The following is a 106167-nucleotide window of genomic DNA, read 5'->3' on the forward strand; positions in this document are numbered from 1 at the left end:
AGCGATCGAGGCCCTGCTGGCCCGTTACGGCGAGATCCCCCTGCCGCCCTACATCCACCAGCACTCCAGCGACGACGACAGCCGTTACCAGACCCGCTTTGCCTCCCGGCCCGGTGCGGTGGCGGCGCCCACGGCGGGCTTGCACCTGAGCGATGAACTGCTGGACGCCCTCGAGGCCCTCGGGGTGCAGCGCACAACGGTGACCTTGCACGTCGGTCTGGGCACGTTCCGGCCGGTGGAAACCGAGGACCTGACCCAGTTGGAGCTGCACAGCGAGTGGGTTGAGGTGTCGGCGGCCTGTGTGGAGGCGGTGTCCCAGTGCCGCGCCCGCGGCGGCCGGGTGATTGCGGTTGGCACCACCTCGGTTCGCAGCCTGGAGGCGGTCGCTCAGCTCCATGGCGGTGTGCTGCAACCCCATGCCGGTCCGGTGAATTTGGTGATTCAGCCCGGCTATCGCTTTGCGGTGGTTCAGGGGCTCCTGACCAACTTCCACCTGCCGAAAAGTTCCTTGTTGCTGCTGGTTAGTGCCCTGGTGGGACGGCTGCGTTTGCTGGCGCTCTACGAGGAGGCCAAGGCCGAGGGCTATCGCTTCTTCTCCTATGGCGATGCGATGTGGATCGCGCCGGAGGCGGTTCTGGAGAGCGCCCGGCCATAAAAAAAGCCCCCGCTCCGGCGGGGGCTTGGGTTGGATCGCTTGGATCAGGCGGCGGCCAGGTTTGCGGCCACGAAGTCCCAGTTCACCAGCTTGTCGAGGTAGGTGCTGATGTAGTCGGGACGGCGGTTCTGGTAATCCAGGTAGTAGGCGTGCTCCCAGACGTCCATGGTCAGGAGGGCCTTTTGGCCGTGGGCCAGGGGCAGATCGGCGTTGCCGGTCTTGGTGACCTTCAGGGTGCCGTTGTCGAGGACGAGCCAGGCCCAGCCGCTACCGAACTGGGTGGCGCCGGCGGCCTTGAAGGCTTCGACGAACTTCTCAAAGCTGCCGAAGTCGGCGTTGATCTTGTCGAGCAGAGCGCCGCTGGGGGTGCCGCCACCGTTGGGCTTGATGCACTGCCAGTAGAAGCTGTGGTTCCAGACCTGGGCAGCGTTGTTGAACACGCCGGCTTTGCTGGCGTCACCGGCCACGGCGACGATGGTGTCTTCCAGGCTCTTGCCTTCCAGATCGGTGCCAGCCACCAGGTTGTTGAGGTTGGTCACGTAAGCGTTGTGGTGCTTGCCGTGGTGGAACTCAAGGGTTTGGCGGGAGATATGCGGCTCGAGGGCATCGAGGCCGTAGGGCAGCGCGGGCAGCGTATGAGCCATGAAACGAAGGATCGTGCTGTTGGATGCCCGGCCAAATGCCGGACGGCGGCGGCATCCTAACGATCGTTTGAAGTTTCGTAAGTCGCGAGAACCGCACTGCTGGCGCGGTCCCCGCAGCCCAGATCAGCCCTTGATCTCGAGCAGTTCCACCTCAAAGACCAAGGTGGCGTTGGGGGGGATCACACCGCCGGCACCGCGCTCGCCGTAGGCGAGATCGGGGGGGATGACCAGCTTGCGCTTACCGCCGACCTGCATGCCGGCTACACCTTCATCCCAGCCCTTGATGACGCGACCGGCGCCCAGGGGGAAGCTGAAGGGACCGCGGCCGTAGCTGCTGTCGAACTCCTTGCCGTTCTCGAGGGTGCCGCGGTAGTTGACCACTACGAGCTGACCCGAGGTGGCTTCCGGGCCGTCCCCGATCACCAGGTCGGTGATGCGCAGACCGCTGGGGGTCATCCGTTCTTTGGCCGCAACCATTTCTCCTCCGAGGGCAGAGGCCCCACTGTCGGCGATGACGTCGCTGGCCATCGTGAAGAGGCTGGGGTTGGGATCCTCTGGATCGAGCTCGATCTGGCCGCTGAAGCTGGCTTGAGCGGGGGCGCTGGCCACCGCCTGCTGCACGGCGGGTTGGCTGGGGGCGGCGTTCACAGTGGAGGGAGCCACGATCTGGCTCACCAGTGCCAGCAAGAGGCAGCCCACGCAGACGGCGGAGCTGATCAGGATGTCCCGCATGTCCGGATCAAAGAGGCATCAGCGAAGGATTCTCGCCTAGTTGCCCCTCAGTCCGGGATTTCGAGCTGGGATTGCTTCTGCCGCAGCTGCTGTTCCAGCCGATCGATGCGGCCCCGCAGTTCATCGACCTCCCGTTGCCGGGCCAGGCCGAGATCCTGCAGCAGGTGATCCAGGTTGCGCTCCACCTGCCGCTCGGTCTGCTTCTCGAGCTCGGGGTTCTCGCCGCGCAGGCTGGCGAGGACGTCATCGACCAAGGCACTGGCCTGACTGGGATCAAGGCGGCCACTGCTCACCCAGGCCTGGGTGACGCCCCGCAGGCGCTCGGCCACCAACGAGGTGGTGCCAAGTCCGCGGAAGAGCAGTTGTTGAAGGGTCCGGCTGGGATCCATAACACTTCTTTACTAGCAGGTGATTTGAGCTGCTACGGAGTGGTTTGAATTGGTTTGAACAGGGTGGTTTGAATCAGCTCTGCTCGTGCCGTCTGTCTAGCCAGAACCAAGGCTCAAGCGCATCAACAGATCGGCAGTGATCGAAACGTTTGGATTGTTTATAGCGATACAAAGCTGGGTGCGTCCCGGCTTGGACCAGAACAAGTGAATGGTTCACAGGGACACACCGTTGATCGCCGTTCAAACCTTTTCTCGGCTTTGTTCAAACCCGCACGACTGTCCCGTTGCTGTGGCTGGTTCTTGAAGGTTTCTCGTCGGACAGCTCAACCGATCTCCGCCTAGTTAGACTGATCTCGTTGGGCAACGCTGACGCGCCTTGTAGCCGCCGTCAACAGCTCAAGGCTCTATCGCTCCGGCTGCGTCGGTCAAAGCCGTTACAGCCGGTCTCAGCTGGTGATCAGGAGTTTTTGGAGTGGGTACCCGGTACGGGGACTGTGGCGTCCATGCACCTACGTAATACGGCTTCAGAAATTTGGGCCAGGAACCTCACTCAAGCCAAGGAAGAAAAGTGAAGCAGCTTGGTGGCGCGGGTGCTTTGGGAGCAGCCGAAACGACAAGCAAAAAGCCAGTCAGTCACTAGGTCCAGCCAGTCTCAACCGGCTTTATTAGCGACAAAGTAGCGACAACGCTCCTGCACTCACTCGATTTATCCGTGCGGAGGAGCTGCGACCACGGCAACATCACTGCAACTACCCAACAGGGCTAATGCTGCGTCCTTTATGGATCGGGTTGGTGGCATCTGCATTGGCAGTCACCACCCTCCCTGCAAAAGCGGATGGGTACGGCACAGCCAGTGACCTGGGTGTGATGAGCATTCAGCTCAAGGACATCGTCAAACCTCAAGTCGGCATCCAAGGTCAAACCCAAGCCGCTGGCACGCCCAACCAAGCAGGTCTGGGTGGCTTCCTTCCACTGGTGGTCGGCAGCAACAGCGTCTTCTTTGCTGATGTCCTGGCGAATGCCAACTTCTCGGACTGGGGTAACAGCAGCAGCATCATCAACACCACCGTTGCTGGCACCACCATCTCCACCTCATCCCGCCTGGGCTATCGCTGGCTCAATGGTGACCGCAGTTGGATGTATGGACTGAATGCGGGCTATGACACCCGACCAATGAGCACGGGTCCCTCTGACACAGGTATCCCTGTTTATGCCTCACGCACCGCTTTCTTCCAGCAGGCGGCTGTCAATGCAGAAGCGGTGAGCGATAAGTGGGCATTCAATGCTTATGCGCTCATTCCAACGGGTGACACCGAGCAACAGCTCAACACCGTCTATCAAGGCGGTGCACTGGACACCTATGGCTTAGATGCTGGTTACAACCTGACGCCAGGACTAAGAGCCTCTGTTGGTTACTACTACCAAAACGGCGATGCAGGCGATGCCGATGGCTCTGGCGTCTTGGGTCGCCTCGCCTATGCCATCAACAACGGACTAACGGTTGGCACCAACCTCTCTTATGACAGTGCCTTCAAGTCACGGTTTTCGGCTGACATCAAGTGGCGCTTCAATACGAATGGCGGTCCTGGCAAAGAAACACCGAAAACCAATGCCGCTGTTAATGCCCTAACATCAACGCCTAGCAATAGGGATGTGCGGGTGCACGACCGAGTTTGCCTGACCTTAATTTGGTGGCCGTGTGTGTTAAGAAATTGATGGGATATTTGTGTGAGTCTAGCCACCTAAAGCCCCTGTAAATGCAGGGGCTTTTTATTTCTTCAGTCACACCCAGAAGCCAATAAATCAGGCCCTATATCTAAGATTTCTATACTCTTCAATGAGGACGAGTTTGAGTTTTGAGCAGCGACACCAGCTGCTGCTGGCTACGAACAAACCGCTTTCGCTGAGGACTGTCGTAGTCCCCTTCAAGCATCAGGGTGGGGACGGTTTCCACCCACCCAACACCAGTCTCGAAGCTCTTAGACCAGCACAGCGCTGACGCAGTCGCTATGAGCGCAAACCTCTGTGGCTAGTCATCCCATGGAGGATTTTTTTTGGCTGGTCGGTGGTGGGTCGTTGACGACTGACTGCACTGAGAACCGCAGGCCGAGTGCTCAGTCCCACACACAAGGCTTAATGGGTGACCAAAGACACGTCACGACTTCAGGCCTGGTCGCACTATCGATGCGAGACCTTCGAATGGGTTTCAAGGGAGAAACCGAGGCGGGTTGGCACCCGTCTCTTTTTTTGTCCGCTTGACCGCTACTGGGTTGCATCAGCAGGCGCTGCTGCCATTCCTGTTTCAGCTGGTCCAAGCGGGTGAGCGCGGCTGGGTTCATTGGAAGGTCGCCCAGTAACCGGCTAACGCTGGCACTAGATATGAGGCGAGTGGCTGCAAATGCCAGCGAATGGACATCCGGTATGGGGTAAATGCAGTCCTTGTGGGTACGTGAAGTGGGTTCGGAAATTTGTGTCACCAAAATCAGGCCAACAAAAAACCGCCCTTTCGGGCGGCTAGGGTTGATTTGGTGTGAAGATATAGGAGATCAGATCAGCTGCCGAAGCGGAAACGCACACCAGCGCGGAGGCCGAATGCATTCAGAGGCGTGTAGCTGATGCCTTTGATGGAGACGCCGGTGGAACCCTGGTAAGTACCTTCCAGGAAAACATCAGCCTTTTCGGAGGCTGCGTAAGCCACGCCTGCTTTGGCCTGATAGCCAAAAGCACCTGCGCTACCGCCTTCAACATTCACAGGCTGAGTCGCCGTGATGCCACTGCCAGAAAGGGTTGCATTACCGGTCTGGGTGGGAACAGACACGTTGGTGTAGCCGAGGCCACCACCGACATAAGGCGTGAACTTCGACTTGGTGTCAATGTCGTAGTAGCCGCTGACTAAAACACTGTTGGTGCTCACCGTGCCGGTGCCAGACAGTGTGAAGTTGTAAGGGAAGTTGGTGTAAGAGATGCCGTTCAGGGTTCCCGTCTCAGAACCGCTGCCGGTAATGTCCCCAACATTTGACCCTTTGTAGATGTAGGTCAACTCTGCACGCACATCGCCGAAGTCGTAGCCGACACCAGCCTCACCGGCGAAGCCAGCACCCAGGTCAAGCTTCGGTGTGTAAGTGCCAGAGAAAGTTTCGTCAGTGGTCCAGCTACCCGTGTAGCTCTTGGCGTTGTTACCGGTGCTGCCGGTCCAGGATGCGCCAGCACCCAGGGTTGCGTAAAAACCAGTTGCCTTAGCCGCAGACTCCTCTTGGGCGCGGACAGGTGCCGCAAAGGCGACAGCGGAGGCTGCAGCTGCAGCAAACAGAAGACGAAGCTTCATTTCCTCACAAGGAAAAGCAGATTAATTTCATCAGCTACCTAGTCGCAAACCGAGATGAGCTGGACCACTACCTTTACCGGCCTGAGTTGCGATTTCGGCATAGCCATAAGCGGATTGACTTCGGCTTGGCTATTAAGGCAGCGCCAAATCCGAGCATCTTCTTCTCAGATCCTCTGTGCTGCAGTCGATCTGAGCTATCTGGAGGTGATAGACCTTTGCTGTTGTGGATGATCTCTGTCTGGCCTACGGCGACTTTGTGTAGCCAGCTATACAAGTGTCACTAGTTGCTTGGTGCGTATGGCGGCGGCTCATTGGCGGCCTCGTCCAAACCTTGATGACGGCCTCCGGATCCTCTCCAGACTCTCCCTAACCTCATCCAGCTGCCGCTGAACTTCCTGAGCCTGTGCGTTTTCCTGCTTAAACCTGGTGATCAGCTGCTCCTTGTCCTCAAGCGTTGGTGCTCTTCGTAGCTGTTGAAGCTGGTGGTTGCTGAATTGGGAGAGTAGTGATTGTGATTGGTTGTTCATTTGTCTGATTAATGGTTGTCGGATGTTGATTGGTTGAAATCAAGTTCAAGCTGAATTGGTTCTGTTGGAGCCGGTGAGGCTTGTGGTTCTTCGACCCATCCAACGTGGATGCTTCCGTTTTTGCTGATGAGGGTGAGTCGTTGGTTTGGTGTTGTTGTGTTGTTGTTCATCTATTCGCAATCAGTATTTGTTTTCAGGTTCAAAGCTCAGTGCGTTCTTGAATGCTGGTTCCACAATGTGAAAGGACAGGAAGCAATTGCCATACTCTTGGACTTGGACATGCCCGACAACCTGCACAAACTCAGGGATAAAAAGATCATCTCTGTCTATTCGCCCAAGTAGACCCTCCAGCTTTGGCTTGAATAAGGATTCAAAAAGCAGGCAGTCATCCTTGATCAACCGGTCTTTGAAACCTTTAGATCGGGTCTCAAAATCAAAGTCTGGGTTTGAGGTGAACTGTTGAGCATGAAGCTCTTTGGCTTGTCTCGCCTCCCCCTCAATCTCATCAAAGACTGATGGAGATTCCGGCATCAAGCTGAGCCTGTAGATCTTGTTACCGGTCAGCTTTTCTGTCATTGGGTCAATGACGCTGGCATCAAGGATGTACCCCTTAGTTCTTATTGGTGTTTTCATCACTTAAGCCAGGGTGCATTGGATCTTTCGGTAGACCCGCGTGGTGGAACTGTCTGAATGCATAGACACCAAGCATGTACAGCTCGTGCCGTAGGAACCGTTCTTTGACACCATGACGCTCCAGCTTTGCGATGGAACGACACTTAGTGTTAATCCAGCTCTGATCTTTTGGAGTTAATCCGTTGTAGGTGTGCATATGTCTGATGTGAGAGTATTCATGATTAAGGGTTCAACGCCTGTTATTACCGGTTGATACTGTTTCAGCTGTCGTTGAATCCTTTAGTAGTTCGACTATCCAATCGTTCGCTGCGCTCACTCTTGGAGTCTCACTACTGTCTGAGGGAGGCTTTCTCCCTGTGTACGTGAGGGATTGCTAGTGAGTTGTTGTCTTTAAATAGATTCTGCGTCGTTTTGTGGTAGGCGACCTAATGCCTCAGTTGTGGTCTCCAGCATCCGTGTCCAGATCTCCCACTCTTGTGTGTTCTGCTTTTCAGCTTCTTCCAATCGAGCCAGCTTGTTCAGGCATTTACGCCTGTAGAGCTGCTCAATTTCGTTCAGCTCCTCTTCATCCCACATCTCTTCGGGGATTCCTTTGATGTGGATAAAGCGATCACCAACATCCAAGAACTTTCCACTTGGTTTCCAGCGGCTAGTTCGGATGACCTTTTGAGCTGAATCCTCAGCTGCTTGGTTCTGAGCAGCTTCCTTAGCTTTCGCCAGCTGAGTCTGGGTAAGAGGCGTGTATCGAAGGATCAGAAACTGGATGATCCGAGCTTTTGACTGGCCAATGGCGGTCTTGTGGCACTCAAGCTTTTTCCATGCAGTGCTTGTGATCGAGTAATTGATCTGCCTGGAACCTGTCTCGCCTTTGTATTTGACCGTTCGTTCTTCAGGCTCAAGCAGGTGAGAGGGCCAGTGGTACCTCTCCGTTCTGCTCATGCTTGAGCTGCAGCTGGCATAGCCAGGGATGCCTTGGATGATCATCCGGGTCAGCATTTCCCACCGGGTTATTCCGGCTTGAATGGCTAGCTGAGCTAGTCGGTCAAATGCTTCTTGACTGACATTGACCTTCAGTGGCTTCCTTGTTGCGCGAACGCCTGGATCTTTGCCTTCACGGGGAACAAGCCTAAAGTCCTTTTCTGAATCCTTTTTACGTTTTAGGTATTGACGCTGGTGTTTGGAATGTTTCCGCATGACAGTTAATGATTGTGGATTGATCCGGCTTTACTCATCTGCGAATGTGTGTGTTCTGATTCTTAATTGAGAGTTCGTTTTTGTGTGCTCTCTATTGAAGATCGGAACTCGTTTCTGCTTTTCATCTGGAAGCTCAAGGATTGTCAGCTCACGGCTCCTGCTTCGTACGTCGGATCTGTCGTAATACCTATTCATGGTCTTAATGTCATGTCCGCTGATACGTGCGACCAAGTAAGCATCGACGCCTCTAGATAAATGATTCTCGATGAATGTTGATCGCAGTGAGTAGATGGTGTATGGCTTTTCGCTAAAGCGGTTGCCGACCAACCTTTCTTGAGCTGCATCAATAGTCTTGCGCCACATGTAGTAGTAGCTGGCTGATGAATAAGGCAGCTTGTCGGCTTCAGGCTTTCCGAAAACGTAGTCATTGGGTCCGTATCTCGGGATGCCATGTTTGTCGCAGTAGGTGTCCTGAAAAGCTTTCCAGTGCAGCAGACGTGTGCTTGTTCGGCTCCAGCACGGGACTTCTCTGGGTGTTCCAGTTTTTGTTTCACGTATGAACAGGTAGCAGATGTATCGGGATTCATTGCCGTCGGTAACTTCGACAAGGTCAACGTCTTTCCACTTCAGTTTCCGCAGTTCAATCGGTCTGCAGCCGCTCGACTTCGCGACATAGGTAAAGCACCACCAAAGCTGGCGCCAGTAGTGGTGGCGATGGTTGTCAAAGGTTGTTGATTCTTTTACTTGCTTTCTGATCTCCCTGTTGATTGTGAGCCAGTCAGCAGCGTTGATGGACGGGTTCGCGTTCAGATCGCCCATCGAGATCTTGATCTTGGGGACGAAGTCGGTGTCGAACAGGACTTCTGCGTCCACAAGCTTTCGCCTTCCAAGCCAGTTCTTGATGAACTGTGAAATTGCCTTGAGTTCCTTTTTGATCGTTTGCTTTGACTTGCCGCGCCTGTAGTACGGGTACCGCTCCAGGAAGGTGTTGTTGATCTGGTCGCAGAAGGTCACCTCTTGGAAATCGAGGTATCCAATGAAGTCCTTGCGTAGCGACCTGGCTTTACGGCTGAAGCTTTCTTCTCCTATCCGGTTGGTGAGGACCTTCTCCTTTTCGCCCTGGAGGAATCGTTCCAGTTCTTCACGGACTGGAACGCGCTGCCGTTTGGCCGGTTTGTAGCTGTCTTGGGTGGCTGCTCTGCGCGGTTTGCTGGCTGCTGGAGGGTTGGCGATGCCATCGACGGCTGCGACGTACGCATCCAGGCAACTGGCTTCAGCTTCCGCCTGGTTGGTCGCCCCGGGAACCAGTCGAACTACGTATGACTTAGTTCCTGGCTTCAGGACCCTGATGAACCACTTGGTTGGATCCTTGCCGTAGCAGTAGATGGTTGCCTTGCCTCCAAGCACCTTTGCCTTGGTGTGGATGGTCATGGCTCGGTGGTCTAAGAGTTTGAACAGGTTTGAATGCCTGTTGCAACCATCCTAAAAGCGTGTGAGAGCTAGTGATAGGAGATCCGGCTGGGATCCATGAACCCGCGAAGGTGCGCTGTCTGCACCATGACGCTCTTTAGGGTCGGTGGCCATGGCAGAGAACCGGCGACTGGTCTGGATTGGCGCCCTGCTGGCAGGGCTGCTCGCCGGTGCGGCCTTGCCTCCTTTGGGCGCGCCGCCCCTGCTCTGGCTCGCGCTGGTGCCGCTTTGGGCCTTGGGGCCAGGGCCGGCGGCCCTTTGGGCTGGTGCCGCGGTCTTGCTCAGCCATCGCTGGTTGCTCTGGTTGCACCCCCTCGATTGGATCGGGGTGCCCCTTCCCTGGAGCCTGCCGCTCTGTCTCCTGCTCTACGTGGCCTTGGGGCTACTGGGTGCGGGCTTGGTCTCCCTCTGGCGGGGCCTTGTCGGGCGTCTGGGGGCCGGCCGTTGGTCCGTGGCGCTGTTGGGCTCTGCGCTCTGGGGCCTGGGCGAGGTCTGGATGGCCAAGGGGCCGTTGTTTTGGCTGGGGCTGGGTTCGGTGGCCCTGCCCGGTGACCGCGCCTTGGCGGGCCTGGCCCAGTGGGTCGGTGCTGGCGGGCTGGCGGCCGTGCAGTTGTTGCTGGCCTGGGGGCTCTGGCGCCTGCTGGCCGCTTGGTGGGAGGGCCGGCGGGGGCTCTGGCGCGGTGGTCTGGCTTGGCTGTTGGCGGTGGCGTTGCTCCATGGCCTCGGCTGGCAGCAGCTCCAGCGCAGCGCCCTGGCTGATCCGGCGGCTCCCTGGTTGTCGGTGCTGGTGCTTCAGCCCGATATCCCGACCCGGGAGAAGTTCAGTTGGACCCAGCAGCGGGCCCTGGAGCGCCGCTTGCGGCAGGCCCAGGCGGAGGCGGAGGCCCGGGGCGCGGAGCTGTTGGTGTTGCCGGAGGGTGCGTTGGCCCTAGGGCAGGGGCTGCCTGCGCCAGGGGCGGTCGAGGTACTCAGCGGTGGCTTCCGCCAGGAGGAGATTGTGCTGCGCAGCAGTGTTCTGCGCTTTCCCCCGGGGCAGCTGGAGGCGAACGGTGCGATCGATAAGCACCGGCTGGTGCCTCTGGGGGAATGGGTCCCCGGTGGCTCCCTGTTGCGTTGGGCGGGATTGTCCGCGGTCGGCGGCGTGGAGCCTGGGCCGGAGTCGCGGTTGCTGCGGCGCCCGGCGGGTGATCTGGCCGTCGCCATTTGCTACGAGATCGCCGATGGGGCGGGCCTGATCGGTGCGGCGCAGGCTGGGGCCGGCTGGATCCTGGCTAGCGCCAACCTGGACCCCTATCCGCGGCTGTTGCAGCAACAGTTCCAGGCCCTCTCCCAGTTGCGGGCAATCGAGGCCAGTCGCTGGTTGGTGAGTGCGGCCAACAGTGGGCCGAGCTTGGTGGTGCAGCCCGATGGGGCGCTGGGGGTATCCCTCGCCCCGATGCAGCCGGGGACGCTGCTGGTGCGACTGCAACTCCGTTCAGGCGGGACCCCGTATGGCCGCCTCGGGGAATGGCCGCTGCTGCTCGCCGCCGCCGGGGGCTTCGTCGCAAGCCGGTCTCGCATGAGACAATCTTGAGACTTGCTTAAGGCGCCTTTTGCTTTCCTTCCGCTCTGGTCTCCTGGGTCTGGGCTTGGTGGCCGCCGCCGCGCTGCTTCCTGCGCCTGGACGGGGAGCCGATCAGGCGGATGCGGCCCTGGAGGCCGTGCAGGCCTTGGGGGTTGTGGTGATCGAGCGGGCTGAGTGCGGCGGGCCGCGCCATCTCGCCACCTACAACATGGGCGCCAATGTCCTCTGTCTCTCGACGGCCCTCGAGCGGGACCCGCAGAAGCGGGCCAAGGTGATCCAGCACGAGTTGGTGCATGTGGTGCAGGACTGCCTGGATGGCTTGGGCACGCCTACGTCCCTGACCTTGGCGGAGGGTCTGCGCTCCAGCGGTCAGCTGAGCGGCGAGCAGGTGAATGGATTCTTCCTGCAGCACCTGCGCAAGCAGGGCAACTTGAATCACGTGGTGGCTTCAACGGCGCAGTTGCCCCTGGAGAGCCGTCAGCGTGAATTTGAGGCCTATGCCCTGCAGGCGGATCCGGCCATGGTGGCTCACCTGTTGAAGGCAACCTGCAAGCCTTAAAGGCGCCCCCAAGCGTCGGTCTTCTCTTGGGGGTTTGTGCTGCTCTCCCCGTAGGTATTCAGCCGCAGGTTGTTGTGCCTAAATCGCCAAAAGTGTGGCATTTATACCTGGAAGAAAAGCGGTCACCAGGGCTAGGACCAAAGGAGTTGCCGCTTTCGCTGTGACCGCTTATCCCTGTTGCGCTGCCTGTAAGAACTTCATCATCGCTGGCGGCATGGGGGTCTGCCGCTGCTGGCGAATGACGATGAGTTTGAAGGATGCTGAGGCGCAGGTCCGTTGTCCCTATTGGGTGCGCGCTGAAGCGGTGGAGGATCCCTACGAGACGTTCGATTGAGTCCTGCGTCACAGCTTGAGGTCGCCTGCTTGCTCTTGATCGGGCACCTGTCGACTCAGAGTTGAGACGCATTCGTCGCAAGCGCGATGCCGGACCTTGTGTCTCTGACGGCGATCCTTCTGTATCTGACGGCCAAGGGGGTGCATGCCTTCTGGTTGAGTGACGCCGCATCGGCTCATCGCCCTGGGCGGGGCTGAAATCTGTAGAGGTTTGTCCTGAAAAGACCCGCAACCACCTGTCTTGGGTCTGCTGAGACCAGGAATGAGAGTGGCGGCGTTTGCGGGTCTCTGGCGCAAGTCGTTGGCTGGCCGCAGCGGATGTGCTGCTGGGGTTTGCTCTCGTGGCGTCTCCTGCGCGGGCGGAGCGCCTCAGGTCGATTGCGCTGCTTCAGGGACTGCTGCGTCGGGCGGGAACCGAGACATTGGTGGCGCGGGATTGCCCCAAGCAATTGATGGGTGCGTTTGTCTTCGCCCGCAATGCCGTCGTCCTCTGCGCGAACAACCTCAAAGGTGATCCCCAGCGGGTCTGGGAGACCTTGGCCCACGAGTCGGCCCATGTGATGCAGCACTGGGCGTCAGCCGATCTTTGAGAGGGATCACTTGGGCTTGGATTTTTTGCTCGCCCATCACCGCTCACCGGAGTTGTTCAAGGCGGTCGGCCACTACCACCCCAGTCAGCACCTCACGGAGATCGAGGCGCGCATCGTCCAGGGGTTGCCCGCCGAGGAGGTGATGAATCTCTTCCGCCGCTCCTGCGCGGATCGCCTGCTCTAGGACGAGCAGCTGTAGTGGGAGAGGCCGCCGGCGTTGAAGAACTCGCGGGGCTTGAGTTGGCCGTAGGTGGCGGCGAGTTTGGCGGGCGGGGAGACGTAGGGATCGCGGAAGACCGCCTGCAGTTCTCGGATCAAGCTCAGGTCGCCTCCTGCGGCGCGCTCGTAGGCCGGCGCCACGAGCCATTCGCGCCAGGTGATCTGCGGATTGGCGCGCCGCATCGTCGCCTTGGCATCGCCGCTGGTCTGCCCATGCCAGCGCTCGAGCCAGGCCGACCAGCGTTGCTCCAGCTCAGCGTCAATGGGTAGGTAGAAGGCGGCCTTGAGGGGCTCGATCTGTTCGGGGAGGTCCGAGAGCGCGCGGAAGGTCGCGGTGTAATCAGCCCTCGAGCTGGCCAGCAATTGCAGCAGGTCCTTGAGCAGGACGTCGTCGTATCGGGGTAGCCCGAGCTTGCGGCACCACATCGCTTCGAGAGCCGTCCCCATCGCTTCGCTGAAGCCCTCACGCAGGGCATCGAGCTGCGCCAGGGCCTCCGCATCTCCCTCGAGCAGTGGTCGCAGGGCGGACCAGAACATCTGGTAGTTGGCTTCCGCTGCCGCCGGTTGATTGAGGAAGCAGAAGTGCTCGCCGCCGCCGGTCCACGGCTGGAAGCGGGGATCGAAGAGCTCGCAGAAACCGAAGGGGCCGTAGTCGAGGGTGTAGCCGCCGGCGGCGCAGTTGTCGCTGTTGAAGTTCCCCTGGCAGTAGCCGACGCGGATCCAGTCCGCCACCAGTGACGTCAGGCGCTCCCTGAACAGCCGGGCCAACTCGAGGACCTGCTGCGGGAAGGGCAGGCCTGCGTTGATCTCGCCGCGGTAATTCCGCTCGATCAGGTGAGCTGTGATCTGCTGCAGTTCACGTAGGGCGCCTGGGTGGGCGTTGCTTCGCGCCCGGCGGGCAAACAGTTCCAGTTGCCCCACCCGCAGGAAGGACGGCGCGACCCGGGTCGTGATCGCCGCCGGGTTGTTGACCATGACGTCCGGCTCAAACGAGCGGGACTGAGGCGAGTACCAGGGCCGCCTGACGCCTTCGGCTTGGGACACGTAGAGGGTGAGGGAGCGGGTTGTGGGCACCCCCAGGGCGTGCATGAACTCCTGGGCGAGGAACTCGCGCACGCTTGAGCGCAGCACGGCCCGGCCGTCCGCGCCGCGGCAGTAGGGGGTCGGGCCGCCCCCCTTGAGTTGCATCTCCCAGCGCTGGCCTTCAAAGAGGCCTTCGAAGATCGAGATCGCCCGGCCGTCGCCGTAGCCATTGCCAGTGCCGAAGGGGCACTGCTGGATGTACTCGGTGCCGTAGATCGACAGGGCGTAGCCCGTCGCCCAGCCATAGGGGCGCATGGCACCGTGGGCAACGCTGCTGTCGCCGGAGAAGAGTCGGCGGAAATCCTCGTCCTGGGCGAGTTCGTCGCTGAGGCCGAGCTCGGCAAAGAGGCTGGCGCTGTGGGCGACGTACTCCGGCTCCGGCAGTGGGGTCGGCGTGACGGGGACGTAGTGCCCGGAATAGACCTGACGTGGCCGGTGGTCCTCGCCATCGCTACTGGCCTCGGGGTCCGCTTGGAGGGACTCCAGCAGGGAGTAGTCGACCTGACCTGCGAAGGCCTTAAAGCTCTCGATGACCCGGGCGTTCTCGCTGCTGTTCATGGGGGTTGGGCACAAAAAAGCCCAGGACAAGCCTGGGCTTTCGGTAAGTGGAGCCAAGGAGACTCGAACTCCTGACCCCCTGCATGCCATTTAGGCGTTTTAAGGGGCAAGAATCCTTTCCTGTACTCAATTCTAACCAAATTATCACAAATTATGTGCGCAGATATGTGCGCACATCTGTCCTGCCTTGATCACTGCCCCAACAGCTTCGCTTTGGCTGCCGAGAACTCTTCTTCGGTAAGTAGCCCCTGGTCTTTCATCGCGCCGAAGCCCAAAAAGCAAGCGACGCGTTTAAAGCTAAGTGGGCACCTCGAATCGCAAAGGTTGAAGCCGACTATCAATCAGCCGGCTGCTACTGACCCGTTAGGAGCTTATCGGTGCGCTTCTGCCTTGTCTGTGTGGTCCTGCATTAGCGACCACACCTGGCACCGTGCATCGCCTCTTCCGGCAGTAGTTATTCCGCTGCTGTTTGACGCATTTTCGCTCGTATCGTTCGCATAGTGCGTTGCAGTATTCCTCATCTGCAGGTCGCTGTATTTCCCGTAGACGATCACACTCAGGCTGGTGCGAGTGCCAGCAGACATCGCAGTTGATGCGGCCATTCGCAGATTGGAACTGCCTTAAGTGCAAACTTGATTATCTTGTTAGAGGACAATCCGACCCCAGTGTTGATTCATTCAGACATTCTCAAAGGTGCCCAAGCACTAAACCATTCATTAGAGATCAGGCCCGAGTCCCTTCCAGAGCTTTTCCCGCTCTTCGCAGTTGGTCTGGTCATGACTCAGCGTGAGCTGTTGATGCACCTATGGCGCCATGAGGTAGATGGCTAGAGCAACTGCCGCCACCATTGCTGACCGGGTCGAAACCCTTCAGCAGAAGATCCTGGAGGGAGCATCGAATACCGTCTGTATCGCCTACGCGCGACATGAGTGGGGGGTCTCAAGGGCTCAGGCTTACCGACTGCTCAAGCGGGCTTGGCATCAGATCGCCGAGGATATTGATCGTGTCGGGATCGACCGGCGCGAAATGTTGAGCTGGGCTATCCACCAGCTCCAGTCAGCGGCTGGGCTGGCCCTCAATCAGAAGAACCCTGGGGCGGTGGTCGGTGCCATAAGGGAGATGGATGTATTGCTTGGGCTTGGCGCCAGCCGCAACGCCCCGGGGCAGCGGTGGCGCTGATCAGTTGTCCGTCAATTTGGTTCGGCTTTGGGAACCAGCTCTCTTGCAGCTGCTGCAATGCTCTTAATGGCCACTATTGGCTAAATCTCAGCGACTAAACCAGCCTAAGGAATTTTGCGCTGGCGCTAGATGAAACGTGCGCCTTCGGATGCCCCACACACCTTATGAGACTAAGGACCCTAAAGCATTTTGAGGCTACTAAGAGTGTAGGCGGAATCACTGATCTTCTGTCCACAACTGCGAAGCCGCAAATCGCCAGGCGATAAGGGTGCTGAGAGATGCGCCGAAGGCAAGAAAAGCAACCAGGAACTGATCAATGCTCATAGCAATGCATCTATTCTCTTTGAATTATAAAGCCTTCATGGCAACTGGCGCCATTAATACAAATTCAAGAGTAGCAATTAATACACCATTCGGCGGAACCGGAGCGCTGCACTCATTAACCAATGACTGATCGATCAACGATCTCCTTCAGAGGGAAATTGATCTGCGAGGCCTCGAAGGAAGAGACGAGTCAAGATCAAAGTGTCCACCACTCGAGCCCTCGTTGCGAACTGATTCGATTAAGCCACTCAAGAATCTGCTGCCTTTTGTCTCCAATGGGTTCCATGATTTCGCAAGGCTTCGGCTTCCATCTCCCTTCGAATCTGCACGACTGCTTCGCGAACGAATGCCTTTTCGTTCTCCTGTGAGGCAATGATTTGCTTCGTTAGCGCACGCAAGACATCAATATCCTCACAGGCATCGATTTCTCGAAAGGCGGCCTCAAGGTGGAATTTTTGCTCTAGTGAAAGTCGGTGATTAGCCATGGTGATACGAAAGAGGCCCCACTAACGTGAGGCCTGATAAATCAGTGGAGTGCTTAACGAACTTCCGAAATTGTGTGAGGTGCAGCCGGAAAGCTTGTCGGCATAGGGTCCGGCAGTCCCTCGGCAAGAGCCTTCGCACGGATATACATCTGACTGTTGGTGGCGCCCTGAGCTTCCATTGCCTCGGCGACAACAGCCCAGTTGCGGATCTCGGTAGTCATTGGAAGAAATGACGATTGGACCCGCAAACTTTCGCCACCTTGGCCGAGAGACGGTGAGGATGAAAACCGATCACCTACCGAACATCGATTCCACTGCTTTCGTTGGTATGCATTTGCGCATCACGCCCATAAAAAAAGCGGCCCGAAGGCCGACTAAAGCACTAAAAACCCAGTCCCAGTCAAAAAGTTATGCGATCGCGTCCTACGAAGCTTTCAGGGTGTCTGACCGCGATATCGATCGACTACAGCGCTTGGATACCAGTCGTGCCCGTAGCTAAGTCGGCATCGTCCGTGAGCTGGACGCGTTGGTCGGACTGCAAGCTCAGCCCCAGCAGCGCCCCTGACAACAGCTCAACCCTGTCAAGGTTGGAGAGCAAAGGCTTTTTCTTGATTCCATGGTGGCTTTCGACCACAGCACCCCCTTCATGCTCTTGGCTCGTATCCACGTCAAGGAGGGACGTGTTGATGAGTACTTGGAGTTGGCACGTGTTACCGATGCTGCAGTTCAAGCGAGCGAACCCGGAATGCTGCACCACACTTTCGATCAAGATCCAGATGATCCAATGGCATTCGTCTGGTCAGAGGTCTATGCGAACGATGCAGCCTTTGCCGCTCATGTCTCAAACCCCCCCGTTCAGGAGTATTTGCAGAAGCATGCAGAGCTTGGCGACGGCTTCAGCGTTGAGGTCTACGGAACTGTCGGCGATGAGTGCAAGGCTCTGATGGAGTCGTTCGGGCTCCCACTAAAAATCTTCAAAACGATGCTGGGTTACAGCAGGGTCTGATTAATGGCTGAGCCCTTGCACTCCTAGGTCGATCAGAGCCATAACCACTGAGGACACGGTCCCCGCAGGCACTGTGATCCGAGACGGGGGAGTGCCAAGCTCCCCCAAAACACCCCCCGCTACTGAGCAGTGGGTCGGGAAGCTGTTGGTTTGGCACAGACGTCGGTAACTGAAAGATGCCACTGAAGTGATTTCGGGCACCGGCGGGTACCAGCACTCTCCATACCGTTATGGGGAGGGAAAACACGACGGCCTTCTGCTCGTGCTCGGCAGAAGGTTTTCTCTCTTACAGGAGGGAGGAAGGGGGGCAATACGGGAGCCCCCTCTCCTCAACACTCCCCGCCACTGAGCAGTGGGTCAGGAAGCTGTTGATGCCTTTTGGTGGACCCTTGGCTAGTGCTGGAGGATCCCTGCTCGCCGCTCATGAAAGCCATTCTTTCCCTTCTGTTGCTTACGGCGCTCATTGCAGCCTGTAGCAGCACTGGACTGTCACCAGAGCGACAAGCCTGCCTTGAGAAAGCGACCTCAGAAGCTGAGCGGATCGAGTGCAACAAGCAGTCAGCCATTGACGCTGACAAGAAAGCAGAAGCATCGAAGTAGTCCTTGCACTCCCCGCTACTGAGCAGTGGGTCGGGAGCTGTTGCCGGATTTCGCATGCGTTGCCATAACACCTGAGGACGAGACGTGAACTCCTCGATCCGTGTGGCGGCGGCTGGGTGCCCCCAGTCGCCAACAACACCCTTCCGGCGCTTCTCTTCTGAAGCTGGAGGGGCTGTTGGGCGTCACCCTTCTTCCTCTTCCCAGCGCAAACGTCGGTGGGCAGTGCACAGCTCACACCTGCACGGCAATGAAATGTCGCCACCTATCCAGCAGTTGTAGGGACACAGTTGAACGATCGGATCGTCTCCCTAGCGTTGATAAGGGATGTAGAACTCAGAAGGGCGACGACATGAGCCAAGTATCAAGGCTCGCAAGGGAGGTGACGCTTGACGATGTGTGGTCGTCTTCAGTGCACAGCGAAATTTGCTGTCTGATCTACGCCACCCAAAACGGCTGGAAGCTCCCCATCCTTTTTGAAGAAATGGGTGTGCCCTATGACTGGGCACTGGTGGACTTCGAGAAGAATGAACAGCGTAGTAAAGGTTTTCTTTCGATCAACCCAAATGGACGAATTCCTGCACTGATTGACCGTGGGAGCGGAGTAGCAGTCGCCGAATCGGGAGCCATCTTGGAGTACTGCGCGACTCGCTTCGCTAGCCCCTTGCTGCCATCTCCCGATGAGGACCTGAAGCTTCACTTACAGACGAAGCAGTGGCTCTATTGGCAGGTCAGCGGCCTAGGACCTGCGATGGGACAAGCCATGTACTTTCAGCGAATAGCCAAGGTTCGCGGTCGCAACGATCCCTTCGCCATTGGTCGATTCATCGCAGAAGCGGAACGTTGTTTGCAAATGCTCGATGATCAGCTCACGTCATCGGGCGGCCCCTTTCTGCTCGGCCAGCGCTGCACACTTGTGGATGTCGCCTGTTTCCCCTACTGCGCTAGTGCCTATTGGGCAAATGTCGACATCTCCGCGATGAGCCATTTGCTCGCCTGGATCGAGATGCTGCACCAACGTCCGTCCTTCAGTACCGGACTAGCGCTGCCTTTTTCTCGGACTGCTTTTTTTGGCCCTCCGTATGCAACACCGGAAGAAATCGAGGCGGAGATAGCGCGTAACGCCGGTCAGTTCGCTGTAATTTCCAAATCTCCCAGTGAGCTGCCCGAACTGTCGGCACCTTGATCCTGGCGGGTAGTGATTCCCGGAAGGGGCACTTTTTTTGTGGGCTTGAACCCCACCCCCACCTGGGCCATGGCCGAGCTGGGCGCCGAACCAGCGCGATCCGAGGTGGGGGAGTGCCAGGCTCCCCCACCTCAATGATCCTGGCTGGGCGCTGAGAGGAAGGGACGTGCTTGTGTTCAACCTCCACCCTCACAGGAAACAGGCCCTTAGGTCGGCCCTCAGCGGAGGGGAAGCGTCGTCGGCAAGAAGTTTCGTCAATTGCTAGCAGCAAATACCCTCCGCCGTGGGAAAGTTCACAGTCATATGCACGATCTACAGACTCCCTTTAGGTTCTTTGGCGAACTGGTCGTCGGATCCGCCTTGCTCCTCATGGCTCGATCACTCAAAGAAGTCGGATTACTCGCTGCAGCGTTCTTGGTCGGCCTCGTCGCGCTCGAAACCTGTTTGCGCATGAACGGTCTGTAAGGGAACCAGCTCCCTCCCTGTAACCGTGACACCACTGCGCTTCATGACTGAATGGCTTGAGAGCCCGTGCGGCAATGGGATTGCCCGCTTTTCTGGTAGTGGTCTAGGCCGAACTGAGGTCACAAAAGCGCGCAAAGCGGGTTGGTCTGATCCTCTGGTCGAGCGGCACGATGTGATGAGCCAGTCGCAAGCCCAACTGCACTGGCATGGGTTACGCCGTGAGGGATGGACGGTCACTAACCCACAGTGGTGAAACCAGGGCGGGCAGAAAACTGGCCTTGAGAGCTGAGGGAAGGAAGTGACTCAGGCAACTGTCGTGTCAGTCCTGGAAGTAACAGCTCCTGGGTCGGGCTAGGGGAGGAAGCCGCGTAGGGGGAGCTGCACTTTCACCATCAGGTGTTTCCCAGGGAAAGCAGCACTGGCGATTACTGCTTTCTAGGGCAGCATTTCAAATGGAAAGCGTCCGCGCACTATGCGCAAATCTTCTTAACTAATGTGATCTCGGATCCATATTGGAGCGGTTGATAATGCCGCTTTTGCTGGAAGCCTAAAAACCACAGGTCGCTCATCTTCTGGATCAGTGCAAGGGTTAAAGACTCTGTTCTTGCAAAAGAACAATAAGTTTGTTTTCCAGCTTGCCTTGGATAGGCCAGTTTTAGGTTGAATCCTTTTGGCACCTTCGCTGATACCTATCTGTTGATTGGTTGCGAGTGGGGTGATCCATGTTTTGATTGCAATGGGTGTATGAGTATTAACGAGGAAACGTCTGAGATTCCATTTCTGGATCCTGAGAATCCATTAGCGACAGGTGCCTTGGAGGCTCAAGGCGGAAAGAAGTCAACTTTCTCCCTCACACCAGCACAAGGGGGTGAACTTGTTGCGGCGCCATCCTCGGAGACCGCAAGAGAATACGAAGTGGATTTCGCCAAGTCTCTTGAGCAATTTCTTCATGGGATAAAGCTTCTTGAGCAATTTGGCTTTTCCGAAATTAGGCAGACATATCCTGTAATTCTGGCATTGATGTGGTCATTGCTGGTTGGAGGCTCTCTTGCAGTTGGAATAAGCTGTATTACATCCATTAACAACCTTCCTGTTCTTGGGGGTGTATTTGAGAGGTTTCTTGAATTGGCTGGCTTTGCTTGGGTGGCTCGCTTTGCGGCATCAAAGCTTTTGTTGCATCAAACAAGAGCGGAACTCTTCTCAAGGATCGCAAAGATCAAGAAAGACTTGCTTAGCTGAGGATGCTGACTAGAGAACCCCTCGATCCGAGACGGGTAAGTGCCAAGCTCCCCCAATCCAACACTCCCCGCTACTGAGCAGTGGGTCGGGGAGCTGTTGCGGTAGGGCAATCACCCCAGGCAACCGCCCGTTGAAAGGGAGGCAATACAGGAGACTTGTCTTGGCGGATCCCCCAACTCTTGGGTGATAACACGAGGAAAGTGCGGTGAGGGATTCCCCAAGTCCGCCACTGTCCCGCAACTGTGATGGGGCGTGCCCCTCAGTCAGAACACTCACCGTCAGCTAACTAACTCTTTCTCGGCGAGGACCGAGTCATCAAATGCAAAAGAAGCTACTCATCATTGCCACAATTAGTGGGCTTTCACCGGCGGCAGGACTTGCAGGTCCATATATCAATGCTGAACCAATGCTGGATGGCTAGGCAATGACTATCAAGAGGCTACAACCGATTTACACCTAGGCTTTGAGGACAAACTGGGGGTATATCCAGGCAGGTCCCGCTCTGGCTCTGATCGATGATGCCAATGCGAACATGGCATTGTCGGGGAAGACTGGCGTCGGCATGGACGTCACTGAGTCCCTCAATCTCTATGGCGAGTTATCGGCATTGACATCAAGAGGAGGGAATCTTTACTTTGCAAAAGTTGGAGCAAAATACAAGCTCTAATCCCTGGCTGAGGTTGCGCGATTAAACGGCGGCAGACACACTGAACTGGTGCGTCCCACGAATCTGGTTGGTCCTTACCTCCAGGCTCGTCCTAGTGGATGTGCCACCCCCTTGCACTGACGGCAACACCAAGGCCATAACCGCCGAGGGAGCGGCAGGTGCAAGCGCCGTTATCCGGGGGTGGGGCGGAGTGCATTTCGCCTCCAACCCAACACTCCCCGCTACTGAGCAGTGGGTCGGGGAACTGTTGTGGCAGTGGTTTTGAGACGCCGGAGATCTTGTCCAGCGGGGCCTTGTCCAGACCCCGATCCGATGTCGTATCGCTGAGGTTCCGGCCAGGTGGCCGGTGGTGAGACGCCAAAACCCCGCGCCCGCGGGGATTGAGACTCCCCGCCGCCAGCGAACTGTCCTGCATCACTGCCTATCCAGCCGGTACGCCGTGGCTGTCCGTGGACAAGAAAACCCCTCCGTTCGAAAAGAAGTGCGGAGGGGCATCAACCCCACTGTCCGGTGAGGGTCGATGACATTGTCTTCGTTGTCAGTGGACTCTCGATAGCCCCCAATGGGGGCTAATGAAAATCCGGCACGCCATCAAGTTTGCGGGTGTCTGAAGAGGGAACGCTCATCCGAGGCTATGAGCGGCCTCCCTTTACAGACACGCTGTCTTGACTATCGGAGGTCCGGCCCTGAAAGGCAATGCGCATAAAGCCTGATTGCCGTCTGATCGAATCAGGTCGATGGTGGGTTCATCGATCTCGGAGGCGTTTTGGACGACACTCCACCTCAGAAGCATCAGTGAGCTAGCTGACTGCAGACCCCTGCTCCACAGTTCTTTCTCATCCACCACGGGCACGTCCTAAATCTCGGTTCTGCCGGGGGACACTCCATCCGCACCCAGTGAGGTGCCCTAGGGAGTAAGAAGGCCCGCCAACTGGAAGATCAGCCCCAGGCGTCGAGATCAGAAGCTCCCTCCATCTCTTTCGTCCATCAAGCAATGGGTGTTTCCCATGCATGAACGACCTAGGTAGGCCGTCTCTTCCACCGGGGAGGGGCGGCCTTACTTAATGAGTCGTAATTGGCGTTGCGTCTTGCGGTCGGCAGACCAAGAAAGAGGCTGCCGTATCTCTGCTCAGGCACGAACAAGGCGCAGCGAATCTTAAGAGACCCCGTCGGCATCGTCTGGCAATGGCTGGGCTATTGCCTCATAGCCGCTCCGCAGGAATGCGTCGCAAGTGCGACTAGGCACTTCTACAGATGTATTCATGGCCCATTTCGTAGAGAGTGAAGCCAGCTAAGGAGGGATGCATGGACGTGATCACCGATGGCATCCTCATCGCCCTTTACCTCTGGGCAACAGTCGCAGTCATCAAGCAAGGGACCTGGAACAAGCCAGAAGCTTCATGCGACGTGTACCTCCGAGAAGAGGACGGCAGACCGATGACCGACTGCGGATCAGCTGCGTGAGGTCTCCTGAGGGGATGTTTTCTTGGGCGCAGGCTTCTTGGCCTCCGCCTTGTCGTGCTGGTGGTGCTAAGCGTTAGGGTTGTCGCAGAACATGATTAGCAAAGACTGCTGTCTACAGCGTGCACCCGAATTTGTTTTCAGCTCATTCGTACAAGAACTTATGCAGGGCTTCACAAACCGAAGCCACAGGACAAAAGAAGACAGCCGAGTGATTCCCCCAAGGCTTCAAGCATGAGCTCCTTGCGGCGTTCCCAATGCCCCGACTCACTAAGCAGTAGTCAGTGAAGATGCTGCTCTTGAGAATCTTCAAGGATGATGGCTTGTTGTGGCCCGGGATAATTACCAAGCTCAGACAACAGCCTCTGCTTCTCGTCTCTAACTCGAAGCAACGCTGCAACCAGCTCAGCCTCTGACTGCTCAAGGTCAGCAATTTGATTAGCAATAACTGTAGGAAGTTGGAGCTCCATACTTGACCCCCGTTTAGAATTAGTTGTTTTCGCGATGCTCAGAAACCGAGAATTCAGGATCGGGGTACCATCGGCACTCCAAGATGAAGCCCTCACGTCGGAAGCTGAGCATTGCCATCACAAAAGGCCATTTGGCACGGGCATGATCATTCGAGAACCTCTACGTCCTGCTCCAAATCTTTTAAGCGCCTGATAGCCAATTCAAAGTTGGCAAGATGGATGCACACGCCATGGTGTGTGCAGGCAACGAAGAGGGGTTGCCTAGTCAAGCCTTCAACCTCGTGGATAGTCGAATGCTTTGCCGTGACTTGCAATAAATGGGCCATGTTCTTTCGGCTAGTGAGTATTACTACTTATTTTCTCTGCTTGCATTCAGTATTCTCTTAGGGATTTCCCGCGTCCCCCGAGAAAAACATCAAAGTTTATGCCTAGGTATTTCTTGCTACCCCTCGTCTGGCGGCCGTTCAAGAGAAGTTAGTGGCTGGATTGTCCCGACCAGCTAGTCAAAGGCTGTCGGCAGAGGTAAGACCTGATCAGATGCTGAATGACTGGGGGCTTGCGAGCACCTTGTTCTGAATTACCCCATATAGAGGCGAAACGAAGCACCGGCAAATTGCCCCCATTTGGGGCTATGGGCACGACTAGGAGCAGAAGGAGAGTGATCAAGCCCCCAGGGAGGGGGCACCGAAGAGCAGACGGCCCCCGTTGACGGACGGGGTCTTTTTCTTGCCTCTCCACGGCGTAAGGCTCTTGAAGCGAAGATTTTGTGGGGCCTCACAGCCCGAGAACAGCAATAAAAAACCGCGGTAGCTTCTCCGCGGTTTGAGGTCCTACCCGGGCGTCTTCCTCCCGAATGGGGTCTCCAGTACCCGCTGCATGTGGCAGTTCAGATCCTTGAGGGTTGTTCCACGACGGTTGGCTCGTGAGGCAATGAATTCCTCCACCACCAGCGGCCACCCTTGATCTGCCACGGGCTTGGAGGACGTTGCCGGAGCTGCCTCTCTGGCGCTCCATAGCGCCTTCGCATCAGCCAGGGAGCAATGCCGGCTATCCACCAGCTCTTTGATGCTGCAGACCGCCGTGAGGATCGCTGCGGAGTCGGTGGCGGACCATCCCGTGCCCAGCATCACGTTCTGCCTGGGATTCGCCTGCTGCCTGCCCTCGTTGAAGCGCCTTGTGAGCTGGCAATCACCATTGCGCTCGGCAATGCCCCAGCCAGGTCCGCAGGAGTGCTTGATCTGCCGTCTCAAGCCCTGAAACCACTGTTCCCGACTCATGTGCGCAGAAATTTCCCCATGCGCAGAATCATGCGCAGAAATGGGGTTCTTTGGGATGCCCCGGGTAGGACAACATGCGCAGACGCTGCGTCCGAGACACAAAAAAACCCAGTCAGTGACTGGGTTCTCTCAGTGGAGCCAAGGAGACTCGAACTCCTGACCCCCTGCATGCCATGCAGTTAGTTGCTCGCTGAGTAACAACGGTCAAATCCCCGGGAATACTAGGGCAGAAGCTCGTTCAGCACTATAGCAAGGCCAAAGACGGCGCACAGGACTTGAGGGTTCTTGTTGCTTCTTGCATGGCTTTGGCGCACAATTTGGCGCACAGCCGCTGACCACCTGCATCCCTTGGCCAAAGTCATCTGGTCGGACAACATGCGGCAGGTGCTAAAGCGTGAGCACGGCAAAGGCTGGTCAGTCAGAGATCACCGTGGCCGGGTGCAGCTGACGCGGATTTTTGAAGACCGCTCACGCAGTGCCGTTTACCTGCCACTGACTTGGACAGCCGATAACGCCACGGCGATCCTCAACACGGTTGCTGCAATCCACGACCTGATGGATTCGCGCAAGGTCAGCTTGAAAGAAGCTGCCCGGTTGAACACTCAGGCGTTGGCAGAGCCAGCCACCAGCGCCAAGAAGGTGGCGGATAAAGGCTGGGATGCAGTTGCCGCCGACTTCCTTAAGAGCCGTGGTGACAGGCGCAGCAGCACTCTCAGGGACTTGAAGCTGCGGGTTGAACGTGCTGTTGCAGTCATCAACCAGAAGCCCAAGCCACGCGACGGCATGAGCGTGTTGGAGGCGTACGCAGCCGCCTACTTCAAAGAGATGGCACCAGGTGGTCAGGGGCGCAAACGGAATCTCAACGACGTTGTGGCGTTCCTTCAGTTCGCTGTTGACCGCAGCGGTGCACCAGACCGTTTTTTGCCACCGCCTAAAGACCGCATCAATGAGTTGATCGGCACCAGCCCGACATCAACAACAGAACGGCTCACACCACCGATCAAGGCAGACCAGTTCACCGCTCTGCTGGATGCGCTGGAAGCTGATGGTCGCCATGACCTGAAACTGGCAGTAGCGCTGGTTGGGTATCTCGGGTTGCGGCCTGCAGAGCTGGCTGTGCTGCGTATTGGCGATGACGGCAAGGCAAGGGTCGGCAGCATCAAGCGCAACATCCAAACGATGCAGCAGGCAGAGAAGCCGCCACGGTTGGTGATGCCCCTTGAGATTGAAGGCAGAAACAACGAAGGCGCTCGAGCTGTCGCTCAGTTCGCCAGTGGCCTAGTGAAGCTGCCGAAAGCACTACGGAAGCAGATTGATTTGGTTGAGGACAAAGGACGTTTTCAGGACGTTGGTGCTGAATTTGCCCAGCAGCTCTCACGCTGTACACATTGGCAGGCGATGAGAAATATCGACCCGCGCATCACTGCTTACAGCCTGCGCCACGGATTTGCCTGGCGGGCAACAGTTGGCGAAAACAAGCTTCCGGTGCGAACTGCTGCAGCATTGATGGGGCACACGATGCAAGTGCACCACAGGCATTACGGCGCTTGGGTTGATGAAGCCGCCATTGAAGAAGCGGTGGGGATGCACAACGCTGCCGTCGCTTGAACCTGATTTGGTTGTTGCAAGTTCCAGCAAGTTCCGTGTATAAGTTGAGCAACTCAGAGGTCACCCCGGTCTGGTAACTCTGCCGGGTTCCCCTCCTAGCGACTGCGACACCCATCTGTGTCTGCGGGGACGGAGCTAATAGATCACCCCGAAACGACGGAATGGCTCGTAACGCAGACAATCGCAAAGGGAAAAGGCGTCCTATTCGCCTGCCTCAGAACCTCACCGTCAAAGAACGGCAGGTGGTCATGAGGCTGGCGGAAATGATGTCCCAGGTCTGCAGCAACGCAACTCCAGAACAACTGGCTGAGCTTGCCGCTGACCCTGAGTTTGCATCTGCTCCGCGTTGCTTCAGAGCAGCCATGAGGTCGTTCGGGACACCGCTCCCGACCAATGCAAACCCAATGGTTTAAAACGTCTGAAGCTGCAAGGCTCTGCGGCGTTTCTAGTTACTGGCTGAAGGGCAACCGTGACATCAGCGGTGGCTTCCTTGTGGTCGATAAGCACTGGATTCCTGGCATCACGCCAACGTCACCAATCCGCTGGAACGTTGCGTTGGTTCTGGAAGCCATGCGCTACCACGGCATGAATCGCATCAAAGGCGATCAGCTGTTGGAGGCCGTGCAGTGATCAAGCGCGCCACCTTCGTTGACGGCAAAAAAGTGCCGGTCAACCTCAATGCTCATGAGCGGATGGTCCGGTCAGCAGCAATGGCTGATGCGTGCCGCTCCGCACTGCAGCAGAAGCACCTGACTCCAGTTGCGCGGGAGATGTACGAAGACTCCCTGCTTCGGCACACGCAGGACTGGATCCGTTTCAAGAAACAAGCCGACCAACAAGCAGAAAAATGACCCACAACCCAATGGGTCGCGGGCCACTCCCTGCCAAGGATGTGGTCAATTTAGGCGACCTTCTGCCACCGGAGCAGTGCGTCAAAGCACTGAAAACCCCTGTAGCACCTGAAGAAAAACTGCCTGGCTGGGCTCAATGTGCGCCAGAGAGTGCGCCAAACAGTCCTAGACGGCTCACCATCGATGAATCACAAGCCCGCAGGCATCTGTGGTTGCTGAACCTTGATCCACGCGTGACCAACATCCGCGCCATTGGTCACAAGGGGATGAACCCCAGAAAGGCCATCAACGGCATCTTCTCGGATGACATTCATCGTGCTGAGCAATGGCATCGCCAAGGGTGTGGCCTTTATCTACAGGTCAACCGTGGCGGCACCAAGAAGGCACAGGTCACTGAGTGCATGGCACTGTTTCTGGAATACGACGACCGGCCTGTGCTGAAGCAAGTCGGCATCTGGGATGACCTTGGCCTTCCATATCCCACTTTTCAGGTGGACACAGGTGGGCGATCAATTCACCACTACTGGACCTTCAAAACCCCAATAGAGCCAGCACGTTGGGAGCAGCTGATGGCACGGCTGCACTTGCTTGCCGTTGGTTGCGACACCAGCTGCAAAGGTCTGCCCCGAATGATGCGGATGGCTGGTGCCTGGTACATCGATGGCAACGGCACAGCGGTCTGCAGATCTGAGATTTGCGGTGATTGCTGTGATCGCTACCCAGCGGAGCTGTTTGAAGACCTGCTGCCTCCTTTGCACAACCCGTGCAAGGAATACAGCAGTGCACCAGCGGTAACAACTGCGCGTCCAGCTGTTGCCCGGGCACGTTCTGGCAACTGCACCTTGTCAGTGCGGCAGATCGCTGAAGCTCTAGATCACATCCCACGCCGTGTCGCTGGCCAAGGCACTTACGGCACCTACCTGCGGATCTTGTGGGGGCTGAAAGCAGCCATTACTGAAGCCGGTGGTGATGAAGACCTCGCCATCCGGTTGATGGAAGCTCACAGCCCTTCGGAAGTCTCCGGTTGGGACGTTGCACAGGTGGCTCGCAGTGGTGGCGAGCACATCGGTCCAGGGACGTTCTTTCACCACGCCAAGCAATACGGGTGGAGTCGTCATGCAGAACGCTGATCTGGAGAACATCGTTAGTTCTGCTGAAGCCGACAACCCGGTACTGAAGACCAAAGACTTCATTGACCGGGCAACGAAGCTCAAGGAGAACCTCGACAAGGGGGTGGAACGCGTTGATGCCATCGATGACCCAACGTTGCGGTCTGTGGCTCTGATCCAGCTACAGGACGAATTGGGCCTCAATTGCAATGAGTTCCTGCGCCTGGTGGAACTGCTGTCCAAATTCAAAGGGGAGCAGCCACCAGACGACTTTGATGAACTGCGCAAGTGGACATCAAAGCGTCGAAAACCGCCTGTTGTGGAAGACCTGCTTGGCTCCAGCTGCCTAACCGTTTGGGCCGCTGACGGCGGTTCAGGCAAAAGCTGCGGTGCTTATGAAATCGCAGAAGCAATCACCACTGGTGGCAAGTTCGCTGGTCAATTTCAAGCGCAGGTCGGTGATGTGGTGTTCGTCCAAGAAGACGAATCACCCACAGATGCCGAGGTGAAGTGGCAACGCATGGGTTTTAATCCCTACGGCAAACGACTGCACCTGATGTGGTCGTTCACTCCGCTGATGATTCCTGAGCTGAAAGCCAAGATCCAAGCCACCAACGCAAAGGCTGTGGTGATGGATTCGCTCATCAGCATTGCTGGCGGAACCATCTCGCCAAAAGACGCTGAGTTTGCGCTGCTGCTCTACCGGCTCAACAAATTGGCGTCAGAGATGGGGGTAGCGATCCTGCTGATTCACCACCTCACCAAGGACAGCAACCGCCAAGAAGTCACCAAGGAAGCCATCTACGGCAGCGCGTTTATCTTCGCAGCCACAGCTGATTGCTGGGGCTACTGGCGGGCCGATGAAGAAGGAAAACCGCAGTTCAAATTGCGGGTGCTGAAGGCTCGTTCCAACACTGTGGAGCTGGGAACCATCTACGTCTTCAACGGCAACGAAGAAGACCACCGACTGACGTTCAAAGGCTTTGGTGATCGGGTGGTGAGCCTTGATGAGCTGAAGACCAAACGGGACATGGTGATGGCCTTGCTGCACCGTGACGGCAGCCAGAAATGGTCTGGTGCTGACATCAGCGAGTTCTTCGGTTGGGGTGGCAGCCGTTACGCCGAAAACGTGTTGGCAAAGCTCTACGAACAGCGTTGCGGCGTTGATCGCGTGCCCATGCCCAGCACTGGTGGCAGGCGGAAATACGCCTACTTCAGCGTTCTGGGTGGAGAAGTGAAAAAGTCCGACTTCCCCACAGCTTCTACACCCCCTAAAACCGGGTCAGAAGCCAGTGGTGAAAGGGACTGGTAAGGGGCTTTCACACACTTCTTACTCCTCGTGATACTGAATGACCTGCTGCTGGTAATGCAGTGGGTCATTCAATTAAGACCAGGTGCAACAGCAGGACTTCTACACATCCTTTCGCACATATGTGCGCCAATTGGTGCGCCAGAGCATCAAGACTTGGTGTTGGCGTGCCGGACGCCCCAGCCGGTGCGCCTTGCCCTAATGGCTTCGTTGTCCAGTTTCCGCGCTAACAGAATGTCGTACAGCAACCTCAGCGCGCCAACGCTGGCTGAAAACTGTTTGTCGTGTTCGGCTTTAAGGCTGATGCGTTGAAGGCTGGTGCAGAGATGAGTCACTAGGTGCTGAGCATCGTGCGCATCCAGGCCCAGCTGAAGCTCGCCATGTGCCCAGTGACAGTCCCGTCTTGCAGTTGATCTGGAGCACCCCCACTTCTGCATCACATACGCCACGGTGTCGGCGAAGCCATGCCCATCGCTGATCTTCGTGAGGGCAGCTTCCCTACGGCGTTTGCGTTCGGCTTTGGTTGTGCGCATTGGTGCCTAATCGAATGGTGTCTTGATGCTTAAAACGATTGCTCTGCAGAAGCTTTGGGGCTGGACAAGATCCAATGGTCACTGACCTATAGGTGACCAGTGAATGGTCTGTTTAGACAGCAGGCAGGCTGAGGCAAGAGGTTTGTCAGCTGTGATCCCACCTTGAAATGTGTGCTTGAGTGTCTGAAGTCTTCAAATCCATTGCGCTTTAATGGATCTAAGTAGACATAGGCAGTAACTAGTGTTGTCTGCATGTCTAGGTAGACGTACTGATTGCATTATCTATCTGGAGGTAGACAATCTGCTCAGTACCGGCGTGGGTTTGTCGGTCGTTATGGGAGACCCGAGCCTCTGGGAGTCCAACACCAGGGGCTTTTCCTTGACCGCCTGCTCAACGTGAAGGTGGTCCATTGCCTGATAACCCTTTCTGGGAAGTAGCTCGACTTTCCCGCTTGATATTTCCGGGCGCGGAACGGGGCACAGAACACCGCTTTTCTGGCTCTATGTGCATGATGCAGAAATGGCAGTGAATCTGAATACCGCTTCAAGCGACGAAGACCTTGCGATGCTGTGGCCGAACACCCTCCACACCCGATGGGGGCAAGAGGGGTTCATGGGCGGCATCGGCGCCAAGGGCGACGACTTTGTTTGTCGCTGCTCAATGTGCGCCAAGATCCGGCGCGACCGTTGGGAGAAGGAGCCTTACTGATCAGTGAAGACTCCAAAGCCACGAGCCCTCACCTATACGGAAATGATGAACGGGGGGAAGCAGCAGCTCGATTCAGAAGCTCCAGACGGTGAGAGCCTGAAGCTGTTCTGCCGTTGCATCGGAGAGATCAGGCTTCAGGTTCAGATGGAGGGGGTGCAGGGGTAGGCGGGTCCAGAGATTGAGAGAGAAGGTTGGCCAACTCCTTCCTTTGTGCCGCATCGATGCACTTCTCTGTCTTCTTAAGTGCCAAAAGCTTGATCTTCTCGTTGTCCGAGCCGTTCGGGGCTTCCTGTTTCTCCTTATCAGAATTCAAAAAACCTTGCGCAAAGAGCCCGCCCAAGGATTTCACTAAGGCACTTGGAAGCGCGATGTCGACAGCACTCTTTACTGAGACGCCATCTTCAATGGCCTCGCAGAATGCTGCAGAAAAGTTTTTTGCAAGTGCATAATCTCCCGGCCCTATCTCAAGACCTCCTGAAGTAGGGCTTGCTGCTGCAAACGAGCTCCCCGCCCAACTCAGCAGGAATGAGACCGACGCGATCAGGGCGAAAATCCTCTGGGTCCAGGTCTTCATGGGGTCTACCGGTCCGCTGGGTAACGATTATCAGAAATACCGCCTGTAGGGCCGACCATCCTTTGTGCGAGCGTCTGTGTATCGCCCTCCTCTGGGCCCCTCCTTTTCTTGAACCTGCTTAGGCGGTAGAGCGCCCGTCATCTTCCACTCATGCCTCTCTTCTTCCACGGAAGGCGACGAGGTTTCATGAGCCTCACGTATGTAGTCGGCCATCGACTGCTTGGGTTCGGCTGGCGGCTTCGGGGCGGCCTCTATTCGAACCCATTCCCCAGCCTCGTTGAGCTTGTAATGACCCATGCCCCCAGCTTGGCTCAGGTCACGCTCACGCAACAGCTCCCCGACCCACTGCTCAGTAGCGGGGAGTGTTGAGGTGGGGGAGTTTGGCATTCCCCCGTCTCGGATCACGTAGGAACGACCACCGTGTCCTCAGCGGTTATGGCCTTAGTGTTGCCGTCAGTGCAAGGGGGTGGCACATCCACAATGAAGAGATGACCAAAGTCGCTGCTGCTGTACTGCTTGCTTCGTCTCTCATTGCTACAGGCGTTCGAGCAGAAGAACCGGACGGCAACTACACCTTTGCCACTAAGGCAGAAGCCCTGCAACGGGCAAAGGAGACGGGCTGCGAAGGCGCTTACGAATGGTTTGGTGTCTGGTCACCCTGTGAAGAAGACGGTGGCGAAGACGATCACAGCGGCCATGACCACAGCGGCCACAGCCACTAGCCAACAGATCCCGGGTCGGGAGTGTTGAGTTGGGGGCGAAATGCACTCCGCCCCCGTCTCGGACAACGACCTATGCACCGGTCGCCTCCTCAGTCGTTATGCCTGTGGTCAGGCCGTGCAGACATCAGCAAATCTGCTCAGCAGGTTTTATATCCCCATAAGCCATGACAAAGGGGAGCCTTGGCAGGCTTCTAGGGAGACAGAGTCGGCTTGATGAGCCGACTTTTTCATGACAGCTAGGCGTGCCGCCATCACATGAGATCTGGATACTGATCCGCTCCCTGTGGACAGGTACCCCATAGAGCTGGCAAACACTTAAGCCTCAGCATTCACGACGCAAATTTCTGAAGCCACTTCACGTACCCACAAGGACTCCAGAAGCCCCCGTGCCCCTTCTGCGTTGAACGTCTACGGGAGCCATTAACGACCCACCCGAGAGCCTCTGCAGCCCCTTGAGACGGCGCTCAGCTGTAAGTCAATGTGTCAATCAATCGGATCCGAAAGCTAACTTTTAAAGCTAAGCCTCTGATAGCAGAGCGAGAGCCACTGCTGAAAGAAGAGGTTTCGGTGCGATCTCCAAAGAGTAACAGGCTCCTGATCATTGAAGTTGAAAGGTGGTGGTACATCGCCCCGACCACGGTCCCTCTCCATTTCAGCAAGAAGCCTATCTACATTATATTCAGGATGGCCAAGATGCATGAGCTGCTTTTGATCAGGAGTTTCAAAAATGGTGTAGCCAACATCCTGACCATGAGCTAGCAGCCTCAACCTACCTTGAATCTCGGCTTTTTCCATCTCTTGATCATCTAGCGTTGCGTGTCGGCTTTGTGGGCAGACAAAAGTATCGTCTTGACCGTTGATAATGGGATTTCCTGGAGCGAGTGACTTAAGAGGGAACACCCCAAACAATTTTTGGGACAATGGTCGCTTATCAACTCCTGCTAGATAAGCCAATGCAAAACCAGCCCAGCAAAGACCAAGGGTGCTAGCACAGTGAGTACGAGATTCATTAATGACCTTTACTAGCTCTTCCCAGTAATTAACCTCTTCAAACTGCAAATGCTCTACTGGCGCGCCAGTAATAATTAGAGCATCTAAAAAGTCATTCGAATTCGCCTCTTCCCAAGAAACATATATACGGTCTAAATGGTCCCGATCCCAAGTCTTGTAGTCATGACTTGAAAGTCGAATCCATACAGGCTCGATCTGGAGAGGGGATAGCCCAAGTGGATGCAGCAGGTTGAATTCATACTGCATCCCCAAGGGCATAATATTTACTATCCCAACTCGAAGTGGCCTAATATCTTGCCTCTCAGCTAGAGATGGATCAATCCAAAGAACACCAGCCCTTTGAAGAGAATCAATCTTATTGTACTTTCTTGGAAGTATGAGCGACAACTTGCCACCTACAGATTGACAGAGTTGAGTGCTTGGTCAAAGTCAGAAATGATATCAGTTATATGCTCAATACCGACAGATACCCTGACCATAGTAGGAGAAACGCCAGCAGATTCTTGCTCACTCTCACTTAATTGCTGGTGCGTTGTAGAAGCAGGGTGTATTACAAGAGTCTTAGAATCACCAACATTCGCTAAGTGACTCGCAAGTTTCAGGTTGTCTATGAACCTGACTGCATTCTCATATCCCCCTTTAAGTGTGAACATAAGCATACAGCCACTTCCACGGTGGGTACAATACTTCTTGGCGTTGTTGTAGTACGGGTTTGTTGGCAACCCTGGATAACTTACCGATTCGATACGTTCATCTTTAGTCAACCATGAAGCAAGCTTTAGAGCATTTTCTGCATGACGTTCGACCCTTAAGCTCAACGTTTCAAGTCCTTGAAGAAGCAGAAACGAGTTAAACGGACTTTGAGCGGGACCCCAATCTCTTAGCCCTTCGATCCTCGCCCTTAGGGCAAAAGCAATATTCTTTGAGTCAGGCAGACCTAGCATTTTGCAAATATCACTTCCGAAACCAAATGCATCCCAGTGAATAAGTCCGTGATAAGCATCACTTGGACTCGTCATAAGAGGGAAGCGGCCAGAACCCCAATCAAAGTTTCCAGAATCAACAATCACTCCACCAAGGCTTGTTCCGTGACCTCCGATCCACTTAGTAGCACTTTCAACCACAATATCTGCACCATGGTCAATGGGTCGAATAAGTGCTCCAGCAGCTCCAAGAGTGTTGTCAACGATCAGAGGAACACCATATTTATGGGCAAGATCAGATAACTTATCTAGATCGGGAATGTTAAAGCGAGGGTTACCCATCGACTCAACATAAATCGCTTTAGTGTTGTTATCAATGCAACGCTCAAAACTATCAGAATCGTCGCCCTCAGCAAACTTTACCTGTATCCCTAGTCTTGGAAACTGGACCTTGAACTGATTATATGTACCTCCATATAGATAGGAAGTAGAAACAAGGTTGTCTCCTGCTTGTAAAATATTTGTGATTGCAATAAATTGAGCTGACTGTCCAGAGGCTGTGGCAACTGCTGCAACACCACCCTCGAGCGCTGCCACGCGCTTTTCAAAGACATCAGTGGTTGGATTCATTAACCTCGTGTATATATTCCCAAACTCTTTTAAGCCAAATAGATTTGCTCCGTGCTCTGCATTATTAAATACATAAGATGATGTCTGATATATCGGTACGGCTCTGGAGTTAGTGGCTGGATCGACTTGCTGACCAGCATGAAGTTGAAGGGTCTCAAACTGGTGGCTCATTTCAAATCGTGACTTCTTCTTGAATCCTAATTGCGTTGCTATATACCAGGCGCAAGTCGCACCTAAAAATTTAACCTTTTATGTGACGCTATGCAAAGCTAAAAGGTTTAATTGGTTTCCAGTTCAAGCGGCAGAGCCTTGAAGTACAAGGATCCAAGTTAATGCCGTTAGCAAAGCAACTGAAACCGGAAGCAACAGTAGTAACAGATGGCCAGAGCGATTCTCCGGTTGATCTGAGATATCGGGATCTTCAGATTCGGAGAGAGACATTAGAACGTGCTCCAACATGGATAGATGAGTTCGATAGTCAGCAATAGAACATGTCGAACGAATCTTATCCTTCACATTTTCGCAAAATAAAGATCTCAGATTCATTAATGTCGTGATATCAAGATTATGTTTACGATGAACCATCAATAAGCTTCGCTTTCGTGAGGCTAAATTATGCAAGCCACTGAGGTCGTACCAGTTTTGCTGCCAACTTAATTCTGAGATTTTCCGAAAAACTTGCTGATGCACTTTTATCACTCAAGGTTTTTCTCCACTCACAGTTTGATTTTTGAAGACGCCGCTTAGTCTTCTGTCAATCTTTTGTCTACCTTTGCCTGCAAAGCTGAAAGCTGCTTTTCGATGTACCTTGCAAGTTTCTGATCGCCAGCGCGCTTTGCTTGATGCAAATGAAAAATCAGGCTGTCGTAGGCGTCCTTGGCTGAAGACTTCTTGGCCATGAGTAGCAATGCACAAAAATTCCGCTGTTACTTAGACGTCTCGGAGCAAGGAGCTTGCGATCCAGGCTGCAAATAAGAACGCGCCAATGAAACCGGCCATAGCAATCGGAGATCCGACTCAAATGTAACGGTGTGTAACGACAAGCGTGGCTTCTCGCTTGGGCGGAGGCCAATCAACAGAAATTTGCTTTGCCGCACCGCCTCACTTACAGGACTCCAGTTGACCCACACCAGGTGTCTGTTTGCTGGCATCAGCTGGCGGCACCACTACAGCTGGTGCCAGCGTTAGCCAGTACTGGGCGACCCTCAATGAACCCAGCCGTGCTCACCCGCTTGGACCAGCTGGAGCAGGAATGGCAGCAGCGTCTACTGATGCAACCAAGAAGCGGTCCAACGGACAAAAAAAGAGACGGGTACCAACCCGCCTCGGTTTCTCCCTTGAAACCCACTCGTAGGTCTCAAAGAGATAGTGCGACCAGGCGTTAAGTGGTGACGTGTCTTTGGTCACCCCTTGATCGTTGTGTGTGGGACTGAGGACTCTTCCTGAGGTTCCCAAGGCAGCCAGCCGAAAGCGACTCACCAGCAACAAGCCAAGAAAAAACCTCCATGGGATGACTGACCACGGAGGTTTGCGGTCTCCTCAGACGACGCCCAACAGATCTATTCGGGGTCTTGTATCCACACGAGTAGGACAACCGTCACTGGGGGTTCGGTCAAGAACACTCACCCCAGGAAACCGCCCATTGAGAAGGGCGGCACTCACGCCGCCCTTGGCACCTGACCCGTCGAAAGAGAAGCAGGGTCTGCTGGTGTCTGAACCCTTGATAGGTCGCCCAACAGGCAGGCGACACCAGCAAAAACACTCAACCTCGAAGCACATAAAAAAGGCGGTGCGCTAACACCGCCTCTCCTCCCCAAGACGAAACTCACCACGGAACATCTGATCCAGTTGTGGTTCAAGGGGATACAGAAGGCATCAGTACAAGCACTCGTTCAAGAGGGACTGGATCCCTGCTCCCAGTTCCAGCACTTCACTGATGACACCTTCGGTCTAGGGATAGAACCCTCATGAAGGTGGCAGTAGGTGCTGTCGTAGTGACGGCAGTAGAGGCGGCAGTTCAGACCTGTTCCCGAAGTCCGGAGCAGTCCATAAGGAAGAACGTCGTTGGTCATCACGCTGCCTCTGGGCACCACCCAACCTGCTTTTCCCGTCTGGTCATCCAGTGACGGCACTTCTTGGTCAGGTGCTCTCCCTGTTGCAGTTGCTTGGACTGCAGTCGGCACCCCAGCAGTGTTCGGCAGTGGGCGTCTGTCCCATATGTGAAGTGCTGGCAGGTAATGCAGACCCGGCCTGACCTGGAGGCGCGTAATGCCCTCGATTCCATGAACTCCCAGTCCTCCATGCACGCTCCGCCTAAGTACACCTGCACTACTAAAAACGGCGTTCGTTCCGTAAGGCTTTTCAGGAAGGCTTCAGGTCTCGGGGAATCCGGAAGAAATTCCTGAAGCCGGAGTACGTAGGCCCATGGACGCGGCTAGCCCCTAGGGGTGCCTTTGTCTGGACGACGCAGAGTTTGATGGTCAACGTGTCCTCAGACTCCTTGCAGGTGCTCCTGGTGGCAGCTCAGCGTTGGTTACTAGCTCTCGCCGGCATAGGCCTTGTGGCGCTGGTTGCACTGATGACCAGGCTTCTTCCTGCGGTGAATCAGACCCAGCGCCTGCTCGACTGCGTTGAGCGCTAGAAGCAGGCTTACGTCGAAAGTGCGATCCCGGAGATCGCTGAGATCGATGCGTATGACCCTTGCAAGGGGTTGTAGGCAGGCCTGATGCCAGGCACGCTCTGACCATTCAAGTCACATCAACCAACAGGAATTCGGTTAACTGGCCAACAAGAGACCAACCCAAACCAATCGACGACAATTACTTGAGCTATCAGTCAAGCCGATTGCTATTACTGGAGTTGGAGAACTACGCTGAATAGTCTTGCCGTTTAAGCTGATCCGAGACTCTTTGCTCTATTCCGAAGAGCACCGAGGTGAGATGAGGCACAAGGCTTTGGGAACTGATGGACTGCTATCAGTTCCCTGAGCGAATCCAGTCTTTTAAAAGCTGCGTGACATTGACTTCTTTCAGTTCCTCATCAGCAATCGCAGCAACTCTCCGAACGTCTCGCTGAGTCTTCACCACCTTTGCAATAGCGTGTTCTGCATCCATCGCCCGAACCGGTTGGATGCTGCAGCGATTCGAGTCGCAATAGAACACCGAATACGCCGTCATGCCAATCCAAGGAAATGGTGTGGGCCGCGATGTGAGGAGTGCGACCCTGCGCTGCCGATAGGACCACGGGGAGGTAAGGACCTCGTCCGTCTGGTTGGGTCAGCACCGTTCGGTCATGGCTCAAGTCGCTCCTTGGGTGCAATAGCCAAGCAGCAAAGGTGGTACTGCAGGCTTTCGAAACCGTGGGACACAGCAGCTTTCCTCCCCCGCTGGGACTGCGTTGGTCTGTGGTGCCTTCAGCTCTGGAATGGACTCAAACGCTGAAGGAGCGAATGTGAATCGTCTGTCGCGTTCTGCCAAGCCCTGAGAGGGGGGCGCACTTTTCATGCGGTGGCCGGACGCGTCGGTCAAATCCGCTGCTTCGCACAAGATTTGGACAGGCAAGCTCTGCCCCAGGAACCGAACTCGCATCCTCCGTAACACTCCGTTACATTTGTCCGGCAGCTGCTTTTTCTGATGGCTGGTTTCGTAGGCGTCCTTCTCTTTGCCGCATGGGTTGTGGGATCCCTGTTCCGCGATGTCTGACCACAACCAACGCTTCTAGAGGCTCTTTCGCATGGCTAAACCAACTTCCTCAAAGCAGATTTACGAGGCCCTCTGCTTCCACCTCCATCAAGCTCAACGCGCAGGTGATCAGAAGCTTGCGGGTTGCATCACAAAGAGAATTGAGGCTCTCCATCTAGATGCTGAGGCTGGCCTAAGCGTCAGGTAGGTCCAGCCTGACAAAGACCGGATTGGCCTTGGAAACGCACCGCTTAGTCAGCGTCATCTGCTCTTCATCTCCTTGATGAGACATGACCCCATATGGGGGTTTTGGGCTAAGGAGGTTCTGGTGATGATGACCTCGAAACGTCAGTCCATCCCCTCGGACGCCTGCCCGGGGGGATTTTTTATGGACTTCACTCGTTCGGCAGCCCTCTTCTTGGTGCCAAGGGGATTGGGTCGGGGGGTCGGATAAGTCCCCCCTGCTCGGACAACGGCGGAATGTTCTCGGCCGTCTCCTCGCTGGTTATGGCTCCGGTGGCCTCGCAACTGCAAGCCCAAACAACAAAAAGCCCCCGCTTTCGCGGGGGCTTTTGATTCAACACTCCTCGAAGTTCGAGAAGAAGCTGAATCTTGGGGTTCAGCCTCAGCCGATGGCGGGAGCAGTCAGAGCCACGGGGGTGGACTCAGCAGCAGCCAGGTCGAGGGGGAAGTTGTGAGCGTTGCGCTCGTGCATCACTTCCATACCGAGGTTGGCGCGGTTCAGCACGTCAGCCCAGGTGTTCAGCACACGACCCTGGGAATCCAGGATCGACTGGTTGAAGTTGAAGCCGTTCAGGTTGAACGCCATGGTGCTAACGCCCAGGGCGGTGAACCAGATACCAACCACAGGCCAGGCAGCCAGGAAGAAGTGCAGGCTGCGGCTGTTGTTGAAGGAGGCGTATTGGAAGATCAGGCGACCGAAGTAACCGTGGGCAGCCACGATGTTGTAGGTCTCTTCCTCTTGGCCGAACTTGTAGCCGTAGTTCTGGGACTCGCTCTCGGTGGTTTCACGCACCAGGGAGGAGGTCACCAGGGAGCCGTGCATGGCGGAGAACAGGGAACCACCGAACACACCAGCCACACCAAGCATGTGGAAGGGGTGCATCAGGATGTTGTGCTCAGCCTGGAACACCAGCATGTAGTTGAAGGTGCCGGAGATGCCCAGGGGCATGGCGTCCGAGAAGGAGCCCTGACCGAAGGGATACACCAGGAACACTGCGGAAGCAGCAGCCACGGGTGCGCTGTAAGCAACGCAGATCCAGGGGCGCATGCCGAGGCGGTAGGAGAGTTCCCACTCACGACCCATGTAGGCGTAGATGCCGATGAGGAAGTGGAAAACAACCAGCTGGAAAGGACCGCCGTTGTACAGCCACTCGTCGAGGCTGGCGGCTTCCCAGATGGGATAGAAGTGCAGGCCGATGGCGTTGCTGGAGGGGATAACAGCACCAGAGATGATGTTGTTTCCGTAGATCAGGGAGCCAGCAACAGGCTCACGGATGCCGTCGATGTCGACGGGGGGTGCTGCGATGAACGCAACGATGAAGCAGATGGTGGCGGCCAGCAGGCAGGGAATCATCAGAACGCCGAACCAACCCACATAGAGGCGGTTGTCGGTGCTGGTGACCCACTCGCAGAACTGGTTCCACGCAGAAGCGCCTTGGCGCTGCTGGATGGTGGTCGTCATGAGTACGGGAAAGAAAGGCTCAACGGACTAGCCGTCAGAGCGGGGATGCAAAACGGCCCTGTTGGGCTGTTGCACCTGAAGTTATGGGCACTGACCAAGAACTGGGAACCCTTTTGGCGATCGCCTCTGGCGATCACAGCGATAACCAGAGCTGATCAGCCCCGTCATGACTGAGCTCTTGCGATCATCTGAGGCTGAATCGCCCCCAAATGGGGACACGGCCGTCAGCGGCTGGATTGCCCCCATTTGGGGGCTATGGGCACGGCTAGGTGCAGAAGGAGAGTGATCGAAGTCCCCAGGGAGGGGGCACCGAAGAGCAGACGGCCCCCGTTGACGGACGGGGGTCCCACATGCCGTGGAGCCCCCCCCACTACTGAGCAGTGGGTCGGGGAGCAGTAGGTGTTCGTCCGAGCTGGACAGCCTCCTTCATTTCGGTGCGGGCTTGGTTCTGCTGAGAGTTCAGCTTCTCGGCTGCTTCCGCCGCTTGGGTGCTGAGGATCTCTTTCTGAGCCCGGGTCTCTTCCAGAGTTGCCTTGGTTGTGGCTTCGGACGGCTTGAGTTCATCGCGCTCCTTGGTGACGGCATTGAGCTGGGTGCGGCTAACCGCTGCCGTCTCACGCGCCTCCTGGAGCTGCTCCTGCTGGCTCCTGAGTTCTTCCTTCTGAGCCTCTAGTTGCTTGCTGAACTGCTCCAGACCTGCGTCCGCCTTGCTCAGGCGCTCCTCCAGCAGGCGTTCAGTGCTGCCGTTCGGGGCTGAGGAGGCTCTGCTGCGCCTTGAGATGATGTACCCGGCGATGAAGCCAGCCAGGACCCCAGTGACGAACAGAAGGACTTCTGCCATTGCTCTGTAGGTGCAGCAGGACCTTCCTAGCCCTTAAAGCTGCCTCCAGCTCCTCCTCTTGCACTCATTTGGCGCACTCTTTGGCGCACAAACAATGTGAAACAGCCTTCTGCGGCGCTTCTTCCTCTTTGGCAAGGCACTAAAAAACCCGGTCGTGGACCGGGCTTTCGGTAAGTGGAGCCAAGGAGACTCGAACTCCTGACCCCCTGCATGCCATGCAGGTGCTCTACCAGCTGAGCTATGGCCCCTTTCGGTATCGATGAACTCGCCTGGCGCTGGTCGTCAGGGATGGCCCGAAGGCCGCGTCGTCGATGGAGAGAGCTTACACCGCAGAGGGTTTAAACCTGACGCCAGACTGCCACGAGCTTCCCTTGGATGGCCACTTGGTCGGCATCCACGAGGATCGGTTCGTAGGCGGGATTGGCGGCCTCAAGACGCACCTGCCGGCCGTCGCGGTGGAAGTGCTTGAGGGTGGTGCCGCTGCCGGGCACCAGGGCGCTGACGATCGTGCCCTCCCGCAGTCGGCTTGGCTCCTTGACGGGCTCCATCAAAACGACGTCACCGTCGGCGATGTGGGCGTCCACCATCGAGTCGCCGTTGACCGTCAGGGCGAAGAGGCCGCGGGTGGCCAGCACCGGCTCGAGCTCCAGCCGCTCCTCGACGTCGTCAAAGGTTTCGACCAGGCCACCGGCAGCCACGGCACCCAGGACCGGAATGCCGCCACCCAGGGCGTCGCCGAGTAGTTGCAGGGTTCGGGCCTGACCTTCCTTCCAGGTGATCCAGCCCTTCTGTTGGAGGTGGCGCAGGCGGCTCTGAATCGGCGCCGGAGAGCGAAGCCCCATCGCCTCCATCATTTGGCGGATCGAGGGGCTGTGGCGGTGTTCGCCGATGTACTCGGAGAGCCAGTCGTAGAGCTCTTGCTGGGCGGTGGTCAGGGGCTCAGGCGATCCAGCGGGCACCGGCAATGCATTTGTTCGTCAATACATTTGTACCGCCGGGGCTCTGCTTTGGCAACCGGCTTCAGGAGAGCAGGGCCGCCAGCAGGGCCTGCTGGGCGTGCAGACGGTTTTCGGCTTGATCGAAGATCCGGCTGCTGCTTCCTTCCATGGCGCCAGCGCTTATCTCCAGGCCGCGGTAGGCGGGCAGGCAGTGGAGAACGATCGCTTTGGGATCGGCCTCGGCCACCAGCTCCTCATTGAGACACCAGCCGCTGAAGGCTTGCTCCCGCTCGCTCTTCTCCTCTTCTTGGCCCATCGAGGCCCAGACATCGGTGTAGAGGGCATGGGCGCCGCGGACGGCGGCGACCGGTTCTTGAATGACCTCGATGCTGCAGCGATCGCCCGCCAGAGCCCGGGATTGCTGCAGAACGCCAGCGTCGGGTTCGTAGCCCTTGGGGCAGCCCACGCGGATGTTCACCCCGAGCAGGGCACCGCAGAGCATCAGTGAGTGGGCGACGTTGTTGCCGTCTCCGACATAGGAGAGGGTGAGCCCTTCGATGGAGCCGAAGGCTTCCTGCAGGGTTAGGAAATCGGCGAGGGCCTGGCAGGGGTGCTCGAGGTCGGTCAAGGCATTGATGACCGGAATCGAGGCCCAGTGGGCGTACTCCGCCAGCTCCTCTTGGGCAAAGGTGCGGATCGAGAGGGCGTTGACGTAGCGGCTCAGCACCCGGGCGGTGTCCGCCACGGGCTCTCCACGGCCCACTTGGCTGACCTGGGGATTGAGGTCGATGGTCTGGCCGCCCAGGCGGGCCATGGCCACGCTGAAACTCACCCGGGTGCGGGTGGAGGCCTTGCTGAAGATCAGGCCCAGTACTTTCCCGCTGAGGTCCACGCGGGTGCGGCCGGCCTTCAGGTCCGCCGCCAGCTCCAGCAGGGCTTGGGTTTGCTCCGCCGTGACATCAGCCGACGAGAGGAAGTCGCGTCCGCTGAGGCCGGCGAGGGAGGGATAGCCGCTGAGGGCAGCCATGGGCCCGTCTTCAAAGAACCCTTATCTGAGATGACGGGCCCCCGCGTCAACCCCTTGGGGCTCAAGCGATCGCCTTAGCGTCCTCGGGCATGACGCTGCTGGCGAGCAGATCCTTGAGGTCATCGCCTTCGATCACCTCTTTTTCGAGGATCTGTTGGGAGATGCTCTCCATCAGCTCGCGGTTGTGGCGAAGGATGGACAGGGCCCGGTCATGGGCGCGGTCCACCAGGGTGCGCACCTCCTTGTCGATCGCCTGGGCGGTGGCATCGCTCACGGAACGGCGCGGGTTGTTGGCCCCGCCGAGGAAGCGGCTGCCGCCCTGCTTGTCGTAGGCGAGGGGGCCAAGGATGTCGCTCATCCCGTAGGTCCCGACCATCTGCTCGGCGATGTCCGTGGCGCGCTGCAGGTCGTTGGCGGCGCCGGTGGTGACTGCACCAAAGACGATCTCCTCAGCGCTGCGGCCGCCCAGCAGGGTGGCGATCTGTCCCTCGAGGTCTTCCTTGGAATTGAGGAAGCGCTCCTCGGTGGGCAGCTGCAGGGTGTAACCCAGGGCGGCCATGCCGCGGGGAACGATCGAGATCTTGGCGACCTTGCTGCCGCCGGGCATCAGGTGGCCAACGATGGCGTGACCCACCTCGTGATAAGCCACAACCTTTTTCTCGTCGGGCTGGAGCACGCGGCTCTTTTTCTCGAGGCCAGCCACGACACGCTCGATCGCCTCATTGAGGTCGCCTTGCTCCACGCAGGTGCGCTTGGCACGGGCGGCGAGCAGAGCTCCTTCGTTGACGAGGTTGGCCAGGTCCGCACCGGCGAAGCCGCTGGTGGCTTGGGCGATCCGGTCGAGATCCACACCCGGGGCCAGCTTCACCTTGCGGGCATAGATATCGAGGATGGTCTTGCGGCCGGAGAGGTCCGGGCGGTCCACCAGCACCTGGCGGTCGAAGCGACCGGGGCGCAGCAGGGCGGCGTCGAGGGTTTCCGGTTGGTTTGTGGCGGCCAGCACGATCACCGGCTTGTCCTTGGCGGCAAAGCCATCCATCTCGGTGAGCAGCTGGTTGAGGGTCTGCTCGCGTTCGTCGTTGCCGCCGACGACGCCCATCGAACCCGCACGGCTCTTGCCGATCGCATCGAGTTCGTCGATGAAGATGATGCAGGGCGCTTTTTTCTTGGCCTCTTCAAAGAGGTCCCGCACGCGGGCGGCACCGGCGCCAACGAAGAGTTCAACGAACTCCGAGCCGCTGATGATGAAGAAGGGAACGCCCGCTTCACCGGCGACGGCTTTGGAGAGCAGGGTCTTACCGGTGCCGGGAGGGCCCACCAGCAGAACGCCCTTGGGGATGCGGGCGCCGATCGCGGTGTAGCGCTCGGATGACTTCAGGAAGTCGACGATCTCGGTCAGTTCCTGCTTGGCCTCGTCCACGCCGGCGACGTCGGCAAAGGTGATCCGGGATTCTTCATCCGGGACATAGACCTTGGCCTTGCTCTTGGTGAAGCTCAGGGCACCCTGGGCGCCACCCATGGAGCGGCGGGCGAAGAACTGCAGCACCAAGATGAAGATCAGGGGCGGCACGATCCAGCTCAGGGCTGTCGTGATGAAGCTGGGCTTCTGGGGCGGGGCGGCGGCGAACTCAACGCCGTGCTCCTCGAGCCGCTTCGGCAGATCCATGTCGAAGATCGGCGTCGTGGCGAGCACCGAGGGGGCGTCGTCTTCCGGAGGCGCCTTGAGCTCGTAGCGGATCTGCTCTTGGGTGATGTAGGCGCGGCGGACATTGCCGTCGTCCACCTGGCTCACGAAGAGGGAATAGGGAACCCGGGGCACCTGCTGCATGCCCTGGTTGGGCAGGAAGCTGCTCACGAGAAGGAGCACGCCAAAGCCAATCAGGAGCAGATTGACGAGGCCGAAGCGCCGGTTCGGGGGCGTGTCGTCCTTGCGGATAGGCATGCGACGGGTGCGCGTTTGCCCCAAACTAGGGTTGTCTACAGGCCCCAGTGGGGGGTGAGAACCGAACGGGAGCGCTCCAGGCCATGTGCGGTCGTTACTCCCTGACCTCTCGCCTCGATCAACTGCTCCCCAAGCTCGGCGGGAGCTTGCCCGATGGCTTGCTGGCCCACTACGCCCCGCGCCCCCTGATCCGCCCCGGGGAACCCGTGCTGGCCCTGCGGCAGGAGCACGGTCAGATCAGTCCTGCGCTGATGCTCTGGGGCTTGCTGCCGGAGTGGAGCAAGGATCCCTTGAACGGACCTAGGCCCTTCAACGCCCGCTCGGAGACAGTGGCCGAGAAGGCCAGCTTCCGCGGCGCCTGGCGCCATCGCCGTTGCCTGCTGCCGGCCGATGGCTTCTACGAAAAGGGTCACCGTCTGGCCCCGATCGACGGACGGCCGTTTTGGCTCGCCGGCATTTGGGACCGCTGGATTGGCCCCGATGGCAGTGAAGTGGAGACCTGCTGCGTGCTCACCACGACCCCCAATGCCCTGGTGGCGCCGCTCCATGACCGGATGCCGGTGGTCGTTCCGGAGGGTCTGGAGGAGGCCTGGATGGAGCCCGTGGATGGTCCTGGCCTGCGGGCCCTGGAGCCGTTGATGCAGGGCTGGTCGCCAGAAGGCTGGGCCGCTGAGGCCCCGCTCAAAGCCAAGCCCAAGAGCAAAACGGAGCAGTTGCCCCTGTTTGGTTGATCGCCAGACTGGGCCATGGCCCGCGCGAACCCCCGCCATCTCGGCTACCGCCTGCTGTTGGCGAACGGCCTGACGGTGATCGGTTGTCTGATGCTGCCTGCAGGCATGCGTCAGTTGTCGGCCCTGGGCTATCTGGCGATGCCGTGGGTCTTGCTCTTCAGCCTGGGGGCGCGGGTGGAGCCCGGCCGCTGGTCGCGGCAACGCACCCGGGCCTACCGCTTGCTGGCGGTGCTCACCTTCGCCTCATCCCTCGGCTGGTATTTCACGAGTGCGCAGGAAAGCCGTGCGGGCTTACCGCTGCTCGTGGTCTGGACGCTCCTGGTGGCCTGGAGCTGCGAGCGCCTGATCCGCAACTTGGCGAAGGACCGCGCCATCAGCCGTGATGTCTTGATGGGAGCCTTGGCGGGTTACCTGTTGCTGGGCCTGGCTGCGGGACTGCTGTTTGCGGTGCTGGAGTCGCTGGCGCCGGGCAGCTTTGTGAACACCGTCGCCACCGATGTGTCGCTCCTGCATGGTGCCGCGGGGCCGGCGGCCAAGATTTTCTCGCTGGATTTTGCTGAGCTCAACTACTACGCCTTCATCACCCTGACGACGACCGGCTATGGCGACATCAGCCCGGTGACGCCCCAGAGCCAGCTGTTGAGCGTGATGGTGGCGGTCTCCGGGACGGTCTACCTAGCCCTGGTGATGGGTCTGTTAATCAGCCGCTACACCGTCCAGGACGCGGAAGAGGAGATCGCCGAAGAGCGCGAAGACTCCTAGCGCTGCAGCTCGATCAGCCAGTCCTTGCCGAGGGACTGGAGCCGTTGCTGGCCCCATGGCTCGGCTTGGTTGACATCGACCAAGCCGAGGTCGCCCAGGGGGGTGCGAGCGGCCAATCCCCCGAGCAGGGTTGGGGCGATGACGCCAGCCACCTGTTGCACGCACCCGTCAAGCAGGGCGGCGGCGGCGAGCTCCGGGCCGCATTCCCAGAGCACCTGATTGCAGCCCCGCTGGGCCAAGAGTTCGAGGGCGGCCTTCGGTTGGCAGTCCGGCAGGGCGAGGTGCTCGATCCCCAGGTGATCCAGCTGCTGTTGCCGTTCAGGGGGAGCGTCGCTGCCGTGGAGCACCAGGGTGGCGGCCTCGCTTTGGTCCCAGAGCTGGGCCGTGCTGGGCAGATCCAGGCTGTGGCTGAGCACAACCCGCAGCGGTTCAGGGCTGCGCTGCCCGCGGCTGGTGAGCAGGGGATTGTCAGCGCGGAGGGTTCCGCCGCCGACGAGGACCGCGTCGCATTGGGCCCGCAGCCGATGCACCCAGGCGCGGGCCGGTGGACCGGAGATCCATTGACTGGAGCCGTTGGGTAGGGCGGTGCGGCCATCGAGGCTCATCGCCCACTTGAGGATTCCCCAGGGGCGCCCGGTCTGCACCCGCTGGATGAAGCTGCGGTTGAGGGCTTGGGCCTCCGCTTCGCAGACCCCGCTGATCACCTCGATGCCGGCGGCCTGGAGTTGGGCGATGCCGCCTCCGGCGACCCGTGGATCGGGATCCCGCATCGCGACGACAACGCGGCTGACGCCCGCGGCCATCAGCGCTTCACTGCAGGGGGGTGTGCGGCCGTGGTGGCAGCAGGGCTCCAGGGTGACGATGGCGGTGCCGCCTTGGGCCCGCGCGCCGGCTTGGCGCAGGGCGTGGACCTCCGCGTGGGGTGTGCCGGCTTGGCGGTGAAAGCCCTCGCCAACCAAGGCGCCGGACCGATCCAGAACGAGGCAGCCCACCAGCGGGTTGGGGCTCGTGCGTCCGGCCCCGAGGGAGGCCAGCTGCAGGGCCCGCTGCATCCAGGGCCGCCAGGCGCCGCTGCTCATCCGGCGTCGCGCCAGCTCGGCAGGCTGCGCCATTCACCCACCACAAAGGGAGGAACGGGCAGCTCGACGAACACTCCCGGGAGCTCAAGGCGGAGGGGGCGGTTCTGGTGCAGGTCGGCCAGGAGGGGATTGAGGTCAAACTCGGCCGCGGCATCCCGGCCATCGCTCGCCAGCTTCGGGTTGGCGGTGGTGATGTCCTCCAGTTCCCAGGTGCCTCGCCCGGAGTGCACGATCAGCGAGGTGGGGTGATCGAGGCGCACGCGGCCCGGATAGCCCACGATCCGCAGGGTCACTGGGCCGCCTGGGGGACCAGAGCGGTAGGCGACGGCCTGCCAGCTCTGGTAGTCCAGATCCCTGAGGCTTTCCAGGCTGCGGACGATCTCCGTGCCGTTCTCATCGGGGTGCAGATGCACCTGGGCGTTGGCGGGTTGCAGGGGGAAAACCAGCAAGACCGCAGCCAAGAAGAGACCGAACCAGTGCTTCACCGAAGACGCGCTTTCGTTTCCCCAGCGTATGAAAGCTGAGTGGGCGAGGAGCTAGCTGCGGGGCTGGCTCTGAAACCCGTCGCAGCCGATTGAGCTCGATCGGGAGACCAGAGCGGTGAGCCGGTCCATGACTAATGCAGGGGTCTCAAAGCGGTAGGTGACCAACCCCTCATGGTTCGACGTTGGTGTGATCTGCAGCCCTCCGTAGCGCTGGACGAATCGATCCACGAACTCCGGCTCGATGGTTGTTTTCCGAATGATGGCTTCGGGCTCTCCTGCTCGAAGTGCAACGGCGAGGTCACTTTTGGAGTAATGCCAGAGCCAGGGGTTGCCATCAGAGGCGATTGGCAGAGTTCGAATCGTCCCGCCCGAAAACAGCTCTAACTGAAGAGGGTCAAGGCTGGAATCGACGAGATAGAAATGCTGTTGGCCGTCATTGAGTTGAAGAAGAGCGGCCTTCGGCTGCCATTGCGAGGCGAGGTTCAGGCTGGCTTGAACCGCAGGCAGGCACAGGTTGATCAGGATGACTGTGGCGGTCATCGAAATCCCACGGAGAAGCTTGTTTGAGGGGAAGACCGCTCTTTCGCTCAGAAATAAGGCTGAGATCGATAGTAGGAATGGTGAGATGAGAAGCGGTAGAAGGATGTATTTGGCCGAGTTCAGTCTGTGGTCTGAAATGTATGTCAATGAGGCAATCGTTAAAGCGCTGCCGAGGGCGCTGCCCATCAACAGCGTTGCTGCTTGATGGGATTTGCGGTTGATGAGGCTCGCCCACAAGCTCACCGCATACGCCAGTCCGCAGAGCAGGAGAAGGGGGCTCCCTTCCTTTGGATCAAGGGAGCTGTGGAGCTTGATCGACTCGGTCAGGACGCTCAGATTCGCTGTCAGCGAGTTTCTGCACTCGGTTGGAACGGTATTCAGCAGGATGTAACCGAGCAGGCAGCCAACGGCAGAGGACAGGCAAAGCCGCAGCCAGTTGTTGTGGGCCGCTTGGATTCTTGTTCGGTTCAGTGCAGCGATGGCAATCGAGAGTGCAGTGAACGGGAAGAGAAAGGTGATCAGAAAAAAGAGGTTGTCAAAGCAGAAGAGAGCCGCTCCGCCAATCGTCGCGATCGCCGTCATGCGCCTCCAGGGTTTCTCTACTTGATATGCGATCCAGGACCAGGCGATGAAGGTTGCTGTGATGTTCCCGCCATGGTGGATTGGCATCGTGGCTAATCCTGCAGTGGTGCTGAACTGCGGAATCCATGCCCCAATGCCAACCACTGCGATGGAGCTCAGCAGGCAGCAGCTCCAGAACGAACGCTTGATGATTTGGCTGACAAAGAGTGCACCGGAACAGCCCAGCCAGGCCCCATTCAGGATGCTTGAGGCAAACATCCACTGCTTGATGTCTGTGCGGAGCCCACTCGTGATGAGTGCGTCTAAGTAGTCGGGGAACAGGCTGGGCAGCCTTGAAAACCTCGGGACACTGCTTAGTCCGCCACTGAAGAGCGTCTGAATTTGTAGGTAAGGCCTCAGGTGGTCGCCGATAAAAATCGACTGCGTTTCACTCCAAAACCCACGCGATGCAGAGGCCCAGGCGAGGGTGATCAGTAGGGCTCCAGCAATCAAGCTCCCGGCCCGGCTGATGTTTGCCCAGGGTCTAACCACTCGCCTCCGCCCCTGGGATCCGCTGCCAATCGGTGTGGGTCGCCCAGACCCCCCAGATCGCCATCGCCCGCAGGTAGTGGCAGGCGCGGAAGGTGTTCACCGCCGTGATCGCTTCGGGGGTGCGGAACTGCAGGCCGCCGGAATACACCTGATGGACCACTGCTGAGGTGATCGCCAGGGCGGTCTCGGTCTCGCCCATCAGCCGGAAATAACTGGCGATGCCGAAGTTGATCCCGGTCCAGACCTCCAGCGGGTGTGTGCCGTTGGGGTCCAACGGGGTGCCGTCGCGGCGCAGGCCATTGGCCACGCCGAGGCTGCCGCCTTCGAACGTCTCGAAGCAGGACTCCCGCACGGCATTCAAGGTGCTGCGGCTGTTGGCCTCGCTCACCACCGGCTCCAGGCCCAGCAGGCGTGCATAGAAGTCACCGCAGAGCTGGTCGGCCATCACCACGGGCGTGCCGCTCTCGGCGTCGATGTCGTAGTACTCGCCGTTCCAGAGGAGCGTGTCGAAGTTCCCTCGCGATTGCGCCAGCCAACCGCTGAATTCCTGTTGCTCAGCCGAGGTGTCGAGGCCGGTGCTCAGTTGCAGCTGCTGGGCGATCGCCAGGGCCGCTTCCAGTGCGGCAATCCAGAGGGCGCCGCAGTAGGCGCTGACGCCCTTCAGCGGCCAGTCATCAAAGGTCTGATCCGGCGCACCGCCGTTGTCGGGCAGGCCGTCGTTGTTGATGTCGAAGGTCTTCAGGTACCGCAGCGCCTCCACGGCCGCCGGCCAGCACTCCGCCAGGAAGCGCAGGTCCTCGCCATTGGGGGCGAGCTTGAAGGTGCGCCAGACCTGCAGGACGTAATCGCTCGCCAGGTCCTTCCAGAGGTTGCAGTCCTGGTAGGCCGTGTAGTTCGTGGCATCCCACGGGCGCTCGTTGGGGGCCCCCAGGTCGTGGGGTGTGGCGCCCTTCACCTTGCGGGCGGCTTCGACGCGGCCCTTGCCCTGGGTGAAGTACCAACCAATCGGCCGCGGCGTGGCGTCGGCTGCGGGGATCGCCCGGGCAAAGCTCCGCAGCACCGCCTTGTCGAGCTCCGGCCAGAGCTGCAGCAGCGCCAGGGAGCCGTAGAGCCGCACATCCAGGCTTTCGTACCAGGCGTAGTCCAGGCACTCCAGGACCCCGAAGCGGCCCACGGGGTCTTCGCGGCTGGCGGCACTCCAGAGGCTGCCGCCGCTGCAGAGGTCATAGAGCTCGTTGAAGAGCGCCATCCGCAGCGGCTCCGGCAGATCGCTGCGCTCCAGCACCGGCTGCTGCCAGGCCTCGATCTGCGCTTTCCACTGGCGCCAGTGGGTCAGCCCCTCTGCGGCAATGGCGGCGGCGTTCTGGCCGCTGGTCCCAAAGAAATCGGTGTAGCGGCGCAGGGCGCTCGTGCCGGTGGCGAAGGCCGTGACCGGTAGATCCCAGCTGATGACCACCGGAATCTCGATGCTCTGGCCAGGCTCCAGCCGGCAGCGGACCGCCAGGGCGGCACTGACCGGTTCGGCGGCGCCGCTGCGGCGGTTGTTGTTGCTCTCGGGGATCGAGCCATCGCGGCTGAAGCTGCCCCAGAGCTCTGAGCCATCGCTCGTGGGAGTCCAGCGGCTGCAGCGTTGGATGCTCACCCCGGGCTGTTCGCTGGTGGCGATGCACCATTGGCCCTCGCCTTCCCGCACCGGGCTGGAGACGTCACCCCCGAGGACGACTCCCTTGCAGTTGCCGTCCTCGATCCATGCGTTGCGGTGCCCTTCGCTCTTGCCGATGGCCGGGGCGTAGTTGTGCTCCGGGCTGCCGTCATCGCGGAAGTGCACCTCGGCGGAGGAGTCGGTGTTGGTGAACCAACCGCAGGTGTTCCGCCAGCTGAGCATCAAGGAGAGATCCAGCGGCTGGCTGCTGGGGTTGCGCAGGGTCCAGACGAACACCGCCAGCGGATAGCTGGTCTGCTGGTAGTTGCCCGGCAGGATCGGGCTGAAGGCCTCGCAGCTGACCTCGGCGTCAAAGACCCCTTCGTAGTGCGTCCAGCTCAGGGGGTAGCGGGCGGCGTAGGTGCCGGTCTTCTTCGTCTCCGTGCTGGCGGGATACCAATCCCAGCTCTGCAGCGGTTTGTCGGCCTCGGGCCGGGAGGCATCGCGGCTGGACTCGACCGCGAGGGCGTGGGCGCGGCTGCTGTTGCCGTTGCTCTCAAACAGGGAGAACTGGCAATCGGGCAACACCCCGAACCAGTGCTCACCGCCGTCGAGGTGCCAGAGGTTGAAGGAGCCATCTGGGGCGCGACCGATGCAGCCGGCGCCAAAGCCACCGAGGGGCATGCCGTGGTTGGGGCCGTCGTCGAGGTTGCTCGCGTAGCGAACCGTGTAGGGAGAGCTCCAGCCCTGACCTAAGGGGCGGCTCCAGCTCGCGGTCGGGGGCTGCCAGGTGGCGGGACGTTTGGAGCGACGGAGTCCGGCGCGGCGCAGCAGGGACTTCAGGGCGGACAGGCCGAGGCGCGCCATGGGGCAGCTATTAGTGCCGCCAGCTTGTCAGAGTTGAGAGGGGTTCGCCCGTTCGTTCGCCTCCTGTTCCACCAGCGCATCCAGGGTTGCCGCGGAACGCACCAAAGCCTGGTAGCGCTGCACCACGCGCCGGTTTCGCTCCAGCCAGCCCGCGGGGTTGCCTTGGGCCACCGCCAGGCTGCCGCTGTTGTCGTCATCGAGCAGATCCAGGTCGCTTTGTTGGGCGATCAGCGCCACGACCAACTCATGCAGGCGTTGACGGCGATCGGAGGGGTTCATCGCTCAGCAGCAGAATGCACCCATGATTGAGGTGATTGGCACCGACGCGGGCGCTCCGGCATCGCTGCCCCTCGACAAGCAGCAGCTGCTTCGCCAGGCGCCCCTGGTGGCGGCCCCCCGTCGCCTGCATGACGCTCTGCAGGGCTGGAGCAGCGCCCCCCTGATCGCCAGTGACCAGCCAGAAGCCCTGATCGATCAGCTCCAGGGGGCCGAGGCGGCGGTGGTTCTGGCCAGTGGTGACCCCCTCTGGTTCGGCATTGGCCGGCTCCTGATCCAGGGACTGGGCGTTGAGCGTTTGCGCTTCCACCCCTCCCCCTGTTCCCTGCAACTCGCCTTCTCCCGGCTGGCCCGTCCTTGGCAGAACGCCAGCTGGATCAGCCTCCACGGCCGTGACCCCGGGGTCCTGGCGTCTCGCCTGCAGCAGCGCCCGGAGGCCCTGGCGGTGCTGACCGACCCCAGCCGCGGCGGGGTGGCGGAAGTGCGGGAGCTGCTGCGGGCCTCCGGGCTGGAGCAGGCCTATGGCCTTTGGCTCTGTGAGCGGCTCGGACATCCCGAGGAGCGGGTGCAGCGGTTGGCTCCCGCGGCTGCGCTGCCTGCGGATCTGGATCCCTTGCATCTCGTGGTCCTGCTGGCGGAGCAGCCCGATCCCCAACCGCCGGAGTCCTTGCCGCTCTTGGGGCTCGCCGACGGTGCCTACCTGCAGCATCCGGATCGCCCCGGGCTGATGACCAAGCGTGAGGTCCGCATTCAGCTGCTGGCTGACCTCGACTTACCGGCCTCTGGGGTGCTCTGGGATCTGGGGGCCGGGGTGGGCTCCATTGGTCTGGAGGCCCTGCGCCTGCGGCCTGGGCTGTCTCTCTGGGCGCTCGAGCAGCGGGGTGGTTCAGCGGCGTTGATCCGCGCCAACGCCGAGCGGCTCGGGGTAACGCCAGCGGGGGTGATTGAAGGTCGCGCCCCGGAGGCCTTGGCGGATCTGCCCGACCCCGATCGGGTCTTGATCGGCGGCGGCGGTCGCGATCGTGTGGCCCTGCTCGAGGCCGTGTTGGCGCGCCTGAATCCCGGCGGACGGGTGGTCATTCCCCTGGCCACCGTGGAGGCCTTGGCGGACCTGCGTCCGGTTTTAGAGCGAGCCGGCCTGGTGGTCGGCATCGCTCAGCACCAGGCCTGGCGGGGCTCCGCCCTGGCGGATGGCACCCGGCTGGCGCCCCTTAATCCGGTGCTGATCCTGCGGGGACAGAAGCAATCGGGCTGATCACAGCGGGCATGCCGACGCGGATGCCCAGGCGCTTGGCTTCCCCGGCCCCGAGCTCCACGACGCCGTCGCCGGGTTCCTGGGGGCCGTAGCTGCGGCAGGGCAGGTGCGGACAGGGCGTCGTGTTGGCCTCAATGGCGATCACCCGGTTGCCATGGAGGAAGATCATGTCGAGTGGCGCCGGGGTTTTGTGCATCCAAAAGCGGAGCGGTTGCGGTGTGGGGAAGGGAAACCACATCCCGCGCAGCGGTGCGAGGGGCGGCCTGCCCTGCAGGCCCATGCGCTGCTGCTCTTGGCTGCGGGCCACCTCCAGGGCAATGCAGGGTTGCTCCGCCGCGACACACCACTGGGCCTCAAGGGGGAGCTGTTGCGGCGGAAGGGCAGGGGTTGGCATCGCGTCAGCCCAGCTGGGGTGGTCCGTCGCTGAGGCAGTAGCCCCTGCCGCGGACGGTGTGGATCAGCCGCTTGCCGCCCTCGGCCTCCAGCTTTTGGCGCAGGTAGCGGATGTAGACCTCGATCACGTTGCTGGCGGCCCCCTGCTGATCGCGCCAGACCGTCGCCAGGATCCGCTCGCGGCTGACCACCTCGCGGGCGTGCTCCATCAGCAGCTCCAGCAGCGCGTATTCCCGTGCGGTCAAGGCGATCGTCGTGCCCTGGCGGCGCACCTCATGGCGGCTCGGGACGATGGTCAGGTCCCCCAGTTGCAGGAGATCCCGCGGCGGCCGCTGTTTGTCCTGCAGCTTGAGGTGCACCCGCAGCCGGGTCAGCAGGTCGCTGGCGCCGGCTGAGGACAACCAGAAGTCGTCGCCCCCCTGGAGTAACACCTCGGAGCGGGCCGGAACGCTGTCCTCAACGATGTCCAGCAGCAGGGGAACCGGTCCCAGGTTGTGGCGGAGCTCCTGGATCCGGGCTCCCCAATCAGTGGAGAGCACCACCAGCTCGCAGCCGTCCTCTGCGGCCTGCTTCAGGCCGGGTTCGCCAAGCAGGGGGGCGTAGCCGGAGGCACTCAGACGCTCGGCGAGGGCTTCGGACGTCTCCCCCAGGAGCAGGACACAGACGTCGTTCATCAAGCGCCGCTGCCGGGCTTGGCCACGTGGGGCAGGCCCCAGCCGAGCTTGTTGCGCAGCACCTGGAAGAACTCATGGTCCGCCAGGCGCACGAAGCGCACGGGGTGCTCGCTGCGGCGGATTAGGACCCGATCCTCCGGCCAGACGTAGCAACCGGCGCTGCCGTCCACGACCATCATCAGCCGCTCGGGGGTGGCCGGGAAGACTGTCACCGGCTCGTGATCACTGAAGACCAGGGCCCGAGACGCCAGGGAGTGGGGGGCGATCGGGGTGAGCTGCAGCACCGGGCAGTCGGGGCTGATCACCGGTCCGCCGGCGCTCAGGGCGTAAGCGGTGGAGCCGGTCGGGGTCGAAAGGATGACGCCATCGGCGGCGATGTCCACCGGGGCGTGGCGGCCGACGGCGATCTCGAAATGGCACATCGAGGTGATGGGCTCGCGGTGCAGCGCCATCTCGTTCAGGCAGAGCAGCTCCCAGCGGCGCTGGTCCCCGCGCATCACGGTCACCACCAACGTGGTCCGCTCCTCGACGGTCCAGTCGCCGGCGATCACCTGGTCGAGGGCTTCCTCAAGCTTGGGGAGGTAGGTCTCCGCCAGGAAGCCCAGGTGCCCCGTGTTGATCGTCAGGATCGGCACGTCGATCGGTGCCGTCATCCGGGTGGCCGACAGCACGGTGCCGTCGCCCCCAAGCACCATCGCCATGTCCATCCCCGCTTCGAAGTGGGGGGGGACGCAGGCAACGTGCCCTTTGCTGCGCAGGTGCTGCTCAGGGTTGGCGAAACCGACCATCCCGGCGGCACTGCTGGCGCGCAGCACGTCGTAATCCGCCTCCTTAAGGCGGGCCTCAATGGTGTCGGCAGTGGACAGGGCCAGGTCCTTGCCGTCGTTAATGATCAGTCCGACGCAGGGCAAAGAGCGGCTCAGGTGGTCCCCCCAGAGTTTATGGGGATCAGAACTGTTCGAGGAAACGCAGGTCGCTGGTGAAGAGGCGACGGATGTCATCGATGCCGTGGCGCACCATGCAGAAGCGCTCCACCCCCAGGCCAGCGGCGAATCCGCTGTAGCGCTCTGGGTCGATGCCCATGCCCTGGAGCACCGCCGGATCGACCATGCCGCAGCCCATCACCTCGAGCCAGCGGCCGCGCCACTGCACGTCCACCTCTGCGGAGGGCTCGGTGAAGGGGAAGTAGCTGGCGCGGAAGCGCACTGGCAGATCACCAAAGAACTGCTGCAGGAACGAGGTCACCGTGCCGCGGAGGTGGCTGAAGTCCAGGCCCTCATCGATGGCCAGCACCTCGACTTGGTGGAAGACCGGGGAATGGGTGGCGTCGACGGCATCGCGGCGATAGACGCGGCCCGGGGCAATGATCCGGATTGGCGGGGCGTTGTTCTCCAGGTGGCGGATCTGCACCGGTGAGGTGTGGGTGCGCAGCAGCTGGTGATCACCCAAGTAAAAGGTGTCCTGCATGTCCCGGGCCGGGTGATGCTCGGGGATGTTCAGGGCGGTGAAGTTATAGAAGTCGCTCTCGATCTCAGGCCCTTCTTCCACCTGGTAACCCAGGCCCGAGAAAATATCGACGATCTCTTCCACCGTGCTGATCAGGGGGTGGCGGTGGCCCACCGGCGTGAAGCTGGCCGGCATGGTCACGTCCAGGGTCTCGCTGGCGATGCGCTCGGCCATGGCCGCGCTCTTCACCGCTTTGAGGCGATCGCTCAGCAGGGTTTGCACCTGCTCTTTAAGGACGTTCGCTCGTTGTCCTACCAGCGGACGTTCGTCGCCGGGCAGCTTGCCCATCGCGCCGAGCACCCCGGAGAGGCGACCCTTCTTGCCCAACAGACCAACGCGCAGGTCTTCGAGGGCGGCGGCATCAGCGGCGGCAGCGATCTCTTGGGCGGCCTGGGCCTCCAGCTGATCCAGTTGATCGGTGAGCTGCTGCAGGCTGACGGTGGCGCTCAAGGATCGGCTTCAACGACCGCCGACTTTAGGTAGACGCCTGCTTAGCCTCGGGCCAGGCGAGAGGACAGCGTGCGGATCCTGATCAGTAATGACGATGGCGTCTTCGCTGATGGCATCCGTGCCTTGGCGGCTGAAGCCCTGCGGCGAGGGCACCAGGTCACGGTGGTTTGCCCTGATCAAGAGCGCTCCGCCACGGGCCATGGCCTGACCCTGCAATCCCCCCTGCGGGCGGAGCGGGCCGATGAGCTCTTTGCCGATGGCGTCACGGCCTGGGCCTGCAGCGGCACCCCCAGCGACTGCGTCAAGTTGGCCCTGTTTGCCCTGCTGGAGGAGTGGCCTGACATGGTCCTCTCCGGCATTAACCACGGCCCCAACCTCGGCACCGACACCTTGTATTCGGGCACGGTCAGTGCCGCGATGGAGGGCACGATCGAAGGCCTGCCCGCCCTGGCGGTGAGCTGCGCGGATTACAAGTGGCGCGAGTTCGAGGCCTCCGCCCGCATCGCCTTGGATGTGGCCGAGCAGAGCCGCCGCGAAGACTGGGATAAGGGGATGCTGCTGAACCTCAACGTTCCGGCTCTGCCCCTGGAGTCCATCGGCCAGCTGCGCTGGTGCCGCAAGGCGGTGCGCCGCTACACCGATCAATTCGTCAAGCGCAGCGACCCTCGGGGCCGCACCTACTTCTGGTTGGCCGGCGAGGTGGCCAATGACCTGGAGGCCGAGGTGGCGGGGCCCAAGGAGTGGCCCATCGATGTGGCCCACGTGGCGGATGGCGGCGTCTCGCTGACCCCGCTGCAGCCCGAGCTGTTCTGGCGCGGCGATCTCTCAGCCCTGAAGCAGCCTCACTTCGCGCGGTAGATCCGCTGCAGGAACCAGAGCGAGAAGATCAGGCCGATGGTGTGGGCGAAGAGCACCTGGGTGTTGCTCAGTACCGAGAGCATCTCGATCGAGGTGATCGGGTAGCCCACCAAGCTGCGCGCGCTGGTTCCGCCCACCGGAGAGCCAAAGAAGCCCGGGGCTTGCAGCGAGGCCTGAACAAAGAGGCTGCCGGCGAGGGACTGGTAGCCCACTGAGGCAAAGACCAGGCCCAGAACGTCCGCGAGCAGTCCCCGTTTGATCAGCTTTGCGGCCTCGCTGCGGCTGGGCTTGGCGCTGCTGCCCAGCGCTCGGCCGAGGCGAACGATCAGCCAGCCCTGCCAGAGGCTGTAGAGCAGCACAAAGAAGGAGAGGGTCGTCAGCGACAGGCCCGGGCCCAGGCCCAGGGCGCGCTCGGAATTGCGGGCCAGGCTGCCGCCGATGTTGTTGAAGAGCAGGACTCCCACCACGACGATCCCCAGGGCGGTCTGGGTCCAGAAGCGAATCCAGGCCATCCGCCTCAGCCCTAGGGAGAGCAGCTGAAAGTCGAGGCGATCGGCCATGGGACGTGGGGGGATGCCCAAACCTGCCATGGGAGAATGACTCTGGCGAGGCCTCGAGCGCTTTTGGTTGTGATTGCAGCGCTCAAGATTGAGCCCCTGTCCGCTGGCGCAGCTCTGTGATTCCGCTGCTCGAGCCAGGGCAAGCGAAGGGGCCCACGGCGGTGGCCCTCGGCAGCTTTGACGGTCTGCATCCAGGCCACCGCAGCGTGATTGCGGCCGTCACCGACCGCGCCGGCCAACGGGGCCTGGTGCCCACTGTGGTGAGTTTCTGGCCCCACCCGCGGGAGGTCCTCTTCGGCGAGCCCCGCTTGCGGCTGGACTTGCCCGCCGAGAAATTGGCCCTGCTGGAGCCCCTGGGGATCGAGCAGCTGGTGCTGGTGCCCTTCACCCGTGCGCTGGCTGCCCTCTCACCGGAAGCCTTTGTCCACGAGGTGCTGCATGGGCAGCTCCAGGCCGGCCTGGTGGTGGTGGGCGAGAACTTCCGGTTTGGGGCGGGCCGAAGCGGCACGACCGAGACCCTGCGGCAACTGGGAGCCGAGCGGGGCATCGACGTTCAGATCCAACCCCTGCTCGCGGAAGGGAGTGAGCAATTCAGCAGCAGTCGCATCCGCCGTGCCCTCGCGGGCGGGGACCTCAAGGAGGCGACCAGGCTCCTGGGCCGCCCCTATCGCTTTGGCGGCAGCGTGGTCAGCGGCCGTGGCTTAGGGCGTCAGCTGGGCTGGCCCACGGCCAACCTGCAGGTGGATGGCCGCAAGTTCCTGCCCCTGGAAGGGGTCTATGCCGCTTGGGCCTGGCTGGGGGATGAGCGGCTTCCGGCGGTGATGAACCTGGGCCCTCAGCCCACGGTGGATCCCACGGCGCCCTCGGCCGTCGAAGTCCATCTGCTGGGGCGCAGCCTCGACCTCAACGGCAAAGAGCTGTTTGTGGAGCCGGTGGAGTTGCTGCGTAGGCAGCAGCGCTTCGAGAACCTTGAGGCCCTGGTGCAGCAGATCCAGCGGGATGCGGAGCGAGCGGCGGCGCTGCTGGACTCAGCTGCCGGGGTAGGCGTTGGTTAGGCCCCAGCTGATGAAGGCGGCGATCGCCCCCAGCAGCAGAATCCCTGAGATCAGCACCACCATTGGGCTGTCGGATTCGCCCTGGGCCATCGCCATTCCTGTTGGATTGCGCATCAAACCTAAGCAGAGAGTCCTGCCCCTGCAGACGCCATGACCACACCTGAACAGCCGGCTGCGGTTTTGCGGTTGCTGGACGCCAACCTCGACCGCGCCCGCGAGGGGTTGCGGGTGATCGAGGACTGGTGCCGTTTTGGCCTCGATCGGGCCGATCTGGTGGCCCGCAGCAAGGACATGCGCCAGCGCTTGGGGCGTCTGCATGACGAGCGCTACAAGCAGGCCCGCGACGCCGCCGGTGATGTCGCGACGGGGATGGCCCATCCGGCCCAGCGGGAGCGCGAACAGCCGCAGGCCGTGGTTGCAGCCAACTGCGGCCGGGTCCAGGAGGCCCTGCGGGTCTTGGAGGAATTCGGGCGGGGGTTGGATGATCGCCTGGCTGAGGAGGCCGCGGCGGTTCGCTACGCCCTCTACGACCTGGAGGTAGATGTGATCCGAGCCAGTGCCGGCGGGCAGGAGCGGCGCGAACGCCTGCGGGCGGCGCGCCTGTATCTCGTGACCAGTCCGTCGCCTCGGCTGGAGGCCGTCGTGGAGGCGGCGCTCGAGGGGGGCGTCCGTTTGGTGCAGTACCGCGCCAAGGACGGAAGCCTGGCGCCCGACGGCCAACCGATCACCGATGCCGTTCGTCTGCAGCAGGCCCAGGCGTTGCGCCAGCTCTGCAGCCGCTATGGCGCCCTCTTTCTGGTCAATGACCGCATCGACATCGCCCTGGCGGTGGATGCCGATGGCGTGCACCTCGGCCAGGGGGATCTGCCGCCGGCCCTGGCCCGGCAACTGCTCGGCCCGGAGAAGTTGATTGGCCGCAGCACCCACGCCCTGGCGCAGTTGCAGCAGGCGATGCGCGATGGCTGTGATTACGTCGGCGTTGGGCCGGTGAATGCCACCCCGACCAAGCCTGGCCGTGAGCCGGTTGGGCTCGATTACGTCCGGCAGGCCGCCGCGGAAAGCGCCATCCCCTTCTTTGCCATCGGGGGGATTGAGGCGGCGAACCTGCAGGCCGTGTTGGACACCGGTGCCACCCAGGTGGCAGTCGTGCGGGCGATCACCGAGGCTGCGGATCCGGCCCAGGCCGCCCGGGACCTGCTGGAGATGCTGCAGTGATTGAGATCCGCGTCAACGGCGAAGCCACCAGCTGCCCCGAGGGTTTGAACCTGGTGGAGATGCTCGAGCACCTCGGCTACCGCCCCCAGCTGGTGGTGGTGGAGTTCAACGGCGAGATCCTGCCGCGGGCCCGCTGGGCGGAACAGCCGGTTCGGGAAGCCGATGGTCTCGAGGTGGTCACCATCGTCGGCGGGGGTTCTTAGATTCCATCGAGCTAGAGCTCCGCCGTGGCCGCTTCACGTCCCTCCTCGCTCGTGCGCCGGCTGCTCAGTGGCTTGATGGTTCCGGCCCTGGTGCTCACGCTCCTCTTGGCGGTTCCCCAGGCGAGTCAGGCCGCCAGCGGTGGTCGCATTGGTGGTGGCAGCTTCCGCTCCGCTCCGATGCCCCGCAGCTATGGCGGGGGTGGCTACCGGGGCGGCTACCGGGGCGGCGGTTATCAGCGCGGCTATGGCAGCGGCTTCGGCTTCCCCTTTGTGGTGCCCTTCTTCTTCGGCGGCGGCGGCCTCTTTGGCTTCTTGATCCTGATGGCCGTGGTCGGTTTGCTGGTGAACGCGGTGCGCGGCGGTGGCGGTGTGTCCTTGCCGGCGGGCATGCAGGGCGGTTCCATCGACCGCGCGCCGAGCGATGGTCCGGTCTCGATCGCCCAACTCCAGGTGGGCCTGTTGGCTTCGGCCCGGGAGCTGCAGCAGGACCTGCGCGACCTCGCCGGCCAGGCCGACACCAGCACCAGCAGCGGCCTGCAGCGCGTCTTGCAGGACAGCACACTCGCCCTGTTGCGCCAGCCTGATCTTTGGGTCTACGCCAATGCTGAGGTGGGGCATGTCCCCTTCCAGGCGGCGGAATCCACCTTCAATCGCCTCTCGATGACCGAGCGCAGCAAGTTGCGCAGCGAGGTCACCAGCAACGTCTCGGGAACGGTGAGCACCAACGCCAGTGCCAAGGCCGGTGATGCCGATGCCGTCAGCGATTACATCGCGGTCACCCTCCTGGTGGCGAGCCGCACGCGCCTGAACCTCAAGCCGGTGAATGGTTCCGAGGAATTGCGCGAGACCCTGCGCATCCTGGGCTCCGTGCCCTCCAGCCAACTCTTGGCCCTCGAGGTGATCTGGCAGCCCGATGGCGCGGGTGACGTGCTGAGTGCCGATGAGCTGATCACGGCCTACCCGCAGCTCAAGCACCTCTGAATTCGCTCTTCAGGTTTGCTCAAGATTTAGGGAATTAAAGAAACTCTTCGGCTCCTGATCGCCTCAACTGGTTGTTGATCAGGGGGTTCAATCCGTAAAGTCGGAGAACTTCTTTTTTCATCCGTGTCCAGCCCGCGCCACAACGCCGAGACCTCCGCCATGAAGTGGCAGGCCAACGGTGAGCTGACGGGCGTGGACCTGCAGTCTCTGCTCAGTCGCCTGAACAAGGTGGAGACTGAAGAGCGGGCCCGTGAGCTGGAGTGGCTGAGCCGTCACGACGCGGTATAGGCGCTAGCGCGGCCGCCCAGCCGAGCCAATCCTGAAGGTCAGCCGCAGATTCGTCTCGCATCCGTTGCACCCCTCAGGGGTGCTCAGCACACTGCGGAGCACCGGCGTGGCGTGCATGGCTCGGCGATCGATGCAGTGGGTGAACACCCCCGTGTTGATGGAGGCTTTGGACCGCTATGAACAGGGGCGTCTGCCCCGCTCGATGCGTCTCTGGGTGGAGGCGGTGCTGGATCTGGAGCGCCCGCTTACCGCTCCGCTTCGGCCCCACTGCTGAGCAGGATCCGCAGGGCGGCCATCGCGGCGCCATAGCCGTTGTCGATGTTCACCACGCTCAGGCCTGGGGCGCAGCTGGCCAGCATTCCGTGCAGGGCCGCCTGGCCGCCGGCACTCACGCCGTAGCCGACGCTCACCGGGACCCCGATCACTGGTTGGGGCAACAATCCGGCCAGCACAGTGGGCAAGGCTCCCTCCATTCCCGCGCAGGTGATCAGCACCCGGGCCTGGCGCAGGCGATCGAGTTGCCCCAGCAAGCGGTGGAGCCCCGCGACGCCCACATCAAGCACGCGCTCGCAGGCGATGCCATGCCACCGCAGGGCCAGTTGCGCTTCCGCGGCAACCGGCAAATCACTGGTGCCGCCACTGACCACCACCACCTCCCCCAACTCCGGACGGAGTGGGGCCGCAGCGCCCAGGCTGAGGCAGCGCGCCTCGGCGTGGAACTGAAGCTGCGGTTCATCCGGCAGGAGCGCTGCAACGGCTTGGGCCTTGGCGGGATCCACCCGGGTGGCCAGGGCCAATTCGCCGCTGCGCTGCTGCCGCACCAGGATCGCCGCGATCTGCTCGGCGGTTTTGTGCTCTCCCCAAATCGCTTCGGCCATGCCGAGGCGTTGCCGCCGCTCGAGATCCAGGCGGGCCAGCTCGCTCATGCCGCCGGGATCAGTTCCCCTTCAAAGACAAGGGGGAATGGGTTGCCCTGGCGTTGGCCCGTGGCCTCGCGCGCGAGTTCTTCAAAGCGCGTTTGCACCGCTTCCACATCCGCCTCGGGGATGGCTTTCCATTGTTCGCGGCTGGCCCAGCGGATCAGCAGCGTGCCTTCTTCGCGCGCGCTGTCCCAGAGCAGTTCGCGGCCCAGGAAGCCGTCTTGCTTCTGCAGCCAGGGTTCCCAACTGCCCTGCTCGGCCTCGAGCCAGGCCTGGCGACCATCCGCCGGCACCTTGATGCGCAGGTGCTCGACGACGACCACCTCGAGCTGACCGCCGGGCTGATCCGTGGCGGCGATCGCCACGTCGGGATGGCCGGCCAGCAGCATCGTCAGGCAAAGCACGAGTGCGGCGACCCTAGCGAGCAGGCTCATGGGCGTTGCAGCAGGGCCACGGCCTGGGAGGAGATGCCTTCTTCGCGGCCCTCGGCGCCCAGCTTTTCATTGGTGGTGGCCTTCACCCCCACCTGATCGGGCTCCAGGCCCATTCGGGCCGCGATCGCAGAACGCATCGCTTCGATGTGGGGTTTGAGCTTCGGCCGCTCGGCGATCACAACGGAATCGACGTTGACCACGCTCCATCCACGCTCCTTAACGAGGGCGACGACCTGCTCCAGCAGCACCAGGCTGTCGGCCCCTTTCCATTGGGGGTCGTCGGGGGGGAAGTACTTGCCGATGTCCCCCAGGGAGAGGGCCCCGAGCAAGGCATCCATGATCGCGTGCACGAGCACATCGGCATCGCTGTGGCCATCGAGCCCCAGGCCGGCGGGGTGCTCTAACCGTTGGCCCCCCAGGATCAGCGGCCGACCCGGCACCAGCCGGTGGATGTCGTAGCCATTGCCGATCCGCAGCTGCATGGGTGCCGGTTGCGCTTGGTTTTGGAACCTAGGCGTTCGGCAGCACCTGCAGGTTGGTGCCGTCTCGGCCCATCACCAGCACCTGGCTGCCGGGCCTGAGTGCTTGGCCAGGCTCCAGGTTCTCCGCCGCCCAGCTTTGGCCATGCCAGAGGACCCGCCCCTGGTCGCTTCCGGCATCAAAGCCACTGATCACCTCTGCGTACTGGGCCGCGTCGCTTTGGCGGATGGCCCGCTCCCGTTTGCGCGCCGACCAGCGCTGCAGCAGCACAAGTAGGGCGAGTGAGCCGGCGGCAAACAGCAGCAGCTGCAGCCCCAGGCTCAGGGGCAACCAGGCGCAGAGCAGCGAGACCAGCAGGGCGGCGAGGGCCGCGGCGAGCAGGCCGTCGAACTCCACCCCGAGCCACTCGAGGGCCAAGAGGGCCAAGGCAACCAGAAACCAGAGCAGCGCAGTCACGGGGTTGCGATCAGGCAGCTGCTGCCTAGCTTGAAGGCGACGGAGCGATTGGGCCAATGGAAGCGCTGTTTGGCTTGCCGGCCCTCGTGGTGATGGCCTTTTTGGGGCTCAACAGCATCAAGGTCACCAGCGGCGGCCAGTCCCGCCTGGTGGAGAGGCTCGGCAAGTACGACCGGCAACTGCAGCCCGGCCTCTCCCTGGTGCTCCCCGTGGTGGAGCGGGTGGTCAGCCATGAGTCCCTGAAGGAGCGGGTGCTCGACATTCCGCCTCAGCAGTGCATCACCCGCGACAACGTCGCCATTGAGGTGGACGCGGTCGTCTACTGGCAGTTGCTGGAGCACGAGCGGGCCTACTACTCCGTCGACAACCTGCAGGCGGCGATGGTGAATCTGGTGCTGACCCAGATCCGCGCCGAGATGGGCAAGCTCGACCTCGATCAAACCTTCACTACCCGCCAGGAGGTGAATGAGGCGCTGCTGCGGGAATTGGATTCCGCCACCGACCCCTGGGGCGTGAAGGTCACCCGAGTGGAACTCCGCGACATCCAGCCCTCCCGCGGAGTGCAGCAGGCGATGGAGCAGCAGATGACTGCCGAGCGGGAGAAGCGCGCGGCGATCCTGCGCTCAGAGGGCGAGAAGGAGTCCCAGCTCAACGCGGCCCGGGGCCGCGCCGAAGCCCTCGTGCTCGATGCCAAGGCCAAGCAGGAGGCCCTGCTGCTGGAGGCGGAAGCCCAGGCCAAGCAGCAGGCCCTCTTGGCCCAGGCCCGCGCCGATGCCGCCACCCGTTTGGCCGTGGCGATTCAGGAGAATCCCGAGGCGGCCGAGGCGATGCGTTTGCTGCTGGCCGGCGATTGGATGGCGATGGGCGAGCAGATGGCCCAGGCACCCGGCGGCAGCGTCTTGATGGTGGACCCCCAAAGCCCGGCCGCCTTGATCTCGGCGCTGAAGGGCTTCCAGCAGAAGGGTTAGCTCTGCTGCTCCGCTTGCCAACGGGCGTAGAGGTCAGGCCGGCGCTCGCGGGTGCGCTCCTGCTGCTGTTCGGCCCGCCAGCGGGCAATGGCGCCGTGGTCGCCGCTGCGTAGGACATCCGGGACGCCCATGCCGCGGAAATCCGCCGGGCGCGTGTAGTGGGGATGCTCCAGCAGCAGCGCGCTGTGGCTCTCCTCCTCTAGGCAGGCTTCGGTGCCGACGGTGCCCGGCAGTAGGCGGACCACGCCGTTGATGATCGTCATCGCCGGCAGTTCGCCGCCGGTCAGCACGAAGTCGCCAATCGAGACCTCCTCATCGGCCAAGGAGCGAATGCGCTCATCGAATCCCTCGTAGTGACCGCAGAGGAAGACCAGCTGGTCGTAATCCGCCGCCCAGCGGCGCAGGTCCACCTGACGCAGGGGTTGTCCCTGGGGTGACATCAAGAGGGTGCGCCGGCGCGGTTGCACCGGGATCGACTCAAAGGCGGCAAAGACCGGCTCCGGCTTGAGCACCATCCCGGCACCGCCGCCATAGGGCTCGTCATCCACCTTGCGGTAGCGATCCGTGGCGAAGTCCCGCGGGTTGTGAACGTGAAGTTCAGCGCGGCCGGCGGCGAAGGCGCGGCCGATGACCCCAAGCCCCTGCAGCGGCGCAAAGGCCTCCGGGGTCAGGCTGACCACATCGAGGCGCATCGCTTAGGCGGCGGGCCGGCTGACCCGGCGGATTTCAGAACTGAAGCTGGCGCGGCCTGGGGTGCCATCGGCGGGCTGCTCGATGGTGGAGCGCAGGCGCAGGTTGGGCTTGTTGAACCAGATCCGCTCGCGGATCTCGCTGTCGTCCTGCTCGAGGATCAGCTCGAGGCTGCTGTCGGGCCAGAGGGTCCAGCGGCCCTGCTGCTCGCCGGCTTGGAACTGGCCGTCGGCCTCGAACTGCAATTGCTTTGGGGCCTGGTCCTTCGGGCCCACGCTTAGGCCGCCGGGGTTGCCCTCGAGGTGGCGCACCACGAGTTCGCCGCGTTCACTGCTGTGCCATTCATCGCCCTCACCGCCTTCGCTGTCGTCGCCAAGGACAAAGCGGGATCGCAGGCACATCCACTCGCCTTCGCAGAGCTGCAGGAAGGCTTCGATCGAGTCCGGGGGAAAGGAGGCGGTGTCGCTCATCGGGGGATTCTCTCAGCTGTCGCCGCGGTACCCGAGTTCCGCCAGCCGCGAGGAGCTGCGGCGCCAGTTGGGAACGACCTTGACAAAGAGCTCCAGGTAGACCGGGCCGGAGATCAGCTTTTGCATCTGCTGGCGGGCGCCCGTTCCGATCTGGCGCAGCATTCGGCCGCCCTTGCCGATCAGGATTCCCTTCTGACTGGTGCGCTCCACCAACACGGTGGCCAGGACCGCGGTGCGCTCCTTGTCATCGACGACCCGCTCGATTTGCACGGCGACCGAGTGGGGAATCTCTTCGCGGGTGTGCTGCAGGACCTGCTCGCGGATCAGTTCCGCCAGCAATAGCTGCTCCGGTTGGTCGCTGACCGCATCGGGCGGATACAGGTGCGGCCCCTCGGGTAGCTCGGCCGCCAGGGCATTGACGAGCGCTTCGGTGCCGTCGCCATTGAGGGCGCTGACGGGGTGGAGGGGCCAACCGGGCACGAGTTCGCGGTAGCTGGCCTCCAGCTCGGCCGCCTGGGCGGGGTCGACGAGATCGCATTTGTTCAGGGCGACCTGGACGGGCACCTTGGTGCGCTCGAGCAGCTCGACGATGAAGCCATCCCCGCGGCCGGCGGCTTGGCTGCCATCCACGAGCAGAAGCACCTGATCGACTTCACCGATGGCGCCACGGGCGGTCTGTACGAGCCGCTCCCCCAGCAGGTGATGGGGCTTGTGGATCCCGGGGGTGTCCACGAGCACCAGCTGGGCCGTGGGCGTGGTGAGGATCGCCCGCAGCCGATTGCGGGTGGTTTGGGCCACCGGGGAGGTGATCGCCACCTTCTCGCCGACCAACTGATTCATCAGGGTGGACTTGCCCACGTTGGGCCGTCCCACCAGGGCGACAAAGCCTGAACGAAAGCCTTCGGGGCTCTGCCCCAGGGTGAAGCCACCGGCAACGGCCTCGGCCGGCAGATCGCTGAGATCTGGGAAAGGCGGCAGCTGGTCGTGTGACTCCATAGCCTCACCTTGGCAGTTCAACCTCCCCCATGACCGAAGCCGCCCCGCTGGAGCCCACGTTTCAACAGGCGATGGAGATCACAGCCCAATGGCTGGCGCTCTGGGAAAACGGTGAACTCAGCGATGAGGTGATCGGCGATCGAATCTCTGAGTTGGTGGCCAGCCGTGATGGCGCCCGGGGGTTCTTTGTTGTCTCCCTGGCGGGCGATTGTCCGTTGATGGATCGCCTGCCGGATCCGGTCGTCTTTGCCCTGCGCCAGGCCGGCGACGGGGTGGTGGACCTCAGTGCTCGGAACCTGGCGATGAGCACGGCGATGGCGCTGCACCACGAGCGCAATGCCGATGCGGCTCAGCAGGCGGGATCGGAGCGGGTGCAATCCCGCTGCACCGAACTCCTGCGGGTCCTGGAGCCGGAAGCCGTGAAGGGGCGGCTCGAAACCTTGCTGGAGGCCACCGAGGGCCGCGGCGAGGACGTGGCCTTCCTGAAACGCTGGGGCTACGACGCCGGTCAGACCGCGGCGATTGCTGAGGCGGTGTTGGCCGTCGCCGAAGGCTGAGGTCCCTCGCGAGCGGCCAATAAAAAAGCGCCCCGCGAGGGGCGCTTTGTGGTTTCAAGGGGTTGATCTGGATCAGTCGCGGCGACCGCCACCGTTGAGGGCGATCACCAGGCGCAGGATGAAGATGAACAGGTTGATGTAGGTCAGGTACATGCTCAGCGCACCGGCCAGGTACTGGTCGTCGCTGTAGGTGCGGGGCATCGTGTAGAAGTCCACGAAGGCGGCGCCCACGAAGATCACGGTGCCGAAGCCGGCGATGAGCAGCTCCATGCCGCCCATGCCGAAGCCGGGCACGAAGATGCCGCCGACGATCTGGACGACCATGGCGATCACCAGGCCGAGGATGCCCAGCCCGACCACGCCGCTGAGGGCCTGACCGACGCTGTCGCTCATGCGACGCCCCATGACGGAGGCCGCCACGAAGGTGACGCCGGTGGCCAGGGCGGCGGTGCCGATGGCGCCGATGCCCGCGGTGCCGATGGCCAGGGCCACGATGCCGCTCAGGGTGAAGCCGGTGATCAGGCTGTAGGCCGCCATCAGCGGCAGCGCGGTGCTGTTGTTCCCCTTCAGGGCCACGTTCTGGGCCACGAAGAAGAGGATGAAGTTGCCGATCAGGGCCACCCAGAACAGGGGCATGAATCCGGCGGGGTTGCTGGCCAACAGGGCCAGACCACCCATGACGCCACCGGCGGTGAGCACCATGCCGCCGCCCACGTAGGGCAGCGCCTTATTGACCACGTTGGGCCCCACGAGGGCGCTGGATTGCGCCTCGCGGATGGCCTCCTGGAAATTGCTGCTGGCCGGCATGGCACAGAGAATGACTGGCTTCATCCTGCCAGCGATCTCCGGGTTGTGTGCCCTTTGGGGGTGTGGATCCCCCGACTAACGCCGGGCCTTGGCCGCATCCCGGGCGGCGTAGGCGGTGACCAGGCGCTGCACCAGGGGATGGCGCACCACGTCAGCGGCACTCAGCCGGCAGACCGCGATGCCCTCGACCCCCTCCAGCACCTGGGCGGCTTCGATTAAGCCGCTCAGTTGCCCCTGGGGCAGATCGATCTGGGTGGGGTCCCCGGTGACGACCATCTTTGACCCCTCCCCCAGGCGGGTCAGCACCATTCGCATCTGGGCCGGGGTGGTGTTCTGGGCCTCATCGAGGATCACGAAGGCCTCGGCCAGGGTGCGACCGCGCATGTAGGCCAGGGGGGCCACCTCGATCACGTTCTTCTCGATCAGGGCTGCGGTGCGCTCCTGGCCAAGCAGGCTGTGGAGAGCGTCGTAGAGGGGGCGCAGGTAGGGGTCGACCTTCTGCTGGAGATCCCCGGGCAGAAAGCCCAGGCGCTCGCCGGCTTCCACGGCGGGGCGGGTCAGGATCAGCCGCTCCACCTTGCGTTCCTGCAGCGCGCGCACCGCCTGAACGGCCGCCAGGAAGGTCTTGCCCGTGCCGGCGGGGCCCAGGGCAAAGGTGAGGTCGTGGCGTTCGATCGCCTCGACGTAGGTCTTTTGTTTGAGGGTGCGGGGGCGCAGCAGTTTGCCGTTCTGGCTGCGGGCCAGAACCTGCTTGCCCAGTTGTTGGTGTTCCTCCCCGCGGCCCGTATCCAGGGCGGAGAGTGCGGTCTGCACATCCACCTGGGTGACGCTCTGCCCCTCTTGCCAGAGGGGACGCAGCAGTTCCACGAGGCCCGCGGCCCGCTCTAGCTGGGTGGGGCGGCCCCGCAGTTGCAGCGAAAGACCCCGCAACACCAGCGAAGCACCAGTCAGGGCTTCAAGGCGATGCAGGGTCGATTCAGCTTCCCCGGCCAGGGCCATGGCGGCGTCCTGGTCGGGAAGGTCGATGGTGAAGGCCGTGAGGCTTTCAGCCCCGGGCATGGGGGAAGGCCTCAGGCTTCAGTGGCTTCTTCAGCGGGAGCTTCTTCGGCGGCAGCGGCGGCTTCTGCAGCAGCAGCGGCCTCAGCAGCCTTGGCTTCTGCAGCTTCCTTGGCGGCCTGCTTAGCAGCAGCTTCGCGGATGGCAGCTTGCTTCTTCTGGCCGACGACCACGGAAGAACGCACTTTCTTCTCGATCAGACCGCCGCGCTCGAGCAGGGTTTGAACGACCTCGGTGGGCTGGGCGCCCTGGGCGAGACGGGCACGGATGGCCTCGGTGTCGAGACGGGTCTCCTTGGTGCGGGGGTTGTAGAAGCCCAGCTCCTCGAGGGGACGACCGTCGCGGCGTGAGGTGCTGTTGCAGGCCACCAGGCGGAAGCTCGCTTCCCGCTTCTTACCGAACCGCTTCAGGCGGAGCTTGATCATTGTGGCCTTGCCTTGCTGACTGGATAAACGCGCGGTGACTCCCCAGGGAATCGCGCGCAAACGCTAACAATACTCTCTGGGGTGACGCCTCTCAGAGCTCGCCGAAGCCTTTGCGCTTCTTGGCGGGTTTGGGGGCTTTGGGCATGCCGCCGCCACGGCCACCACGGCCGGCGGGAGCGCCGCCCATGCCAGGCATTCCACCCATGCCGGGCATCCCGCCCATGCCAGGCATTCCAGGCATGCCGGGCATTCCCGGCATGCCGCCACCGCGGGTCATTTGCTGCATGAAGCCGCGCATCTGCTGGAAGTTCTGCAGCACCTTGTCCACATCGGCCGGGGTGTGGCCACTGCCGCTGGCGATGCGGCGCCGGCGGGAGGGATTGGCGGCGAGCAGGTCGGGGTCGCTGCGCTCCGCCTCGGTCATGGAGCCGATCATCGCTTCGATCTTCTTGAGCTGCTCTTCGCCCTGCTTGAGCATCCCGTCGTCGATCTTGTTCATCCCCGGGATCATTTTCATGAGACCGCCCAGGGAGCCCATGCGCTTGATCAGGCGCATCTGCTTGACGAAGTCTGAGAAGTCGAAGGTGGCTTCCTGGAGCTTCTGCTGCATCTTGGCCACATCGGCCAGCTCGACCTCCTTCTGGGCCTTCTCAACCAAGGTGAGGACGTCGCCCATGCCGAGGATCCGGCTGGCCATCCGTTCGGGGTGGAAGGGCTGCAGCGCCTCCACCTTTTCCCCGGTACCGATGAATTTGATCGGTGCCCCGCTGACCTTTCGTATCGAGAGGGCCGCGCCGCCGCGGGAGTCACCGTCGAGCTTGGTGAGCACCGCACCGGTGATGCCCACCTGATCGTGGAAGGCGCGGGTGAGTTCGGCGGCCTCCTGGCCGATCATCGAGTCCACCACCAGCAGCACCTCATCGGGCTGGACGGCCTCTCGGATCCGGACCATCTCGTCCATCATCGAGGTGTCGATCTGGAGGCGACCGGCGGTGTCCACCAGGACGGTGTCGAAGCCCTCGGCCTTGGCCTTCTCAATGCCTGCGGCGGCAATGGCTTCCGGCTTGGCTTCGGTGCCCAGGCTGAAGACCTCAACGCCGATCTGGCTGCCGAGGGTTTTCAGCTGGTCGATGGCCGCCGGGCGGTAGACGTCGGCGCCCACCAGCAGGGCCTTGCGTCCTTTCTCCTTGAGGTGAAGGCCGAGCTTGGCGGTGGCGGTGGTTTTACCTGCACCCTGCAGGCCCGCCATCAAGACGACGGCTGGGGCCCCTTCTTTGCCGGCAGCCGCCAGAGGAGCGTTCTCGCCGCCCATGGTGTCCACGAGCTGCTCGTGGACCACCTGGATGAATTTCTGGTCCGGGCTGATGCCCCGCACCACCTCTTCGCCGAGGGCCTTCTTGCGGACCTCTTCGACGAAGTCCTTGACCACCGGAAGGCTGACGTCGGCTTCGAGCAGAGCCCGTCGCACGTCCTTGAGTGCCCCCTCGATATTGCCTTCGTTGATGGCCCCCTGACCGCGCAGGTTCTTGACGGCATCTTCAAACCGTTGGGAGAGCTCGTCGAACATGGGGGCGCCTGTGATCGACCGATCGTAAAAAGCGACCGTCTCTTGGGGGCGTCCGAGGGCTCAGTTCTTGGCGGTGGGCTTGTAGGCGACCAGCTGCCAGCTGCCGTTTTGGCGGCCAAAGATATAGGTGTTGCGCAGCGTCATCTCTGGGGTGCTGCTCAGAACCTTGCCGCCGCTCGTCTTGAGTTCGTCGCTGTAGGTCATCGCCACCTGGGCCGCGATCCGCACGGGTGAGCGCGCGCTGATCTTGAAGCCGGTGATGCTGGTGGAGACCGTTTCTGTGGCGCCGCGCTGGCGGTTGGCCTGGTTCTGGCGCTGCAGCCGCTGGATCTGGTCCGGGCGGGCGAGATCGGCCAGGCTCTCGCTCGGTGCACCGCCGGCGAGGACCGCCGCTTTTTCCTTCAGCCAGGCCTCGAGTAGCTCCTGCAATTGCGTGGCGCTGGGGTCGGGATCGGTCAGGGGGAAGGGGGCCGACTGGGCCGGAGCCGCCGGAGCCGCCGGAGCCGCCGCTTCCGGTTGGACGAGGGCCGCCACTTTGTCGCTGCTCGCGGTTTCGAGTTCGCCACCGCGGGGCTTGAGCGCCATCCAGCCGCCAAGGCCAATCACGACGACGGCGACGGCTGCACCAACGGGCATGCCCCAGCTGGGAAGCCCTTGGAGACGCTCCTGCAGGTTGCCGAGCTGCGGCCATTGCAGCTCGGGCAGTCGCCAGCGCGGGCCATCCCAGAGCTCGTCATCAGCGTCGTCCTGGTCCTCAACGGTCTCGAGAGCGGTTGGCGGCTCGTTGCTGCCCGGCAGGTCGAAGCTCGGCCAGTCGCCAAAGGCCGTGCTGGTGTCCGTCGCTCCTGGCACCTCGAGGCTGGGTTTGGCGTTGAACTGGCGGCCGCGGATCCGGTCTTGTTGGTCGATGTAGGCCTGGACGTCCCGGTCGGCGAACCAGGCATCGAGGTTCGCGTCGACATCGATGTCGCGGAAGCCCTCCAGCACCTCGCGGGTCAACCAGTCGCGGCAGTAGGCGCAGAGGCGGGCCAAGGGGTCATCCCCCTGCTCCATCGCCCACTGCTTCAGGGCGGCGTCGGCGCCCTCATCAAAGAGGCGCTCCGCTTCATCGACCTGACCGAGCAGCAGTTGCTGACAGGAGAGGAAGACCTCGATTCCGGGCTGGCCGCTGTTCTTGAGGCGTTCGTAGGCCTCGAGGATCCGTTCTGGCTTGCGCTGGGAGAAGCCCGAGGCCGTCAGAGCAAAGCTCGCGAGGAAGTCGGCGGTGGCCGAACCGCTATCGCCCCAGCGGCTGAAGAGCTCCACTTGCTCTTGAGCCGTCAGGAACTGGCGGATCTGCTTGAAGAACGGCTGGAACTCACTTTGGGGGAAGGTCAGATCGGTGTGGCCCTCGAGGCCACCGCGCTGCTGCACGAGTTGCTCCAGCAGGACGATGCCCTGTTGGCGGGAGCCGCTGGCGGAGAGGTCGCGGCTGATCAGATCGAGCACGCGATAGGGCAACAGTTCCTTGAGGTCCTGCTCGAGCTTGCGCCGTTGCTCGGCCTGTTGGCCCATGCGTTGCAGCAGCTGCAGGCCCTGTTGCAGGGTTAGGGCGGCCGCTTCATAGCGGCGTTGGTCGCGGTAATCCCGGGCGGTGCCCTGGCAGGCCAGTCCAGCCAGCAGGGTCAGATCGGCTTCGCGGCTGCTGCCCAGGGCGGGGGCTTGGGGCGGCTGCAGTCCGCGGGAGGCGCTGTCGAAGGCTTCCTGGGATTGGCCGGCCTCCATTAGGAGGAGAAGACCACCGACTTCCCGGGAGGGGGGGATCTCCAGGGCGGCGATGGAACCGTTGGCGTTGTCGGCGATGGCGGTCAGTTCCCGCTCGTAGGCCTGGCGGCGGGTTTCGTCGCTCAGCAGGTCGGCGCTGGCTTCCAGCAGTTCGGCCCGCGCCTGGAGGGTGTCTTGGGTAAAGCCTTGGTCTGGAATGCGATCAAGCCGCTGCTGCAGGGTCCGCAGCACGCTCTGCCGGTCGGAGCTGGCATTCACGCCGAGGAGGCGGAAGTGGTCGATCGGCAGTTCCAAATTGAGCTCGGATTGGCGGGCGCTAATCGGACGTGACTGTAGGCAGAGTCTTCGGTTTTGGCCGTCCTTCGTGCACCTTTTGGAGATGGACCCCGTACAGTCAGCCCAGCATCAGAGTCCCCGGAGAGCAGGACCTCAGCCATGACACAGGCCGATCTTGGACAGGGCGTCGCCACCAGTGGTGCTCCCTCCTGCTCCGCCGATGTCAATCAGGTCGGCTTGCACGCCGAGCGGCTGATGAACCTCTATCCCTCCACGCCGGCAACGGTGACGCGGGATGAGGGCCTGATGCTGTACCGCGACATGACCCTCGGCCGGCGCTTCGAAGACAAGTGCGCCGAGATGTACTACCGCGGAAAGATGTTCGGATTTGTTCACCTCTACAACGGCCAAGAGGCCGTGAGCACAGGGGTGATCAAGGCGATGAAGATGCAGCACGACTGGTTCTGCAGCACCTATCGCGATCACGTCCACGCCCTGAGCTGCGGCGTGCCGGCCCGTGAGGTGATGAGCGAGCTCTTCGGTAAGGAGACCGGCTGCAGCAAGGGCCGTGGCGGATCCATGCACCTCTTCTCCAAGGAGCACCACCTACTGGGTGGTTATGCCTTCATCGGCGAAGGCATTCCCGTGGCCCTGGGTGCGGCCTTCACCAGCCGCTACAAGCGCGACGCCCTGGGCGACTCCAGCAGCGACGCCGTGACCGCGGCCTTCTTCGGCGACGGCACCTGCAACATCGGTCAGTTCTATGAGTGCCTGAACATGGCGGCGCTCTGGAAGCTGCCGATCATCTTCGTGGTCGAGAACAACAAGTGGGCCATTGGCATGGACCACAACCGCGCCACCAGCGATCCAGAGATCTGGCGTAAGGCGGCAGCCTTCGGCATGGCCGGTGAAGAGGTCGATGGCATGGATGTCCTGGCGGTTCGCGGTGCTGCCCAGCGCGCGATCGAGCGGGCCCGCGCCGGCGAAGGTCCCACGGTGCTCGAGTGCCTGACCTACCGCTTCCGCGGCCACTCCCTGGCGGACCCCGACGAACTGCGAGCGGAGGCCGAGAAGGAGTTCTGGGCCCAGCGCGATCCGATCAAGCGTCTGGCGGCCCACCTGATCGAGCAGAACTTGGCGACGGCGGACGAACTGAAGGCGATCGAGAAGGAGATCGACGCCGAGGTGGTCGATTGCGTCGAGTTCGCCCTGGCGGCGCCCGAGCCCAAGCCGGAAGAACTGACCCGCTACATCTGGGCTGAGGACTGATCGTCCCTGCTTAAAGCCCGTGTAAACGGGCTTGCTCGTTGGCGGCCCGGAAGACCAGGCCGTGGCGGATCACGAGGGGCTTGAGGTCGTCGTAGCCGCCGCCGATCACGGTGGCGATCGGGATGTTGCGCCGCAGGCAGCTGTCCAGTACCAACCGGTCGCGGTTCAGTAAGCCCTGGTCGCTGAGTTGGAGCCGGCCGAGCCGGTCCTCACGGTGGGGGTCCACGCCGGCGTTGTAGAGCACGAGATCCGGTTGCTCTTGATCGAGCAGGGTTGGAATCAGATCGCCGATCGCCTCTAGATAGGCGTCGTCTTCAAGACCATCGTCTAAGGCGAGGTCGACGTCGCTTTGTTGCTTGCGCAGTGGAAAGTTGCTGCCGCAGTGCACCGAGAGGGTGAAGACCCGGGGCTCATCGGCAAAGATCGCGGCGGTGGCATCCCCCTGGTGCACATCCAGATCGATCACCATCAGCCGCTGCACCCGCCCTTCGGCCAGCAGCACCTGGGCGGTGACCGCGCAGTCGTTGAAGATGCAGAAGCCGCTGCCGTGGTCGGGGTAAGCGTGGTGGGTGCCACCGGCCAGGTGGCAGGCCACCCCGTGCTCCAGGGCCAGCCGGGCCGTGAGCAGGGTTCCGCCCACCGCCAGCCAGGTGCGCTGCACCAAGGGGGTCGTGGCCGGCAGGCCGATGCGGCGCTGCTCAGCCGGCAGCAGTTCACCCCTTGCAAAAGCCTGGTGGTACTGGCGGCTGTGGGTCAGCTCAAGCCAGCGCCTGGGCACCGGCAGCGGGCGATGGATCTGCTCATCCCGCGCAATCCCTTGCTCCTCCAGGAGGGTCCGCAGGAGTTTGAATTTCGCCATCGGGAAGCGATGACTACTGGGCAAGGGGGCCGAGTAGGCCGGGTGGTAGACGAGCGGCAGGCGCACCGGGCGTGATCAGTCCTCGTCGCCGTCGAACTCTTCGTCGAAGAGGGTGTCCCGCAGCAGCCGGTCGACGAGCAGCCCCATGTCATCGAGCTGGAGTTGCTGCATCAGCAGCTCGAGTTCTTTGATCACCGGCTCCGAGAGCCGAAGGGTGATCGGAAGAGTGTCTTCTCCGCCGAGCATTGCGGGTGGGTGCTGACTGAACGAAGTCTGACGGAAACCGGGCTACAAAGGAGTGCAATCTATGGATCGCGATGGCTCCGGTTTGGTTGGTGATCTTGTTTTGGTCCGGGTCCGTCCATGGCGGCACCGCCATGCAAACCCTGCCGATGAAGACCTTCGCCGACTGCCAGAAGTCCCGCGACATGCTGATGGCCCAGCTCAAGACGAGCCCGGTCAGCAAGAGCAAGGCCCTCAATAGCTTCTGCATTTCGGGATCCGAGCTGCCAGCGGCGGCAGCCCCGGTTCCCGAGTCCTAGATCGCGGTCGGCAGGCGCCGGGTGAGGTGGCGCAGCTTGCGCAGGGCCTTGAGCTCGACCTGGCGCACCCGCTCGCGGGAGACCTCGAGCATCCGGCCGATTTCAGCGAGGGTGTGGCGCTCCTCGCCCTCGAGGCCAAAGCGCAGTTCCAGCACCTGACGCTCCTGGTCGGTCAGGTGCGTGAGCCAGCGGCCGAGCTGCTCTTGATGGATGCCGCGCTCCACCTGATCGAGGGGTTCGCTGTTGGTCTGATCGGCAATCAGCTCGCCGAGGAAACTGCGGCCCTCTTCGCCATTGACTGGGGCATCCAGGCTGGAGGTGGTGAGGGCCTGGCGCAGCAGCGAGTCGAGCTCATCGAGGGGCATGTCCATCTCTTCCGCGATCTCCTTGCGGCTGGGCATGGCGCCGAGTTTGTGGGCGAGCTCGAGGCTGACCTTGCGGATCGCGGTCAGGCGCTCGGAGAGATGGACCGGCAGTCGGATCGTGCGGGACTGGCAGGCGATGGCTCGCGTCATGCTCTGGCGGATCCACCAGAAGGCATAGGTGGAGAACTTGTAGCCGCGGGTCGGGTCAAATTTCTCGACCGCGCGCTCGAGGCCGAGGGACCCCTCCTGGATCAGATCGAGGAGCTCGAGGCCTTTGCCTTGGTATTTCTTGGCGACGCTGACGACGAGGCGCAGGTTGGCCTTCATCATCCGCTCTTTGGAGCGCTTGCCCACACGCATGATCTTCTTTTCATGCGTTGTATAAGCGTCGCCTTTGTCTTCTTCGGCAAGCCGCATCATGGCCTGCACCTGATTGCCCAGTTCAATCTCTTCGGCGGGCGTCAACAGAGGAACCCGGCCAATGGTCGAGAGGTACCAACTAATCGGATCGCTACTGCGGCGACGACTAGCGCTGTTGGCGTTGGAGCTGGCGGCGGTTGCCATGGGCTCCTCCTGAAACGTTGGAAAAATCTCTTACGGTTTTTTTTGAAACCCTTGGGATTTCAGTAACGCTTCAGCTTTGAGATACGAAAGATCACATCACTTTTGAGACTCGTTTCCACTACTGGGTCGTTCAGATTCTGTTAACAACTGTGGATTGCGTTTTTCTCTTCATTAAGCCCAATATTTCGGCAACGCGGCTTGGTGTGGCCCCTCCAGGGCCGTGCTGATCGCTGGCGTTTTGACCGGCCGTGGCATGGGCGAGGGCGGCGAGCGCCAGCACGGAGCCATCGGCGGGGAGTCCGCTCGCGTGGGACAGGGCGCCGAGTCCTCCGGCGTATCCCGCCAGGACATCGCCAAGTCCCGCCCGGGCGGCATCGGGGCAGGCGCCGCTGAGTTGCCACCGCTCGCCCGTTGGATCAGCGATGACGCTGCGGGCCCCCTTGAGCAGCACCGCACAACCGCTCTGCTCGGCGGCCGCGGTGCAGGCCTCCAGAGGAGTTCGTTCGGAGAGATCCGCGAAGAGTCGCTGGAATTCGCCGCTGTGGGGGGTCAGCCAGGTGGGACCGCGCCGGCCCTGCAGCCAAGGCACGGCGGGCCGCTGGGCGAGGCGGTTGAGGCCATCCGCATCGAGTACGAGCAGGCCCGGGAAGGTCTGGAGCTGGAGCCAGATCCCATTCTCGTCAGGGTGTTGGCCGATGCCCGGGCCGAGGACCACCGCGTCAAGGCGCTCCAGGGCTGAGGGCGGCAGCGCACGGAGATCCAGGGATCCATCGCTGTGGCTGGGCAGCTTGGCCGCGAGAACGGCGTGGGGCAGTTGGTTCCAGAGTTGATCGGCCACGGCCTCAGGCAGCGCTGCCCGAAGACTCCCGAGGCCACTGGCGCTGGCCCCGAGCAGGCTGAGCAGGGCCGCGCCGCGGTAGGCGTCACTGCCGGCCAGCAGCAGCAGGCGCCCCCGTTGGTACTTCGCCGCCGCCGCGGCTGGAGTTGGCCAAGGGGCCGTGCTGAGGTCCGCTGCCTCCAGCCGCCTGGGCTGCCTGGGGGGCAGTGCCTCGAGGAGCGGGACGGGAAGTCCCAGGTCGATGCGCTCCAGCTCCCCCACCCAGGCCAGGGCGCGGTCCTGCAGGAAGCCCTGTTTGATCAGGCCGATGCTGAAGGTCCGTTGGGCGGTGGCGGCGATGTGCCCCAAGGGCTCGCCGCGATCGGCGCAGAGTCCGGTGGGACCGTCGATGGCGATCAGGCGATGCGGTCGCTGCCTCTGGCGCTCCAGGAGCAGTTGCTCGAGCTCAGCCCCCGGCGGCCGGCTTTGGCCGATGCCAAAGAGGGCATCGATCCAGACGGCTGGATCCCCGGGCTCGGGGGGCGCTTCGAGTTGGGGGATCCCCAGCCAGAGGGCCTGGCGTAGGTGGCTTTCGGTGAGGGGTTTGCGCCGCTCAAAGGGGCACCAGATCCGCACGGCGATGCCGGCCAGGTGCAGCTCCCGGGCGATCACGAGGCCATCGCCCCCGTTGTGGCCGGGGCCCACCAGCACGAGCGCCCCATTGGCCTGGAGTTGTGCCCAGCAGTCCGGCTCCTGCAGCCGCCGGCTGATGGCTAACGCGGCCTTCTCCATCAGCGCCTCCACGGGCATGCCGTTGGCGAAGAGCACCTGCTCGAGCTCGGCCATCTGCGCGCCACTCACCAAAAGGTGCTCGGCGTCGCGGGGGGGCCAACTGAGCGGGGCCAAAACAGCACTGGCGGCGGCAGTTCCATGATGGAGAGAACAGCCACCGTTGGCATTGGCGCGCTTCTCCGCTGTTCCCGTTGCATCTGAGGCCTCCGTGGCGGCAACGGAGGCGGGTGCCCAGGCGATCGAGCGCCTGCGTCAGTGGCCCGGCGAACACCGGGTGGCGGTCGGCCTCTCCGGCGGTGTCGATAGCTCCTTGACCGCGGCCCTCCTGGTGGAGGCCGGTTGGGAGGTGGAGGGGCTGACCCTCTGGTTGATGAGCGGCAAGGGGGCCTGCTGCGCGGAAGGTCTCGTCGATGCCGCCGGGGTCTGCGAGCAGCTTGAGGTGCCGCACCACGTGGTGGATTTCCGCGAGCACTTCAAGGAGCAGATCGTTGATTTCTTGGTGCAGGGCTACGAGGCCGGCGTCACACCGCTGCCTTGCTCCCGCTGCAACCGCGAGGTGAAGTTCGGGCCGATGCTCCAGTGGGCCAAGGAGGAGCGCGGCATTGAGCGGATCGCGACCGGCCACTACGCCCGGGTGCGCCACGGGGACCAGAGCGAGAACGGCCGCCACCAGTTGCTGCGGGGTCTCGATGAACGGAAAGATCAGAGCTATTTCCTCTATGACCTGCCCCAGCAGGCCCTGGGTCGTCTGGTCTTTCCCCTGGGGGAGCTGACCAAGCCCGACACCCGCCTGGAGGCGGATCGCCACGGGCTGCGGACGGCGCAGAAGCCGGAAAGCCAGGACCTCTGCCTGGCGGATCACCACGGCTCGATGAAGGCCTTCCTGGATGCCTACCTGCCGCCGCGCCCCGGGCAGATCGTGCTGGCCGATGGCCAGGTGGTGGGCGAGCATGACGGCATTGAGCACTTCACGATTGGCCAGCGCAAGGGTCTGGGGGTGGCCTGGAGTGAGCCGCTGCACGTGGTCCGGCTGGATGGGGCGATGAACCAGGTGGTAGTCGCGCCCCGCCGGGATGCGGCCCGCGGCGATGCGGTGGTGGGTGCGGTGAATTGGGTCTCCATTGCGCCACCCACCGAGCCGCTCGAGGTGGAGGTGCAGGTGCGCTACCGCAGCGGTCCCCAACAGGCCCGGCTGATTCCCCTGCCGGAGATCGAGGCCGATCGGGCCGCGGATCGCCCGCATCGCTGCCGCCTGGAGTTTGCCGAGGAGCAGTTCTCGATTACCCCGGGTCAGGCGGCGGTCTTTTACTCCGGTGAGATGGTCCTGGGCGGCGGCTTAATTCAGCGCGATCACCAGTAGGGGTCGCTGGAGAGCTCCACCTCGATCGCTCCGCTCTTGCTGGCGGGCACGGTGGCGATGCAGGCGCGCACGGTGTTGCCGTTGACCTCGATCTCGCAGGCGCCGCAACTCCCGCCGAGGCAGCCGGTGGGAATCGAGAAGCCAGCCTGCCGCGCGGCTTCGAGCCAGTCGGATCCCACGACCGCTTGGGTGCTGGAGCCGTTCGGCCATTGGATCTGCACCTGTTTCATCGCAGCAGGGGCTCCAGGTTGATGTGCTGCTCGAAGGCATCGGCGAGGCGATCGAGCAGGGCCTCCCGCTGACGGCTGTGGTGGGGTTGCCGTTCGCTGAGCAATGGCAACCCTTTGCGCGCCCTGAGCTGGTTGAGCCAACGCCGCCGCCAGGGGCCGCTTTCGAAGACCCCGTGCAGATAGGTCCCAACAACGTTCCCCGCGACCCAGCCCAGGCCCGCTTCGGCGGCGAGGGCCGTGCAGGGCTCGAGCTCAGAGGTCGCCCCCCGGTGCAGCTCAAAGCCCTCGAGTAGGGCGGCCTCGGCAGCGTCTGGCCAGAGGGCGGGGCTGCTGCATTGGCGTAGGGCCTTGGCTTCTCCAAAGACGGTGCGGAGCGGCAGCAGGTTGAGGCCGGCATGGCTGGAGCCGGCGCCGCCTTCGAGGCCCTGGGGATCGTGGAGTTCGCGCCCCAGCTGTTGCATGCCGCCGCAGATGCCCAGGACCGCTCCTCCCTGCTGGGCGTAGGCCGAGAGCTGCTGCCCCAGGCCGCTGCTCTGCAGCGCGCCGAGGTCCCGCAGGGTTTGCTTGCTGCCCGGCACCACGACCGCGTCGGGGCGGCCGAGGTCCTGACCAGGGGCAATCCAGTTGAGCTGGACCGTGGGCTCGGCCTCGAGGGGATCGAGGTCGGAGAAGTTGCTCAGGGAGGGGAGCTTGAGCACGGCGATGTCGAGCTCGGCTCCGCGTTTGCGGCCGCGGCGCTCGAGCAGATCGAGGGAGTCCTCCGGCGGGAAGAGTTCATCCAGCCAGGGCATCACTCCGAGGACGGGGATGCCGGTATTGGCTTCGAGCCAGCGGCGGCCCTCATCGAAGAGCTCGCGGCGGCCGCGGAAGCGGTTGATCAGCAGGCCGCGGATGAGCGGGCGCTCCACGGGACGCAGCAGGGCCAGGGTGCCGACCAACTGGGCAAAGACGCCGCCCCGCTCGATGTCCGCCACCAGGATGCAACGGGCCCGCAAGTATTGCGCCAGGCGCAGGTTGGTCAGGTCCCGGGGTTGCAGGTTGACCTCGACCGGACTGCCGGCCCCCTCCAAGACGAGTCGTCCGCCGGGATGAGCGGCCTGTAGATCGCCGAGGCCCTGGCGGATGGCGGCCCAGCCCGGCTGGAACCAATCGCGGTAGTAGTGCTCGGCGCGGCAGTTGCCGACCGACTGCCCGAGGTGGATGACTTCACTGGTGCTGTCCCCCTGGGGTTTGAGCAGAACCGGGTTCATCGCGCAGGAGGGCTCAAGTCCCGCCGCCCAGGACTGCAGCGCCTGGGAGTAGGCCATCTCGCCGCCGGCCTGGTCCACCCAGGCGTTGTTGCTCATGTTCTGCCCCTTGAAGGGGAGGGGGGTCTCCCCCCGGCGCCGCAAGACCCGGCAGAGGGCGGCCGTCATCAGGGACTTGCCGGCACCGCTGCTGGTGCCCAGCACCATCAAGGGGTTGGGGTTGCTCACAGCCTCGGCCAGTGCTGCTTGACCCAGTGGCGCAGGCGGGAGGGAAGGCTGGCGCTGGGGATCTCCCCGGACCACTCCGAGAGGACGACCCGGCCCAGGGGGGTGAGGCGGACCCGTTCGGTCAGGCCCTGGCCATCGACCTCACGGCGGAGCACACCGAGCTGGATCAGCCAGATGAGGAGGTCTTCGCAGTGGTTGGCGGAGAGGCGCTGCTGGCTGAGAACCGACCAATCCGCGCGGGCGGCGAGCTGGGTGCTGCTCAGGGCCTCCCGCTCGAGTTCCTCATAGAAGCGGCGCCGAAAGGGGAGGCAGCGCACGGCCCGCTTGGCCCGGACCAGGGCCCGTTGCTCCTGCTGGCTGAGGCGCGGTTGCATCAACGGGGGCGCTGAGGGTTTGATCATTGTGGTTATCGGCCGGGCCGGGCCGCCGTCCACCCTTGCCAGAGTGGTCCGAGCTCAAGGACTGGCTGTGCTCCTGTTGGCCTCTGCCTCCCCCGCCCGCCGGCGATTGCTGGAGCAGGCCGCGATTCCGCATCGCGTGCAGGTCAGCGGAGTCGATGAGGAGGCCATCCACCACCCCGACCCGGCGCAGTTGGTGCAGCTCTTGGCCCAGGCCAAGGCGGGGGCGGTGCTGCAGGGCGGGATCGCTGCTGAGATCTCAGCGGTTCTGGGCTGCGATTCGGTCCTGGCCTTTGAGGGGGAGGTCTTTGGCAAACCGGCCGATCCACAGGAGGCCATCGCCCGCTGGCAGCGGATGCGAGGGGCCTGGGGGGAGCTCCACACCGGTCACGCCCTGCTCAATCCAGCTGGAGGGGAGCGGCTGACAACGGTGACCACCCGGGTCCTTTTTGCGGAGCTGAGCGACGCCGAAATTCAGGCCTATGTGGCCACCGGTGAACCGTTGCAGTGCGCCGGTGGTTTTGCCCTGGAGGGCCGCGGTGGCTGCCTGGTGGAGCGCCTGGATGGCTGTTTCTCGAACGTCATTGGTCTGAGCCTGCCCCTGTTACGGCAGTGGTTGCGGGCGGGCTGAAGCCTTGCCGAAACCCACTGTTGCCATTTTTCTTTCGCCGTAGCTATTGCGAAGACAAGGCCCTCCTCACACACCTGGCCATGAAGACCTTCGCGCTTGCAGCTGCATGCAGCCTCCTCGTTGGTAGCGGACTGACGCTGAACGCCAACGCGATGGAGCCGATCCAGCTCTCGACGGCTCTGCCGACCGCTGACCACGGCCTCCTCGACGAGCAGGCCTATATGGAGGACGCCTCGGCCCGCTACAGCGTGGAAGTGGCTGACGATGAGTCGCTGCCGCTGGAGTTCAAGAAGCCCTCAGGTCCCAAGGGCTACAACGTCCTCAATCTCAGCTTCTGAGGCGCTCAGGGCTGGCAGTTCGCTTAGACCTCAGCAGAATTCAGGGACCTTGCCCCCGGCCGATGGCTCGACGTCTAAGCCTGAGCCTGGCTCTGCTTGCCGCAGCCCCTGGCGGTTCTCCTGAAGCAGCTCAACGCGAAATCCTCGGCCTCTCTGACGGGATGCGCCTGCTGCGTGTCCCCCAGCCGATGGCGGCATCCTGACGATCAGCGCCAGCTCTGGCGCATTCAGAACAGCCAGACCCGGGCGGGTCGGCCGACCTTCTATGGCAACAGCCCGTTCCTGAGTGCGACTGGGATTGAGCGCTCCTGGGTCTGCACGGCCCCAGCCCGCGTTCTCGAATGACGCGTTTTTTGACGGTGATTCCGGATTGAGCGAGCAATCAAATGCCAACACAATCGAGAACCTTTTCTGCCTCACTTCTTTCACTTCTTGCTGCATTGCCCGTGTTGGTAGTGACTGGAAGATCGGCGGAGGCCCAGAGCCAACCCTGCGCGAACGCCAACAGCACCGTTGAGATGTCCCTCTGCATCGCCAAGGTGCTTGAGCAGAAAGACCGCGAACTCGCGGTGGCTATGCAAAAGGTGGCGAGTGAGGCCGCGGAGGTGCCCGGCGGACGGTTCCCCACCCTCTGGAAGGACAACCTGGCTGGTTTTTTCAAGACCAGCGCTGATCCCGAGGATCAACTGGCGGCCTTTCAGCAGGCCCGCCGCAATGCCTGCGTCTACATGAACTCGATCGCCTTTCAAGGGACGGGATTCGGCATCTTCGTCAGCAACTGCGAGATCCGGATGACGGATGCCTTGATGCAGTCGCTGGAGTAATGGATGGAGACAGGCTTTTGCCAAGGGAATCTGACTTAGATGAGTCCGTTGAGGTCAGATATGGCGACCATTAGAGCTCAGACTGACGCTTGGTGCTCTGCGCCCCCCTTCTGCCGAATCCCATGACGGTCTCTGCCCTGCGTCGCTTGCTGCTGGCCGTGGTGTTGCTGCTTGGCCTGAGCCTGCCGCAGCCGGCCTGGGCCGATGGTGCCCAGCTGTTTGAGCTGCACTGCGCGGGGTGCCATCTCAATGGAGGCAACATCATCCGCCGCGGCAAAACCTTGAAACTGGCCGCCCTGGAACGTCAGGGTGTCGCCTCCAAGGAGGCCATTGCGGCGATCGCGGCCCAGGGCCAGGGGCAGATGAGCGGCTACGCGGAGGCCCTGGGGGAGGACGGCGTTCAGCAGGTGGCCGAGTGGGTCTGGCAGCAGAGCCAGGCCGGTTGGCCGAAGGCTTGAGCTAGAACGCCTGGATCCAGGGGTGGACTTCCAGGGCCGTCCAGATCCCCTGGCGCCAGTAGACGTCGTTGTGCAGGAGCTCGTCCACCTGCTGCTTCGACTCAGCCTCGTAGATCCCGAAGACGTGGCTGCTGGTCTCGGTGGGCCCCAGGGTGATCAGCACCCCGGCGTCCTTCTGCTGCTGCAGGCCGGCAAGGTGCTCTTCGCGGTAGGGAGTGCGCTTCTCGAGCGCGTTCTCGCAGTAGGTCCCCCAGAGAACAAAGCGCACGGATCAGCTGGCGTGTTCGAGCAAGCTACAGCCAGCCACCGGCGAAGATCGGCTGGCGGATCTTGGCGGGAAGCAGCACGGGCAGGTTGCTTGGCTCAGCGCCCGCCTTGTCGCTCCAGCGCACCTTGCAGCGGAAGGTCCCGTTCTTGGCTTTGAGGACGTATTGCTGCGGGACGGCTTGCTCAGGCATCAGGTATTGGGCCTGGTTGCAGGCGTCCACCTCGGAGATGTTGGAGGTGTACTCACTCCAGCCGGCCTGGGCGGCGGTGGGGGCGAGGAGCAAGGCCGCGCCGAGGAGGATGCGGGTGCGCAGCGCCATGGGCAATCGTCCCCAGCGGGAGTGAACTGCAGGGATTCTGCCTAGTGATCGAGGGCTTGGCGCAGTTGGCCGCAGAACTGACCGGCCGCCACGGCGATATCCCCCTGCTGGCTGTGGCTCTCGGCCATGACTTTGACCAGGGCACTGCCGACGATGGCGCCATCGGCGCCCCAATCGCGAACCTGGCGGGCCTGCTCGGGGCCGGAGATGCCAAAGCCAACGGCCACCGGGGTTGGCCCCATCCCTTTGAGCTGCTGCACCAGCGTGGCCACGCGGTTTTCCAGGGTGGTGCGGACACCGGTGACGCCGGTCACGCTGACCAAATAGGTGAAGCCGCGGCTGGCCTGGGCGATCCGGCCCATGCGATCGCTGGGCGTGGTGGGAGCCACCAGCAGCACCAGATCCAATCCAGCGGCTTCGGCGATGGCGGAGAGTTTTTCGGCTTCCTCGAGGGGCAGGTCGGGCACGACGAGGCCGGCGGCACCGGCGGCGGCGGCATCCCGGCAGAAGTTCTCCATCCCGCGGTTCAGCAGCGGGTTGCTGTAGGTGAAGAGGATCACCGGAATCGTGAGATCTCCCTTCAGGCTCTGCAGCATCTCGAGGACGCGACCTGGGGTGGTCCCGGATCCGAGCGCGCGGCTGGCGGCGGCCTGAATGACGGGACCGTCAGCGAGGGGATCGCTGTAGGGAATCCCCAGCTCGATCATGTCCGCACCGGCGGCCTCCAGGGCGAGGAGGGTCGAGCGGGTCTGGGTCAGATCGGGGTCGCCGGCCATCAGGAAGGGCATCAAGGCGCAGCGCCCTTCCGACTGAAGCTTCTGAAACCGCTGCTGGATCGGAGTGCTGGTGGTCACGGCAGCGTGAGATCTGCAGCTGAGCCTATGGCCTCAGCCTTCGCTCTCCTGGGCGAGTTCCTGCATGAGCTTCTCTTGCTCTTCGGGGCTGAGGGCGTCAAAGCGCTTCAGCAGCTCTTCGTCCGTGGCCGCGTCATAACCCGAGCGGTAGCGGCGGCGCTGCTCCATATAGGTCATGTTCCCGGTCACGACCCGGAACAAATAGGAGCCCGTCCAGACCAGGACGATGACCACCAGGAGCGCCTGGGCGGCGATGCCCGCACTGGAGCCCTCGAAACCGGCCGCCTGGAAGCCCCAGTAGCCGATGCCGCCGATGCCAAAGATGGCCAGGCCGGCCAGAAGGGCCTTCCCCCGCGTGATCCCCGATCCCATTACTGGTTGCCCTGGCCCTGCAGACGCAGATTCACGAAGGGGGCGAAGACGATCAGCCCGGGGAAAAAGAGGAAGACCAGCCCGTAGACCGCAGTGCGCTCGATCTTGCCCATGACGGTCCAGCGCTTGGTCATCCAAGCCATCAGGGCCAGGGGCACCGCCACCAGGTAGGCACCGGCCAGGGCCCCATAGGCGGCCAGCACCAGCAGGGTCTCATTGGTCAAGGAGCTGAGGAACCCGGGCAGTGGCACGGCGATGGTGCGACGTCCCGGCAAATCTAAGATGGTCTGCGCCGGGACCATGGCGGAATTGGTAGACGCAGCGGACTTAAAATCCGCAGACGGCAACGTTGTGAGGGTTCAAGTCCCTCTGGTCCCATGCGTTGCACCCTGACTGAATGACAGTGGGGGCGAAGCAGGCCGCCTCCGCTTCATGACAAATCGGCTGACAGTTTGAAAAGCCCTGGCCAGGCTGATCACTGTTGAGCTCTGGCTGTTGTTGATGCTTGAGCTGCTCCCGCCGCTCAACGATCACAACCTCCCTTGGATGGACACGATTCATCCAATCGTGGTCCACTTCGTGATCGCCATGGCCCTGATCAGCTTTGTGTTTGATCTGATCGGGGTGGTCGGGCGCCGGCCGGCTCTCTTTGAAGCCAGTTTCTGGAATTTGTTATTCGCGACGGGGGCGATCTTCGTGGCGATCATCTTTGGCCAGGTGGAGGCCGGCTTGGCCTCTCCCTATGGCGCCGCGCGGAACATCCTCGACATCCACACCACGATCGGCTGGTCCTTGGCTGGTGTTCTGTCGCTTTTGACCGGCTGGCGCTATGTGCTGCGCAGCCGGGATCCCGAGGCCTTGCCCCTGGCATTCCTGGCGGCGGGGGCGCTGGTGAGCGCCTTGATCGTTGTGCAGGTGGTGCTCGGCGACCAATTGATTTGGACCTACGGCTTGCACACCGTCAAGGTCGTGGCCGCCACGCGTGAGGGGCTGATCTGATGCTCCTGCAGCCACTGGCTTTGGCCTACAGCCCAGAGACGGCTCCAATTGATCAAATCGCTGGGGAGTTGGGGGCGAATGGTTTGCCCTATTCCCTACCGATTCATCCGAATTTGGTGCACCTCACCATCGGCCTCTTTGTCATCGCCATTGCCTTTGATGTGGTGGGGGCGCTCTATCCGCTTGAGAAACGGGTCTTTCGCTTTTTGGCCCTGCCGATTACCCGCGGTGGTTTCCACGACGTCGGTTGGTACAACCTGCTGGCCTGCTGCTTGGTGACCTTTTTCACCGTGGCCAGCGGCTTCTACGAAATGCTCACCGCCGTTCCTCTCCCTGGGGTGGTCAGCACCTTCGGGCTGGGGAGCATGACGACGATGCTCTGGCACGGCGTCGGCGGCGTTCTGCTGCTGATGGTGATCACCGCGATGACGGTTTGGCGCGGTTTCCAGCGCTATCGCTGGCGGCGGGACATGGGTCGCCAGGTGCAGTGGCTGTACCTGCTGGTGGGCCTCGGAATGTTTGCCCTGCTCGGGTTGCACGGGACCCTGGGCGCCCAATTGGCGGCGGAATTTGGTGTTCATATCGCCGCCGACCAGTTGCTGGAGGCCGGCGCTGACCTTCACGTGGCCCTTCCCTGAGGAAAGAGACGATGAGCAATAGCGCCCCCCGTCCAACCCTTTCGCGTACGGCTGTCGTCGTCTGGCTGGTCTGGCTTGCTCTTCTGCTGGGGATCAGCCTTTGGATGGGGCAGCAATCCCACCATTGGCTCCCGGTCCAGGCCTCCACCGCGGCTCCCCTGGTGGATGACCTCTTCAGCTTGGAGACCGCCATCGGCACCTTCGTCTTTTTCGGGGTGGTCTCGGTGATGGTCTGGGTGGTGCTCTTCAACCGGGCCGAGAAGTACGACGAGAGCGACGCCTTTCCGATTGAGGGCAACACCCGGTTGGAAGTGATCTGGACCGCCATTCCCTTTGTGCTGGTGATGGCGATTGCCTTCTGGACGATTCGCGCCAGCGACAAGCTGGGGATGTTGGGGCCGATGGAGCACATCCATCTGCGCAACGCCAGCGAGGAGGTGGGGGGCTATCCCGGCGATCGCTTGCCGGCCGAACAGGTGGAGGTGATCGCCCGCCAATGGTCCTGGGAGTTTCGCTATCCAGGCAGCAACGTCTCCTCGACGGAGCTGCACCTGGAGCTGGATCAACCCGTCAGCCTGCGGTTGGTCTCCGAAGACGTGCTCCACAGCCTCTTCATCCCCGCCTTCCGGATTAAGCAAGACGTGGTCCCGGGCCGGGCCATTGATCTGAATCTCACCCCCACCCGCACGGGGGTCTACCGCCTCCGGGATGCCCAGTTCAGCGGGACCTGGCATGCGGCAAACCAGGCCGATGTCGTGGTCGAAAGCACCGATGACCATCGGCAGTGGCTCGAGCAGGGCGCCCGTCAACCGCTGCAACCGGGCCTGAGCGTGGCCGTCGATGAGTTCGCGATTCGTCAGACCAAGGCCAACCCCGGTTGGGCGACCGTTCCTCCCGCTCCACCCCCTCAGGTGAATGTCCCTGGAGATCCCCAGCAGCCCCATGACGCCTGAGCCCTGAGCCGATGACCATCGCCACCTTTCCCCCCGAACCGCCACCGGAGAGCAGTTGGAAGCGCTACTTCGGCTTCTGCACCGATGCCAAGGTCATTGGCATTCAGTACATCGTCACGGCCTTCTTTTTCTTCCTGATCGGTGGCCTCTTGGCCATGGTGATCCGCGGGGAGTTGATTACGCCGGCGGCGGATCTCGTTGATCGCTCGGTCTACAACGGCATCTACACGATGCATGGAACAATCATGTTGTTCCTGTTCATCTTTCCGGTTCTCAATGGCCTCAATAACCTGCTGATCCCCACCATGATCGGCGCGCCGGACATGGCCTTTCCGCGGTTGAATGCGGTGGCGTTCTGGTTGGTTCCGGTCTTTGGAACGATTCTGATCGCCAGCTTTTTTGTGCCCGGTGGTCCGGCCTATGCCGGTTGGTGGAGTTATCCGCCGGTCAGTCTGCAGAACCCGGCGGGACATCTCTTTAACGGCGAAGGGCTCTGGATTACGGCGGTGGCGCTGTCAGGGGTCTCTTCGATCATGGGCGCGATCAACTTTGTGACCACGATCTTGAGAATGCGGGCCCCGGGCATGAGCCTGACCCGGATGCCGGTGTTTTGCTGGACCGCCTTCGCGGCCCAGTCGCTGCAATTGATTGGCCTGCCCGCGCTAACGGGCGGCGCGATCATGTTGCTGATGGATCTGAACTTCGGCACCAGCTTCTACCGGGCTGAAGGGGGTGGTGATCCGGTCCTCTATCAGCACTTCTTCTGGTTCTATTCCCACCCGGCTGTTTATGTGATCATCCTGCCGGTCTTTGGGGTCTTCTCAGAGCTCTTCCCGGTCTATTCCCGTAAGCCTCTCTTTGGTTACCTCTACGTCGCCTTTGCGTCCTTCATTATCGTCGGCCTCGGGCTGATTGTTTGGGTGCATCACTTCTTCACCAGTGGTGTGGCCCAGTGGATGCGCAATCTGTTCATGGTCACCACGATGCTGATTGCGGTGCCCACCGGGGTGAAGGTGTTCGCTTGGTTAGGCACCCTCTGGGGCGGCAAGTTGCGCCTGACCACCCCGATGCTGTTTTGCCTGGGTGGCCTCTTCAACTTCGTGTTTGCCGGCATCACCGGGATCATGCTGGCCACGGTGCCGATCGATATTCACGTCTCCAACACCTACTTCGTCGTCGGTCACTTCCACTACGTGATCTATGGGGCCGCGGTGATGGGGATCTTCGCGGCGATCTACCACTGGTTCCCGAAGTTCACCGGGCGGATGCCCTACGAGGGTCTGGGCAAGCTGCACTGCCTGCTGACCTTTGTGGGGGCGAATCTCAATTTCCTGCCGATGCACCCCCTGGGGCTGATGGGCATGCCGCGGCGGGTGTCGAGCTATGACCCGGAGTTCACCTTCTGGAATGTGATCGCCAGCTTGGGGGCCTTCCTACTTGGGGTGTCGATCATTCCCTTTCTCTTGAACATGGTCAGCTCCTGGATCCGGGGCCCCAAGGCCACCCACAACCCCTGGAATGCCATTGGCCTGGAGTGGCTGTTGCCCTCTCCGCCACCGGAGGACAACTTTGGGGAGGAGGTTCCAACGGTGATTGCCCGTCCCTATGGCTATGGCAGCGGTGAGCCGCTGGTGGAGCACCAGGCGGAACTGGAGCGCAAGCTCGTGCTGCAGGAGGCCGGGCAATGACCAGCACGACACCGCAGGCTGAGCTGGAGCTTCACCCCAAGCACAACCTCACCGGCTTCATCATTTTTCTGTGCTCGGAAAGTGTCATCTTTCTGGCCTTTTTCAGCGGCTACGCCCTGCTGAAGACCTCCGCCCTCGATTGGCTTCCCCCTGGTGTGGAGGGGTTGGAGTGGAAGATGCCACTGGTGAACACCGTGGTCTTGGTGTCGAGCTCGGGCACGATCGCCCTAGCCGAGCACTTCAAGGCCAAGGAGAACATGGCCCTCTTCCGCGGGTTCTGGCTCTTGAGTATGGCCATGGGGGCCTACTTCCTCTTCGGTCAGGCCGTTGAGTGGGGTGGTCTGAAGTTTGGTTTTACCTCCGGAACCTTTGGCGGAACCTTCTATCTCCTCACCGGTTTCCATGGTCTCCATGTGGCCACAGGAATCCTCTTGATGGGATTGATGTTGGTGAAGTCCTTTATCCCCGGGAATTACGCCGGTGGGGAGCAGGGCGTTCAGGCCACATCCCTCTTTTGGCACTTTGTGGATGTCATCTGGATCATCCTCTTTTTGCTGATCTACGTCTGGCAGTAGCCCAAGAACCATGATCATTGACGACATTCACTACGACGTCATCGTGATCGGCAGCGGTGCTGCTGGCGGGACGATTGCGGGGCAGTTGGCTGCATCCGGTAAGCGCATCTTGCTGCTCGAGCGCGGTGGGGTGATGCCCCTAGCGGATCAGAACGTTGCTGACGTGGATCTGTTTCGCAAGGACCGCTACCACCCGGGTGAGCAGTGGTTTGGCACCGACGGGGACCCCTTCTCGCCCCAGACGATTTATGCCCTCGGCGGCAACAGCAAGATCTGGGGTGGCGTTCTCGAGCGGATGCGGGAACGGGAATTTGGTGGCCTGCCCCTGCAGGAGGGGGCGGCGCCCGATTGGGAATTGACCTACGGCGACTTCGCTTCGTATTACGACCGCGCCGAGCAGCTCTACCGGGTGCATGGCGAAGCGGGGGTGGATCCCACCGAGCCAGGCCGCACCGGCCCCTATGGCCATACCCCCCGCTCGTTTGAACCTTGGGTGGTGGAGCTCAAGGCCGCCCTGGAGCGCCAGGGCACCCATCCCTATGCCCTGCCCCTGACGTGGTCGGAATCCGCCGAAGACCCCACGGGCGATGCCGAGCTCTTTGGCGTCGATCTGGCGAAGCAGGCCGAGAACGTCTGCGTCCGTGACCGGGTGAAGGTGCGTCGCTTGCACGTCAACCCCAGCGGCACCGAGGTGCGGGCTGTGGAGGCGGAGATCGACGGACACGCCTGGTTGTTCAGTGGCGATCTCGTCGTCTTGGCGGCCGGCGCGATCAACACCGCGGCGATCCTCCTGCGCTCGGCGACCGAGCACCACAGCCGCGGGCTCTCCAACGGCTCCGATCAGGTGGGCCGCAACCTGATGAAGCCCCAGCTGACCTCGATCATTCAGTTGGCGGCAGCGCCGAACTCGGGGCGCTATGGCCGCAGCCTGGGGGTGACCGATTACCTCTGGGGCGACAGCAACGTCAGCTACCCCCTCGGCTCGATTGCGGCCGGTGGCGGTGTCCTGCAGGACGCCCTGTTTGCCGAATCACCACCGGTGCTGTCCTTGGTGACCAAGCTGATGCCCAACTTTGGCCTGGAGCAACTGGCTGCCCGTTCGGTGACCTGGTGGGCGATGAGCCCGGTCCTCCCCGATGCCCATAACCGGGTCACCCTGCGGGGCAATCACCTCCAGATCCACTACCTCCCCAACAACCGGGAGGCCCATGACCGTCTGGTCTACCGCTGGATCGACACCCTGAAGAAGGTGGAGAACGATCCGCTCTGCCATGTGGTCAAGCCGGCCCCCACGCACCCCCGCGGGGAGGCGCCCTTGACGGTGATGGGCAGTGTCTGCGGCACCTGTCGGATGGGCTCCAACCTCGCCACGTCCGTGGTGGATCTCCAGGGCCGAAGCCATGAGTTGGCCAACCTCTACATCGCCGATGCCAGCGTCTTCCCGAGCTGCCCGACTGTGGGGATGGGCCTCACCGTGATCGCCAATGCCCTGCGGATTGGCGATGGCTTGGTGAAGTCTCTCTAGGCCATGGCCAAGGTCTCCCGATCACTACTTCTGAGGGTGATTTCCACTCAGCTCGGCGGCATCATGGGCTCGCTTTGAGAGCACGGCAGTGGTTCTGCGCACCCGCGACTTGATCCGCAACCTGTTGCAGTTGTCTCTGCTGGGTGTGCTGGTCGGTGTGGCCTGCTGGCCGTTCAACATGCTCGACCGCTGGCAGGATCAGCTGCTCAACCTGCTGCCCGCCTTCAGCGGAGAGGAGTGGACGCCGGTGGCGTTGGCGTTGGCCTGCTCACCGCTCGTGGTCGTGCCGGTGTTGCTGCTGCTGCAACGGGGGATTTGGTCGCGGGGAGCCGGCTCCGGCATTCCGCAGACGATGACCAGCATTGAGCATCCCGTCCAGGCCTCCGCCCTGCTCGGGTGGGCGCCCAGTTTGCAGCGCCTAGCCCTCTGGGGGATCGCCAGCTTGGCCCTGTTGCCGATTGGGAGGGAGGGACCGGTGGTGCAGGTCGGCGCCTCCGCGGCTCACTTTCTGCGCAAGCGTTTTCCCAATTGGTTCTACGGCTTGGGGCAGGCCGAGCTGTTGGCGGTGGCCGGTGGTGCTGGCTTAGCGGGTGGTTTTGATACCCCGCTTCTCGGGGTGGTGTTTGTGGTCGAGGAGTTCATCAGTGCCTTCTCCTCGACCTTGATCTGGCCGGCCATGGTGGTCAGTGGCATGGCGGCCTCCTTCAGCAACCTGGCCGGTCAGCCGATGTTTGCCTTGGGCACCGTCGGCGTGGAGCCGATGGAATTGGCCCAGGTGCTCTGGGCCCTTCCGGTGGGCTTGCTCGGCGGTCTGGTGGGGGCGGTCTTTGCCCGTTTGCTGCTGGCTGGGACACGCCGGGGTGTGGGTTTGGCCCGCCGTTATCCGCTGCGTCTTGGTCTTGGTGTTGGTGCCTTCCTGAGCCTGTTCCTGTTGGTGAGCGGCGGAACCGGTGGCGGCGACGGGGAGTTGCTGATGGGCCGCCTGCTGTTCGGCTCATCCAATGGTGTGGAGCTTCCCCACGGGCTATGGACCGATCTCCTCACCCTCATCTTCCGAATCATTGGCCCGGTTCTTGCCCTCTCTACGGGCATCCCAGGGGGCTTGATTGATCCCTCCTTCACCTTTGGTGCGGCGATGGGCCAGGTGATTGCTGATCTCGCCGGGTTGCCCCAACTCTTTTTGGCCTTGGGCATGGTCGCGGGACTCTCGGGCGCGACCCAGCTACCGGTGATGTCGGTGCTCTTTGGGATTCGCTTAGCGGGTGACCAGCAACTGTTGCCAGGACTCCTGGTGGCTTGTGTCCTGGCGGCCTATGTGAGCCGTCAGTTCGTGACCAAGCCGATTTATCACGCCCTCCATTCTCTTACGACGACGTCTCCGTAATCACGAGGGCCGAGCGCTCGCGGGTGGCAATCATCCAGAGCCATTTGGTCAGCAAGGTCAGCCGGCTTTCGTTGGCGGGCATGAAGGCCAAATGGGCGAAGCCCCAGAGGATCCAACCCAGGCTGCCGCTGATCTTCAGGCCGCGCAGGTTGGCCACCGCAAAGAGGGGGCCGACCACGGCCATGCTGCCGAAGTCGGTGAACTGAAAGGCGGGGTTGGCCTGGCTTTGGCACTTCGCCAGGATGTCCTTGGCCACCCAGCCCCCCATCTGCACCGCTGGACCGGCCATGCCGGGGAGGGGTTTGCCATCGCGGGTGTGGCTGTAGCTGCAGAGGTCCCCGATGACGCGGATCTCGCCGTGGCCCTTGATTGAAAAATCGGGTTCGACGACAACGCGGCCGCCCCGGTCCACCTCGCAGCCGCTGCGTTCGGCCAGCAGCTTCCCGAGGGGGGAGGCGGCGACCCCGGCGGTCCAACAGATCGTGCTGGCCTCCAGGCTGACTTCGCCATTGGGCGTCGTGACGACGACCTTGCCGTCGCTGATGTCTTTGACACGGCCCCCCAGCAGGAGCTCCACCCCTTTGACTTTGAGATGGCCTCCAGCGGATTGTGAGAGCTGGGGATCCATGGCCCGCAGGACGCGATCACCGGGATCCACCAGGGTCACCTTGCAGTGGGTGGGATCGATCTGCATGAAGTCCCGCTCGAGGGTGTGCCGCATCAGATCGTTGAGGGATGCCGCCAGCTCACAGCCGGTCGGCCCACCGCCGATGACGACGACGGACTGCAGCCACTTGCGCCTCTCCAGGTCAGGGGTCTGCTCGGCTTCCTCCAGAGACTTGAGGACCTGGCGCCGGATGGCGTAGGCATCCTCAAGGGTCTTCATTGGAATGGCTTCACTGCGCCATTCGTCATGGCCGAAGTAGCTGCTGGTGGCCCCGGCCGCGAGCACGAGATGGTCGTACTTGTAGCGGCGGTTGTTGAAGACCACCTCCTTCTCATCGGTATTGATGTCCTCCACTTCCCCCATCAGGATTTGGATGTTTTCGGACTCACCCAACATCACGCGCAGGGGGGAGGCGACATCGGTCTGGGAGACCAACCCGGAGGCCACTTGATAGAGCAGCGGCTGGAAGAGGTTGAAGTTGCGCCTGTCGATCAGGGTGACGCGAACGGTTTTCCCCGCCAACACGTGGGCTGCCCGTAGACCGGCGAACCCACCTCCGACGATCACCACATGGGGTGCTGTTCGCAGCAGTTCAGACGGTGGGGTTAGCTCGAGAAAGAACCGTTCGGGAGCCATCGGCCAGCGGGTGCTGATTTCAAGCTATCCACGGTTTTCCAAGCTGGCCTAGAGCCCAAGTCGCACTTTCACGGAGCCTTCCGGTTTGACTGTGGTTTCAGGGTCAACGGCGTCCCAATAGGTCATCCCAGCTCGGCACACTGCTCGGGGATGAAGGGGAGTGGGGCCGCTTCGGATGAAGGGCGCGTTCGGCGTTTTGGTGGTGTGGGTTGGCCTGTTGCGGGGCAGTTGTTGGTTCTTTCAGTTGGGGCATGGAATCAATTGCAATGGAATATCAATTCACGCAGCAGTTGCTGTGGCCTCAAGATAGATCGAATTCTTTGATGCGACCAACCGCTGATGACTAACCAGCCCGTCGTCATCCTTGGTGGCTTTTTGATTGGTGTGGAGGCCTACGAGCCGATGCGCTTGTGGCTTGAGGATTCCCTCAATCAGCCGGTTGTTGTTGTTCCCGCGACGCGGCTGGATTGGTTGTTGACCTCGACGGGCTGGGGTTGGCGTCGTCTGCTGGATCGCACGGCTGCGTTGGTGGAGAGCGCGGCTGGGCAATCCACCACGGGCAAGCTGACCTTGATTGGGCACAGCTCAGGCGGGGTGATGTTGCGCCTGCTGCTCAGCTCAGATCCCTGGATGGGGCGTTGCTATGGCGCCCAGCGTTGGGTCGATCGCCTTTACACCTTGGGCAGTCCCCACACGGCGCTTCGGGCGACGGCGATGCGCGCCTTTGTCGACCAGCGCTGGCCGGGAGCCTTCTTCGTTCCGGCCGTCGACTACGTCGCGGTGGCGGGAGAGTTGGAGTTGGCGGAGGGCTTCGACTTGAGCCGCCGGGTGGCCAAGCGTTCCTACACCGCGATCAGCGGAGATCCGGAGGCTGCCGGTGATGGTTTGGTGCCCGTGGGTTCGGCCTTGTTGGCTGGAGCTCAGCCGTTGGTTCTGCCGGGGGTGGCCCATGGCGGAGCCTTTGGACCGCGCTGGTACGGCACGCCGGAGGTGGTCGAGCGCTGGTGGAGGGGTTGATCCAGTTGGATCAGTTCATAGGACCAGTGACAACTCAGGGCGGCCAAGAGGCTTCGGCGATCTCCAAAGATCCGGAGCATGGGCGTTGCGTCGCTCCGCCAAGGCTGGGCCCAGCTGAGGCAGGCGCTGCGGCAAAGGATGCGACCAAGTGCGCCAAAAAGCACAGCCCGCGGTAGCGGCCGGCGGCCTGATTGCGTCAACCTGGGTGGACCTTGCCCAATCCCAGCCATGCACCGTCGCGCACTGCTGCTGCTCCTGGCTGGAGCGGCGACGTCCGCTGTTGCGGTTGGAACCAGTTGGGCCCAGGTCGCGACCCCGCCCCCCCTGAGCACGACCCGCTTCTTAGCGGTGGGTGACGTCGGTAGTGGCAATGTCCACCAGCGGGCCGTGGGCACGCAGATGGCGGCGGTCCATCGCCGCAAGCCCGTCGACCTGGTGCTGCTGGCCGGGGACAACATCTACCCCTCAGGAGATATTCGCAAGGTTCAGTCCACCTTCCTGACTCCCTACGCCGAGTTGCTGGCCGCCAAGGTCCCCTTCCATGCGGTCTTGGGGAACCACGACATCCGCACTGCTAACGGCAACCCCCAGGTGGCCTACAAGCCTTACGGCATGAAGGGCCGCTTCTACAGCGTCCGCCGCGGCGAGGTCGAATTTTTCATGTTGGATACCAACGGCAACGCCCCCTGGACATCCCAGTTGTCCTGGCTGCGTTCGGCCCTCGCCAAGAGTCAGGCCCCTTGGAAAGTTGTGGTGGGCCATCACCCGATTTATTCCTCGGGCCTCTACGGCAACAACCCCGGCCTACGGGGCAAGTTGAGCTCCTTGATGCAGCGCCATGGGGTGCAGCTCTACATCAATGGCCATGAACACCACTACGAGCGCAGCAAGCCGATCGAGGGCATCACCTATTTGATCGTCGGCGGTGGCGGCGCCTATCTCCGCCCGGTGATCGCCAAACCCCAATCCGCCAAGGCGGTCAGCGTCTACAGCTTCGCGGAGCTGCAGGCCGGGCCCGACAGCTTGACCATCCGGGGCTGGGACCGCGACGGCAAGCTGATCGACCAGGGCGTGATTACCCGGCGTTAACGCTGCTCCAGTCGCTCCAGGCTGGGGATCAAGGCAGCGGAGGCCATCAGCCCCAAGCTCAAGATCAGCAGGGCCGGAATCAGGGCGGCGCCCACCCGTTCATCGCTGGCGTACTGATAGACCCGCACCGCCAGGGTGTCGAAGTCAAACGGCCGTAAGGCGAAGGTGAGGGGGAGTTCCTTCACCGTGTCGACAAAGACCAGCAGGCTGCCCATCAGCAAGGGGCCCTGCAGCAGCGGCAGGTGAATGCGTTGCAGGACCCCGCCCCAGCTCTGACCGAGGGAGGTGGCGGCTTCATCAACGCTGGGCGGGATGCGCTCAAGCGCCGCGTCGAGGCCGCCTTTGGAGACCGCGAGGAAGCGATCGACGTAGCCCCAAACCAGCAACAACAACGGCGCCAGGGCCAGGGGGCCGCCGATGAGCATCAGCGCCAAGGCCAGCACGGTGCCGGGGATGGCGTAGCCCAGCCCCGCCGCGAAGGTCAGTCGCCGCAGTCCGGCGTTGGGGATCCAGCGCTTGGCGATGGAAAGCACGAGGCTGACGACCACCGTCAAGACGGCCGCGACCAGGGCTAGGCCAAAGGAGCGCAGTCCGAGTTCCAGCAGTTCGGCGCTGTCTTCGCCTTGGAGTTGGTCCCAACTGAAGGCCGCCCAAACCAAGGGAAGCCCCAGGCTCAATAGGGGTGGCGTCAGGCAGAAGAGTTGGCTGAGCCAGCGTTGAGGCCCGTCCAGGCTCCAGCGCTGTTCCGGCTCACCGCCGCCGCTGATGGTCCAGCAGCGGCTCCGGCGCCGCAGGGTCCGCTCGGCGCCCACCAGTAGGCCGACGATCACCAGGGCCATCAAGGCCAGGGCGACCGCGGCCTGCGGGTCCCCCTCCTGCTGCCAGCGCATCAGGATTCCCGAGGACAGGGTCGGGACGCCGAGCAGTTGCACCGCCCCGAGTTCGTTGACGACCTCCATGCCGGTGAGGGCGACCCCGGCTCCAATCGAGGGCAGTGCCATCGGCAGGGCGACGCGCCAGAAGCTTCCCCAGGGACCGACGCCGAGGCTGCGGCAGGCTTCGAGCTGGCGCTTGCCGCTGACCGAGAAGCTCTCCGTGGAGAGCAGAAAGACATAGCTGTAGGTGCTCAGGACCATCACCGTCAGGGTTGGCCCAAAGCCGTAGATGCGATGGCCGAAGCGACTGCCGAGGTCGATCCAGGTGGCCGCCAGCAGATAGCTGGGCGTGGCCAGGGGCAGCAATTGGGCGATGCGCAGCAGGCGGCGTCCCGGGAATTCACAGCGGGCCGTCAGCCAGCCCGTCCCTGTTCCGAGGCCTGCGGCGAGGGCCCCCACCAGCACCACCAAGCCCAGGGTGTTGCCCACCTGGAGGGGCCCCTCATCGCCAAGGTTCAAGCTCTCGAAGCCTGCGCCGCCGAGGGCAAACCAGCTCAGCCAGGCCACCGGGGCTAACGCTGCGGCACAGACCAGCAGTACCCCGACGCTGAGCAGGCTGCGCTGCGGCAGTGGTCCCCGTGCCAATCCTTTGCCTGAGGCTGCGTCGCAAAGCCTAGGGGGCAGGCATGTAATGAATGTCACAGCCCCAGGTGGCGAATGATGGACCGCGCTCCGAGGGGTGTCGGGCCTGGGCATAGTTCGTGGATTGCGATTCCATTTGGCCTTGGCGTTTCCTCGCTCCATCGCCCCCGAGCGTCTGGCGCTCGCCGCCCTGCTGGGCGTCACGGCCGGGGCTGCGGTGCTCACCTCCCTCGCGAAGGCCAACAGCCAAGAAATCGGGGTGTACTCCGGACGGCACTACAACACCGACAAGGCGCTCTACAAGCAGTTCAGCCAGAAGACCGGGATCAAGGTGAAGTTGCTCGAGGCGAAGGATGACGCCTTGATCGAGCGGATCAAACGGGAAGGCGCCAACAGCCCTGCCGATGTGCTGGTGCTGGCCGATGCGGCTCGCCTGGATAAGGCTGCCGATGCTGGTCTGTTTCGTCCGAGCCGCTCCGCCTCCCTCAACCGGGACGTCCCCGCGAACTTGCGGGAGTCCAAGGGGCTTTGGTTTGGTCTGACCCGCCGGGTGCGCGTCGTGGTGGTGAACCCGAAGGCGGTGAATCCCAGCAGCATCCGCAGCTACGCCGACCTGGCGAAGCCGGCCTTCAAAGGACAGCTCTGCCTGCGCAATCGCAAGAGCGTCTACAACCAGTCCCTGGTGGCCGACCAGATGATCCTGCGGGGTGACAAGGCTGCTTCCGCCTGGGTCAAGGGGATGACCGCCAACGTCACCCAGCCCTATTTCAGTTCGGATACACCCTTGATCCGCGCCGTCGCCAATGGCCAGTGCGGCGTCGGCTTGGTCAACTCCTATTACGTGGCGCGGATGCTGGCCGGCGGCAGCGGTGCCTCGGATCAGCAGCTCGCGAATCGGGTCAAGGTTCGCTTCCCGGATCCCGCCCACGTGAACATCACCGGTGCCGGGGTGGTCAAAACCGCGAAGAATCCCGAGGCGGCCCTGCGTTTGATCGAGTTCTTGGCCTCGCCCAGTGGTGGTCGCGGTTATGCGGAAGCCAACAACGAATACCCGCTGCGGGGCTTTGGCAACAACGCGGCCCTGAAGCGCCTGGGGACCTTCAAGGCCGATGGGGTGTCGGCCCAGCAGATGGGTGCCAAGAACAAGGCCGCCGTGGCCTTGATGCAGGCCGGCGGTTGGCGCTGAGCCACTGGAAAGGCAACTTGTACCCCTTGAGCCAGCCGCCCCGCGCGGCTGGCTTTTTTGCGGGGACGCACAACAGGCGTTTGCAGTTGGCAGCCGCTATTGAGAATTGCTTGCAAAAGTGACTGTTTCTTGTTTATCTTGCGACGCATTCGCAACTAGCCCGTTTTCGGGGGTCATGTCCTTCCGCTTTCTCCCTGACGTCCCCGCCAGTGCCGTGCGGATGCCGGTGGGCCAAACCGTCCTGCTGGATCCCGCGCGCCAGGCCGGCGGGAGCTGCATCGAGGTGCTCGAGGGGATGGCCCGCGTCTACTGCCCCTGCGAGGAGACCGAGGGAATGACCCTGGCCTTCCTGCAGCCCGGCGATCAGCTGCGCACGGATCGGCTCTGCAGTGAGGGGGTGTGCGTCGAGGCGCTCACTCCGCTGGTCTTCAGCAGCGACGCTGAGGCGGTCGGCGGCAACGGCTTTGATCCCGTGAATGAGTGGACCCTGCAACTCCTGCGCATCCGTCACCTCGGATCGGCGGAGCAGCGCCTGCATGCCCTGTTGAGTCTGCTGGTCCATCGCCTGGGCCGCCGCTGCGGCGACTGGTGTGACCTGCCCTTCCGCCTCACCCATGACCGTATTGGTGAGTTGATCGGCGCCACACGGGTGACGACGACCCGGATGATCTCCAAGTTCCGTCAGGCCGAGTTGCTGGAGGCCCCGGTGGGTGAGGGCGGTCTGCGCTTGGCGCCCGCCTTGATGGATTCGGCCCCCCTGGCGGCGGGGTTCTGATCGATGCTCAGCATGCAGGCTTCAACCAGTGCGCTCGGTTCCCTCTGCGGCGAAGCCCAGGCCCTGCGCGTGCGTCTCGTCCAGATCGAAGCGGATCAGCAGCGCTGCCAGGCCCCGGCCCTCATCAAGCGCCTGCGGCGGGAGTCCGAGCAGCTCATCGTGCGCTTGGCGGAGCTGGGGCGCATCGCCCACTGGCTGCAATCGGCACCCGTCGCCGTCGATCGCCTGAGCTTGGCGCTGTTTCGGGAATTGTGCGGGCGGCCCTTGCTCTGCCGTTAGGCGACCGAGGCCGGCGCGTTCTGGCCCGCCGCCAGTTCCCCGTCGATCACGAGCAAGGCGGCGGGGGCGGAGTGGGTGAAGGCGATGCGATCGAGCAGGTGGGCGGCTTGGTGTTCCGCGTCGATCTGCCCCTGGACGATCGGATCGAGGAAGACCGTGGTGCGCACATCGCCACTGCGCTCGGCCATGGCATAGAGCTGATGCAAGGAGGTGGTCACCTCCGCTTCCATCTGGAAGATGCCGCGGAAGACCTCCTCAACGCTGCTCCAGCTCTGGCGAGGCGCCAGCAGCGGTTCGAGGGCAACGGACTGGCCGCGGGCGATCAGGTAGTCGGCAAAGAGTCCGGCGTGGTGCTGCTCTTCGGTCGATTCCTGTTTCAAGAACGCGCTGAAGCCCCGCAGGCCGCGCTCGGCAAACCAGATCGCCAGGGCCCAATAGGCGGCGCTGGCCTGGCGCTCCATCGTCAGGTGCTCCTGCAGGGATTCGAGCAGGTCGGCGGCCATCGGTTGGGCCATGGCGCGCCCGGCGGGTCCCCGGGCGATGGCTTGGTCGCTGTCCCCGCGAACGATGGATTGGGTCATGGCTTGCCGCGCGGAGCTGGCTGCAACCTACGGGCTCTACAAGGGTGGTGCAATCCGGCCCTCACAAGCGCCTTGGCTTGCGCAAAAGAGAATCGATTGCAATAAGATGAAGGCATTGAGATCGAGCCCGATTCACTTCTGATGGCCCAATCGATTGGTCCTGCGTCTGATCTCCCGCTGCAGCCCCAGGGCAGGGTTCAGGCCTGCGCCAAGAAGAAGGGCTGCAAGCAGAAGAAGTGCTCGAAGTGGAAGGGCGGCAAGTGCCGCTGCGGCCGGGACTAAGACCTTCCGTTCCGCTGGCTGAGGGCAGCGGCGCCGGGGTCCTCTAGTGGGGCTTGGCGTTTCCAGGCTTCGACGCCGGTGAGCAGGGCGGAGGCCACCAGTAATAAGGAGAAGCCACGCCGCAGATGGCGATCGCTCAGATGGGGGGCGAGCCGCTGACCGGCCACGGCACCCACGGCTCCCCCCAGCAGCAACGACGCGAGCAGGGGCAGGCTCGCCTGCGGCCAGTGGCCGAGGGCCGCCAAGGCGACCAGGCATTGACGGCAATCAGCAGCAGGCTGGTGCCGCTGGCCAAGGCCATGGGCAGTCCCGCCAGCAGGACGAGGGCCGGCACGATCGCAAAGCCGCCGCCGACGCCGGCAATGCCGGTCAGCAGACCCACCAGTAGGCCCTGCAGCACCAGCAGTACGTCAGCGGCCCGGCGGGGACCTGGAGTCCCGTTGGTCTGACGCTGCAGCAGGAGCCAAGAGGCCAAGAGTGCCGCGGACGCAAAGACGCTGAGTTGAACGGCCTCAGGAATCAGCTCGGCTTTGACCCAGCTGCCGCCGATCCAGCTGCCACCGAGGGCCGGCAGGCCCAGGAGCAGGGCTGGTTTCGGGGCGAATTGGCCGCGGCGCAGGTAGGGCCCCAGGTTCGCCAGGGCCAGGAGCATGACGACGATGAGCGAGAGCGGAACGGCCTCCCGGGTGGGCAGGGCAGCACCGCTGACCAGCAGAGGCAGCAGAAGAATGGAGCCTCCTGCCCCGAGGACGGAGAGCAAGAAGCCGATCAGGCCGCCCCCCAGTCCAAGCAGCAGGCTGATCACAGGGAGACCCGGTTCCAGGGCATGACGGCGAGCAGCCGGGTCATGCCGCAGAAGCCGCTGACGCCAGCGAAGGTCAGGCCGGCACCAACGAACCAGGTGAGGGCAATCCAGCCAGGGGCAACGGTGTTGCTGAGGATCAGGCCCAGCAGGATCAGCGATCCTGCCGCGATTTGCACCTGGCGCATCAGGGGGAGCGGGGCGTTTTTGAGTTTGCGGATGGGGAATCCAGCCCCCTGCCAGCTGGGCAGGCCTCCCTGCAGTTCGCTGAGGGTGTGGGGATGGCCTTGGGCCATCAGTTGTCCAAGGGCGCGATGGCTGCGGTTGCCGCTCTGGCAGACCAGCACGAGGGGGCCCTGGGGAAGGTCGTCCTGCAGTAGGCGATTCAGGGGAACGTTGAGGCTGCCGGCGATGTGACCGCTGGCGTACTCCATCGGTTCGCGTACGTCGATCACGCTGACGCGTTGTGTGGAGAGTTGATCGGCCAGGTCGTGGGCGCTGATCGGTTGGGCGTGGGTCATCGATGGGCTGGCAGAGGAAGGACGGGTGCGGAGGCTGAGGTGGATCAGGTGTTGATGGAGCCGACGAGCGGGTAGCCCTCATCGCTCCAGCGCAGGAGGCCGCCGCGCAGATTGGCGACGCGCTCGAAGCCGGCTTTGAGGAGCTGTTGGGTCGCGAGGGCTGAGCGACTTCCCGCGTGGCAGACCACGACAAGGGGGCGATCACTCGGGAGTTCCCCTTGACGTTGCTCGAGTTCCGGCAACGGGATGTTCAGGCTGGTTTCGATTCGGCCATCCGGGCCGTCCACTTCGTCCTCCGAGCGGACGTCGAGAACGGTGACGGCGCTGCGGTGCTCCGCCAGCCAACTGGGGGGCAGCTCGGGCAGCCCGGCGAAGCTCCGCTGAATGGGGGCCCAGTGCTGGGCGTGCTGCTCCTCGCGGGGTTGGCCCGAGCGCAGATTCCCGGGGAGGGCGATCGCGATCTTGCCGGGGTGGGGGAGCTTCATGTTGGTCATGTGTCCCACGAAGTCCCGTTCATCGGCGCCGCCCCCGAGGCGCGCGTTGAAGGCTTTTTCTTCGGCGACCGAGGAGAGCGTGCGACCGGTGTAGTCGTGGCCGGGGTAGAGCAGGCAGCTGTTGGGCAGGCTGAAGATCTGCTCGGTGATCGAGCGCCAGAGGGTGTGGGGGTCGCCCTGTTGGAAGTCGCAGCGACCGCAACCGCGAACCAGCAGGGCGTCGCCGGTGAAGGCGGCGGACTGATCGTCCAGGACATAGGTGACGCAGCCGTCGGTATGGCCCGGGGTACTGCGCACTGCGAGATGACGGCCGCCGAAGCGCACCTGATCGCCGTGCTCGAGGGGCAGGTTGACGTTTTTGGCGCGGGCCGCTTTGGCGAGGCCAATGGCGCAGCCGGTGGCCTGCTGCATGAGCCAGCTGCCGGTGACGTGGTCGGCGTGGGCATGGGTGTCCAAGGTGGCCACGAGGGTGATGCCCAGCTCACGAATTAAGGAGAGATCCCGCTCGTGTTGCTCAAACACCGGATCGATGAGCACCCCTTCGCCGGAGGCGACATCGGCGAGCAAATAGGTGTAGGTACCGGTTGTTGCGTCGAAGAGTTGGCGATGCAGCAGGGGCTGCCCGCCTGCTGCATCCAGGAGCGCGACCGGGGATGGCGCGATGGAGACCATGGACTCCGCTTCAGGCTTGTATGACTTTACACGCATAAAGCCTTTGCGGTCACGTGGCGTTCTTCTGGCCGAAGGCCTGAACGACGGCGCTTTTGCCCTGGTGGAAGGGGCCTTCTTCGATCCAGCGCTCGGTTTCCTGCAGTTCCAGCCAGGTCAGCCCCTGGAGTTCGTCTTGGAGTTGCTTGGCTGTGATCAGGAGTTCCGGGTTAGGTGGGCCGCCGGTTCCATGGCGCAGCTGCTCCGGGTTGTAGGCCTCAAGGATCAGGTGGCCGCCGGGTTTGAGGGCGGCAACGGCGCGCCCGTGCACCAGGGCCCGCAGCTCGGGCTCGAGGTGCATCCAGATGGCGACGACGAGGTCGACGCTTTCGGGTTCGGGCTTGAACTCCCGCAGGTCTCCGCAGGCGCAGGTCAGGCTGACCCCTTGGTCTTGGGCGAGTTGCTGGGCTTTCTCGAGGCCGACCGGGCTGAGGTCCTGGGCGGTGACGCGATGGCCCTTTTGGGCCAAGTACACCGCGTTGCGGCCGCCACCTTCCGCAAGGCAGAGCGCGTCGCCAGGGGGAAGCTTGGCGACTGTTGCCCGCAGGAAGTCATTGGGTTCGGTTCCGTAGGCGTGGCCGCTCTCGCGGAAGCGCTGATCCCAGAACTCCTGATTCATGGCCGAGGCCAGGCATAATGCGTTTATCGTCATACAGCATTGCGATGGGCGCCGCAGGTGCAATGCCCTCCCAGGAGTTGCTGGAGGAGTACAGCCAGTTCTTTCGTTTGCTGAGTGAGCCGGCTCGGCTCCAGCTGCTGTGTCATCTCAAGCAGGGGCCGACCGATGTCGCCTCCTTGATTGAGGCGACGGGGTTCTCCCAGTCCCACATCAGCCGCCAGCTGGGTCAGCTGCAGCGGGCTGGGCTGGTGCGCTGCGAGCGTGAGGGCACGCGCACGATCTGGCAGGCGGATGGTGACTTGGTGGATGACCTCTGCGCGTTGGTTCAGAACCGGCTCAAGCAACGGCTTCAGGCACAGCTAGATCAGCTGCAGTCGGCCTGAATGGTCCGTTTGCTGTTCGCAATGCTTAAGCGCCCCTTGATTTCTGTTTGATCAGCGGTAATCGGCGTAGGTTGGTCGTCTTCGGTAAAAGGGGCGATGCAGGTCACGCACCGGTCTGAGGACAAGGTCCAGATCACGATGAGCCGCGAAGAAGTCGCGATGCTGGTCGATCTCTGCCACGCAGCAGCCTTCTCCGACCTCCTGCCGCAGCGCCGCGAGTCCCAAGTGCGGGTGCAGCGGTTCGTCTGGGATGTGCAGAACACCCTCTTTGATGCAGCCCAGTCCGTCTGGCAGGCCAAGCGTCACCTGACCATGCCGGTGGCCGCCGCTCGCCGCAGCTCCTCCGCGGCCGCCTGAGATCTAGAGCTGCGG

120 protein-coding genes, 2 tRNA genes and 1 riboswitch (2 of these 123 only partly in view) are annotated in these 106167 nt (G+C 62.0%); of the genes, 54 read left to right on the forward strand and 68 right to left on the reverse strand.

Annotation, left to right across the window (positions count from 1 at the left end; genetic code table 11):
* On the forward strand, window positions 1-655 hold the 3' portion of the coding sequence (gene queA / locus H0O22_RS00625; RefSeq protein WP_185188201.1) for a tRNA preQ1(34) S-adenosylmethionine ribosyltransferase-isomerase QueA. The gene continues 440 nt to the left of window position 1, outside the view; the window shows 655 of its 1095 coding nt (coding positions 441-1095); its start codon lies beyond the left edge, outside the window; its stop codon occupies window positions 653-655.
* A 44-nt stretch (window positions 656-699) separates the two neighbouring features.
* Here the strand turns inward: queA and H0O22_RS00630 are convergent, their stop codons facing one another.
* The 3 genes from H0O22_RS00630 to H0O22_RS00640 all read right to left on the reverse strand — a co-directional run bounded on the left by H0O22_RS00630 (window position 700) and on the right by H0O22_RS00640 (window position 2420).
* Window positions 700-1299, reverse strand: coding sequence for a superoxide dismutase (locus H0O22_RS00630; protein WP_185187164.1), 600 nt, complete (start codon window positions 1297-1299; stop codon window positions 700-702).
* Window positions 1300-1422: 123 nt separating this feature from the next.
* Entirely contained in the window at window positions 1423-2031 is a 609-nt protein-coding gene (locus H0O22_RS00635) for an FKBP-type peptidyl-prolyl cis-trans isomerase (protein WP_185187165.1), read from the reverse strand.
* 47 nt (window positions 2032-2078) lie between these two features.
* A complete protein-coding gene (locus H0O22_RS00640) occupies window positions 2079-2420 on the reverse strand; it encodes a phasin family protein (RefSeq protein WP_185187166.1) in 342 nt (113 codons plus the stop codon).
* A gap of 765 nt (window positions 2421-3185) precedes the next feature.
* On the opposite strand from H0O22_RS00640, the gene H0O22_RS00645 reads away from it, so the two are divergent.
* On the forward strand, window positions 3186-4136 hold the full coding sequence (locus H0O22_RS00645; protein WP_185187167.1) for a carbamoyl-phosphate synthase L chain: 951 nt from the start codon (window positions 3186-3188) through the stop codon (window positions 4134-4136).
* Between the two features lie 835 nt (window positions 4137-4971).
* Here H0O22_RS00645 and H0O22_RS00650 read toward each other — a convergent pair.
* The 4 genes from H0O22_RS00650 to H0O22_RS00665 all read right to left on the reverse strand — a co-directional run bounded on the left by H0O22_RS00650 (window position 4972) and on the right by H0O22_RS00665 (window position 9530).
* Window positions 4972-5745: an outer membrane protein gene (locus tag H0O22_RS00650; protein WP_185187168.1), complete on the reverse strand. Its 774-nt coding sequence runs from the start codon at window positions 5743-5745 to the stop codon at window positions 4972-4974.
* Window positions 5746-6452: 707 nt separating this feature from the next.
* On the reverse strand, window positions 6453-6848 hold the full coding sequence (locus H0O22_RS00655; RefSeq protein ID WP_185187169.1) for a hypothetical protein: 396 nt from the start codon (window positions 6846-6848) through the stop codon (window positions 6453-6455).
* A 447-nt stretch (window positions 6849-7295) separates the two neighbouring features.
* Entirely contained in the window at window positions 7296-8099 is an 804-nt protein-coding gene (locus tag H0O22_RS00660) for a hypothetical protein (RefSeq protein ID WP_185187170.1), read from the reverse strand.
* A gap of 30 nt (window positions 8100-8129) precedes the next feature.
* On the reverse strand, window positions 8130-9530 hold the full coding sequence (locus H0O22_RS00665) for a tyrosine-type recombinase/integrase (protein ID WP_185187171.1): 1401 nt from the start codon (window positions 9528-9530) through the stop codon (window positions 8130-8132).
* 151 nt (window positions 9531-9681) lie between these two features.
* On the opposite strand from H0O22_RS00665, the gene H0O22_RS00670 reads away from it, so the two are divergent.
* From H0O22_RS00670 to H0O22_RS13215, 4 genes are all read left to right on the forward strand, one after another.
* A complete protein-coding gene (locus H0O22_RS00670; protein WP_185187172.1) occupies window positions 9682-11142 on the forward strand; it encodes an apolipoprotein N-acyltransferase in 1461 nt (486 codons plus the stop codon).
* A gap of 19 nt (window positions 11143-11161) precedes the next feature.
* Complete coding sequence (locus tag H0O22_RS00675) at window positions 11162-11692, forward strand: hypothetical protein (RefSeq protein ID WP_255439366.1); 531 nt, start codon at window positions 11162-11164, stop codon at window positions 11690-11692.
* A 611-nt stretch (window positions 11693-12303) separates the two neighbouring features.
* Complete coding sequence (locus tag H0O22_RS13210; RefSeq protein ID WP_255439367.1) at window positions 12304-12615, forward strand: hypothetical protein; 312 nt, start codon at window positions 12304-12306, stop codon at window positions 12613-12615.
* Between the two features lie 16 nt (window positions 12616-12631).
* Window positions 12632-12799, forward strand: coding sequence for a hypothetical protein (locus H0O22_RS13215; protein ID WP_255439368.1), 168 nt, complete (start codon window positions 12632-12634; stop codon window positions 12797-12799).
* Here H0O22_RS13215 and H0O22_RS00685 read toward each other — a convergent pair.
* Both H0O22_RS00685 and H0O22_RS13395 read right to left on the reverse strand, forming a co-directional pair.
* Window positions 12796-14475, reverse strand: coding sequence for a protein adenylyltransferase SelO family protein (locus H0O22_RS00685; protein ID WP_185187173.1), 1680 nt, complete (start codon window positions 14473-14475; stop codon window positions 12796-12798). The two genes, H0O22_RS13215 and H0O22_RS00685, sit on opposite strands and share 4 nt — an antisense overlap.
* Before the next feature lie 191 nt (window positions 14476-14666).
* Window positions 14667-14735 carry an SHOCT domain-containing protein gene (locus tag H0O22_RS13395; protein ID WP_370521497.1) on the reverse strand — a complete coding sequence of 23 codons (69 nt, stop codon included), beginning with the start codon at window positions 14733-14735 and terminating at the stop codon, window positions 14667-14669.
* 562 nt (window positions 14736-15297) lie between these two features.
* On the opposite strand from H0O22_RS13395, the gene H0O22_RS00695 reads away from it, so the two are divergent.
* Window positions 15298-15654 carry a hypothetical protein gene (locus H0O22_RS00695; RefSeq protein ID WP_185187175.1) on the forward strand — a complete coding sequence of 119 codons (357 nt, stop codon included), beginning with the start codon at window positions 15298-15300 and terminating at the stop codon, window positions 15652-15654.
* 572 nt (window positions 15655-16226) lie between these two features.
* On the opposite strand, the gene H0O22_RS00700 is transcribed toward H0O22_RS00695, so the two are convergent.
* A complete protein-coding gene (locus tag H0O22_RS00700) occupies window positions 16227-16463 on the reverse strand; it encodes a hypothetical protein (protein ID WP_185187176.1) in 237 nt (78 codons plus the stop codon).
* 616 nt (window positions 16464-17079) lie between these two features.
* On the opposite strand from H0O22_RS00700, the gene H0O22_RS00705 reads away from it, so the two are divergent.
* The 4 genes from H0O22_RS00705 (at window position 17080) to H0O22_RS00720 (ending at window position 23087) form a co-directional block, all read left to right on the forward strand.
* Window positions 17080-17469: a putative quinol monooxygenase gene (locus tag H0O22_RS00705; RefSeq protein ID WP_185187177.1), complete on the forward strand. Its 390-nt coding sequence runs from the start codon at window positions 17080-17082 to the stop codon at window positions 17467-17469.
* A 979-nt stretch (window positions 17470-18448) separates the two neighbouring features.
* The gene (locus H0O22_RS00710) at window positions 18449-19252 is read left to right on the forward strand and encodes a glutathione S-transferase family protein (RefSeq protein WP_185187178.1); all 804 of its coding nucleotides are present in this window, start codon (window positions 18449-18451) and stop codon (window positions 19250-19252) included.
* Between the two features lie 1125 nt (window positions 19253-20377).
* Window positions 20378-20956 carry a CAAD domain-containing protein gene (locus H0O22_RS00715; protein ID WP_185187179.1) on the forward strand — a complete coding sequence of 193 codons (579 nt, stop codon included), beginning with the start codon at window positions 20378-20380 and terminating at the stop codon, window positions 20954-20956.
* 147 nt (window positions 20957-21103) lie between these two features.
* Window positions 21104-21251: riboswitch (cobalamin riboswitch) on the forward strand.
* Between the two features lie 1677 nt (window positions 21252-22928).
* Window positions 22929-23087, forward strand: a complete 159-nt coding sequence (locus H0O22_RS00720) for a hypothetical protein (protein ID WP_185187180.1) — start codon at window positions 22929-22931, stop codon at window positions 23085-23087.
* Window positions 23088-23365: 278 nt separating this feature from the next.
* Here the strand turns inward: H0O22_RS00720 and H0O22_RS00725 are convergent, their stop codons facing one another.
* The gene (locus H0O22_RS00725) at window positions 23366-23554 is read right to left on the reverse strand and encodes a hypothetical protein (protein WP_185187181.1); all 189 of its coding nucleotides are present in this window, start codon (window positions 23552-23554) and stop codon (window positions 23366-23368) included.
* A gap of 830 nt (window positions 23555-24384) precedes the next feature.
* Entirely contained in the window at window positions 24385-24831 is a 447-nt protein-coding gene (locus H0O22_RS00730) for a hypothetical protein (RefSeq protein ID WP_185187182.1), read from the reverse strand.
* 348 nt (window positions 24832-25179) lie between these two features.
* Between H0O22_RS00730 and H0O22_RS00735 the strand changes: the two genes are divergently transcribed.
* The 5 genes from H0O22_RS00735 (at window position 25180) to H0O22_RS00755 (ending at window position 29711) form a co-directional block, all read left to right on the forward strand.
* Complete coding sequence (locus H0O22_RS00735; RefSeq protein WP_185187183.1) at window positions 25180-26439, forward strand: site-specific integrase; 1260 nt, start codon at window positions 25180-25182, stop codon at window positions 26437-26439.
* Between the two features lie 393 nt (window positions 26440-26832).
* Window positions 26833-27069 carry a hypothetical protein gene (locus H0O22_RS00740; RefSeq protein WP_185187184.1) on the forward strand — a complete coding sequence of 79 codons (237 nt, stop codon included), beginning with the start codon at window positions 26833-26835 and terminating at the stop codon, window positions 27067-27069.
* Complete coding sequence (locus tag H0O22_RS00745) at window positions 27066-27290, forward strand: hypothetical protein (protein ID WP_185187185.1); 225 nt, start codon at window positions 27066-27068, stop codon at window positions 27288-27290. The genes H0O22_RS00740 and H0O22_RS00745 overlap by 4 nt, the downstream gene beginning before the upstream one ends.
* Window positions 27287-28420, forward strand: coding sequence for a hypothetical protein (locus H0O22_RS00750; RefSeq protein ID WP_185187186.1), 1134 nt, complete (start codon window positions 27287-27289; stop codon window positions 28418-28420). The genes H0O22_RS00745 and H0O22_RS00750 overlap by 4 nt, the downstream gene beginning before the upstream one ends.
* On the forward strand, window positions 28407-29711 hold the full coding sequence (locus H0O22_RS00755; protein ID WP_185187187.1) for an AAA family ATPase: 1305 nt from the start codon (window positions 28407-28409) through the stop codon (window positions 29709-29711). Before H0O22_RS00750 ends, H0O22_RS00755 begins: the two co-directional genes overlap by 14 nt.
* A gap of 146 nt (window positions 29712-29857) precedes the next feature.
* Here H0O22_RS00755 and H0O22_RS00760 read toward each other — a convergent pair whose 3' ends face one another.
* Window positions 29858-30241, reverse strand: coding sequence for a hypothetical protein (locus tag H0O22_RS00760; protein WP_185187188.1), 384 nt, complete (start codon window positions 30239-30241; stop codon window positions 29858-29860).
* A gap of 520 nt (window positions 30242-30761) precedes the next feature.
* On the opposite strand from H0O22_RS00760, the gene H0O22_RS00765 reads away from it, so the two are divergent.
* Window positions 30762-30950 carry a hypothetical protein gene (locus H0O22_RS00765; protein WP_185187189.1) on the forward strand — a complete coding sequence of 63 codons (189 nt, stop codon included), beginning with the start codon at window positions 30762-30764 and terminating at the stop codon, window positions 30948-30950.
* 127 nt (window positions 30951-31077) lie between these two features.
* Here H0O22_RS00765 and H0O22_RS00770 read toward each other — a convergent pair whose 3' ends face one another.
* Window positions 31078-31524 carry a hypothetical protein gene (locus H0O22_RS00770; protein ID WP_185187190.1) on the reverse strand — a complete coding sequence of 149 codons (447 nt, stop codon included), beginning with the start codon at window positions 31522-31524 and terminating at the stop codon, window positions 31078-31080.
* 488 nt (window positions 31525-32012) lie between these two features.
* On the opposite strand from H0O22_RS00770, the gene H0O22_RS00775 reads away from it, so the two are divergent.
* Entirely contained in the window at window positions 32013-32246 is a 234-nt protein-coding gene (locus H0O22_RS00775; protein WP_185186056.1) for a hypothetical protein, read from the forward strand.
* Window positions 32247-32750: 504 nt separating this feature from the next.
* Here H0O22_RS00775 and H0O22_RS00780 read toward each other — a convergent pair.
* From H0O22_RS00780 to ftsH, 10 genes are all read right to left on the reverse strand, one after another.
* A complete protein-coding gene (locus H0O22_RS00780) occupies window positions 32751-33644 on the reverse strand; it encodes a homoserine O-succinyltransferase (protein ID WP_185187191.1) in 894 nt (297 codons plus the stop codon).
* Window positions 33645-33652: 8 nt separating this feature from the next.
* Window positions 33653-34981 carry an O-acetylhomoserine aminocarboxypropyltransferase/cysteine synthase family protein gene (locus tag H0O22_RS00785; RefSeq protein ID WP_185187192.1) on the reverse strand — a complete coding sequence of 443 codons (1329 nt, stop codon included), beginning with the start codon at window positions 34979-34981 and terminating at the stop codon, window positions 33653-33655.
* A gap of 572 nt (window positions 34982-35553) precedes the next feature.
* On the reverse strand, window positions 35554-35709 hold the full coding sequence (locus tag H0O22_RS00790) for a hypothetical protein (protein WP_185187193.1): 156 nt from the start codon (window positions 35707-35709) through the stop codon (window positions 35554-35556).
* Between the two features lie 2076 nt (window positions 35710-37785).
* Window positions 37786-37986, reverse strand: a complete 201-nt coding sequence (locus H0O22_RS00795) for a hypothetical protein (protein ID WP_185187194.1) — start codon at window positions 37984-37986, stop codon at window positions 37786-37788.
* A 1129-nt stretch (window positions 37987-39115) separates the two neighbouring features.
* The gene (gene psbA, locus H0O22_RS00800; protein WP_185186296.1) at window positions 39116-40195 is read right to left on the reverse strand and encodes a photosystem II q(b) protein; all 1080 of its coding nucleotides are present in this window, start codon (window positions 40193-40195) and stop codon (window positions 39116-39118) included.
* Between the two features lie 370 nt (window positions 40196-40565).
* Window positions 40566-41036 carry a hypothetical protein gene (locus H0O22_RS00805; protein ID WP_185187195.1) on the reverse strand — a complete coding sequence of 157 codons (471 nt, stop codon included), beginning with the start codon at window positions 41034-41036 and terminating at the stop codon, window positions 40566-40568.
* Window positions 41037-41211: 175 nt separating this feature from the next.
* Window positions 41212-41284: transfer RNA gene (locus H0O22_RS00810), tRNA-Ala, on the reverse strand.
* A 90-nt stretch (window positions 41285-41374) separates the two neighbouring features.
* On the reverse strand, window positions 41375-42001 hold the full coding sequence (gene lexA / locus H0O22_RS00815; protein WP_185187196.1) for a transcriptional repressor LexA: 627 nt from the start codon (window positions 41999-42001) through the stop codon (window positions 41375-41377).
* A gap of 55 nt (window positions 42002-42056) precedes the next feature.
* A complete protein-coding gene (argF, locus tag H0O22_RS00820; RefSeq protein WP_185187197.1) occupies window positions 42057-43001 on the reverse strand; it encodes an ornithine carbamoyltransferase in 945 nt (314 codons plus the stop codon).
* 61 nt (window positions 43002-43062) lie between these two features.
* Window positions 43063-44943, reverse strand: a complete 1881-nt coding sequence (gene ftsH, locus H0O22_RS00825) for an ATP-dependent zinc metalloprotease FtsH (protein ID WP_185187198.1) — start codon at window positions 44941-44943, stop codon at window positions 43063-43065.
* A gap of 83 nt (window positions 44944-45026) precedes the next feature.
* Here ftsH and H0O22_RS00830 point away from each other — a divergent pair, with 83 nt between their 5' ends.
* Together H0O22_RS00830 and H0O22_RS00835 are read left to right on the forward strand one after the other, a co-directional pair.
* Complete coding sequence (locus H0O22_RS00830; protein WP_185187199.1) at window positions 45027-45674, forward strand: SOS response-associated peptidase; 648 nt, start codon at window positions 45027-45029, stop codon at window positions 45672-45674.
* Between the two features lie 15 nt (window positions 45675-45689).
* The gene (locus H0O22_RS00835; RefSeq protein WP_185187200.1) at window positions 45690-46436 is read left to right on the forward strand and encodes a potassium channel family protein; all 747 of its coding nucleotides are present in this window, start codon (window positions 45690-45692) and stop codon (window positions 46434-46436) included.
* Here the strand turns inward: H0O22_RS00835 and ribD are convergent.
* The 5 genes from ribD to H0O22_RS00860 are packed head-to-tail and all read right to left on the reverse strand — an operon-like array spanning window position 46433 to window position 52441.
* Window positions 46433-47548 (reverse strand): bifunctional diaminohydroxyphosphoribosylaminopyrimidine deaminase/5-amino-6-(5-phosphoribosylamino)uracil reductase RibD, encoded by a 1116-nt coding sequence (ribD, locus tag H0O22_RS00840; RefSeq protein WP_185187201.1) that lies wholly within the window; start codon window positions 47546-47548, stop codon window positions 46433-46435. The two genes, H0O22_RS00835 and ribD, sit on opposite strands and share 4 nt — an antisense overlap.
* Window positions 47512-48000: a DUF3122 domain-containing protein gene (locus H0O22_RS00845; protein WP_185187202.1), complete on the reverse strand. Its 489-nt coding sequence runs from the start codon at window positions 47998-48000 to the stop codon at window positions 47512-47514. The genes ribD and H0O22_RS00845 overlap by 37 nt, the downstream gene beginning before the upstream one ends.
* 51 nt (window positions 48001-48051) lie before the next feature.
* Complete coding sequence (locus H0O22_RS00850) at window positions 48052-49614, reverse strand: hypothetical protein (protein ID WP_185187203.1); 1563 nt, start codon at window positions 49612-49614, stop codon at window positions 48052-48054.
* Between the two features lie 31 nt (window positions 49615-49645).
* Window positions 49646-52162, reverse strand: a complete 2517-nt coding sequence (locus H0O22_RS00855) for a GH116 family glycosyl hydrolase (RefSeq protein WP_185187204.1) — start codon at window positions 52160-52162, stop codon at window positions 49646-49648.
* A gap of 27 nt (window positions 52163-52189) precedes the next feature.
* A complete protein-coding gene (locus H0O22_RS00860) occupies window positions 52190-52441 on the reverse strand; it encodes a hypothetical protein (protein ID WP_185187205.1) in 252 nt (83 codons plus the stop codon).
* A 22-nt stretch (window positions 52442-52463) separates the two neighbouring features.
* Here H0O22_RS00860 and cbiE point away from each other — a divergent pair, with 22 nt between their 5' ends.
* Window positions 52464-53693, forward strand: coding sequence for a precorrin-6y C5,15-methyltransferase (decarboxylating) subunit CbiE (gene cbiE, locus H0O22_RS00865; protein ID WP_185187206.1), 1230 nt, complete (start codon window positions 52464-52466; stop codon window positions 53691-53693).
* On the opposite strand, the gene H0O22_RS00870 is transcribed toward cbiE, so the two are convergent.
* From H0O22_RS00870 to pheS, 4 genes are read right to left on the reverse strand one after another with little or no spacing between them, the layout of a single operon-like run.
* Window positions 53650-54087 (reverse strand): DUF192 domain-containing protein, encoded by a 438-nt coding sequence (locus H0O22_RS00870; RefSeq protein WP_185187207.1) that lies wholly within the window; start codon window positions 54085-54087, stop codon window positions 53650-53652. The two genes, cbiE and H0O22_RS00870, sit on opposite strands and share 44 nt — an antisense overlap.
* A 4-nt stretch (window positions 54088-54091) precedes the next feature.
* Entirely contained in the window at window positions 54092-54760 is a 669-nt protein-coding gene (locus H0O22_RS00875; RefSeq protein ID WP_185187208.1) for a response regulator transcription factor, read from the reverse strand.
* Window positions 54760-55671 carry an NAD(+) kinase gene (locus H0O22_RS00880; protein ID WP_185187209.1) on the reverse strand — a complete coding sequence of 304 codons (912 nt, stop codon included), beginning with the start codon at window positions 55669-55671 and terminating at the stop codon, window positions 54760-54762. The genes H0O22_RS00875 and H0O22_RS00880 overlap by 1 nt, the downstream gene beginning before the upstream one ends.
* Window positions 55672-55708: 37 nt before the next feature.
* Entirely contained in the window at window positions 55709-56716 is a 1008-nt protein-coding gene (gene pheS, locus H0O22_RS00885; RefSeq protein WP_185187210.1) for a phenylalanine--tRNA ligase subunit alpha, read from the reverse strand.
* 69 nt (window positions 56717-56785) lie between these two features.
* Between pheS and surE the strand changes: the two genes are divergently transcribed.
* Window positions 56786-57574 (forward strand): 5'/3'-nucleotidase SurE, encoded by a 789-nt coding sequence (gene surE, locus H0O22_RS00890; RefSeq protein ID WP_185187211.1) that lies wholly within the window; start codon window positions 56786-56788, stop codon window positions 57572-57574.
* Here the strand turns inward: surE and H0O22_RS00895 are convergent.
* Window positions 57559-58134: a DUF3611 family protein gene (locus H0O22_RS00895; protein ID WP_185187212.1), complete on the reverse strand. Its 576-nt coding sequence runs from the start codon at window positions 58132-58134 to the stop codon at window positions 57559-57561. The two genes, surE and H0O22_RS00895, sit on opposite strands and share 16 nt — an antisense overlap.
* 116 nt (window positions 58135-58250) lie before the next feature.
* Between H0O22_RS00895 and H0O22_RS00900 the strand changes: the two genes are divergently transcribed.
* Window positions 58251-59189: a bifunctional riboflavin kinase/FAD synthetase gene (locus H0O22_RS00900; RefSeq protein WP_185187213.1), complete on the forward strand. Its 939-nt coding sequence runs from the start codon at window positions 58251-58253 to the stop codon at window positions 59187-59189.
* Here H0O22_RS00900 and H0O22_RS00905 read toward each other — a convergent pair.
* The gene (locus H0O22_RS00905) at window positions 59163-59303 is read right to left on the reverse strand and encodes a hypothetical protein (RefSeq protein ID WP_185188462.1); all 141 of its coding nucleotides are present in this window, start codon (window positions 59301-59303) and stop codon (window positions 59163-59165) included. The genes H0O22_RS00900 and H0O22_RS00905 overlap by 27 nt on opposite strands.
* A 36-nt stretch (window positions 59304-59339) precedes the next feature.
* Between H0O22_RS00905 and H0O22_RS00910 the strand changes: the two genes are divergently transcribed.
* From H0O22_RS00910 to H0O22_RS00930, 5 genes are all read left to right on the forward strand, one after another.
* Complete coding sequence (locus H0O22_RS00910; RefSeq protein ID WP_185187214.1) at window positions 59340-60404, forward strand: thiamine phosphate synthase; 1065 nt, start codon at window positions 59340-59342, stop codon at window positions 60402-60404.
* Window positions 60401-60607 carry a sulfur carrier protein ThiS gene (thiS, locus tag H0O22_RS00915; protein WP_185187215.1) on the forward strand — a complete coding sequence of 69 codons (207 nt, stop codon included), beginning with the start codon at window positions 60401-60403 and terminating at the stop codon, window positions 60605-60607. Before H0O22_RS00910 ends, thiS begins: the two co-directional genes overlap by 4 nt.
* A 75-nt stretch (window positions 60608-60682) precedes the next feature.
* Entirely contained in the window at window positions 60683-61588 is a 906-nt protein-coding gene (locus H0O22_RS00920) for a DUF1517 domain-containing protein (protein WP_185188203.1), read from the forward strand.
* 123 nt (window positions 61589-61711) lie between these two features.
* Window positions 61712-61876: a hypothetical protein gene (locus H0O22_RS00925; protein WP_185187216.1), complete on the forward strand. Its 165-nt coding sequence runs from the start codon at window positions 61712-61714 to the stop codon at window positions 61874-61876.
* A gap of 115 nt (window positions 61877-61991) precedes the next feature.
* Window positions 61992-62150, forward strand: a complete 159-nt coding sequence (locus H0O22_RS00930) for a hypothetical protein (RefSeq protein ID WP_185187217.1) — start codon at window positions 61992-61994, stop codon at window positions 62148-62150.
* On the opposite strand, the gene larB is transcribed toward H0O22_RS00930, so the two are convergent.
* The 4 genes from larB to H0O22_RS00950 are packed head-to-tail and all read right to left on the reverse strand — an operon-like array spanning window position 62122 to window position 64166.
* Entirely contained in the window at window positions 62122-62802 is a 681-nt protein-coding gene (larB, locus tag H0O22_RS00935) for a nickel pincer cofactor biosynthesis protein LarB (RefSeq protein ID WP_185187218.1), read from the reverse strand. The two genes, H0O22_RS00930 and larB, sit on opposite strands and share 29 nt — an antisense overlap.
* Window positions 62799-63230, reverse strand: coding sequence for a TIGR03792 family protein (locus tag H0O22_RS00940; RefSeq protein WP_185187219.1), 432 nt, complete (start codon window positions 63228-63230; stop codon window positions 62799-62801). Before H0O22_RS00940 ends, larB begins: the two co-directional genes overlap by 4 nt.
* Entirely contained in the window at window positions 63227-63712 is a 486-nt protein-coding gene (gene ispF / locus H0O22_RS00945; protein WP_185187220.1) for a 2-C-methyl-D-erythritol 2,4-cyclodiphosphate synthase, read from the reverse strand. The genes H0O22_RS00940 and ispF overlap by 4 nt, the downstream gene beginning before the upstream one ends.
* Window positions 63713-63740: 28 nt before the next feature.
* Window positions 63741-64166: an NfeD family protein gene (locus H0O22_RS00950; RefSeq protein WP_255439371.1), complete on the reverse strand. Its 426-nt coding sequence runs from the start codon at window positions 64164-64166 to the stop codon at window positions 63741-63743.
* A gap of 56 nt (window positions 64167-64222) precedes the next feature.
* Between H0O22_RS00950 and H0O22_RS00955 the strand changes: the two genes are divergently transcribed.
* Window positions 64223-65134 (forward strand): SPFH domain-containing protein, encoded by a 912-nt coding sequence (locus H0O22_RS00955; protein ID WP_185187222.1) that lies wholly within the window; start codon window positions 64223-64225, stop codon window positions 65132-65134.
* Here H0O22_RS00955 and trmD read toward each other — a convergent pair.
* The 3 genes from trmD to era are packed head-to-tail and all read right to left on the reverse strand — an operon-like array spanning window position 65131 to window position 67290.
* Window positions 65131-65826: a tRNA (guanosine(37)-N1)-methyltransferase TrmD gene (trmD, locus tag H0O22_RS00960; protein WP_185187223.1), complete on the reverse strand. Its 696-nt coding sequence runs from the start codon at window positions 65824-65826 to the stop codon at window positions 65131-65133. The genes H0O22_RS00955 and trmD overlap by 4 nt on opposite strands.
* Before the next feature lie 3 nt (window positions 65827-65829).
* The gene (locus H0O22_RS00965; protein ID WP_185187224.1) at window positions 65830-66294 is read right to left on the reverse strand and encodes a phycobiliprotein lyase; all 465 of its coding nucleotides are present in this window, start codon (window positions 66292-66294) and stop codon (window positions 65830-65832) included.
* A gap of 12 nt (window positions 66295-66306) precedes the next feature.
* Window positions 66307-67290 (reverse strand): GTPase Era, encoded by a 984-nt coding sequence (gene era, locus H0O22_RS00970; protein ID WP_221625489.1) that lies wholly within the window; start codon window positions 67288-67290, stop codon window positions 66307-66309.
* A gap of 29 nt (window positions 67291-67319) precedes the next feature.
* Here era and H0O22_RS00975 point away from each other — a divergent pair, with 29 nt between their 5' ends.
* A complete protein-coding gene (locus tag H0O22_RS00975; protein WP_185187225.1) occupies window positions 67320-67847 on the forward strand; it encodes a hypothetical protein in 528 nt (175 codons plus the stop codon).
* 72 nt (window positions 67848-67919) lie between these two features.
* Here H0O22_RS00975 and H0O22_RS00980 read toward each other — a convergent pair whose 3' ends face one another.
* The 5 genes from H0O22_RS00980 to H0O22_RS01000 form a co-directional block, all read right to left on the reverse strand.
* A complete protein-coding gene (locus H0O22_RS00980; RefSeq protein ID WP_185187226.1) occupies window positions 67920-68654 on the reverse strand; it encodes a Bax inhibitor-1 family protein in 735 nt (244 codons plus the stop codon).
* 75 nt (window positions 68655-68729) lie between these two features.
* A complete protein-coding gene (locus H0O22_RS00985) occupies window positions 68730-69713 on the reverse strand; it encodes a PhoH family protein (RefSeq protein WP_185187227.1) in 984 nt (327 codons plus the stop codon).
* 11 nt (window positions 69714-69724) lie between these two features.
* Entirely contained in the window at window positions 69725-70135 is a 411-nt protein-coding gene (gene rpsP / locus H0O22_RS00990) for a 30S ribosomal protein S16 (RefSeq protein WP_185187228.1), read from the reverse strand.
* Between the two features lie 91 nt (window positions 70136-70226).
* Window positions 70227-71702, reverse strand: coding sequence for a signal recognition particle protein (ffh, locus tag H0O22_RS00995; protein ID WP_185187229.1), 1476 nt, complete (start codon window positions 71700-71702; stop codon window positions 70227-70229).
* Between the two features lie 60 nt (window positions 71703-71762).
* Window positions 71763-73760, reverse strand: a complete 1998-nt coding sequence (locus H0O22_RS01000) for an IMS domain-containing protein (protein WP_185187230.1) — start codon at window positions 73758-73760, stop codon at window positions 71763-71765.
* 141 nt (window positions 73761-73901) lie between these two features.
* On the opposite strand from H0O22_RS01000, the gene pdhA reads away from it, so the two are divergent.
* A complete protein-coding gene (pdhA, locus tag H0O22_RS01005) occupies window positions 73902-75011 on the forward strand; it encodes a pyruvate dehydrogenase (acetyl-transferring) E1 component subunit alpha (RefSeq protein WP_185187231.1) in 1110 nt (369 codons plus the stop codon).
* 10 nt (window positions 75012-75021) lie between these two features.
* On the opposite strand, the gene H0O22_RS01010 is transcribed toward pdhA, so the two are convergent.
* Together H0O22_RS01010 and H0O22_RS01015 are read right to left on the reverse strand one after the other, a co-directional pair.
* The gene (locus H0O22_RS01010) at window positions 75022-75936 is read right to left on the reverse strand and encodes a histone deacetylase (protein WP_185187232.1); all 915 of its coding nucleotides are present in this window, start codon (window positions 75934-75936) and stop codon (window positions 75022-75024) included.
* Window positions 75937-75945: 9 nt separating this feature from the next.
* Window positions 75946-76116 (reverse strand): hypothetical protein, encoded by a 171-nt coding sequence (locus tag H0O22_RS01015; RefSeq protein ID WP_185187233.1) that lies wholly within the window; start codon window positions 76114-76116, stop codon window positions 75946-75948.
* A gap of 71 nt (window positions 76117-76187) precedes the next feature.
* Here H0O22_RS01015 and H0O22_RS01020 point away from each other — a divergent pair, with 71 nt between their 5' ends.
* The gene (locus H0O22_RS01020; RefSeq protein ID WP_185187234.1) at window positions 76188-76412 is read left to right on the forward strand and encodes a hypothetical protein; all 225 of its coding nucleotides are present in this window, start codon (window positions 76188-76190) and stop codon (window positions 76410-76412) included.
* Here the strand turns inward: H0O22_RS01020 and H0O22_RS01025 are convergent.
* Together H0O22_RS01025 and H0O22_RS01030 are read right to left on the reverse strand one after the other, a co-directional pair.
* Entirely contained in the window at window positions 76409-77341 is a 933-nt protein-coding gene (locus H0O22_RS01025) for an RNA polymerase sigma factor, RpoD/SigA family (RefSeq protein ID WP_185187235.1), read from the reverse strand. The two genes, H0O22_RS01020 and H0O22_RS01025, sit on opposite strands and share 4 nt — an antisense overlap.
* A 130-nt stretch (window positions 77342-77471) precedes the next feature.
* On the reverse strand, window positions 77472-79019 hold the full coding sequence (locus tag H0O22_RS01030; protein WP_255439373.1) for an NAD(P)H-hydrate dehydratase: 1548 nt from the start codon (window positions 79017-79019) through the stop codon (window positions 77472-77474).
* 139 nt (window positions 79020-79158) lie between these two features.
* Between H0O22_RS01030 and mnmA the strand changes: the two genes are divergently transcribed.
* Window positions 79159-80310 (forward strand): tRNA 2-thiouridine(34) synthase MnmA, encoded by a 1152-nt coding sequence (mnmA, locus tag H0O22_RS01035; RefSeq protein ID WP_185187237.1) that lies wholly within the window; start codon window positions 79159-79161, stop codon window positions 80308-80310.
* On the opposite strand, the gene H0O22_RS01040 is transcribed toward mnmA, so the two are convergent.
* From H0O22_RS01040 to H0O22_RS01050, 3 genes are read right to left on the reverse strand one after another with little or no spacing between them, the layout of a single operon-like run.
* Window positions 80301-80540: a 2Fe-2S iron-sulfur cluster binding domain-containing protein gene (locus H0O22_RS01040; protein ID WP_185187238.1), complete on the reverse strand. Its 240-nt coding sequence runs from the start codon at window positions 80538-80540 to the stop codon at window positions 80301-80303. The genes mnmA and H0O22_RS01040 overlap by 10 nt on opposite strands.
* Entirely contained in the window at window positions 80537-81994 is a 1458-nt protein-coding gene (locus H0O22_RS01045; RefSeq protein WP_185188205.1) for a cobyric acid synthase, read from the reverse strand. Before H0O22_RS01045 ends, H0O22_RS01040 begins: the two co-directional genes overlap by 4 nt.
* 17 nt (window positions 81995-82011) lie before the next feature.
* The gene (locus tag H0O22_RS01050) at window positions 82012-82389 is read right to left on the reverse strand and encodes an Npun_F0494 family protein (protein WP_185187239.1); all 378 of its coding nucleotides are present in this window, start codon (window positions 82387-82389) and stop codon (window positions 82012-82014) included.
* Between the two features lie 94 nt (window positions 82390-82483).
* Between H0O22_RS01050 and H0O22_RS01055 the strand changes: the two genes are divergently transcribed.
* The 5 genes from H0O22_RS01055 (at window position 82484) to H0O22_RS01075 (ending at window position 84664) form a co-directional block, all read left to right on the forward strand.
* Window positions 82484-83044 carry a nucleoside triphosphate pyrophosphatase gene (locus H0O22_RS01055; protein WP_185187240.1) on the forward strand — a complete coding sequence of 187 codons (561 nt, stop codon included), beginning with the start codon at window positions 82484-82486 and terminating at the stop codon, window positions 83042-83044.
* A 20-nt stretch (window positions 83045-83064) separates the two neighbouring features.
* Window positions 83065-83382, forward strand: a complete 318-nt coding sequence (locus tag H0O22_RS01060; protein WP_185187241.1) for a hypothetical protein — start codon at window positions 83065-83067, stop codon at window positions 83380-83382.
* Window positions 83383-83478: 96 nt separating this feature from the next.
* Window positions 83479-83727 (forward strand): hypothetical protein, encoded by a 249-nt coding sequence (locus H0O22_RS01065; RefSeq protein ID WP_185187242.1) that lies wholly within the window; start codon window positions 83479-83481, stop codon window positions 83725-83727.
* Window positions 83728-83837: 110 nt separating this feature from the next.
* A complete protein-coding gene (locus H0O22_RS01070; RefSeq protein WP_255439374.1) occupies window positions 83838-84206 on the forward strand; it encodes a lysozyme inhibitor LprI family protein in 369 nt (122 codons plus the stop codon).
* 122 nt (window positions 84207-84328) lie between these two features.
* Window positions 84329-84664 (forward strand): c-type cytochrome, encoded by a 336-nt coding sequence (locus H0O22_RS01075; protein WP_185187244.1) that lies wholly within the window; start codon window positions 84329-84331, stop codon window positions 84662-84664.
* A 1-nt stretch (window position 84665) separates the two neighbouring features.
* Here H0O22_RS01075 and H0O22_RS01080 read toward each other — a convergent pair whose 3' ends face one another.
* The 5 genes from H0O22_RS01080 to H0O22_RS01100 are packed head-to-tail and all read right to left on the reverse strand — an operon-like array spanning window position 84666 to window position 86728.
* Window positions 84666-84932 carry a YciI family protein gene (locus H0O22_RS01080; RefSeq protein ID WP_185187245.1) on the reverse strand — a complete coding sequence of 89 codons (267 nt, stop codon included), beginning with the start codon at window positions 84930-84932 and terminating at the stop codon, window positions 84666-84668.
* Between the two features lie 25 nt (window positions 84933-84957).
* Entirely contained in the window at window positions 84958-85251 is a 294-nt protein-coding gene (locus H0O22_RS01085) for a hypothetical protein (RefSeq protein WP_185187246.1), read from the reverse strand.
* A 41-nt stretch (window positions 85252-85292) separates the two neighbouring features.
* On the reverse strand, window positions 85293-86105 hold the full coding sequence (trpA, locus tag H0O22_RS01090; RefSeq protein ID WP_185187247.1) for a tryptophan synthase subunit alpha: 813 nt from the start codon (window positions 86103-86105) through the stop codon (window positions 85293-85295).
* Between the two features lie 33 nt (window positions 86106-86138).
* A complete protein-coding gene (locus H0O22_RS01095) occupies window positions 86139-86477 on the reverse strand; it encodes a DUF3007 family protein (RefSeq protein WP_255439375.1) in 339 nt (112 codons plus the stop codon).
* The gene (locus H0O22_RS01100) at window positions 86477-86728 is read right to left on the reverse strand and encodes an NAD(P)H-quinone oxidoreductase subunit L (protein ID WP_185187248.1); all 252 of its coding nucleotides are present in this window, start codon (window positions 86726-86728) and stop codon (window positions 86477-86479) included. Before H0O22_RS01100 ends, H0O22_RS01095 begins: the two co-directional genes overlap by 1 nt.
* Window positions 86729-86771: 43 nt before the next feature.
* Here H0O22_RS01100 and H0O22_RS01105 point away from each other — a divergent pair.
* The 8 genes from H0O22_RS01105 to H0O22_RS01140 all read left to right on the forward strand — a co-directional run bounded on the left by H0O22_RS01105 (window position 86772) and on the right by H0O22_RS01140 (window position 94239).
* A tRNA-Leu gene (locus tag H0O22_RS01105) sits at window positions 86772-86855 on the forward strand.
* Between the two features lie 123 nt (window positions 86856-86978).
* Window positions 86979-87476 (forward strand): DUF2231 domain-containing protein, encoded by a 498-nt coding sequence (locus tag H0O22_RS01110; RefSeq protein WP_185187249.1) that lies wholly within the window; start codon window positions 86979-86981, stop codon window positions 87474-87476.
* Complete coding sequence (locus tag H0O22_RS01115; RefSeq protein ID WP_185187250.1) at window positions 87476-88114, forward strand: DUF2231 domain-containing protein; 639 nt, start codon at window positions 87476-87478, stop codon at window positions 88112-88114. Before H0O22_RS01110 ends, H0O22_RS01115 begins: the two co-directional genes overlap by 1 nt.
* An 11-nt stretch (window positions 88115-88125) precedes the next feature.
* Complete coding sequence (locus H0O22_RS01120) at window positions 88126-89067, forward strand: cytochrome c oxidase subunit II (RefSeq protein WP_185187251.1); 942 nt, start codon at window positions 88126-88128, stop codon at window positions 89065-89067.
* An 11-nt stretch (window positions 89068-89078) separates the two neighbouring features.
* A complete protein-coding gene (locus H0O22_RS01125; RefSeq protein ID WP_185187252.1) occupies window positions 89079-90755 on the forward strand; it encodes a cbb3-type cytochrome c oxidase subunit I in 1677 nt (558 codons plus the stop codon).
* A complete protein-coding gene (locus H0O22_RS01130; protein WP_185187253.1) occupies window positions 90752-91330 on the forward strand; it encodes a heme-copper oxidase subunit III in 579 nt (192 codons plus the stop codon). The genes H0O22_RS01125 and H0O22_RS01130 overlap by 4 nt, the downstream gene beginning before the upstream one ends.
* Window positions 91331-91340: 10 nt before the next feature.
* Complete coding sequence (locus H0O22_RS01135; RefSeq protein WP_185187254.1) at window positions 91341-92855, forward strand: GMC oxidoreductase; 1515 nt, start codon at window positions 91341-91343, stop codon at window positions 92853-92855.
* Between the two features lie 88 nt (window positions 92856-92943).
* Entirely contained in the window at window positions 92944-94239 is a 1296-nt protein-coding gene (locus H0O22_RS01140; RefSeq protein ID WP_185187255.1) for a chloride channel protein, read from the forward strand.
* On the opposite strand, the gene H0O22_RS01145 is transcribed toward H0O22_RS01140, so the two are convergent.
* Entirely contained in the window at window positions 94220-95542 is a 1323-nt protein-coding gene (locus tag H0O22_RS01145; protein ID WP_185187256.1) for an NAD(P)/FAD-dependent oxidoreductase, read from the reverse strand. The two genes, H0O22_RS01140 and H0O22_RS01145, sit on opposite strands and share 20 nt — an antisense overlap.
* A 339-nt stretch (window positions 95543-95881) precedes the next feature.
* Here H0O22_RS01145 and H0O22_RS01150 point away from each other — a divergent pair, with 339 nt between their 5' ends.
* Window positions 95882-96559, forward strand: a complete 678-nt coding sequence (locus H0O22_RS01150; RefSeq protein ID WP_185187257.1) for a triacylglycerol lipase — start codon at window positions 95882-95884, stop codon at window positions 96557-96559.
* Window positions 96560-96787: 228 nt separating this feature from the next.
* Window positions 96788-97648: a metallophosphoesterase gene (locus tag H0O22_RS01155; protein WP_185187258.1), complete on the forward strand. Its 861-nt coding sequence runs from the start codon at window positions 96788-96790 to the stop codon at window positions 97646-97648.
* On the opposite strand, the gene H0O22_RS01160 is transcribed toward H0O22_RS01155, so the two are convergent.
* Window positions 97645-99168, reverse strand: coding sequence for an iron ABC transporter permease (locus tag H0O22_RS01160; protein ID WP_255439377.1), 1524 nt, complete (start codon window positions 99166-99168; stop codon window positions 97645-97647). The two genes, H0O22_RS01155 and H0O22_RS01160, sit on opposite strands and share 4 nt — an antisense overlap.
* Window positions 99169-99307: 139 nt before the next feature.
* On the opposite strand from H0O22_RS01160, the gene H0O22_RS01165 reads away from it, so the two are divergent.
* The 3 genes from H0O22_RS01165 to H0O22_RS01175 all read left to right on the forward strand — a co-directional run bounded on the left by H0O22_RS01165 (window position 99308) and on the right by H0O22_RS01175 (window position 101405).
* Window positions 99308-100351, forward strand: coding sequence for an extracellular solute-binding protein (locus tag H0O22_RS01165; protein ID WP_255439378.1), 1044 nt, complete (start codon window positions 99308-99310; stop codon window positions 100349-100351).
* A gap of 175 nt (window positions 100352-100526) precedes the next feature.
* Entirely contained in the window at window positions 100527-101126 is a 600-nt protein-coding gene (locus H0O22_RS01170) for a Crp/Fnr family transcriptional regulator (RefSeq protein WP_185187260.1), read from the forward strand.
* 12 nt (window positions 101127-101138) lie between these two features.
* The gene (locus H0O22_RS01175; protein WP_185187261.1) at window positions 101139-101405 is read left to right on the forward strand and encodes a hypothetical protein; all 267 of its coding nucleotides are present in this window, start codon (window positions 101139-101141) and stop codon (window positions 101403-101405) included.
* Here the strand turns inward: H0O22_RS01175 and H0O22_RS01180 are convergent.
* Window positions 101402-101986, reverse strand: coding sequence for a ferritin (locus H0O22_RS01180; protein ID WP_185187262.1), 585 nt, complete (start codon window positions 101984-101986; stop codon window positions 101402-101404). The genes H0O22_RS01175 and H0O22_RS01180 overlap by 4 nt on opposite strands.
* A 141-nt stretch (window positions 101987-102127) precedes the next feature.
* Between H0O22_RS01180 and H0O22_RS01185 the strand changes: the two genes are divergently transcribed.
* Complete coding sequence (locus H0O22_RS01185; protein ID WP_185187263.1) at window positions 102128-102268, forward strand: hypothetical protein; 141 nt, start codon at window positions 102128-102130, stop codon at window positions 102266-102268.
* On the opposite strand, the gene H0O22_RS13220 is transcribed toward H0O22_RS01185, so the two are convergent.
* Genes H0O22_RS13220 through H0O22_RS01205 form a run of 5 tightly spaced genes read right to left on the reverse strand, consistent with a single transcriptional unit; the run spans window position 102265 to window position 105412 of the window.
* Window positions 102265-102435, reverse strand: a complete 171-nt coding sequence (locus tag H0O22_RS13220; RefSeq protein WP_255439379.1) for a hypothetical protein — start codon at window positions 102433-102435, stop codon at window positions 102265-102267. The genes H0O22_RS01185 and H0O22_RS13220 overlap by 4 nt on opposite strands.
* Window positions 102405-103073, reverse strand: a complete 669-nt coding sequence (locus tag H0O22_RS01190; protein WP_255439380.1) for a sulfite exporter TauE/SafE family protein — start codon at window positions 103071-103073, stop codon at window positions 102405-102407. The genes H0O22_RS13220 and H0O22_RS01190 overlap by 31 nt, the downstream gene beginning before the upstream one ends.
* Window positions 103070-103591, reverse strand: coding sequence for a rhodanese-like domain-containing protein (locus H0O22_RS01195; RefSeq protein WP_185187264.1), 522 nt, complete (start codon window positions 103589-103591; stop codon window positions 103070-103072). The genes H0O22_RS01190 and H0O22_RS01195 overlap by 4 nt, the downstream gene beginning before the upstream one ends.
* 44 nt (window positions 103592-103635) lie before the next feature.
* The gene (locus tag H0O22_RS01200) at window positions 103636-104757 is read right to left on the reverse strand and encodes an MBL fold metallo-hydrolase (RefSeq protein WP_185187265.1); all 1122 of its coding nucleotides are present in this window, start codon (window positions 104755-104757) and stop codon (window positions 103636-103638) included.
* Window positions 104758-104806: 49 nt separating this feature from the next.
* Window positions 104807-105412: a bifunctional 2-polyprenyl-6-hydroxyphenol methylase/3-demethylubiquinol 3-O-methyltransferase UbiG gene (locus H0O22_RS01205; RefSeq protein ID WP_185187266.1), complete on the reverse strand. Its 606-nt coding sequence runs from the start codon at window positions 105410-105412 to the stop codon at window positions 104807-104809.
* 62 nt (window positions 105413-105474) lie between these two features.
* On the opposite strand from H0O22_RS01205, the gene H0O22_RS01210 reads away from it, so the two are divergent.
* Entirely contained in the window at window positions 105475-105795 is a 321-nt protein-coding gene (locus H0O22_RS01210) for a helix-turn-helix transcriptional regulator (protein ID WP_185188208.1), read from the forward strand.
* 96 nt (window positions 105796-105891) lie between these two features.
* Window positions 105892-106152, forward strand: a complete 261-nt coding sequence (locus H0O22_RS01215) for a hypothetical protein (RefSeq protein ID WP_185187267.1) — start codon at window positions 105892-105894, stop codon at window positions 106150-106152.
* A gap of 3 nt (window positions 106153-106155) precedes the next feature.
* On the opposite strand, the gene H0O22_RS01220 is transcribed toward H0O22_RS01215, so the two are convergent.
* A protein-coding gene (locus tag H0O22_RS01220) for an NAD(P)-binding protein (RefSeq protein WP_255439383.1) crosses the window boundary here: on the reverse strand, window positions 106156-106167 show its final stretch. 1206 nt of this gene lie beyond the right edge of the window; the window shows 12 of its 1218 coding nt (coding positions 1207-1218); its start codon lies off the right edge, out of view — the gene reads right to left on this strand; the stop codon is at window positions 106156-106158.

Source organism: Synechococcus sp. LTW-R (assembly GCF_014217875.1).
Lineage (GTDB): Bacteria > Cyanobacteriota > Cyanobacteriia > PCC-6307 > Cyanobiaceae > Vulcanococcus.

Excerpts from the sequence above, each read along its gene's own strand:
- H0O22_RS00630 (WP_185187164.1), bottom strand. The coding sequence starts at position 1,299 with ATGGCTCATACGCTGCCCGCGCTGCCCTACGGCCTCGATGCCCTCGAG.
- H0O22_RS00635 (WP_185187165.1), bottom strand. The coding sequence starts at position 2,031 with ATGCGGGACATCCTGATCAGCTCCGCCGTCTGCGTGGGCTGCCTCTTG.
- H0O22_RS00640 (WP_185187166.1), bottom strand. The coding sequence starts at position 2,420 with ATGGATCCCAGCCGGACCCTTCAACAACTGCTCTTCCGCGGACTTGGC.
- H0O22_RS00645 (WP_185187167.1), top strand. The coding sequence starts at position 3,186 with ATGCTGCGTCCTTTATGGATCGGGTTGGTGGCATCTGCATTGGCAGTC.
- H0O22_RS00650 (WP_185187168.1), bottom strand. The coding sequence starts at position 5,745 with ATGAAGCTTCGTCTTCTGTTTGCTGCAGCTGCAGCCTCCGCTGTCGCC.
- H0O22_RS00655 (WP_185187169.1), bottom strand. The coding sequence starts at position 6,848 with ATGACAGAAAAGCTGACCGGTAACAAGATCTACAGGCTCAGCTTGATG.
- H0O22_RS00660 (WP_185187170.1), bottom strand. The coding sequence starts at position 8,099 with ATGCGGAAACATTCCAAACACCAGCGTCAATACCTAAAACGTAAAAAG.
- H0O22_RS00665 (WP_185187171.1), bottom strand. The coding sequence starts at position 9,530 with ATGACCATCCACACCAAGGCAAAGGTGCTTGGAGGCAAGGCAACCATC.
- H0O22_RS00670 (WP_185187172.1), top strand. The coding sequence starts at position 9,682 with ATGGCAGAGAACCGGCGACTGGTCTGGATTGGCGCCCTGCTGGCAGGG.
- H0O22_RS00685 (WP_185187173.1), bottom strand. The coding sequence starts at position 14,475 with ATGAACAGCAGCGAGAACGCCCGGGTCATCGAGAGCTTTAAGGCCTTC.
- H0O22_RS00695 (WP_185187175.1), top strand. The coding sequence starts at position 15,298 with ATGGCTAGAGCAACTGCCGCCACCATTGCTGACCGGGTCGAAACCCTT.
- H0O22_RS00700 (WP_185187176.1), bottom strand. The coding sequence starts at position 16,463 with ATGGCTAATCACCGACTTTCACTAGAGCAAAAATTCCACCTTGAGGCC.
- H0O22_RS00705 (WP_185187177.1), top strand. The coding sequence starts at position 17,080 with ATGGTGGCTTTCGACCACAGCACCCCCTTCATGCTCTTGGCTCGTATC.
- H0O22_RS00720 (WP_185187180.1), top strand. The coding sequence starts at position 22,929 with ATGGACGTGATCACCGATGGCATCCTCATCGCCCTTTACCTCTGGGCA.
- H0O22_RS00725 (WP_185187181.1), bottom strand. The coding sequence starts at position 23,554 with ATGGAGCTCCAACTTCCTACAGTTATTGCTAATCAAATTGCTGACCTT.
- H0O22_RS00730 (WP_185187182.1), bottom strand. The coding sequence starts at position 24,831 with ATGAGTCGGGAACAGTGGTTTCAGGGCTTGAGACGGCAGATCAAGCAC.
- H0O22_RS00740 (WP_185187184.1), top strand. The coding sequence starts at position 26,833 with ATGCAAACCCAATGGTTTAAAACGTCTGAAGCTGCAAGGCTCTGCGGC.
- H0O22_RS00750 (WP_185187186.1), top strand. The coding sequence starts at position 27,287 with ATGACCCACAACCCAATGGGTCGCGGGCCACTCCCTGCCAAGGATGTG.
- H0O22_RS00755 (WP_185187187.1), top strand. The coding sequence starts at position 28,407 with ATGCAGAACGCTGATCTGGAGAACATCGTTAGTTCTGCTGAAGCCGAC.
- H0O22_RS00760 (WP_185187188.1), bottom strand. The coding sequence starts at position 30,241 with ATGCGCACAACCAAAGCCGAACGCAAACGCCGTAGGGAAGCTGCCCTC.
- H0O22_RS00765 (WP_185187189.1), top strand. The coding sequence starts at position 30,762 with ATGGCAGTGAATCTGAATACCGCTTCAAGCGACGAAGACCTTGCGATG.
- H0O22_RS00770 (WP_185187190.1), bottom strand. The coding sequence starts at position 31,524 with ATGAAGACCTGGACCCAGAGGATTTTCGCCCTGATCGCGTCGGTCTCA.
- H0O22_RS00775 (WP_185186056.1), top strand. The coding sequence starts at position 32,013 with ATGACCAAAGTCGCTGCTGCTGTACTGCTTGCTTCGTCTCTCATTGCT.
- H0O22_RS00785 (WP_185187192.1), bottom strand. The coding sequence starts at position 34,981 with ATGAGCCACCAGTTTGAGACCCTTCAACTTCATGCTGGTCAGCAAGTC.
- H0O22_RS00790 (WP_185187193.1), bottom strand. The coding sequence starts at position 35,709 with ATGGCCAAGAAGTCTTCAGCCAAGGACGCCTACGACAGCCTGATTTTT.
- H0O22_RS00795 (WP_185187194.1), bottom strand. The coding sequence starts at position 37,986 with ATGACGGCGTATTCGGTGTTCTATTGCGACTCGAATCGCTGCAGCATC.
- psbA (WP_185186296.1), bottom strand. The coding sequence starts at position 40,195 with ATGACGACCACCATCCAGCAGCGCCAAGGCGCTTCTGCGTGGAACCAG.
- H0O22_RS00805 (WP_185187195.1), bottom strand. The coding sequence starts at position 41,036 with ATGGCAGAAGTCCTTCTGTTCGTCACTGGGGTCCTGGCTGGCTTCATC.
- argF (WP_185187197.1), bottom strand. The coding sequence starts at position 43,001 with ATGGCTGCCCTCAGCGGCTATCCCTCCCTCGCCGGCCTCAGCGGACGC.
- ftsH (WP_185187198.1), bottom strand. The coding sequence starts at position 44,943 with ATGCCTATCCGCAAGGACGACACGCCCCCGAACCGGCGCTTCGGCCTC.
- H0O22_RS00830 (WP_185187199.1), top strand. The coding sequence starts at position 45,027 with ATGTGCGGTCGTTACTCCCTGACCTCTCGCCTCGATCAACTGCTCCCC.
- H0O22_RS00835 (WP_185187200.1), top strand. The coding sequence starts at position 45,690 with ATGGCCCGCGCGAACCCCCGCCATCTCGGCTACCGCCTGCTGTTGGCG.
- ribD (WP_185187201.1), bottom strand. The coding sequence starts at position 47,548 with ATGGCGCAGCCTGCCGAGCTGGCGCGACGCCGGATGAGCAGCGGCGCC.
- H0O22_RS00855 (WP_185187204.1), bottom strand. The coding sequence starts at position 52,162 with ATGGCGCGCCTCGGCCTGTCCGCCCTGAAGTCCCTGCTGCGCCGCGCC.
- H0O22_RS00860 (WP_185187205.1), bottom strand. The coding sequence starts at position 52,441 with ATGAACCCCTCCGATCGCCGTCAACGCCTGCATGAGTTGGTCGTGGCG.
- cbiE (WP_185187206.1), top strand. The coding sequence starts at position 52,464 with ATGATTGAGGTGATTGGCACCGACGCGGGCGCTCCGGCATCGCTGCCC.
- H0O22_RS00870 (WP_185187207.1), bottom strand. The coding sequence starts at position 54,087 with ATGCCAACCCCTGCCCTTCCGCCGCAACAGCTCCCCCTTGAGGCCCAG.
- H0O22_RS00875 (WP_185187208.1), bottom strand. The coding sequence starts at position 54,760 with ATGAACGACGTCTGTGTCCTGCTCCTGGGGGAGACGTCCGAAGCCCTC.
- H0O22_RS00895 (WP_185187212.1), bottom strand. The coding sequence starts at position 58,134 with ATGGCCGATCGCCTCGACTTTCAGCTGCTCTCCCTAGGGCTGAGGCGG.
- H0O22_RS00905 (WP_185188462.1), bottom strand. The coding sequence starts at position 59,303 with ATGCGCAATCCAACAGGAATGGCGATGGCCCAGGGCGAATCCGACAGC.
- H0O22_RS00910 (WP_185187214.1), top strand. The coding sequence starts at position 59,340 with ATGACCACACCTGAACAGCCGGCTGCGGTTTTGCGGTTGCTGGACGCC.
- H0O22_RS00920 (WP_185188203.1), top strand. The coding sequence starts at position 60,683 with ATGGTTCCGGCCCTGGTGCTCACGCTCCTCTTGGCGGTTCCCCAGGCG.
- H0O22_RS00930 (WP_185187217.1), top strand. The coding sequence starts at position 61,992 with ATGGCTCGGCGATCGATGCAGTGGGTGAACACCCCCGTGTTGATGGAG.
- larB (WP_185187218.1), bottom strand. The coding sequence starts at position 62,802 with ATGAGCGAGCTGGCCCGCCTGGATCTCGAGCGGCGGCAACGCCTCGGC.
- H0O22_RS00940 (WP_185187219.1), bottom strand. The coding sequence starts at position 63,230 with ATGAGCCTGCTCGCTAGGGTCGCCGCACTCGTGCTTTGCCTGACGATG.
- ispF (WP_185187220.1), bottom strand. The coding sequence starts at position 63,712 with ATGCAGCTGCGGATCGGCAATGGCTACGACATCCACCGGCTGGTGCCG.
- H0O22_RS00955 (WP_185187222.1), top strand. The coding sequence starts at position 64,223 with ATGGAAGCGCTGTTTGGCTTGCCGGCCCTCGTGGTGATGGCCTTTTTG.
- trmD (WP_185187223.1), bottom strand. The coding sequence starts at position 65,826 with ATGCGCCTCGATGTGGTCAGCCTGACCCCGGAGGCCTTTGCGCCGCTG.
- H0O22_RS00965 (WP_185187224.1), bottom strand. The coding sequence starts at position 66,294 with ATGAGCGACACCGCCTCCTTTCCCCCGGACTCGATCGAAGCCTTCCTG.
- era (WP_221625489.1), bottom strand. The coding sequence starts at position 67,290 with ATGGAGTCACACGACCAGCTGCCGCCTTTCCCAGATCTCAGCGATCTG.
- H0O22_RS00975 (WP_185187225.1), top strand. The coding sequence starts at position 67,320 with ATGACCGAAGCCGCCCCGCTGGAGCCCACGTTTCAACAGGCGATGGAG.
- H0O22_RS00980 (WP_185187226.1), bottom strand. The coding sequence starts at position 68,654 with ATGCCGGCCAGCAGCAATTTCCAGGAGGCCATCCGCGAGGCGCAATCC.
- H0O22_RS00985 (WP_185187227.1), bottom strand. The coding sequence starts at position 69,713 with ATGCCCGGGGCTGAAAGCCTCACGGCCTTCACCATCGACCTTCCCGAC.
- rpsP (WP_185187228.1), bottom strand. The coding sequence starts at position 70,135 with ATGATCAAGCTCCGCCTGAAGCGGTTCGGTAAGAAGCGGGAAGCGAGC.
- ffh (WP_185187229.1), bottom strand. The coding sequence starts at position 71,702 with ATGTTCGACGAGCTCTCCCAACGGTTTGAAGATGCCGTCAAGAACCTG.
- pdhA (WP_185187231.1), top strand. The coding sequence starts at position 73,902 with ATGACACAGGCCGATCTTGGACAGGGCGTCGCCACCAGTGGTGCTCCC.
- H0O22_RS01015 (WP_185187233.1), bottom strand. The coding sequence starts at position 76,116 with ATGCTCGGCGGAGAAGACACTCTTCCGATCACCCTTCGGCTCTCGGAG.
- H0O22_RS01020 (WP_185187234.1), top strand. The coding sequence starts at position 76,188 with ATGGCTCCGGTTTGGTTGGTGATCTTGTTTTGGTCCGGGTCCGTCCAT.
- H0O22_RS01025 (WP_185187235.1), bottom strand. The coding sequence starts at position 77,341 with ATGGCAACCGCCGCCAGCTCCAACGCCAACAGCGCTAGTCGTCGCCGC.
- H0O22_RS01040 (WP_185187238.1), bottom strand. The coding sequence starts at position 80,540 with ATGAAACAGGTGCAGATCCAATGGCCGAACGGCTCCAGCACCCAAGCG.
- H0O22_RS01045 (WP_185188205.1), bottom strand. The coding sequence starts at position 81,994 with ATGGTGCTGGGCACCAGCAGCGGTGCCGGCAAGTCCCTGATGACGGCC.
- H0O22_RS01050 (WP_185187239.1), bottom strand. The coding sequence starts at position 82,389 with ATGCAACCGCGCCTCAGCCAGCAGGAGCAACGGGCCCTGGTCCGGGCC.
- H0O22_RS01075 (WP_185187244.1), top strand. The coding sequence starts at position 84,329 with ATGACGGTCTCTGCCCTGCGTCGCTTGCTGCTGGCCGTGGTGTTGCTG.
- H0O22_RS01085 (WP_185187246.1), bottom strand. The coding sequence starts at position 85,251 with ATGGCGCTGCGCACCCGCATCCTCCTCGGCGCGGCCTTGCTCCTCGCC.
- H0O22_RS01095 (WP_255439375.1), bottom strand. The coding sequence starts at position 86,477 with ATGGGATCGGGGATCACGCGGGGGAAGGCCCTTCTGGCCGGCCTGGCC.
- H0O22_RS01110 (WP_185187249.1), top strand. The coding sequence starts at position 86,979 with ATGCTTGAGCTGCTCCCGCCGCTCAACGATCACAACCTCCCTTGGATG.
- H0O22_RS01115 (WP_185187250.1), top strand. The coding sequence starts at position 87,476 with ATGCTCCTGCAGCCACTGGCTTTGGCCTACAGCCCAGAGACGGCTCCA.
- H0O22_RS01120 (WP_185187251.1), top strand. The coding sequence starts at position 88,126 with ATGAGCAATAGCGCCCCCCGTCCAACCCTTTCGCGTACGGCTGTCGTC.
- H0O22_RS01125 (WP_185187252.1), top strand. The coding sequence starts at position 89,079 with ATGACCATCGCCACCTTTCCCCCCGAACCGCCACCGGAGAGCAGTTGG.
- H0O22_RS01130 (WP_185187253.1), top strand. The coding sequence starts at position 90,752 with ATGACCAGCACGACACCGCAGGCTGAGCTGGAGCTTCACCCCAAGCAC.
- H0O22_RS01135 (WP_185187254.1), top strand. The coding sequence starts at position 91,341 with ATGATCATTGACGACATTCACTACGACGTCATCGTGATCGGCAGCGGT.
- H0O22_RS01145 (WP_185187256.1), bottom strand. The coding sequence starts at position 95,542 with ATGGCTCCCGAACGGTTCTTTCTCGAGCTAACCCCACCGTCTGAACTG.
- H0O22_RS01150 (WP_185187257.1), top strand. The coding sequence starts at position 95,882 with ATGACTAACCAGCCCGTCGTCATCCTTGGTGGCTTTTTGATTGGTGTG.
- H0O22_RS01155 (WP_185187258.1), top strand. The coding sequence starts at position 96,788 with ATGCACCGTCGCGCACTGCTGCTGCTCCTGGCTGGAGCGGCGACGTCC.
- H0O22_RS01170 (WP_185187260.1), top strand. The coding sequence starts at position 100,527 with ATGTCCTTCCGCTTTCTCCCTGACGTCCCCGCCAGTGCCGTGCGGATG.
- H0O22_RS01175 (WP_185187261.1), top strand. The coding sequence starts at position 101,139 with ATGCAGGCTTCAACCAGTGCGCTCGGTTCCCTCTGCGGCGAAGCCCAG.
- H0O22_RS01180 (WP_185187262.1), bottom strand. The coding sequence starts at position 101,986 with ATGACCCAATCCATCGTTCGCGGGGACAGCGACCAAGCCATCGCCCGG.
- H0O22_RS01185 (WP_185187263.1), top strand. The coding sequence starts at position 102,128 with ATGGCCCAATCGATTGGTCCTGCGTCTGATCTCCCGCTGCAGCCCCAG.
- H0O22_RS01195 (WP_185187264.1), bottom strand. The coding sequence starts at position 103,591 with ATGACCCACGCCCAACCGATCAGCGCCCACGACCTGGCCGATCAACTC.
- H0O22_RS01200 (WP_185187265.1), bottom strand. The coding sequence starts at position 104,757 with ATGGTCTCCATCGCGCCATCCCCGGTCGCGCTCCTGGATGCAGCAGGC.
- H0O22_RS01205 (WP_185187266.1), bottom strand. The coding sequence starts at position 105,412 with ATGAATCAGGAGTTCTGGGATCAGCGCTTCCGCGAGAGCGGCCACGCC.
- H0O22_RS01210 (WP_185188208.1), top strand. The coding sequence starts at position 105,475 with ATGCCCTCCCAGGAGTTGCTGGAGGAGTACAGCCAGTTCTTTCGTTTG.
- H0O22_RS01215 (WP_185187267.1), top strand. The coding sequence starts at position 105,892 with ATGCAGGTCACGCACCGGTCTGAGGACAAGGTCCAGATCACGATGAGC.